The organism is Rhodococcus sp. BL-253-APC-6A1W (genome assembly GCF_012843405.1).
Taxonomy (GTDB): Bacteria; Actinomycetota; Actinomycetes; order Mycobacteriales; family Mycobacteriaceae; genus Rhodococcus.
On record NZ_JABAFB010000011.1, the window covers coordinates 1 to 114,391 of the forward strand.

General features: G+C 67.7%; 104 protein-coding genes, 1 pseudogene and 1 riboswitch (1 of these 106 cut by a window edge). Of the genes and pseudogenes, 52 read left to right on the top strand and 53 right to left on the bottom strand.

Going from position 1 to position 114,391, the window contains the following annotated elements:
* Positions 1-764: 764 nt before the first annotated feature.
* Positions 765-3,608 carry a DUF262 domain-containing protein gene (locus HF877_RS17035; protein ID WP_240952626.1) on the bottom strand — a complete coding sequence of 948 codons (2,844 nt, stop codon included), beginning with the start codon at positions 3,606-3,608 and terminating at the stop codon, positions 765-767.
* A 38-nt stretch (positions 3,609-3,646) separates the two neighbouring features.
* The gene (locus HF877_RS17040) at positions 3,647-5,755 is read right to left on the bottom strand and encodes a UvrD-helicase domain-containing protein (RefSeq protein ID WP_206037263.1); all 2,109 of its coding nucleotides are present in this window, start codon (positions 5,753-5,755) and stop codon (positions 3,647-3,649) included.
* A 300-nt stretch (positions 5,756-6,055) separates the two neighbouring features.
* Here HF877_RS17040 and HF877_RS17045 point away from each other — a divergent pair, with 300 nt between their 5' ends.
* Entirely contained in the window at positions 6,056-7,336 is a 1,281-nt protein-coding gene (locus HF877_RS17045; protein WP_206037264.1) for a hypothetical protein, read from the top strand.
* A gap of 195 nt (positions 7,337-7,531) precedes the next feature.
* On the opposite strand, the gene HF877_RS17050 is transcribed toward HF877_RS17045, so the two are convergent.
* Complete coding sequence (locus tag HF877_RS17050) at positions 7,532-8,302, bottom strand: helix-turn-helix domain-containing protein (protein WP_169622390.1); 771 nt, start codon at positions 8,300-8,302, stop codon at positions 7,532-7,534.
* 233 nt (positions 8,303-8,535) lie between these two features.
* Between HF877_RS17050 and HF877_RS17055 the strand changes: the two are divergent.
* Both HF877_RS17055 and HF877_RS17060 read left to right on the top strand, forming a co-directional pair.
* Positions 8,536-8,899, top strand: a pseudogene (locus HF877_RS17055) (VOC family protein).
* A gap of 277 nt (positions 8,900-9,176) precedes the next feature.
* Positions 9,177-9,434, top strand: coding sequence for a hypothetical protein (locus HF877_RS17060; protein WP_169622391.1), 258 nt, complete (start codon positions 9,177-9,179; stop codon positions 9,432-9,434).
* A 275-nt stretch (positions 9,435-9,709) separates the two neighbouring features.
* Here the strand turns inward: HF877_RS17060 and HF877_RS17065 are convergent, their stop codons facing one another.
* Positions 9,710-10,177, bottom strand: a complete 468-nt coding sequence (locus tag HF877_RS17065) for a hypothetical protein (protein ID WP_206037265.1) — start codon at positions 10,175-10,177, stop codon at positions 9,710-9,712.
* Positions 10,178-10,391: 214 nt separating this feature from the next.
* Between HF877_RS17065 and HF877_RS17070 the strand changes: the two genes are divergently transcribed.
* Both HF877_RS17070 and HF877_RS17075 read left to right on the top strand, forming a co-directional pair.
* Positions 10,392-11,651 (top strand): hypothetical protein, encoded by a 1,260-nt coding sequence (locus HF877_RS17070; RefSeq protein WP_206037266.1) that lies wholly within the window; start codon positions 10,392-10,394, stop codon positions 11,649-11,651.
* Entirely contained in the window at positions 11,638-14,451 is a 2,814-nt protein-coding gene (locus HF877_RS17075) for an FtsW/RodA/SpoVE family cell cycle protein (RefSeq protein WP_169622392.1), read from the top strand. The genes HF877_RS17070 and HF877_RS17075 overlap by 14 nt, the downstream gene beginning before the upstream one ends.
* A 20-nt stretch (positions 14,452-14,471) precedes the next feature.
* Here HF877_RS17075 and HF877_RS17080 read toward each other — a convergent pair whose 3' ends face one another.
* Positions 14,472-15,461, bottom strand: a complete 990-nt coding sequence (locus HF877_RS17080) for a rod shape-determining protein (RefSeq protein WP_169622513.1) — start codon at positions 15,459-15,461, stop codon at positions 14,472-14,474.
* Between the two features lie 206 nt (positions 15,462-15,667).
* Entirely contained in the window at positions 15,668-16,219 is a 552-nt protein-coding gene (locus tag HF877_RS17085; RefSeq protein WP_169622393.1) for a helix-turn-helix domain-containing protein, read from the bottom strand.
* A gap of 82 nt (positions 16,220-16,301) precedes the next feature.
* Between HF877_RS17085 and HF877_RS17090 the strand changes: the two genes are divergently transcribed.
* The 4 genes from HF877_RS17090 to HF877_RS17105 all read left to right on the top strand — a co-directional run bounded on the left by HF877_RS17090 (position 16,302) and on the right by HF877_RS17105 (position 19,993).
* The gene (locus HF877_RS17090) at positions 16,302-16,661 is read left to right on the top strand and encodes a hypothetical protein (RefSeq protein ID WP_169622394.1); all 360 of its coding nucleotides are present in this window, start codon (positions 16,302-16,304) and stop codon (positions 16,659-16,661) included.
* Positions 16,662-16,872: 211 nt separating this feature from the next.
* The gene (locus tag HF877_RS17095; RefSeq protein ID WP_169622395.1) at positions 16,873-17,856 is read left to right on the top strand and encodes a hypothetical protein; all 984 of its coding nucleotides are present in this window, start codon (positions 16,873-16,875) and stop codon (positions 17,854-17,856) included.
* Positions 17,857-17,910: 54 nt separating this feature from the next.
* On the top strand, positions 17,911-19,026 hold the full coding sequence (locus HF877_RS17100; RefSeq protein WP_169622396.1) for a phosphatase PAP2 family protein: 1,116 nt from the start codon (positions 17,911-17,913) through the stop codon (positions 19,024-19,026).
* Positions 19,027-19,114: 88 nt separating this feature from the next.
* Complete coding sequence (locus HF877_RS17105) at positions 19,115-19,993, top strand: sulfurtransferase (RefSeq protein ID WP_169622397.1); 879 nt, start codon at positions 19,115-19,117, stop codon at positions 19,991-19,993.
* Here HF877_RS17105 and HF877_RS17110 read toward each other — a convergent pair.
* The gene (locus tag HF877_RS17110) at positions 19,921-20,601 is read right to left on the bottom strand and encodes a TetR/AcrR family transcriptional regulator (RefSeq protein ID WP_169622398.1); all 681 of its coding nucleotides are present in this window, start codon (positions 20,599-20,601) and stop codon (positions 19,921-19,923) included. The genes HF877_RS17105 and HF877_RS17110 overlap by 73 nt on opposite strands.
* A 116-nt stretch (positions 20,602-20,717) precedes the next feature.
* Between HF877_RS17110 and HF877_RS17115 the strand changes: the two genes are divergently transcribed.
* Positions 20,718-21,368 carry a hypothetical protein gene (locus tag HF877_RS17115; RefSeq protein ID WP_206037267.1) on the top strand — a complete coding sequence of 217 codons (651 nt, stop codon included), beginning with the start codon at positions 20,718-20,720 and terminating at the stop codon, positions 21,366-21,368.
* Between the two features lie 81 nt (positions 21,369-21,449).
* On the top strand, positions 21,450-22,658 hold the full coding sequence (locus HF877_RS17120; protein WP_206037268.1) for a winged helix DNA-binding domain-containing protein: 1,209 nt from the start codon (positions 21,450-21,452) through the stop codon (positions 22,656-22,658).
* On the opposite strand, the gene HF877_RS17125 is transcribed toward HF877_RS17120, so the two are convergent.
* The gene (locus HF877_RS17125) at positions 22,655-23,782 is read right to left on the bottom strand and encodes a class I SAM-dependent methyltransferase (protein ID WP_169622399.1); all 1,128 of its coding nucleotides are present in this window, start codon (positions 23,780-23,782) and stop codon (positions 22,655-22,657) included. The genes HF877_RS17120 and HF877_RS17125 overlap by 4 nt on opposite strands.
* A gap of 79 nt (positions 23,783-23,861) precedes the next feature.
* On the opposite strand from HF877_RS17125, the gene HF877_RS17130 reads away from it, so the two are divergent.
* The 7 genes from HF877_RS17130 (at position 23,862) to HF877_RS17160 (ending at position 30,541) form a co-directional block, all read left to right on the top strand.
* Positions 23,862-24,632 (top strand): AraC family transcriptional regulator, encoded by a 771-nt coding sequence (locus tag HF877_RS17130; protein WP_169622400.1) that lies wholly within the window; start codon positions 23,862-23,864, stop codon positions 24,630-24,632.
* Between the two features lie 140 nt (positions 24,633-24,772).
* A complete protein-coding gene (locus HF877_RS17135; RefSeq protein WP_169622401.1) occupies positions 24,773-25,810 on the top strand; it encodes an iron-siderophore ABC transporter substrate-binding protein in 1,038 nt (345 codons plus the stop codon).
* Complete coding sequence (locus HF877_RS17140; RefSeq protein WP_169622402.1) at positions 25,807-26,850, top strand: iron ABC transporter permease; 1,044 nt, start codon at positions 25,807-25,809, stop codon at positions 26,848-26,850. The genes HF877_RS17135 and HF877_RS17140 overlap by 4 nt, the downstream gene beginning before the upstream one ends.
* Positions 26,847-27,899 (top strand): iron chelate uptake ABC transporter family permease subunit, encoded by a 1,053-nt coding sequence (locus HF877_RS17145; protein ID WP_169622403.1) that lies wholly within the window; start codon positions 26,847-26,849, stop codon positions 27,897-27,899. The genes HF877_RS17140 and HF877_RS17145 overlap by 4 nt, the downstream gene beginning before the upstream one ends.
* On the top strand, positions 27,896-28,711 hold the full coding sequence (locus tag HF877_RS17150) for an ABC transporter ATP-binding protein (RefSeq protein WP_169622404.1): 816 nt from the start codon (positions 27,896-27,898) through the stop codon (positions 28,709-28,711). Before HF877_RS17145 ends, HF877_RS17150 begins: the two co-directional genes overlap by 4 nt.
* Positions 28,712-28,772: 61 nt before the next feature.
* Positions 28,773-29,399, top strand: a complete 627-nt coding sequence (pnuC, locus tag HF877_RS17155; protein WP_169622405.1) for a nicotinamide riboside transporter PnuC — start codon at positions 28,773-28,775, stop codon at positions 29,397-29,399.
* The gene (locus HF877_RS17160; protein WP_169622406.1) at positions 29,399-30,541 is read left to right on the top strand and encodes an AAA family ATPase; all 1,143 of its coding nucleotides are present in this window, start codon (positions 29,399-29,401) and stop codon (positions 30,539-30,541) included. The genes pnuC and HF877_RS17160 overlap by 1 nt, the downstream gene beginning before the upstream one ends.
* On the opposite strand, the gene HF877_RS17165 is transcribed toward HF877_RS17160, so the two are convergent.
* The gene (locus HF877_RS17165) at positions 30,529-30,789 is read right to left on the bottom strand and encodes a hypothetical protein (RefSeq protein WP_169622407.1); all 261 of its coding nucleotides are present in this window, start codon (positions 30,787-30,789) and stop codon (positions 30,529-30,531) included. The genes HF877_RS17160 and HF877_RS17165 overlap by 13 nt on opposite strands.
* Before the next feature lie 157 nt (positions 30,790-30,946).
* Between HF877_RS17165 and HF877_RS17170 the strand changes: the two genes are divergently transcribed.
* The gene (locus HF877_RS17170; RefSeq protein WP_346765215.1) at positions 30,947-32,008 is read left to right on the top strand and encodes a DNA polymerase IV; all 1,062 of its coding nucleotides are present in this window, start codon (positions 30,947-30,949) and stop codon (positions 32,006-32,008) included.
* On the opposite strand, the gene HF877_RS17175 is transcribed toward HF877_RS17170, so the two are convergent.
* Complete coding sequence (locus tag HF877_RS17175; protein WP_169622408.1) at positions 32,005-32,631, bottom strand: maleylpyruvate isomerase family mycothiol-dependent enzyme; 627 nt, start codon at positions 32,629-32,631, stop codon at positions 32,005-32,007. The two genes, HF877_RS17170 and HF877_RS17175, sit on opposite strands and share 4 nt — an antisense overlap.
* A 120-nt stretch (positions 32,632-32,751) precedes the next feature.
* Here HF877_RS17175 and HF877_RS17180 point away from each other — a divergent pair, with 120 nt between their 5' ends.
* Together HF877_RS17180 and HF877_RS17185 are read left to right on the top strand one after the other, a co-directional pair.
* A complete protein-coding gene (locus tag HF877_RS17180; protein ID WP_206037269.1) occupies positions 32,752-34,764 on the top strand; it encodes a DUF2232 domain-containing protein in 2,013 nt (670 codons plus the stop codon).
* Entirely contained in the window at positions 34,761-35,513 is a 753-nt protein-coding gene (locus HF877_RS17185; RefSeq protein ID WP_169622409.1) for an energy-coupling factor transporter transmembrane component T, read from the top strand. The genes HF877_RS17180 and HF877_RS17185 overlap by 4 nt, the downstream gene beginning before the upstream one ends.
* Before the next feature lie 6 nt (positions 35,514-35,519).
* On the opposite strand, the gene HF877_RS17190 is transcribed toward HF877_RS17185, so the two are convergent.
* From HF877_RS17190 to HF877_RS17200, 3 genes are all read right to left on the bottom strand, one after another.
* Positions 35,520-36,167 (bottom strand): maleylpyruvate isomerase family mycothiol-dependent enzyme, encoded by a 648-nt coding sequence (locus HF877_RS17190; protein WP_169622410.1) that lies wholly within the window; start codon positions 36,165-36,167, stop codon positions 35,520-35,522.
* Positions 36,168-36,183: 16 nt separating this feature from the next.
* A complete protein-coding gene (locus HF877_RS17195; protein ID WP_169622411.1) occupies positions 36,184-36,834 on the bottom strand; it encodes a DedA family protein in 651 nt (216 codons plus the stop codon).
* 142 nt (positions 36,835-36,976) lie between these two features.
* Entirely contained in the window at positions 36,977-37,384 is a 408-nt protein-coding gene (locus tag HF877_RS17200) for a four-helix bundle copper-binding protein (RefSeq protein ID WP_169622412.1), read from the bottom strand.
* Between the two features lie 235 nt (positions 37,385-37,619).
* Here HF877_RS17200 and HF877_RS17205 point away from each other — a divergent pair, with 235 nt between their 5' ends.
* Positions 37,620-38,246 carry a GyrI-like domain-containing protein gene (locus tag HF877_RS17205; protein WP_169622413.1) on the top strand — a complete coding sequence of 209 codons (627 nt, stop codon included), beginning with the start codon at positions 37,620-37,622 and terminating at the stop codon, positions 38,244-38,246.
* A 33-nt stretch (positions 38,247-38,279) separates the two neighbouring features.
* Complete coding sequence (locus tag HF877_RS17210) at positions 38,280-39,038, top strand: HAD-IA family hydrolase (protein ID WP_206037270.1); 759 nt, start codon at positions 38,280-38,282, stop codon at positions 39,036-39,038.
* Between the two features lie 9 nt (positions 39,039-39,047).
* Here the strand turns inward: HF877_RS17210 and HF877_RS17215 are convergent, their stop codons facing one another.
* Positions 39,048-39,479, bottom strand: coding sequence for a PPOX class F420-dependent oxidoreductase (locus HF877_RS17215; RefSeq protein WP_169622414.1), 432 nt, complete (start codon positions 39,477-39,479; stop codon positions 39,048-39,050).
* Between the two features lie 254 nt (positions 39,480-39,733).
* Here HF877_RS17215 and HF877_RS17220 point away from each other — a divergent pair, with 254 nt between their 5' ends.
* Both HF877_RS17220 and HF877_RS17225 read left to right on the top strand, forming a co-directional pair.
* Positions 39,734-40,294 (top strand): DUF3558 domain-containing protein, encoded by a 561-nt coding sequence (locus tag HF877_RS17220; RefSeq protein ID WP_346765223.1) that lies wholly within the window; start codon positions 39,734-39,736, stop codon positions 40,292-40,294.
* Positions 40,295-40,742: 448 nt separating this feature from the next.
* On the top strand, positions 40,743-41,519 hold the full coding sequence (locus HF877_RS17225) for a maleylpyruvate isomerase family mycothiol-dependent enzyme (protein ID WP_169622416.1): 777 nt from the start codon (positions 40,743-40,745) through the stop codon (positions 41,517-41,519).
* A 4-nt stretch (positions 41,520-41,523) separates the two neighbouring features.
* Here HF877_RS17225 and HF877_RS17230 read toward each other — a convergent pair whose 3' ends face one another.
* Both HF877_RS17230 and HF877_RS17235 read right to left on the bottom strand, forming a co-directional pair.
* Entirely contained in the window at positions 41,524-42,429 is a 906-nt protein-coding gene (locus tag HF877_RS17230) for an alpha/beta hydrolase (RefSeq protein WP_169622417.1), read from the bottom strand.
* Positions 42,430-42,549: 120 nt separating this feature from the next.
* Positions 42,550-43,413 carry an AraC family transcriptional regulator gene (locus HF877_RS17235; protein WP_169622418.1) on the bottom strand — a complete coding sequence of 288 codons (864 nt, stop codon included), beginning with the start codon at positions 43,411-43,413 and terminating at the stop codon, positions 42,550-42,552.
* Positions 43,414-43,450: 37 nt separating this feature from the next.
* Between HF877_RS17235 and HF877_RS17240 the strand changes: the two genes are divergently transcribed.
* Positions 43,451-44,008 carry a TIGR03086 family metal-binding protein gene (locus HF877_RS17240; RefSeq protein WP_169622419.1) on the top strand — a complete coding sequence of 186 codons (558 nt, stop codon included), beginning with the start codon at positions 43,451-43,453 and terminating at the stop codon, positions 44,006-44,008.
* Positions 44,009-44,056: 48 nt separating this feature from the next.
* Positions 44,057-44,965, top strand: coding sequence for a pseudouridine-5'-phosphate glycosidase (locus HF877_RS17245; protein WP_169622420.1), 909 nt, complete (start codon positions 44,057-44,059; stop codon positions 44,963-44,965).
* A 61-nt stretch (positions 44,966-45,026) separates the two neighbouring features.
* On the opposite strand, the gene HF877_RS17250 is transcribed toward HF877_RS17245, so the two are convergent.
* Positions 45,027-45,692 (bottom strand): NUDIX domain-containing protein, encoded by a 666-nt coding sequence (locus HF877_RS17250; protein WP_169622421.1) that lies wholly within the window; start codon positions 45,690-45,692, stop codon positions 45,027-45,029.
* A gap of 60 nt (positions 45,693-45,752) precedes the next feature.
* Between HF877_RS17250 and HF877_RS17255 the strand changes: the two genes are divergently transcribed.
* Positions 45,753-46,757, top strand: coding sequence for an ADP-ribosylglycohydrolase family protein (locus HF877_RS17255; protein ID WP_169622422.1), 1,005 nt, complete (start codon positions 45,753-45,755; stop codon positions 46,755-46,757).
* Between the two features lie 58 nt (positions 46,758-46,815).
* A complete protein-coding gene (locus HF877_RS17260; protein ID WP_169622423.1) occupies positions 46,816-47,976 on the top strand; it encodes an iron-containing alcohol dehydrogenase in 1,161 nt (386 codons plus the stop codon).
* 35 nt (positions 47,977-48,011) lie between these two features.
* Here the strand turns inward: HF877_RS17260 and HF877_RS17265 are convergent, their stop codons facing one another.
* Positions 48,012-48,200 (bottom strand): hypothetical protein, encoded by a 189-nt coding sequence (locus HF877_RS17265; RefSeq protein WP_072700161.1) that lies wholly within the window; start codon positions 48,198-48,200, stop codon positions 48,012-48,014.
* Between the two features lie 211 nt (positions 48,201-48,411).
* Between HF877_RS17265 and HF877_RS17270 the strand changes: the two genes are divergently transcribed.
* Entirely contained in the window at positions 48,412-48,915 is a 504-nt protein-coding gene (locus HF877_RS17270) for a carbonic anhydrase (protein ID WP_169622424.1), read from the top strand.
* Between the two features lie 31 nt (positions 48,916-48,946).
* On the opposite strand, the gene HF877_RS17275 is transcribed toward HF877_RS17270, so the two are convergent.
* Positions 48,947-50,998, bottom strand: coding sequence for an elongation factor G (locus tag HF877_RS17275; protein WP_169622425.1), 2,052 nt, complete (start codon positions 50,996-50,998; stop codon positions 48,947-48,949).
* Between the two features lie 147 nt (positions 50,999-51,145).
* Between HF877_RS17275 and HF877_RS17280 the strand changes: the two genes are divergently transcribed.
* Entirely contained in the window at positions 51,146-51,526 is a 381-nt protein-coding gene (locus tag HF877_RS17280) for a metalloregulator ArsR/SmtB family transcription factor (protein ID WP_169622426.1), read from the top strand.
* Between the two features lie 15 nt (positions 51,527-51,541).
* Here HF877_RS17280 and HF877_RS17285 read toward each other — a convergent pair whose 3' ends face one another.
* The 4 genes from HF877_RS17285 to HF877_RS17300 are packed head-to-tail and all read right to left on the bottom strand — an operon-like array spanning position 51,542 to position 54,118.
* Complete coding sequence (locus tag HF877_RS17285) at positions 51,542-52,309, bottom strand: ABC transporter ATP-binding protein (protein ID WP_169622427.1); 768 nt, start codon at positions 52,307-52,309, stop codon at positions 51,542-51,544.
* Positions 52,306-53,067, bottom strand: a complete 762-nt coding sequence (gene cbiQ / locus HF877_RS17290) for a cobalt ECF transporter T component CbiQ (RefSeq protein ID WP_169622428.1) — start codon at positions 53,065-53,067, stop codon at positions 52,306-52,308. The genes HF877_RS17285 and cbiQ overlap by 4 nt, the downstream gene beginning before the upstream one ends.
* On the bottom strand, positions 53,064-53,432 hold the full coding sequence (locus HF877_RS17295; protein WP_169622429.1) for a PDGLE domain-containing protein: 369 nt from the start codon (positions 53,430-53,432) through the stop codon (positions 53,064-53,066). Before HF877_RS17295 ends, cbiQ begins: the two co-directional genes overlap by 4 nt.
* On the bottom strand, positions 53,429-54,118 hold the full coding sequence (locus HF877_RS17300) for an energy-coupling factor ABC transporter permease (RefSeq protein WP_206037271.1): 690 nt from the start codon (positions 54,116-54,118) through the stop codon (positions 53,429-53,431). Before HF877_RS17300 ends, HF877_RS17295 begins: the two co-directional genes overlap by 4 nt.
* Positions 54,119-54,475: 357 nt before the next feature.
* Here HF877_RS17300 and HF877_RS17305 point away from each other — a divergent pair, with 357 nt between their 5' ends.
* A complete protein-coding gene (locus HF877_RS17305) occupies positions 54,476-55,774 on the top strand; it encodes an MFS transporter (protein ID WP_169622430.1) in 1,299 nt (432 codons plus the stop codon).
* A gap of 12 nt (positions 55,775-55,786) precedes the next feature.
* On the opposite strand, the gene HF877_RS17310 is transcribed toward HF877_RS17305, so the two are convergent.
* Both HF877_RS17310 and HF877_RS17315 read right to left on the bottom strand, forming a co-directional pair.
* Positions 55,787-57,544 carry a sulfite reductase subunit alpha gene (locus HF877_RS17310; protein ID WP_169622431.1) on the bottom strand — a complete coding sequence of 586 codons (1,758 nt, stop codon included), beginning with the start codon at positions 57,542-57,544 and terminating at the stop codon, positions 55,787-55,789.
* Positions 57,541-63,036, bottom strand: coding sequence for a glutamate synthase-related protein (locus HF877_RS17315; protein WP_169622432.1), 5,496 nt, complete (start codon positions 63,034-63,036; stop codon positions 57,541-57,543). The genes HF877_RS17310 and HF877_RS17315 overlap by 4 nt, the downstream gene beginning before the upstream one ends.
* Before the next feature lie 376 nt (positions 63,037-63,412).
* Between HF877_RS17315 and HF877_RS17320 the strand changes: the two genes are divergently transcribed.
* Complete coding sequence (locus HF877_RS17320; protein WP_169622433.1) at positions 63,413-64,837, top strand: aldehyde dehydrogenase family protein; 1,425 nt, start codon at positions 63,413-63,415, stop codon at positions 64,835-64,837.
* 90 nt (positions 64,838-64,927) lie between these two features.
* On the opposite strand, the gene HF877_RS17325 is transcribed toward HF877_RS17320, so the two are convergent.
* Positions 64,928-65,224 carry a chorismate mutase gene (locus HF877_RS17325; RefSeq protein WP_169622434.1) on the bottom strand — a complete coding sequence of 99 codons (297 nt, stop codon included), beginning with the start codon at positions 65,222-65,224 and terminating at the stop codon, positions 64,928-64,930.
* A gap of 440 nt (positions 65,225-65,664) precedes the next feature.
* Between HF877_RS17325 and HF877_RS17330 the strand changes: the two genes are divergently transcribed.
* Both HF877_RS17330 and HF877_RS17335 read left to right on the top strand, forming a co-directional pair.
* On the top strand, positions 65,665-66,480 hold the full coding sequence (locus HF877_RS17330) for a hypothetical protein (protein ID WP_346765217.1): 816 nt from the start codon (positions 65,665-65,667) through the stop codon (positions 66,478-66,480).
* 100 nt (positions 66,481-66,580) lie between these two features.
* Complete coding sequence (locus HF877_RS17335; protein ID WP_169622436.1) at positions 66,581-67,765, top strand: thiolase family protein; 1,185 nt, start codon at positions 66,581-66,583, stop codon at positions 67,763-67,765.
* A 153-nt stretch (positions 67,766-67,918) separates the two neighbouring features.
* Here the strand turns inward: HF877_RS17335 and HF877_RS17340 are convergent, their stop codons facing one another.
* From HF877_RS17340 to HF877_RS17350, 3 genes are read right to left on the bottom strand one after another with little or no spacing between them, the layout of a single operon-like run.
* Positions 67,919-72,073, bottom strand: a complete 4,155-nt coding sequence (locus HF877_RS17340) for a TIGR02680 family protein (protein WP_169622437.1) — start codon at positions 72,071-72,073, stop codon at positions 67,919-67,921.
* Positions 72,070-73,206, bottom strand: a complete 1,137-nt coding sequence (locus HF877_RS17345) for a TIGR02678 family protein (protein WP_169622438.1) — start codon at positions 73,204-73,206, stop codon at positions 72,070-72,072. The genes HF877_RS17340 and HF877_RS17345 overlap by 4 nt, the downstream gene beginning before the upstream one ends.
* On the bottom strand, positions 73,203-74,711 hold the full coding sequence (locus HF877_RS17350; RefSeq protein WP_169622439.1) for a DUF2397 domain-containing protein: 1,509 nt from the start codon (positions 74,709-74,711) through the stop codon (positions 73,203-73,205). The genes HF877_RS17345 and HF877_RS17350 overlap by 4 nt, the downstream gene beginning before the upstream one ends.
* A 194-nt stretch (positions 74,712-74,905) precedes the next feature.
* On the opposite strand from HF877_RS17350, the gene HF877_RS17355 reads away from it, so the two are divergent.
* Both HF877_RS17355 and HF877_RS17360 read left to right on the top strand, forming a co-directional pair.
* A complete protein-coding gene (locus HF877_RS17355; protein WP_169622440.1) occupies positions 74,906-75,397 on the top strand; it encodes a MarR family winged helix-turn-helix transcriptional regulator in 492 nt (163 codons plus the stop codon).
* The gene (locus tag HF877_RS17360; protein ID WP_169622441.1) at positions 75,390-77,180 is read left to right on the top strand and encodes a long-chain fatty acid--CoA ligase; all 1,791 of its coding nucleotides are present in this window, start codon (positions 75,390-75,392) and stop codon (positions 77,178-77,180) included. The genes HF877_RS17355 and HF877_RS17360 overlap by 8 nt, the downstream gene beginning before the upstream one ends.
* A 47-nt stretch (positions 77,181-77,227) precedes the next feature.
* On the opposite strand, the gene malQ is transcribed toward HF877_RS17360, so the two are convergent.
* A complete protein-coding gene (gene malQ / locus HF877_RS17365; RefSeq protein ID WP_169622442.1) occupies positions 77,228-79,354 on the bottom strand; it encodes a 4-alpha-glucanotransferase in 2,127 nt (708 codons plus the stop codon).
* Between the two features lie 62 nt (positions 79,355-79,416).
* Positions 79,417-80,805 carry a hypothetical protein gene (locus HF877_RS17370; protein ID WP_169622443.1) on the bottom strand — a complete coding sequence of 463 codons (1,389 nt, stop codon included), beginning with the start codon at positions 80,803-80,805 and terminating at the stop codon, positions 79,417-79,419.
* A gap of 301 nt (positions 80,806-81,106) precedes the next feature.
* Between HF877_RS17370 and HF877_RS17375 the strand changes: the two genes are divergently transcribed.
* On the top strand, positions 81,107-81,460 hold the full coding sequence (locus HF877_RS17375; protein WP_169622444.1) for a helix-turn-helix domain-containing protein: 354 nt from the start codon (positions 81,107-81,109) through the stop codon (positions 81,458-81,460).
* A gap of 41 nt (positions 81,461-81,501) precedes the next feature.
* The gene (locus tag HF877_RS17380; RefSeq protein WP_169622445.1) at positions 81,502-81,945 is read left to right on the top strand and encodes an SRPBCC domain-containing protein; all 444 of its coding nucleotides are present in this window, start codon (positions 81,502-81,504) and stop codon (positions 81,943-81,945) included.
* A gap of 63 nt (positions 81,946-82,008) precedes the next feature.
* On the opposite strand, the gene HF877_RS17385 is transcribed toward HF877_RS17380, so the two are convergent.
* Positions 82,009-83,013 (bottom strand): alpha/beta hydrolase, encoded by a 1,005-nt coding sequence (locus HF877_RS17385; protein WP_169622446.1) that lies wholly within the window; start codon positions 83,011-83,013, stop codon positions 82,009-82,011.
* 183 nt (positions 83,014-83,196) lie between these two features.
* On the opposite strand from HF877_RS17385, the gene HF877_RS17390 reads away from it, so the two are divergent.
* Positions 83,197-84,585: a wax ester/triacylglycerol synthase family O-acyltransferase gene (locus tag HF877_RS17390; RefSeq protein WP_206037273.1), complete on the top strand. Its 1,389-nt coding sequence runs from the start codon at positions 83,197-83,199 to the stop codon at positions 84,583-84,585.
* Between the two features lie 19 nt (positions 84,586-84,604).
* Here HF877_RS17390 and HF877_RS17395 read toward each other — a convergent pair whose 3' ends face one another.
* The 4 genes from HF877_RS17395 to HF877_RS17410 all read right to left on the bottom strand — a co-directional run bounded on the left by HF877_RS17395 (position 84,605) and on the right by HF877_RS17410 (position 87,852).
* Positions 84,605-85,345, bottom strand: a complete 741-nt coding sequence (locus HF877_RS17395; protein WP_169622448.1) for an ABC transporter ATP-binding protein — start codon at positions 85,343-85,345, stop codon at positions 84,605-84,607.
* Positions 85,342-86,148, bottom strand: coding sequence for an ABC transporter permease (locus HF877_RS17400; protein WP_169622449.1), 807 nt, complete (start codon positions 86,146-86,148; stop codon positions 85,342-85,344). The genes HF877_RS17395 and HF877_RS17400 overlap by 4 nt, the downstream gene beginning before the upstream one ends.
* On the bottom strand, positions 86,129-87,115 hold the full coding sequence (locus HF877_RS17405; RefSeq protein ID WP_240952631.1) for an ABC transporter substrate-binding protein: 987 nt from the start codon (positions 87,113-87,115) through the stop codon (positions 86,129-86,131). Before HF877_RS17405 ends, HF877_RS17400 begins: the two co-directional genes overlap by 20 nt.
* A 23-nt stretch (positions 87,116-87,138) precedes the next feature.
* Positions 87,139-87,852, bottom strand: a complete 714-nt coding sequence (locus HF877_RS17410; protein WP_169622451.1) for a TenA family protein — start codon at positions 87,850-87,852, stop codon at positions 87,139-87,141.
* Positions 87,845-87,941, bottom strand: a riboswitch (TPP riboswitch). It overlaps the preceding gene by 8 nt.
* Before the next feature lie 127 nt (positions 87,942-88,068).
* Here HF877_RS17410 and HF877_RS17415 point away from each other — a divergent pair.
* Positions 88,069-88,389 carry a non-ribosomal peptide synthetase gene (locus tag HF877_RS17415; RefSeq protein WP_296551519.1) on the top strand — a complete coding sequence of 107 codons (321 nt, stop codon included), beginning with the start codon at positions 88,069-88,071 and terminating at the stop codon, positions 88,387-88,389.
* 66 nt (positions 88,390-88,455) lie between these two features.
* Complete coding sequence (locus HF877_RS17420; protein ID WP_169622452.1) at positions 88,456-90,021, top strand: carboxylesterase/lipase family protein; 1,566 nt, start codon at positions 88,456-88,458, stop codon at positions 90,019-90,021.
* 32 nt (positions 90,022-90,053) lie between these two features.
* On the opposite strand, the gene HF877_RS17425 is transcribed toward HF877_RS17420, so the two are convergent.
* From HF877_RS17425 to HF877_RS17450, 6 genes are all read right to left on the bottom strand, one after another.
* Positions 90,054-90,350, bottom strand: coding sequence for a GNAT family N-acetyltransferase (locus HF877_RS17425; RefSeq protein ID WP_169622453.1), 297 nt, complete (start codon positions 90,348-90,350; stop codon positions 90,054-90,056).
* Positions 90,351-90,371: 21 nt separating this feature from the next.
* Complete coding sequence (locus HF877_RS17430) at positions 90,372-91,001, bottom strand: Type 1 glutamine amidotransferase-like domain-containing protein (RefSeq protein WP_169622454.1); 630 nt, start codon at positions 90,999-91,001, stop codon at positions 90,372-90,374.
* 5 nt (positions 91,002-91,006) lie between these two features.
* Positions 91,007-91,849, bottom strand: a complete 843-nt coding sequence (locus HF877_RS17435; RefSeq protein WP_169622455.1) for a maleylpyruvate isomerase family mycothiol-dependent enzyme — start codon at positions 91,847-91,849, stop codon at positions 91,007-91,009.
* Positions 91,846-92,286: an HIT family protein gene (locus HF877_RS17440; protein WP_169622456.1), complete on the bottom strand. Its 441-nt coding sequence runs from the start codon at positions 92,284-92,286 to the stop codon at positions 91,846-91,848. Before HF877_RS17440 ends, HF877_RS17435 begins: the two co-directional genes overlap by 4 nt.
* Before the next feature lie 4 nt (positions 92,287-92,290).
* The gene (locus HF877_RS17445; RefSeq protein ID WP_169622457.1) at positions 92,291-93,043 is read right to left on the bottom strand and encodes an NAD-dependent deacylase; all 753 of its coding nucleotides are present in this window, start codon (positions 93,041-93,043) and stop codon (positions 92,291-92,293) included.
* 227 nt (positions 93,044-93,270) lie between these two features.
* Positions 93,271-93,633 carry a DUF488 family protein gene (locus HF877_RS17450; protein WP_169622458.1) on the bottom strand — a complete coding sequence of 121 codons (363 nt, stop codon included), beginning with the start codon at positions 93,631-93,633 and terminating at the stop codon, positions 93,271-93,273.
* 250 nt (positions 93,634-93,883) lie between these two features.
* Here HF877_RS17450 and HF877_RS17455 point away from each other — a divergent pair, with 250 nt between their 5' ends.
* From HF877_RS17455 to HF877_RS17465, 3 genes are read left to right on the top strand one after another with little or no spacing between them, the layout of a single operon-like run.
* The gene (locus HF877_RS17455) at positions 93,884-95,011 is read left to right on the top strand and encodes a Re/Si-specific NAD(P)(+) transhydrogenase subunit alpha (protein ID WP_169622459.1); all 1,128 of its coding nucleotides are present in this window, start codon (positions 93,884-93,886) and stop codon (positions 95,009-95,011) included.
* Positions 95,012-95,347 carry an NAD(P) transhydrogenase subunit alpha gene (locus HF877_RS17460; RefSeq protein ID WP_169622460.1) on the top strand — a complete coding sequence of 112 codons (336 nt, stop codon included), beginning with the start codon at positions 95,012-95,014 and terminating at the stop codon, positions 95,345-95,347.
* Positions 95,344-96,774 carry an NAD(P)(+) transhydrogenase (Re/Si-specific) subunit beta gene (locus HF877_RS17465; RefSeq protein WP_169622461.1) on the top strand — a complete coding sequence of 477 codons (1,431 nt, stop codon included), beginning with the start codon at positions 95,344-95,346 and terminating at the stop codon, positions 96,772-96,774. Before HF877_RS17460 ends, HF877_RS17465 begins: the two co-directional genes overlap by 4 nt.
* 30 nt (positions 96,775-96,804) lie before the next feature.
* Here the strand turns inward: HF877_RS17465 and HF877_RS17470 are convergent, their stop codons facing one another.
* The 4 genes from HF877_RS17470 to pdhA are packed head-to-tail and all read right to left on the bottom strand — an operon-like array spanning position 96,805 to position 101,417.
* Entirely contained in the window at positions 96,805-97,983 is a 1,179-nt protein-coding gene (locus HF877_RS17470) for an MFS transporter (protein WP_346765222.1), read from the bottom strand.
* 46 nt (positions 97,984-98,029) lie between these two features.
* Positions 98,030-99,322 (bottom strand): dihydrolipoamide acetyltransferase family protein, encoded by a 1,293-nt coding sequence (locus HF877_RS17475; RefSeq protein ID WP_169622462.1) that lies wholly within the window; start codon positions 99,320-99,322, stop codon positions 98,030-98,032.
* Positions 99,323-99,336: 14 nt separating this feature from the next.
* Entirely contained in the window at positions 99,337-100,320 is a 984-nt protein-coding gene (locus HF877_RS17480; RefSeq protein ID WP_169622463.1) for an alpha-ketoacid dehydrogenase subunit beta, read from the bottom strand.
* Positions 100,317-101,417 (bottom strand): pyruvate dehydrogenase (acetyl-transferring) E1 component subunit alpha, encoded by a 1,101-nt coding sequence (gene pdhA / locus HF877_RS17485; RefSeq protein WP_169622464.1) that lies wholly within the window; start codon positions 101,415-101,417, stop codon positions 100,317-100,319. The genes HF877_RS17480 and pdhA overlap by 4 nt, the downstream gene beginning before the upstream one ends.
* 164 nt (positions 101,418-101,581) lie before the next feature.
* Here pdhA and HF877_RS17490 point away from each other — a divergent pair, with 164 nt between their 5' ends.
* Complete coding sequence (locus HF877_RS17490) at positions 101,582-102,055, top strand: Lrp/AsnC family transcriptional regulator (protein ID WP_169622465.1); 474 nt, start codon at positions 101,582-101,584, stop codon at positions 102,053-102,055.
* Positions 102,056-102,084: 29 nt separating this feature from the next.
* Here the strand turns inward: HF877_RS17490 and HF877_RS17495 are convergent, their stop codons facing one another.
* The gene (locus tag HF877_RS17495) at positions 102,085-102,555 is read right to left on the bottom strand and encodes a thioesterase family protein (RefSeq protein WP_296551499.1); all 471 of its coding nucleotides are present in this window, start codon (positions 102,553-102,555) and stop codon (positions 102,085-102,087) included.
* Entirely contained in the window at positions 102,515-103,702 is a 1,188-nt protein-coding gene (locus HF877_RS17500; protein ID WP_169622523.1) for a benzoate/H(+) symporter BenE family transporter, read from the bottom strand. Before HF877_RS17500 ends, HF877_RS17495 begins: the two co-directional genes overlap by 41 nt.
* A gap of 122 nt (positions 103,703-103,824) precedes the next feature.
* Between HF877_RS17500 and HF877_RS17505 the strand changes: the two genes are divergently transcribed.
* Entirely contained in the window at positions 103,825-104,661 is an 837-nt protein-coding gene (locus tag HF877_RS17505; protein WP_169622466.1) for a sulfurtransferase, read from the top strand.
* Between the two features lie 77 nt (positions 104,662-104,738).
* Entirely contained in the window at positions 104,739-105,587 is an 849-nt protein-coding gene (locus tag HF877_RS17510) for a DUF5995 family protein (protein WP_169622467.1), read from the top strand.
* Positions 105,588-105,630: 43 nt separating this feature from the next.
* Here HF877_RS17510 and HF877_RS17515 read toward each other — a convergent pair whose 3' ends face one another.
* Positions 105,631-106,449, bottom strand: a complete 819-nt coding sequence (locus tag HF877_RS17515) for a shikimate 5-dehydrogenase (protein ID WP_169622468.1) — start codon at positions 106,447-106,449, stop codon at positions 105,631-105,633.
* 90 nt (positions 106,450-106,539) lie between these two features.
* On the opposite strand from HF877_RS17515, the gene HF877_RS17520 reads away from it, so the two are divergent.
* Entirely contained in the window at positions 106,540-107,322 is a 783-nt protein-coding gene (locus HF877_RS17520; RefSeq protein ID WP_169622469.1) for an enoyl-CoA hydratase/isomerase family protein, read from the top strand.
* 53 nt (positions 107,323-107,375) lie between these two features.
* Here HF877_RS17520 and HF877_RS17525 read toward each other — a convergent pair whose 3' ends face one another.
* Together HF877_RS17525 and map are read right to left on the bottom strand one after the other, a co-directional pair.
* Positions 107,376-108,053, bottom strand: coding sequence for an HNH endonuclease family protein (locus tag HF877_RS17525; protein WP_169622524.1), 678 nt, complete (start codon positions 108,051-108,053; stop codon positions 107,376-107,378).
* Between the two features lie 72 nt (positions 108,054-108,125).
* A complete protein-coding gene (gene map, locus HF877_RS17530; protein ID WP_169622470.1) occupies positions 108,126-108,899 on the bottom strand; it encodes a type I methionyl aminopeptidase in 774 nt (257 codons plus the stop codon).
* Between the two features lie 119 nt (positions 108,900-109,018).
* Here map and HF877_RS17535 point away from each other — a divergent pair, with 119 nt between their 5' ends.
* Complete coding sequence (locus tag HF877_RS17535; protein WP_169622471.1) at positions 109,019-109,285, top strand: helix-turn-helix domain-containing protein; 267 nt, start codon at positions 109,019-109,021, stop codon at positions 109,283-109,285.
* Here the strand turns inward: HF877_RS17535 and HF877_RS17540 are convergent.
* Positions 109,282-109,620 (bottom strand): hypothetical protein, encoded by a 339-nt coding sequence (locus HF877_RS17540; protein ID WP_169622472.1) that lies wholly within the window; start codon positions 109,618-109,620, stop codon positions 109,282-109,284. The genes HF877_RS17535 and HF877_RS17540 overlap by 4 nt on opposite strands.
* Positions 109,621-109,751: 131 nt before the next feature.
* On the opposite strand from HF877_RS17540, the gene HF877_RS17545 reads away from it, so the two are divergent.
* Both HF877_RS17545 and HF877_RS17550 read left to right on the top strand, forming a co-directional pair.
* On the top strand, positions 109,752-112,565 hold the full coding sequence (locus HF877_RS17545) for a DEAD/DEAH box helicase (RefSeq protein ID WP_206037293.1): 2,814 nt from the start codon (positions 109,752-109,754) through the stop codon (positions 112,563-112,565).
* A complete protein-coding gene (locus HF877_RS17550; RefSeq protein WP_169622473.1) occupies positions 112,565-113,287 on the top strand; it encodes an SWIM zinc finger family protein in 723 nt (240 codons plus the stop codon). Before HF877_RS17545 ends, HF877_RS17550 begins: the two co-directional genes overlap by 1 nt.
* A 28-nt stretch (positions 113,288-113,315) precedes the next feature.
* Here HF877_RS17550 and HF877_RS17555 read toward each other — a convergent pair whose 3' ends face one another.
* Positions 113,316-114,391 carry the 3' portion of a DUF6297 family protein gene (locus HF877_RS17555; protein WP_169622474.1) on the bottom strand. Its footprint extends 316 nt past the window's final position, so only the last 1,076 of its 1,392 coding nucleotides appear in the window; its start codon lies beyond the right edge, outside the window — the gene reads right to left on this strand; it ends in the stop codon at positions 113,316-113,318.

Sequence of the window (114,391 nt, forward strand, 5' to 3'; positions counted from 1 at the left end):
TTTGAGACAATCAACCAAGTCGCATACGCGGCCTGAACCGCTCAACCCCACGAGTCAACTGAAGTGGGGGCAGTCCCCTCGGTGGCATCTTTGCGGAACAATTACCTGTTGCCACGAAGCAGATTGACGAGCGCCGTCTCCGTCATCCCGATGTGAACACCGACGCCCTGATCCAGCGGGTGAAGCGACACGCAACCGGAGAACTCGGTAGGTCGAGTAATCAGGACGAGTCACGTCCCTGATCGAGACGGTTGCGATTCTGGCCATGTCCATCGCTTCTCCGGATACTGAACCGCACAGCGAAGCGGAGTTTTCCGATATCGGACGGAAGATCCTCGACAGTGCGCAGGGGATCTCGGGTCGAAGGACCCAAGTGGGATAGGTGATCCCGATTGCCATTTTCGGATTTGAAAGGATTATCCGTCAGCTCCAACCGGCCATCGTCGAGGTGCTGTTTCGTGCAATGGCGGTGGCAGCACCGAACCGGGCCGGGTCCGCACGGAACCTCTACAAGAATGCCCGACCCTTCGTGCGGGGAGCGCGGTACAACCGACGCTACGCTGCGGCTGCCGCGGCCGGGCGGGTAGCGCAGCAAGTCGTGGATCGTGGCTCGGCTCGCCTGCTCGTGCGGGCAGTGAACCGAGCGCTGAGATAGCCGAAGCGCCGTATAGTGCACTGATCCGACGGGGACAGTGGGTGTGTGTGACGGACTGCTCCGTCGCACACACCCCGCGGGCCACGTGCTGTTTACTTCAGGGAACCGATCACTGCTGGGTGACGCCGAAGAACTCGGTGACCCTGTTGAGCGTGTGTTGATCGCGAAGTCTGCAGGCGGAGTTTTGATTTGCAAACAGGCCGGATTCGCGCAGGGCCGACTCCCGATCGACGGTCCGTTCCCACGCGACCGGCACGATCCATTCCCGGTAGTCCTCATCAGGATCCGGGTCGATGATCTCGTGAGTGTATGGGCCCACCAGCTCGAGGTTTTGGAAACCTACCTGCTTGCCATCGACCTCGAGCGTCGCCTGGTCTGCCGGTGCAGCAGACCCGGTGACCGTGCCGGTACCGACGTAGCCGACCTTGGGGACGTAGACGAAGACGCGGTCGCCGTGCTGAAGCTTCTGAAGTGTGTCCGAGTACCAACGCCCGCCGCCGGCCGAGACGAACCCGTACTTGCGGGCATCGTCCCAATTTCGGGAGTCGTTTACCTCACCCAAACAGACATACCAGTCATGGCCGTTCCATTCAGGCTTCGCGGATTCTGCAGTCGTCCTCGGCGCGTGGTTCTCCGCAGTACCGGCGGGCACTCGCGCAGAGGAGGAAACCTTCGTCGAACCGGAGGCGCTCGGCGAGTATCCGAACTGGGTGAGCCGGTGCCAGGCAATGTCGAGTTCTGTGTCGGTGAAAAGTGACTCGAAGCGAGGGTCGACCACGAGTGCCTCGACGGTGAGGTCGATCCGGCCTCGCTCCCACAGTTCAGAGAATCCGTCCGAGATCGTGCGTGAGGCAAGGAGCTTCTGTGCGGTGGCGAGAGGCCCGATGTTGGCGACCATGCTGATGAACTGGGATGGGTTGTAGCCGGTTTCACGACGTGCCCGGTCGTAGATGCTGCGCATACGCGAATCGAACTCGGACTCGAGCCTTGTTGCGCCGTCGTCGGAGGGTGCTGCGGGGTCCGCGGTTGTAATGGTCTCTACCTCACCCGAGGCGAGCTCGTTGAGGTGGTTGACGAAACCGAGCAGGGCGTCGACGGAGGTGAAGACCTTGTAGCCGAGTTCTTCGAGGCGCGGCAGGTCGGCCTCGTCGGGGTCGAGTTCGAGAATGACGGGATCACCGACACCGTGTTGAAGTCCGTCCGGCCAGAATGCTTCTGCCATCGACAGGAATCGTCCGTTGTGGGGATCTGTGATCTCGGTGTCGGTGACAGGTTCGGCGTATCCGAGCTGCTGCAATTCCGCGATCATGGTCTGAATTTGCAGGGTCCGTGGGTCGTCGAGTTCGGCGTCGGCGACGGCGAGTGGCTGCAGTGATTCTTCGACACTCTGAGCTCCGGAGCGGAGTTCATCGAGGAACGTCTGTGCCGCTTCTGCGAGCAACTTACGCCGAGCGGCGAGGAAGTCAGGGTATCGATCGACGGTCCACAGAGCGGGATCGGTGGGAATCCATTGCGATGCAAGCGCTCCCGGGTTCTTTGCCTCTACTTCGGCGAAGTACTCCTCGGGAGCGCGCTTGCCGATCTCGAGATTCGTTGCCTGCGTGAGGAAGCAGAAGTTGGCGATCGCATTGACCTCGTTGCGATCGTACTTGTCCCGAAGTAGTGCCTTCGGGAAGATATGATGAACTTGCAAATTGGTCAATTTCCCAAGAAGCTCGGCCTTGAGCTCAAGTCCGCTACCGAAGTCGCGGGCACCCTTGACGCGGGTGAGCAGATACAGCAGCGGGTAGAAGCGCGATCCGCGGGTGGACCCGTCGAAGTCGTGGGGGCGAACCTCGAGCCGGCCGCCGCGCGCGCGTTCGAGTGCGGCGATCAATCCGTCGACACCTGCTTCACGGACGGTGTCGTAATCCTGCTGCAGATACGTCTCGGTGGAACCGGAGAAGCGGCCCCACAGTGCCGCGTGGACGTACCAGTAAAGCACCTTGTCCCGGTGTGCCGCGTCGGTGAACTTGCCGTCATTTAGTTCCAGCAGGCGTGACACCACGGGAATTGCATAGCGCGCCATGAGGACCTGGTCATGGTCGAGGCCGAGCCTCCCGGAGCTGGCGTCGAGAAACGCGCCGATGTGCGAAACGGAGGTCGTCAGTGCTCGCTCGAAATCTGCGGCGGACACATTGCTGAGTGCGGTGAACAGAGCGCGGCCGGTCGCCACCGCTGTCGCGTTCCGAAGAAGCCAGTCCAGTGAGAACTTGAACCCGGCCTTCTCCCATTTCTGTAGGTGATCGCGCATTTCCTGTCGTGCGGCCGGCCACTGGGCGCACAGCGACGCCAGCGCCAGATCGCCTTTCGACAGTTTTGTTCCGCCGGAGTTGACGCGGTTGAAGATATCGACTACCTCGTCGACTGTCTTGTCAGTGCCGGTGATTTTCTCCTGATTGAAATCACGTTCCCGGATCTGCCACAACTTGTTCAAACGCTCGAGATAGAGGTTCACCTTCTCAGGCTGATCGGCGAACTTCGTGAGGAACGGGACAGGGCCGTGGCGGAACAACTCGGTGACGCTCACCCAGCAGGAGTCGTCGGCCATGGTGCTCGGACGGTAGAACTCGAACACCTGGGATTCGACGTTGAAGTACAGGCCGGTGAAGGCCGTCGCCTCGCCCTCGAAGAACGGTGGTGGGGTACCGCGGACCACTCCGTACATGGACGTCACGCGTTGCTGCCCGTCGAGCAGGAGATTCCGCACCCCACCGCTGGTCACTTCACCGCGCACGGCGATGTCACTTGTGGTGGTCTCCCACATGAGCAATCCGCCGACGGGATACCCCCGGTACAGCGAGCGCATCAGTCCGCGCACCTGATCGCGGTTCCACACATATCCGCGCTGGAACTCCGGTAGCAGAACCGTGCCCGAATCGATCTCGTCGAGCAGGGTGGACAGCTTGGGCATTCGAAACCTCTCTGGAACAGAACTATTGGAGCGAGAATTCAGAGGAGCGGGGTGAGGAACGGGCTGGGTTCACCGTGCCACGTGACGTGCAGTTGCTCGCGGGCACGTGTGCATGCAACGAACAACAAACTCAGCTCGCGCTGCAAGTCGCGCTCGTGGGTGTGCGCGTCGTCCTCCACGGAGGTGACCGCGTGGGGTGCGGGTAGCTGCTTGCTGGTGACCGCGCCGACGGCGAGACACCGGAACTCGAGTCCCTTCATGCGGTGCATCGTGCCTATGGAGACGCTGTCGGTGTTGTCGCTCTTATCGGCGAGGTTCGATGCGGAGATCCCTCGATTTGCGAGTGCCTTCGCAACTGTGTCGCCGAGACTCTTGGAGCGAACCGCGATCCCGATTTCGGACGGTGCGATGCCGTTGTCGATCCACGACTGCACCTTCTCGGTGATCGAGGAGAACTCGAGGTCGCGCGTACCGAATCCTTCGACGGCGGGAGCCTCGCCATGGATCTCCGACCGGCATCCGGCGATGGAGTCGAGCTGATCGTTCATGTCGTCGACGCGAGTTTTGTGCATGAGTCCGAGACTCCACCGGAGAATTTCGGCAGTGGTGCGGTAATTGATGGACAGGCGGCTCGACCGTCCCGTGACGTTGATGCCGACCTCGCGCAGACTCACATGATTTTTGTAGATGCGTTGATGGGTGTCTCCTGCGAGGAACATGTCGTCGGAGTCCTCGGGTGCCGCTGCTCGAAGCACTCGCCACTGGTCCGGACTGAGGTCCTGCGCTTCGTCGACGACGATATGGCGGTACGGCTTGTCGTCACTCTGTTCGAGGATCCGGGTGGCTTCTCGGCGTACGGTCTCGTGGGTGTGCAGTGCGCGAGTCTTCAGAGCTTCCTCGAACTCCCAGATCGACTGCCATACATGAGCTTTCTGTCTGGAACCGAGGCGGCGTCCGCGTCCTGTCCGTTTCGCTGCCAGATACTCAGTTGCGTTGGTGACGCGCTGGGCGAGGACCACCTGTCGCCATTCCTCGGCCAGGAACGTCTCACTGAAATCGATCTGGAGCTCGTCGATGATGCTGCGCCAGAGCTTCCGTTCTTCGGCACCGCTGATCATGCGTGGACTGCCGTGCTGCTCGCGGAACACGCGGTGCGCAAGCCGGTCTATGTGTTGCACGTCTATGCGTGACTGCACGTCGGGGTCATCGACGAGCATGCGAATGCCGTCTTCCAGCGACTCGGCAAGGGTTGAGGTGAAGGTGGTGACGAGTGTCTTGCCGTCACCACGCTCGGCGAGTCGACGGGCGCGGTGCAAGGCGACCACGGTCTTGCCGGTACCGGGGCCGCCGGAGACGCGGGCCGGCCCACGGTAGGTCGCGTCGACGGCGGCCCGTTGCGCAGGATGCAGGTAGATCCGCCACAGCGCGAACGGATTCGCGAACACGGTCATCATCTCGTCGGGTCCATTGACGAGCAGGACCCGGTGGGGGCTCCGCTGAACGGCGGCGTCGAGGTCGTCGGTGTCGACGGGTTTGTCGAGGATCTCGGCCCCCAGATCGGTCCAGACTTCATCGGGCGACATTCCGGCTGCGAGCCCGAAGAGAACCTGCCACTGGGTCGTGGGGAAGTACGGCTGGGCCGCGTCGAGCTGTGAGTCGTCGGTGAGCAGGCGGGCGAACCGAACGGCCTTCTCGTCGAGACCGAGGCGGATCAGATCACTGTCCTTGACATGAGCGAACAAATATTCACCGGTGACGAAAACCGGCTGTTCGTCGAGCTGCGCGAGCTGCTCGTCGAGTGCAGCGTCGTCGCGAACCTCGATCCCGCCTGTCGCCGAGTTGACCGATACATACCGACGTTCGGCCCATACGTACGCATCATCATGGGGGAGGATCTTCAGAAGTGTGAAGGTGTCGCCACTTTTCGGTGCGAGGACGATGCCCCGCCAGAACTGGGTGATCCGGATCGATCGGTACTGGGGGTTACGAGCATTTTTGATCTTCTCGAGGTGCAGACCGGTGTGGGTCGCGGCGTCGAACTTCTCGAATACTTCGCTGACACGGCCCTGAACTGACGGCTCGAGTTTCGCGAAGTCGAGAAGGAAGTCCTTGTCGAGCGCCAGTGACGCCACACGCCTGCCTTTCATGTCGAGAGGCCTGCGAAAGCCCAGCCCACTGCATAGTCGTGTTGACGATCGCAGACATTACCGTGGCCTACGGACCTGATTGAGCCTTCGTGTACGTCGTTCGGCTTATCGCTGCCGGAGTGCTCGCAGGCCGGCCCGTACTGTGAACGATCTGATCTTGAACACAATCCTGGCCCGGAGATCCATATGCTTGGTGTCGTAAGCGACGTGTCGCCCGAACACTCTAGAGTTGCCCCGGCGTCAGAGCAGTTCGCAAGCGGAAAGCCGCATGATTAAGGTCGTCGGAGGGAACACGAGGTAATGAACGCGGGATCTCTGGAATTCGGTGACCACGGTGCAGGCGACGGGTCTGCCGACCTTGTTGTCATCGAAGACGAATTCGGAACGGCGCTTGTCGGAACCGACGACGCTCTGGACCAGTACATGGCGTCCCTCGGCATGTCGCTTGTTCCGGTGCAGAGTGAATCGGGGGCAGTGCTCGCTCAGATGACGGATGCGATATTCGGTGGTCGAGCGGTGCGCTCGGCGTATTCGATCGCCAACCACGCCCAGAGTGTCCTTTCGAGCCCGAGACCGAGTCCGAGCGCGGGGGCGAAAGTCACTTATCACCGTATGGTGCGGGACACGGGTAGCGGAAGGATCCTCTCCAACGCGAGGATTCCTGACCCTGGCGTTGCCGCGATGGGATTGGGACCGCAGGCGGTGGCCTTGATCGCTTTGGAAGCTGCGATCGCGGCGCAGTTCGACGAGATTCACGAGCACCTCGACGTCATCGAAGACAAGGTTGACGAGGTCCTGCGGCTCGCCTATGCCGAGCAGATCGGCGACGTGTATGGCCACCATCGTGTGCTTGTGGCTCTTGTTCGAGAGATCAGAGGCAGTCATGCACTGACCGCGACAGACTGGTTGACGATCGCGTCACTCGGTGTCGATCTCGCCGTTGGTGTCGAGCGGCTTCGCACACACGCCGTCAAACAACTCGAGATTCTTGACCGCGAGGCCGGACCGGCCAAACGAGCCGAACAGCTCGAGAAGATGCTCCGGACCAATCGTCTGGCCGACACGCTGAGGCTGCTGGTGGTGGCGCAGAAGTCGTTGTTCCTCTGGCAGAAGCTCCGACTCGAACAGGTGAAGGTTCGGGAGCCCGAGTATCTGGACCAGACAATCGTCAGCGCGCGTGATCGGTTGCACGAGCAGTTTCGCGCGGACATCGATCTAATAACCAAACTGCGCGAAGCGATCGACATCCATGCGGTGTTGCGAACAACGGAAGTGCATCACATGTTCGTCGGACGAACACTCACGAAACTGAGGGTCGAGCTCGACGAGTTGCTCACCGAATTTGTGCGTGCGCGCAATCTGCAGTTGTCGGAGTGGGGCATCGCTGAGCACGCCAAAATTGCCGACGCGTTGGCTGCGGCCCGCGACAAGGCCGGTCAGATCGTCGTCGGTGGCCGCCGTCAACTTGCACGCGGAGCAGCAGGCGTGGCCGCGTGGGTCGATCCCAAGGAACCTGATGGCAGTAGGGACGATGAGGAAGCACACGAGGCGGATGAAGAGCGCTGGATCAAGCGGCAGTAGCTCGATTTCGTCATTTACCGAAATCGGCTGGGTTGGAGTCTTTCTCGTGCATCAGGGTTCCTGAATTATCCTCCTCCAGACTCGGACACATTTCACGCTCGACGCGCTGAGATTGACCATGTGTAGGCCGTTGTCGGGGTCCTTCGTGGCGTTTCGCGGACGAGGATGGTTCCCGTCGTTGGGGCGTAGTGGCGTTTATGCAGCTGCGCCGACCCGGCACGAGCACTTCACTGCCCGTCCGTACTCATCGTCGGGTAGCCACCCATATTCATCACACCGCCCACACCGCGCCTTCGCAACACGCGGGACGGGCAACGACTGCCACAGCGGAACCCACGCCTGCGCGAACCTCATCGGATCTCCCGGACGATGCACCGCCCTCGCAGCCGCAGCCAGCTTCGATGCCCCGTGAATCTCGATCAACGACTCGATCGATGCTGCCGCATCGGGTTTCAGGAACGCGAAGGTTGCGGTCAATCCTGCATGCCGACATGCCGCCGCAAGATCGGCGATCCCGGGACTCACCGCGACCGTGCCGGCCCGGGACGTGCGGTTGGTTTTCGTTCTAGGTTCATCAGTACTGATAAGAGCGCCTGGCTGTCCGATGCTCGCATCGCCGCGGGTCGGTTTCTCAGGCCCCGGGTCGACGAAGGGCTCTTCGTGGATCGTCTGGATGGTGATCCACTGGCCGAGTTCGTTCTGGATCTTCTCGCGCACCAGGTAGCCGAGTTCGGCGAGCTCACGCAGCGCGGAGCGGATGGAGTCGCGACCTTCCTTCGGCGACTGCGCGGCGATCGAGTCGGCCCGGGTGTGCCAGTCGTCCGGCTTCGACAGCAGCCACGTGAGGACACCACGTGCGCGGAAGGAGAGGCGGTCGTCGTTGATGACGGCATTACTGAGAATGGTGAAGTTGCTGGCCAGGCGCGGTCCACGACGCACCCCGCCAGCCAGAGTATTCTGGCTCACGTTCGACTCCTAGATCAGTCGGACACCCGGCCCGTCGGGAGCTGCAACTCCTGGCGGGCCTTTTCATTTGTGTCGCCACCGGCGTGACGATTTGGACATTCTGGCATCGCCGTCTACGACCGCGCAAGGATTTGTTCGAACATGTATTCGCCAGCGGCATAGACTGGCCACGAAAGTTCGACGCAGGTAATGAAATCGGATCGACCATCGGAAAGCTCGAAGGAGTGATGGACATGCGACCGACCGGCATCACAGCCAACCTGAACGTCCCGGACATCGAGGAAGCCCGACAGTTCTATACGGACTACCTCGGTCTCTGTCGAAGAGATGAATCTCGGCTGGGTCGCCCGATTCACCACTCCCGACGGACGTGCCACCGTCCAGCTCATCAGTGGTGACGCGACTTCACCAGTGAGTTCGGTGCTCTCCATCCATGTCGGCGATGAGGTCGAAGCCGCGTACGGCGAAGCGCAGCGCCGCGGATTCGAGATTGTCTACCCGCTGACGACGGAGCCGTGGGGTGTGCGGCGATTCTTCGTGCGAGCACCCGACGGCACGGTCATCAATATCGTCAGCCACAAGGACGAGCTCGCGTAGAGGTATGAGCTCGTAGTTCTTCTGAGCGTCAACGGCTTTCCGTGATTCCCTCCACCCGGGTGGGTGCGGCTGATCAGCTTCGCGAAGCAGTGGTCTCGGTCGAGACGCTGCTGATCGCACCCCGCGTTCACGCCCACCCTGTCCCTGAAGCCGGGTTGCTGTGATGGTGACCAGAAGTTGTCGTAGCTGAACGCATTCCATTTGCCCGACGGCATCAGCTTGACGTCCGGAACGAAGGCATCGGAGTGCACGCCGCCCAGTCGCCGGAACTCCCGACGTGCTGCGTGAACGCCTCGCCACGGGCGCTACCCATGTCGTCATCGACGGCATCCTGATCACCACCGACCGCGTCGCCGAACCGCCGTCAGCACCAAGGGCACCCCGATCCATCTGTGGTGCTCCGGCAAGCACCGCCGAGTCGGCGCGAGCGTCCAGTTCATCGAAACCGCGGATGGGTTCCCCCTGGGCCTACGCGGTGCCGGGCAGCACACGCGATCTGGTCGCCGTCGGCGACCGCAGGATCACCGGAGCGTGAGGTCACCTTTCGGCCGCCCGGGAACACGCTGCCCGTTGCAGTCCCGTGATTGATAGTCGACACAAGCGACGATCAGGGCGTTCCTTCGTCCGGTCACCATATTGCACCTGCCCGTACTGGTTCAGCCCGCGCAGCCGGGGAGGCCGCTACGCCACCCGCATACGGCACGATCCGATCGGTTCCGCATCGGCTGGCAGCGTCCGGTTCATCGGGCGTAGTTTCCCGGCGCAGGCACAGCGTCTCTCGTCTTGTGCCGGGTTGTCAGGAGTAGAGGACTACTTGCATTCGGGTGCCGACGGCGCAGCCGGGTGCGCGGGCGGATTCCCGATTCGGCGGGGCGAAGAGGCAGATCGTCGTTTGAATACCACGACGAGCCCCGCAGCCACCATCACCTGGCCCACCATCAAGGCTGACGGCAGCGCGATGAGCTCCCACCCGGTCGAGGCGAACCCGAAAGCCCACACCATTATGGCCGCGGCCAGAGCCACTGTGGTCACCTGTCCGAGCGCCATGAGGACTGTCGCCGTGCCGCGAGTGCGTCGCCGGAGAACGCAGGCGGTCCCGACGATCGCTCCGGCGAGAGAACAAGGCAATCCGACCAATGTCGGCAGCACCACCAGCAGTTCGAGACCACGGCCTCCGACTTCGACCACTCCTGACACGGCCAGCTGAGGCAACACGTAGATCAGGACCGCAACCGTGCACAACACAGAGACGATCGAGACGTTCCGGAGCATCTTCATGAAGGCAAGGTAACGGACGAGGTGATCCGTTCGAGGATGCCCCGGACGGGCCGCAGAGTTTCGGTCGAAAGCCGCCGCAACCGAGGGGCGAATGGCACAGAATGGAGCGGTAACCAATAGCAGGCAAGTGGGAAAGGTGCTTGCAGGATCCATCGTCCACCCCGCTTCTCGGCGCTTGAAAGATGCTGGGGGACTAGCAGTTTCAGGATGTGCGATGATCGAGGCACTCGTGGGGATCCACGCGACGGATGGTGAGCCCGACCAGGCTCGGTCCGGACTGCCGACGCGAACCGAGGACGATCCAGGTGGCGCCGGCGTCTCCCTGGAGAGGCTGCTCGCGATCGCGAAGCTGACCCCTGCGCAGGCGGCCGTGCTCGTCACCGATGTGGTCGATCAGGTCGGGTCGGAACACGAGCCGGGGCGTTCTCGGGCGAGTTTTCGAGCAAATGCCGTGACGGTGTCCGACAGCGGGAACCTCACGATCGAGCGCGGCGGGAACGCGGGATCCCGGGACGAGGTCCGTGATGCGCTCGCGGTCCTACTTCGAGAGGTCGCGGCGAACTGTCGCAGCGCCGCATTTGCGGACCGGCTGGACGAATCGATCGCCGAGGCGTCGGACCCGGTCGTCCTCGCGCAGCTCGTGCGTAGCACTGTCGCAACAGAATTCGGTCCGGACGAGGTGGAGGCGACGCGGCGTCAGCTCGCCGCGCTCGTCTCTGCGGTGCTGGGACGTGCCCGTCCGGAGGGTCGAGCGCACGAACGGCCGGACGCGCCGGATCAGCCGCCCCCGGCCGCCGGGTCCTCTCTTGCCTCGACCGGCTGGCAGCCACCCACAGGGAAGATCTGGCATCGCAGGAGAAGGCGACCGTCGTGGCGCCGAGGTCTGCTCGCTCTGCTCGCCCTCCTCGTACTCGCCGGGATGGTGTGGGTGGCTCCGAAAGCATGGTCGGAGCTGCGGCAGGGATGGAACACCCTCCTCGACCCGGGGGAGTCGTCGATGGACGATCAGATCAGTCCGGTTTCGCCGCCGCCCCCGGCGCCCGACGCCGCATCCCCTCCGGCCGAGCCGGGGTCCACCGAGCCGGGCCCCGTCCCCGTCGATCTTCCGGGTGAAGCCGGACCGATCACCCGGATGGTCGCGAGCTTTGCCAACGGTGCCTGTGAGCCGGGGCGATCGTGCAACCTGCGGGTGGACGTCGGCGTCGATCCCGCAGCGAATGTCGGTGCGGTGACCTGGAATCTGACCGTCTACGACAGATGTACGGGTGCTGTCGGTCCCGGTGGTGCGGTCACGGTGCCGGTACCGCCCGGCACGCAGGAGGCCTACGGCGTCGGTCGCGTCGATCTGCCACCGGGTTCTGCCCTGGCGGTCGCCGCGGTCAGCACGGCTCCCGCTGCCGCCGCGTCGGAGCCGCTGTACGTGCCCACCGAGAACGTCACCTGCCCGCCGGGAGGCTCTGGTGCAGGCGGATAGGCGCCGATCCGATCCCTGGCTCGTCGCTGCGGCAGTCGTCCTGGTCGCTCTCGGCGTGCTCAACATGTGGACGACGGGAATGACGGCACCGGCAGTGCGTCACGCGGTTCTCGCCGGCGTGGGCCTCGGCGCCATGTGGGCGACCTCGCGAATGCGGATCGCTACCCTGAGCCGTTTCGGCTGGATCCTGTACATCGTCTCGGTTGTCCTGCTGGTGGCGGTGCCGCTGATCGGTATCGCGACGATGGGCGCGCAGCGCTGGCTGAATCTCGGCGTGTTCACCCTGCAACCCTCCGAGATCGCCAAGCTCGCCCTGGTTCTGGTGCCCGCATCGATACTGGCTCGTGACTACACGGTCCGCAGGTTCCTGGCGGTCCTGGCGGTTGCGTGTGTGCCGATCGCGCTGGTCGCACTGCAACCCGACCTGTCGACGGCCGTGGTCCTCGTTTTCACCGTGGTGCTCATGTTGATCCTTGCCCGGGTGCCGATGCGGTCACTGCTCCCGCTGTTCGCGCTCGGCGTCGCCTCGTTACCGCTGGCGTTGCTGTTCCTCCGCCCGTACCAACTCGATCGGATCAACGTCTTTCTCTCGCGCGACGCGGATCCGCAGGGTTCGGGCTGGGCTGCCTGGCAGGCGGACATCGCGATCGGCAGCGCGGGATGGTGGGGCCTCGGCCGGGAACCGGACTACGGCCTCCGGGCCACCTACTTGCCCGAATCCGAGCACGACCTGGCCTTCGCGAGCTTGGTGTACGGATGGGGTCTGGTCGCCGGGCTGGCTGTCGTGCTGGCTGTCGTGATCATCGTGTGGCGCGCCGTCCTCGCTGCCCGACACGCACGGACGAGGGAAGCGGCACTCGTCGCGGCGGGTGTCGCCGGACTGTTCGGAATTCACACGGTGGTTTCGGTCGCCCAGAGCCTGTCGCTGCTGCCGCATACGGGCATGCCCATCCCCTTGTTCAGTTACGGGGGCACCGCCTCGATCGTCGGGTTCGTCTCCCTCGGCCTGGTGCTCGCGGTGCGGCGCGACGGCGTGACGCGTTCGCTGTGGGCCACCGAATCCCGGAAGCGACGGCTCCCTCGCGGAGTGTCGACGAGCGCGGTGGCGGTGACCGCGTCGCTCGTCGCGATGTCGATGTTCGCCTGGCAACTCCAGACCGCTCACGGCGGCGATCTGCGGGCGACCAGCGACACGCAGATGCTGCGCTGTCTCCGACTGCCCGCCGAACGAGGTGACATTCTCGACCGAAACGGTGTTCCGGTCGCGGTCAATGTCGCCGAATACTCCGTTGCGGTGGTTCCGCGGATGTTCGCCGACGGTGACCCTGGGGTACGCGACGAACTCGCCGCACTCCTCGCCATCACGCCTGACGAACTCGCGGACGACCTGACGAGCGCGGAAGAGGAGATGCAGCTCGTGCTCGGACGCGTCGGGGCCGAGCAGGCCCGCCGAATCGTGGATGCCCAGCTGCCCTGGGTGCTCGTGTATCCGACCGGGCGCAGGCAGTATCCCCAGGGGGAGTCGCTGGCGTCCGTCCTCGGGTACGTCGGGACCGCGGACGAGCAGGGCATGCAGTACTGGCCGAACCTCCCGCTCGGAGCGCGGGTGGGCAAGGCGGGACTCGAGATGCAGTACGACGCGTTGCTCCGCGGCGTCGACGGCCGGCAGTGCATGTACGTCGATCCGTCCGGGCGTCCGGTCGGCACAGGGGAGAGGGTGGACCCGGTACGGGGTCACGACCTGCGGTTGCACCTCGACCTCGGCATGCAACAGGCCGCGACCGATGCGCTCGCACAGGCAATGCGCACCAGCGGAGGCGACCTCGGTGCCGCAGTCGTGATGGATGCCCGCACCGGTGGGGTGCTGGCACTGGCAAGTGTTCCCGGCTACGACAACAACGTCTTCGAACCACCGGTCGACCCGGTCGCTCTCGCGGCGCAAACCGAGGGCACGGGGCCGGGGCGGATGCTCAACCACGCCGCGCAGACCGCCGTGCCTCCGGGCTCGACATTCAAGATCGTTACCGCCGCGGCGAATGCGGCGTCGCACGTGTTGTCGCCGGACACCGTGCTCGCGGGCGGCGCCTCCTATGCCTACGGAGGGCACACTTTTGCGAACTGGCAGCCCATGGGCGGGAACAGTCTGCTGGGGGCCATCCAGTGGTCGGACAACGTCTACTTCTATCAGCTCGCCGACCTCCTCGGTCCCGAGCGCATAGCGACGACCGCGGGTGAACTGGGTGCCGGCTCGCCGACGGGCATCGATCTGCCCAACGAGTCCGCGGGTTTCCTCGGGACACCGGAGAACGTCAGCGACATCGGTGGGGCCTGGTATCCGGGGTCGACCCTGTTGATGGGAATCGGTCAGGGCACCGTGAGCTCGACCCCGTTGCAGGTGGCGCGTTGGACGTCGGGCATCGCCTCCGGCGCGATGGTGACGCCCCAACTCGCGGCGTCCTACGGGCCGGCGGAGGGTGTGCCCGTTCCGACAGAGGCCCCGCATCGACTGTCGTTCGCGGACGAACTCGGACCTGTGCGAGCGGGGATGCGGGCATCGGCCACAGCCGGTACCGCCGGTCAGCTCGCGAGCCTGCCTGTGCCGGCCGGGGCGAAGACCGGTACCGCCGAGGACCCCTCGGCCCCCGGGAAGGGCCTCAATGCCTGGTTTTCCGCGGTGGCACCCTTCGATGCACCCGAGGTCGTGGTGACTGCACTCGTGCGGGGCGGCGGATTCGGTTCGGCGACATCAGGTCCGGTCGTCAAGACTCTGCTCGAGCGCTATCTCGCCCAGACCCGCTGACCAACCAGACCCGCTGAACATCAGGCGCTGTAGGCGGCGACCACCTCGGGGTGGTCCATGCAGGCGGTCGCGCCTTCCGCAACGCACGTGAGAGGACGCTCCGCGGCCTTCACGGGAAGGCCGAAGGCTTCTTCGAGCAGTTGCGGCAGACCGCGAAGCATCGATCCACCACCGATCGCCAGCATGCCTTCGGCCATCACGTCACCGATGGCCCGCGCCGGAAGGTCGTCGAGGCACGCGGACAGCGTCTGCACGATGCTCGTCATGGTGGGGCGCACCGCATCCATGATCTCCTCGGTTTCGAGAGTGACCAGCCGGACCCGGCCGGTCGCGGCGTCGCGGCCCTCCACCACGAGCGGCTGTTCCTCGGCGACCTCGGGCGCTCCCACCTTGGCCCGCTCCGCTGTGAATTCGCCGACGACGAGTTCGTGTTCCGCGCGCAGGTAGCGGAGTATCGCCCTGTTCAAGTCGTTTCCCGCAATTCGGCAACTGCGGTGCGACAGGACACCGCCGTAACAGAGTGCAGTGACTTCCGAAGTGCCGCCGCCGATATCGACGACGAGATGGGTCGACGGCTCGAGCGGGTTGAGACCGCAACCGAGCGCGCCGGCCACCGGTTCCGGCACCAGACCGACCTTCCGAAGACCCGCCTCGTGTGCGACTTCGAACATCGCGCGACGCTCGAGCGGGGTCGCGCCGGCGGGAACCGCGACGACACCCGTCGGCCGTGTACCGAACCGGCGGCGGGGGGCGGCCCGCTCGAGAACGGTACTGACGAACGTCCGAGCCGTCCCGAGATCCACGATGACACCGTCACGTATCGGGTGAATCGCCGTGATTCCGGAGGGAATGCGGTCGACGAGGTCACTCGCGTCATGGCCGATCGTGAGCGCTTTGTGGGGTTCCCTCGTCCGAACCATCAACAGCGACGGTTCGTTCAGGACTATGCCGTCTTCGGGAGTGCCGACGACAGTGTTGGCTGTTCCGAGATCGATACCGAATCCACGCACGTCGGCCTCCGAGCGGATCACCCGCGAGAGTGTTCAGATGGTGTTCAACGGCATCCGAAGATGTCGAATAGACCAAGGTTACCGCTGTCGAATTCGCCTCGGCGCGTTGTTCGCCGGAATGGGTGACATGGACTCTCGTAGAGCGTCCCGCTCGTCGTGGATGACCGGATACGGGGATGCGCACCCCTGCCTTCGGGGGGGGTCGGCTACTTCTCGTCGGGAGCGACGGGCGGGGGAGTGGGAATCACCGCGGTGGTCAGATCGACGCGCATTCGGTCGCCGCCTGCATCCGTTCGGTAGGGGGCAAGGATCTCGCCGAGTCGCGCCTGGATTTCCGCAAGATCGTCGGTAGTGACGTAGAGCGGAGTGGTTCCGAAACCCAGATAGTGCCGGAGCTGTCGATCGTCGTTCTCGACGAACGAGTCGAAACTCTTGCCGAGTGATCCGAGGAAGGCGAGAAAGGCATTCCGTAGTTCGGCTTCGTCCATGGCCGCGAGCTCGTCGTGTCCGACATGGGCCATACGCTCGCCGAGCGCGAGGGTGCGTTCGATGGTGCCGCGTACGCGGCGTTCGTCGACGACGGTAACGATCTCGGCGTCGATCAGGGCCGCGATGTGCCGATAGAGCGTGGCCTGGGTGACGTCGGGGAGTTCGGCCCGGAGTTGTGCGGTGGTCAGCCGGCGCCCACCGAGTTGCTGCACGATCCGCAGGCGAACGGGATGTAGCACCACCTCGGCAATCGGTGAGGTCTTTCCCATCGGCACCCTTCCGCATTATTATCAGTCTGATAATGTTCTCAGTATTACATCGAGCTTACCCGTCGACGGGAGACCTGACGTTATGGCGACATCGACCTTTCGAGACAACGCCCTTCATCTCTCCTTCTCCTGGTGGGAGGCGATCATGGTCCGCCGGAGCACGATGGAGGTGCCGTTGTCGGAGATCTCGAGCGTCGAGGTTCTGCCGGGCTGGACGTCCGAAATACTCGGCATCAGATCGGGATTGGTGATCTCCGGATATCTCAAAGTGGGCACCTTCCGGCATCCGCGCGGCACACGGCGCCTGGTCGCGATGAAGCGCGGATATCCGGTGCTGCGCATCGGGGTGCGCCGGGCCGGCACCGAGTTCGACGAGCTTCTACTGAGTTCTCCGAATGCGTACGCACTCGCGAACGCCGTGGACCCGGCCGGGGCTCACTGACCACCGACGCTGTCCGGCTCAGCCGGCGAGTTCGGCGAGTCATACCGGCGCTGCCCTGCATCCAGACCGTCGAGTCCGGGGGATTTTCTAGGGGCCGATTTCCGGGTCTTCCCCGATGTTCGAGGTGGCGTTCAGGCGGTTGACTGGGCGAAGGGATTCGGGTGCTGCATCCGAATGCTTGCCATCTCGAGACGGTGATCGGAATGTTGCCATGAATCTGACTGCGCAATCCCGGGGCGCGGACCGGGTGTTGCCGCTCCGGCGCTGGATATGCGTCGCCACCGTCGTGTCGTGCCTGCCCTACCTGCTCCTGAAGATTGCCTGGATCTTCGGCTGGACGATCGGTGTCGACGACGCCGAGTTCGCCGACACCATGCGGGTCGCCAACATCGCGACGGCGGGTATGGAACTGACCGCGATCCTGATCGCGGTCGGGTTGGTTGCGCCGTGGGGAAAGAGAATCCCCGCCGTCCTCCTTGCTTTCCCGATGTGGGTCGCGACCGGACTGCTCGTCCCCGTCGCGGTGGGGTCGGTTCTGGGCGGCGCCATTCAGGTCGTCACGGGCGGCGGAAACGCGTACAGCGGCAACGACGCCATGGAGGGGTGGGTGTTCGCTGTCGTGTACGGAGGCTTCGCGACGCAGGCTGTTCTCCTGCTCGCCGGATTCGTTCTCTACGCGCGGGACAGGTGGCACGTGGTGGTCGACGGTGGCGCCGACAACGGCGGAGGACGAACCGGCCGACTACAGAACCACCTCGGTGCCGTATTCGTCGCTGCCGCTGTGATATTCACCGGACAGCAGCTGGTGTGGGCGGTGTGGGGGAGTGCGGTGTTTTCGGACCTGACGACCGCGCAACGAGTATTCCTCGTCGTAGGAGCGTCGGCGGCTGCCGCAGGTGCCGCGGCTGCGACGGGTCTGCTCAGGGGAAAGCGGCTTACGCCGGCTCGTCTCGTGTTGCTCTGGCTGGGCACCGCAGTAACCTTCACCAGCGCATTGAAGGACACGGTGACGTACCTCGCCCTCGACACCGAAGCCTTGGGAGGGTCGGCACGCGACCCCGGTAACGGCGCACTCACCCTGCTCGTACTCCTGGGTTCCTTGGCTGGTGCCATCGGAGTAGCGATGCGACTCGCTGAAGAATCCGCGGGCAGCGAACCCACGAGGAACGCGCCGCTGTCGCTGCCTCTTGCGTAACGGGCACCTGGGCGGCTTAACTTCGTGGACCGTCGTCCGGGGGAAGGCCACTCGATGAAGTTCAGCCGGTATGCAGGGGCACTGATCGCTGCGGTGATGATGACGGCGACGGCACCCGTCGCCTATGCCGGGCCCTTCGCTCTCCCGGACCTGGTCGGTCCCTACCCGTCCGATCTCCCCGCGCGCGTCAACTACATCTCCGTGCTGGACGGGTTCACCGAACTTCGCGAGAGTCGTCCCGACGTGGTGCAGCAGAACCTCGATATCGCCGTGGCGATCAACAATGCGGCGTCGCCCGTAGAGCAGCAGCGCGCGTTGTTCGACAGTCACTACGACCGGCTGCTGTCGTTGTCGGACGGGTTCGGCCACGGCCTGGGCGAAGTGTTCCGCGTCGCGCTCGACGGGGGACGTCTACCGAAGACCGAGACTGTGCTCGGAGGAGACCTCGCTCGGGCCGGCGGCATCGCCAACTCGACGCTCTTGGAAAAGCAGCATTGGAACAACCCGCGACCGTTCGAGGCGGCACCCGAGCGGATCCATTACTACTTCGGCGACGGAACCGGCGGCGCGGCCGACCCGTACGCGGAAGTGTTCGGTACCAGTTCGTACCCTTCGGGCCATACGGCGCAGGCGTATTGGAAGGGCATCCTGCTGGCGGACATGCTTCCCGAGCTTGCTCCGCAGATTCTCGCCCGTGCCTCGGAGGTGGGGAACAGCCGAATCGTGTTGGGCGTGCACTACCCGCTCGACGTCATGGGCGCGCGCATCATGGGTCAGGCTGCGGCTGCCGACCGGCTGAACGACCCGGCGTTCGTCCGTCTCGTCGACGAAGCGAAGGCCGAACTCCGGTCGGAACTCGAACGGTCTGTGGGTGCACCCCTGGCCGACTACATCGAGTCCGACCTCCGGTATCGCTCACTCGATGCGGCGCGCGGCGAATACCGGAACCGGTTGACCTACGGGTTCGAGCCGGTCGATCCGGCGATAGTGAACGACATTCCCGCGGACGCCGCGGTGCTGTTGCGGAGCGTCGCGCCCCATCTCACGGACGAGGAGCGCCTCGGCGTGCTCCGGGACACCGCGCTACCTGCGGGATACCCACTCGATCGCGCCGGCTCCGACGGCGGGTGGCTACGCATCGATCTCGCTGCCGCGTACGCGACTGTGTAGGAGCCTCGCCGCGTACGATTTGGTGGTTCGGACCTCGCGCGCCGGGGTCGAGGCCAGCACTGCCGTGGGACGGCAGAAGGAGTGCTCCATGAGCGACCCGACACCCCAGTCCGTCACTCCCGAGTGGTTGCACGAGCACCTCGACGACGAAGACCTCGTCATCGTCGACGCCACGACACACCTGAGCATGCCGCCGGACGGGTCGGTGCACATCGAACCCGGTCTCGACACGTACGCCGAGGCGCACATCCCGGGGGCGGTGTACGCCGACCTGTTCACCGACTTTTCCGACCATCAAGCGCCGCAACCGTTTACCGCTGTGTCGTCGGACCGGTTCGCGATCGCGGCGGGTGCGGTGGGTATCGGGGACGGACGACGGGTGGTGATCTACGACCAGTCGAGCGGAATCTGGGCCGCCCGATTGTGGTGGCAGTTGCGGCTCGAAGGATTCGACGACGCGGCAGTCCTCGACGGCGGCCTCCCCGCGTGGCGTGCCGCGGGGTATCCCGTTTCGGAAGAGCAGGTGATTCCGCATGCCGCGACCTTTACGCCGCATCGTCGTCCGGACTTGCTGACGTCGACGCAGGACATTCTGGGCGCTCTCGACGACCCCCACATCCTCATCATCAACGCTCTCGACCCGGCGACCTACCGAGGTGAGAGCCCGTCGTATCCGCGTCGTGGGCACATCCCGGGCAGCATCAACATCCCCTTCGGCGACCTGGTGGACCCGTCCACCGGCCGCCTCAAGCCGACAGTCGAACTGCGGGAGATCTTCGAGAAGGCGGGCGCGCTGGATCCGGACGTGCGACCGGTTGCGTACTGCGGTGGCGGCATCGCCGCCTCCGGCGTCGCCCACGCACTTGCCGTGGTGGGTCGCACCGACGCCGCGGTCTACGACGGTTCGCTCAACGCCTGGACCGCCGACGAGTCGCTTCCGCTCGTCGAGGGACCCGACCCTCGTTGACCCGCTGAGTTATTCGTCTCCTGCGTCGACGGAGCATCGAGGACGGCGAGGATCGTCGTGGTGATGCGTTCGGATGCGTCGTGGGGGTCGAGGCGTGCGATCGAGATCTCGGTGGCGGCGCCGTGCAGGATCTGGTGGATCACGGTGACGAGCCACGACGTCGGCATATCAGTTCGGAACACGCCTTCGCTTCGTCCGCGTTCGATGAGCGCCTCGACGCGCGCAGCCGGGTCGGTGTGCAGTTCCTGCATTCTTCCGGGCGGCAACTCGTCTTCGGCGGCGGCGATGATCGAAGCGGCCTGACTGGTCAGGAGCCAACTGCTCTCGATCAGGCGGCTCAGCGCGTCGCGCGGGTTGCCAGATAGATCGACGGCACCGAGGGCACGTTCGCCCTGTTCGAGGACGCGCACGACCGCAGCTTCGAGTAATTCGGCCCGTGATGCGAAGTGGCCGTACAGGGTGACGCGGCCGAGACCTGCTCGTTTGGCGATATCGGCCATCGACGCCGTCGGCCGTTCGGTGAGGCAGGCGATAGCGGCGTCGAGGATGCGCTCCACGTTGCGGACGGCGTCGGCTCGTTTCGTCGCGCGAGGTGTCGGTGCTGTCATCATTCCTCTTCCCATACACGGCTGTACGAGTTACGGTAGCAGGGTCCTAAAGTAGACAGCACTGTTCGACTTATGCGAGGCCCAGGGGGAAGGCGCCTCGACGATCGGAGTTCGCGATGCTCGACAGGACGGAACCCACACAACAGCTGCGCACGGCAGCTTCGTCGGACAGTGCTCCCGAGGCAGGACGGATTGCGCGCTGGTTCGACAGACTGCCGGGACCTGTGCGGTGGACTCTGCGCCGTTGGCCCGCCCTGCTCGCCCTCGCCCTGGTCGGACCTGACGTGGTGGCGGCAGCGCTCGGAGAGAAGGGCGGTTCGGCCCAGTTCCTCGGCGAGGCGCTGCCGATGCTCGCGCTGATCTATCTGATCATGGCCAAGATCGGCAACCGGAAGATCACGTGGCCGGTCGTGGTGCTGGTGACGGGGACGGTCGCGGTCACCGAGGTGACCGGGATTATGGCGCCGTCCACCCTTCTCGTCGGTGCCTCCCTCGTCCTGCTGGTGTGGGTGATGTCCACAGGGGAAATCGATTCGACGCCGAACATGCGCCTTCAAGCGGTCGGAATCGTGTTCTTCTGCGGTGTGGCGCTCGCAGGTCTCGCCGTCGATCCGACCGTCGGGGTGTATGTGATCGCCACCGGCTGGTTCCTGCACGGGATGTGGGACTTCGTGCATATCTGGCGGGACCGGGTGGTCTCGAAAACCTTCGCCGAATGGTGCGGAGTGCTCGACGTCCTGATCGCCGCCCAGCTGGTTCTGATGTGACGCAATTTGGGTGCGATAGTGCCCGCCAGGCGGGCACTATCGCACCCAAGTTTCGTCACAGGTAACCACTAGGGTGGCGCCATGACGCTGCGACAGATCGACGCAACCGAACGCAGGGCTCGCCTGGCCGCACGACACTGCCTCGCTCCGGGGTTTCACGCGAAGGATGCCGTCGAGGCCGCGACCGGCATGGTCTGCCTGCACGGCACCGACCCGGCGACCGTCTATCTGTCGGCCTGGGCGCGCGTCGACGATTTCCAGGTCTCCGATCTCGACCGCGCGCTCTACGTCGACCGTTCGCTGGTCAAGCATCTCGCGATGCGGCGGACGGTCTTCGTCTTCCCACGGCATGTTCTGCCACTTGCTCAAGCCGGCGCGAGCAACCGGGTCGCAGCGGTGCAGCGACGCAGCGTGGCCAAGGATGTCGAGGCCGCCGGTCTGCACACCGACGGTGAGCAGTGGCTGACCGAGGCGTGCGAGCACGTCCTCGAGGCGCTGTCCGGTGGCAGGGAAGCGACCTCCACCGAACTGCGCAAGGAGATTCCCCGTATCGACAGTGCCGTCGACTACGGCACCGGGAAGTCGTGGGCCGGGAAGGTCGCCTTTGCTCCCCGCGTGCTGACGGTGTTGTCGGCGTCGGGAAAAGTGGTGCGCGCCTCCAACAATGGAGCGTGGCGAATTTCGCGGCCGAGTTGGGCCACCACGGAGTCGTGGCTCGGCGCGGAGATCGAACCGTGCACCGAGGACGACGGCGTGCGCGGCCTGGTGGAGTTGTGGCTGCGGCGCTTCGGTCCCGGCACCGAAGCCGACATCAAGTGGTGGCTCGGCTCGACGTTGAAGGCGGTGCGCGCGGCGCTTGCCGAATTACACGCGGTGGAAGTGGATCTCGGCGGACGAACCGGTTACCTGATGCCCGACGACGTGGACGAGACCCCGCGCGTTGCACCGTGGGGTGCGTTGCTGCCGGCGCTGGACCCGACGACGATGGGCTGGTTCGAGCGCGACTGGTATCTCGGTTCGTACCGGCAGGCGCTGTTCGACTCCAACGGGAACGCCGGACCCACCGCGTGGTGGGACGGACGGATCGTCGGAACCTGGTGGCAGGACGACGACGGTGCCGTCACCCTCCACCTGCTCGAGGACATCGGCGCGGAGGGTTCGGCGTTTCTCGAACAGGAAGCCGCCCGCCTCGACGACTGGCTCGGGGGTGTGCGCGTGATGCCGAGGTTCCCGTCGCCCCTGGCCAAGGAACTGTCGCAGGGCGGGGACTCCGGTCGCCGAACGCGTTAGGGACGGTCCCGCACGGCGAGCCGCCACAGCGACGTCACTTCCCGCTTGCGCGCGGCGTAGAGCGCATCCGACCGGTCCTCGATCTTGCCGTGCCGCGGCGCCACATCTCGGCGTTCGAGCACGACGAGACCGGCATCGCCGATGAGGGCGAGGAGTTCCTCGCGGGTCCGCAAGCCGAGATGTTCGGCGATGTCGGACAGGATGAGCCAGCCTTCTCCCGAGGGTTCGAGGTGCTCGGGCAGTCCGCGAAGGAAGCCCCGGAGCATCGCACTGTCCGGGTCGTAGATCGCGTACTCGATCGGCGATGTCGGCCGGGCGGGAATCCACGGCGGATTGCACACGACCAGCGGTGCCCGGCCCTCCGGGAAGAGGTCCGTCTGCACGACCTCGACCCGGTCGCTGTAGCCGAGCCGGTCGAGGTTCGCCCGCGCGCAGGCGAGGGCTTTCGCGTCGATCTCCGTCGCGACGACCTTCTCGACGCCGCGGTGGGCGAGGACGGCGGCCAGCACGCCGGTGCCGGTGCCGATGTCGAACGCCTCGGTGAGCGAGGGCAGCGGGGTGTCGGCGACGAGGTCGACGTACTCGCCGCGAATCGGTGAGAACACGCCGTATCCGGGGTGGATGCGCGCGCCGAGGGCGGGGATCTCGACGCCCTTCTTCTGCCATTCGTAGGCGCCGATCGCGCCCAGCAGATCCCGCAAGGTGGTCACGGTGGGCTGATCGATCGGCCCGTACGCCTCGTGAACGGCCTGCCGCACGTCGGGGGCGCGTCGAAGCGGGATCGTCTGGTCCGCGTCGAACGGCACCAGCAGCATCCCGAGGATGCTCGCTCGCCGGGATTGCGTCTGCCGGTGCAGGTGGAACGCAGTGGCGGGGTCCGTCGACGTCTTGCGGGGCTTGCGCGTGGCCCGGGCGGCGACGGCGGTGCCGAGTTGGCGGGCGTTGTGGAAGTCGCCGCGCCACAACAGCGCCGTTCCCTCGCACGCCAGGCGGTATGCCTCGTCGGCGGTCATCGAGTCGTCGGCCACCCGGACCTTTTTCGGGGGCGTCGCTCCGCTGGTGGACCGCCACACCGCCGACTGCTCGGTGCCGTCCTCGGTCCAGCGGACGAACTCGGTTTCCATCGCACAACCATATGCACTGCCGTGATGTGCCCGACGACCGCACGGGCAGATGGTGACGCTGCGGACATAATGGGTGCCCATGGAGACCAGGACGCTGCCGGTGTACGAGGCCGGAGCGATCGACGTGCCGTTCGTCATCGCCGGCATGGACGAACTCGTCTCCCGCGACACGCGGTTCGAGCCGCACTCACACCCGACCCACGAACTGTTGTGGAACGAGCGCGGGGCGTCGAGTGTCACGGTGGGGGCACGGACCTGGACGGTGACACCGACGATCGGGTTGTGGATACCCGCCGGGCTGCTGCACTCCGGCATCACGCCGGCGGGCACGTGGTATCGCACGGCGCACTTCGGCATCGGCGCGACGCCCGCACTGTCCGAGCGTCCGGTGTCCGTCGAGATGACGCCGCTGCTCCGGTTACTGCTCGACCGTTTGACGCACGAGTCGCTCGAAAGTGAGTCGCGAGCGCTGACCGAGAAGATGGTGATCGACGTGCTCGCGCCGTCGGACCAGGAACTGCTGGTGCAGATGCCGACATCCCCGCTGTTGCGGCCGATCGTCGAGGCCGTCGATGCCGACCCCGGCGACCCGCGCACGCTCGCGGACTGGGCGACGGCGCTGGGGGTGAGTCCCCGGACCATCACTCGCGTGTTCCGGTCGGAGACGGGAATGAGTTTCGGACGGTGGACCGCAGCGGTTCGGGCACAGCGCGCCGCGATCCTTCTCGGCGCCGGTCTCGAACTCGGCGAGGTGGCCCAGAAGATGGGTTATCGGTCGGTGAGCGCGTTCGGCGCGGCGTTCCGCCGAATCATGGGAAGCACACCGGGCACGTTCCGATTGACGGGGTAGCTGTCCCGAACGCGACATCGGATGTCCCGAACGCGCGATTGCGCCCGGACCGGACAAACATTACGGTTTAGGTAAACCTCACCTAATTCCCGCGGTTGCGGGAGTGTGGTCACCCCTTGCACGAGAGCGAGTAATACCCCATGCGTTCCAAGCGCTTCCTGACAGTGGCCGCGGCGGCAGTCGCGGTCACACTGGGCATGACGGCCTGTGGTTCCGACTCGTCGGAGTCCTCGGACACCGCGGCCTCCGAGACCGGACCCGGTGCATTCCCGGTCACGATCGAGCATGCCTTCGGCACCACCACGATCGACGAGAAGCCCACCCGCGTCGCGACCGTGAACTGGGCCAACCACGAGGTGCCGCTTGCCCTCGGCATCGTCCCCGTCGGTATGGCCGCAGCGAACTTCGGCGACGACGACAACAACGGCATGCTGCCGTGGGTCGAGGAGAAGCTCGAGGAACTCGGCGGCGAGACCCCGGTGCTCTTCGACGAGACCGACGGCATCGACTTCGAAGCCGTGTCGGACACCGATCCGGACGTAATCCTCGCGGCCTACTCGGGATTGACGCAGGAGACCTACGACACGCTGAGTGCCATCGCGCCGGTTGTCGCATTCCCCGAGGCGCCGTGGGCGACGTCGTGGCGCGACACCATCCTCTACAACAGCATGGGCCTCGGCATGGAAGGCGAGGGCAAGGCCCTCATCGCCGACCTCGAACAGCAGATCGCCGACGAGGTGGCCTCGCACCCGGGCCTCGCGGGCAAGTCCACGATGTTCCTCACGCACGTCGATACCGCCGACCTGAGCCAGGTCAGCTTCTACACCGCCAAGGACACCCGTTCCGCGTTCTTCGAGGACCTGGGTCTGTCCACTCCGAAGAGCGTCGCCGAGGCGTCGACCGGTGAGGAGTACTCGCAGAAGGTCAGTGCCGAGCGCGTCGACGTCTTCGACGATGTCGAGATCATCGTCACCTACGGCGACCAGGCATTGGTGGACGCGCTGAAGGCCGACCCGCTGCTCTCTCAGATGCCGGCTGTCGCCAACAACTCGATCGTGTTCCTCGACGGCTCCGGCCCGCTGGGCACGGCCGCGAACCCGACTCCGCTCGCTATCTCGTGGGTGCTCGGCGATTACGTCGACCTGCTCGCGAAGGCTGCCACCGGCTCACCGGAGTGACGGTAACCCAACCGGATTCGACGTCGGGCGCTCTCACCACGGGACGCCCGACGTTCGGCCGTCTGCTGTGGCTGCTGGTTCTTGCCGGTGTGCTCGTCGCGCTGACCGTGATGTCCGTCGTCATCGGTTCACGCGACGTCGAATGGTCCGACATCGTCGCTGCGCTCGGCGGCTCGACGGACAACATCGGTCAGGGCGCCGTGGCCAAACGCATCCCGCGCACTGTGCTCGCGCTCCTCGTCGGCGCCGCTCTCGGCCTCGCCGGCGCGGTGATGCAGGGCGTCACCCGAAACCCCTTGGCCGACCCGGGAATTCTCGGAGTCAACATGGGGGCCTCGCTCGCGGTGGTCGTGGGCATGGCGTACTTCGGTCTGTGGACGCAGACGAGCATGATCTGGGTGGCGATTCTCGGAGCGGGCATCGCCGCCCTGTTCGTCTACACCGTCGGCTCTCTCGGGCGCGGCGGCGCGACACCCCTCAAGCTTGCGCTGTCGGGCGCGGCGACGTCGGCGGCCTTTGCGTCGTTCATCACCGCTGTCGTGCTGCCGCGCAACGACATCGCCGGCAGCGTGCGCTCGTGGCAGATCGGTGGTGTCGGTGGCGCGAGCTTCGACGCAGTCGGGCAGGCGTTGCCGTTCCTCGCCGTCGGATTCGTGGTCTCGCTCCTGTCGGCCCGCAGCCTCAACTCGCTCGCACTCGGCGACGAGGTCGCGGCCGGTCTCGGTGAGCGAGTCGCGATCGCGCGCGGTATTGCGGCGCTGGGAGCGGTACTGCTCTGCGGCGCCGCGACCGCCATCGCAGGACCCATCGCTTTCGTCGGGCTCGTCGTGCCGCACCTGTGCCGCATGCTGATCGGGGTCGACAACCGATGGCTGCTGCCGTTCTCGGCGCTGACCGGCGCCGCCCTGCTCACCGCAGCCGACATCCTCGGCCGGATAGTGGCGAGGCCCAGCGAGATCGACGTGGGCATCATCACCGCCCTGATCGGGGCACCCTTCTTCATCTACATCGTCCGACGCCAGAAGATACGCGAACTGTGACCGCCACCCTCGATACCTCCACCTCCGGAACCGACACCGTTGCGGCAAACCGCGTTCGGCGGGGACGACGCAGACGCGGCATCATCGCGGTGCTGGTCGTGCTCGTGGCCGCCGCGTTCGCAGCAAGCCTGATGTTCGGCAAGACGTTCTATCCACCGTCCGACGTGATGCGGGTGATCCTGGGGGAGGACGTGCCCGGCGCGTCCTTCACCGTCGGCACACTCCGGATACCTCGCACGGTGCTCGCGGTGGTCGCCGGAACCTGCTTCGGCCTCGGCGGCGTGACCTTCCAGACGATGCTGCGCAACCCACTCGCCAGCCCCGACATCATCGGCATCAGTTCCGGCGCGAGCGCCGCCGCAGCCTTCGCCATCATCGTGCTCTCACTCGGCGGGTCGCAGGTGTCCGCGGTCGCGATCGTGGCGGGCCTGGCGGTCGCGGTGCTGATCTACGCGCTCTCGTTCCGGAACGGTGTGGCGGGCACCCGGCTGATCCTCATCGGCATCGGTATCGCCGCCATGCTCGACAGCCTCACGTCGTACCTGCTGAGCACGGCGGCGACCTGGGACCTGCAGGAGACCACCCGGTGGCTCACCGGCAGCCTCAACGGAACGACGTGGACCGCGACCGTTCCGGTGCTCGTCGCGCTGGCAGTGTTCGGACCGGTGCTGCTCGGTCAGACACGCAACCTGTCGATGCTCCAGCTCGGCGACGACACCGCGCAGGCGCTCGGCGTCCGGGTCGAGCGCACACGCATCGTGCTCATCATCGCCGCCGTGGGGCTGATCGCGTTCGCCACCGCCGCCGCGGGCCCGATCGCGTTCGTCGCGTTCCTGTCCGGGCCCATCGCAGCCCGCATCGTCGGACCGGGCACGTCGCTCGTCGTTCCCGCGGCCCTCGTCGGTGCGCTGCTCGTACTCGTCGCCGACTTCTGCGGTCAGTACGCGTTCGGCACCCGCTATCCCGTCGGTGTCGTGACGGGTGTGCTCGGCGCGCCGTATCTCGTCTACCTCATCATTCGTTCCAACCGCTCGGGAGGCTCGCTGTGACCGCAGCCCACACCCTCGTCGTCGAAGACCTCGAACTCGGATACGGCGGACGTACCGTCGTCGAATCCCTCGATCTGGTGGTGCCGCCGGCAAAGATCACGTGCATCGTCGGGGCCAACGCGTGCGGAAAGTCGACGCTGTTGCGGTCGATGTCGCGCCTGCTGGCGCCGCGCTCGGGGCACGTTCTGCTCGACGGCAAGGACGTGCACCGGTTGCCGGCCAAGCAACTCGCCCGCACTCTGGGTCTGCTCCCGCAGTCGCCGATCGCGCCGGAAGGAATCGTCGTGGCGGATCTGGTCGGGCGCGGCCGCCACCCACACCAACGAGTGCTCTCGCGGTGGAGTCGTGAGGACGATGCCGCGGTGGCGGATGCTCTCGCTGCGACCCACACGACCGAACTGGCAGAGCGGCACGTCGACGAACTCTCCGGCGGGCAGCGGCAGCGTGTCTGGATCGCCATGGCACTTGCCCAGCAGACCGACGTGCTGCTGCTCGACGAGCCCACGACCTTCCTGGACGTGAGCCACCAGATCGAGGTGCTGGATTTGCTCACCGATCTCAACCGGAGCCGGGGCACGACGACCGTCATGGTGCTGCACGACCTCAATCTTGCTGCGCGGTATGCGGATTACCTCGTGGCCATTGCCGCCGGTGATGTCTACGCGGCGGGTGATCCGTCCGACGTTCTCACCACCGAGACCGTGCGGGCGGTGTTCGGGCTCGACAGTCACGTGATCTCCGATCCGGTGTCGGGCAAGCCCCTGATGCTGCCGCTCGGACGCCACCACGTCGCGGAGGGCGCCACGGTCTGAACGCTCGTTGCGCACTTAGCGCAATACTGATCTAATCACTGGCACCAGTGAAAGGATCGCCATGCTCACATTCCTGAACTCGACGGCGTTCACCGCCCTCGGCGCTCCCACCACGTGGGCGGAGGTCCTCGGTTTCCTCTCCGGTGCGTGGTGCGTGTACCTGGTGGGCCGGCAGTCCGCGCTGAACTGGCCCATCGGCATCGTCAACAACCTCGTCTGGATCCTGCTGTTCGCCACCGCCGGCCTCTACGCCGATTCGGGACTGCAGATCGTCTACATCGGACTCGCGGTGTGGGGCTGGACCAACTGGGCGCGGGGGCACGACGGTGGGGTGCTGCCCGTGACCGGCACCAGTGGGCGCGAGTGGCTGTGGCTCGCGGGCGCGGGTATTGCCGGCACCGCCGCGCTGACCGTCCTGCTCGACACCGCCACCCCGTCGACCGTGCCGTTCTGGGATGCGGCCACCACCGTCCTCTCGCTGCTCGCGACGTGGGGTCAGGCCACCAAGCGGTGGGAGTCGTGGCTGCTGTGGATCGCGGCCGACCTGATCTACATCCCGCTCTATCTGCACAAGGGCCTCACCCTGACCGCACTGCTCTACATAGGTTTCCTGGCGCTCTGCGTACGCGGCCTCATCGCCTGGCGCAGCACCCGCGTGAAGACGCCCGAGTTCGCTCCGGTGGCGTGATGTACCGACATGCACTCGTCATCGGCAAGTTCTACCCGCCGCACATCGGGCACCACCATCTGGTGCGCACCGCGGCACAGGTGGCCGACCGCGTCACCGTCGTCGTCATGGCGTCCGCCGCAGAGTCGATCCCGCTGGGCCGGAGAGTGGCGTGGATGCGCGAGACGCATCGCGCCGACCGCGGAGTCACCGTCACCGGAATCGTGTGCGACGCCCCGATGGACTTCGGCTCGGACGCTGTGTGGGCGGCGCAGGTCGCCTGCATGCGCGCCGCGGTGCGGACGGTCACCGGCATCCCGGTCGACGCGGTGGTGTCCAGCGAGAAATACGGTGACGAACTGGCGCAACGCTTTTCGGCGACCCACGTCTGCGTCGACGTCGATCGCATCGCGTATCCGGTATCCGGAACGGCGTGTCGCGCCGATCTCGCGGGATGCTGGGACCACCTCGACTCGCCTGCCCGCGCGGGTCTGACGACGCGCATCGTGGTTCTCGGGGCCGAATCCACCGGCACGACGACGGTGAGCCGCGCGTTGGCGGAGCGCTACCGCGCCCGCGGCGGGGTGTGGGAGCGGACTCGGTGGGTGCCGGAGTACGGGCGACAGGCCACCCTGGACAAACTCGCCCGAATGCAAGATCTTGATCCAGCCGCGTCGATGGACGACCTCACCTGGACCGGCGACGACTTCGCGTACATCGCCGCGGAGCAGACCCGCCTCGAGGAGGAGGCGGCACGGACCGGATCACCGGTGCTCGTGTGCGACACCGACGCGGTCGCGACCACCGTCTGGGAGCGGCGGTACCTGGGCCCGGAGAGCCGGCGCGCGTGGACGGAGGTTCCCGGCCGGGATGCCCTCTACCTCGTCACCGATCACGTGGGAGTCCCGTTCGTGCAGGACGGGATACGCGACGGGGAACACATCCGGGCGGAGATGACGGAGTGGTTCGTCGACATGCTCACGGCGACCGGCCGGTCCTGGGTGCTGCTCACCGGAACTCTCGAGGAACGCGTGCGGCTGGGGGAGCGGGTGATCGATCAGGCGCTCGGGCTGCGGATGAAGTTCGGCACTCCGCTGTCGGCGGCCACGCCGTCCGGGGAGGTGGGCGGAGCCGCGGACGAGCGTTTTGGTCAGTACACGTGACGGATCGCGTCCAGTGCATTCGTGCAGGGGATGTGGGCGGCACGCAACGCATCGACGATCCGTGACGGCGTGCCCGAAGCCGTGCTGTCGAGGACACCACCGGGCGCTACCGCCCAGACGACCTCGCCGGGTTCGAACTTGCGGGTGGGGACCAGTCCCCGCTGAGGAGCAAGATCGCGCAGTGCACTCCATTGCGCGACTTCTCCGGCGTCGGGATGGCCGATGAACAGCAGCCGGTCGTGTGCCACGATGAGCCCTTCTTTGTTCCGCTTAGCTTCGGTAGGGATGTCGCGCCGAATGTGTTCTTCGTTACATCCGGCGTGAGACCGCGACGACAGCGGCTTCCGGCTTTGTCCCGAAACCTTCCTGCTGGGACGGCGCCGGGACATACCGTGATCCGGTGACGTGCGGTTCGACGACCCAGGACGGCCGGGCATCGTGACGGCGTGGGTGCTCCACGTCGACCTCGACCAGTTCATCGCTGCCGTCGAGGTCCTGCGCCGGCCCGAACTGGCGGGAAAGCCGGTGGTGGTCGGTGGCCGCGGCGATCCGACGGAGCGGGGTGTCGTATCCACCGCGTCGTACGAGGCGCGTGAACACGGGGTGGGATCCGGGATGCCGCTGCGCGTCGCGGCGAAGAAGATCCCGGATGCGATCTTTCTCCCGGTCGACAAGGACGCGTACAACGAGGTCTCGGACGTGGTGATGAGCACCCTGCGCAGCTTCGACGCCGTCGTGGATGTGCTGGGGTGGGACGAGGCGTTCCTCGGCGTCGAGACCGACGACCCGGAGTCGTTCGCGCGCAGCGTCCAAGCCGGCGTTCTGGATGCGACCGGGCTGCACTGCTCGGTCGGCATCGGGGACAACATCCTCCGCGCCAAGATCGCCACCGGGTTCGGGAAGCCGCGCGGAGTCTTCCGCCTCACCCGCGACAACTGGTTCGCGGTGATGGGGGAGCGCGACCCCGCAGCACTGTGGGGTATCGGTTCTCGCACCGCGAAGAAACTCGCCGCGCACGGCATTCACACGGTCCGTGAACTCGCTGAAGCCCCGGTCGATGTCATGGCGCAAAATTTCGGGCCGAAGATCGGTCCGTGGCTGGTCGGTCTCGGTCGCGGGGCGGCCACCGCGACGGTCACGGGGGAGCCATGGGTGGCCAGGTCGCACAGTCGAGAGACCACGTTCCAGCACAATGTCGCCGATTGGGACGAACTCGCGCAGCACGTACGGCGGCTCGCTGCCCAGGCGACGGACGATATTCGTGCCGAGAACAGGGAGGGCGTCCGTGTCGGCCTGAAGATCCGGTACGCACCCTTCATCACGCACACGGCGAGCGCGCCGCTTCCCGGACCGACGTTCGACGCCGACCGGATCGGGGACGCGGCCGTCGCTCTGCTCGATCGGTTCGATCACGAACGCGAGGTGCGTCTGGTGGGCGTCCGGGTCGAAATGACCCCTCCGCGTTAGACCGGAGCGGTGAACCGTTCGGCGGGTGCGCCTTTCAGGAGTCCAGGGGGAAGAGAGCGACCCGTGAGCACGAGCAGCAGGTGCTGCGCGTCGCCGCTGACGGTGTCCCCCGATCCGTACTCCCAGTCGTGATCGTCGGCGCACAGGCGGATGCCGTCCAGGTCGGCTCCGAAGTAGCGGACACTCTCCGGTGAGACCGACCCGAGCAGCATCGCGATCCGCTCGTCCGGCACCCGCCGGTCGGCTCCGAGGGCGACGGTGATGTCGAGTCCGTGGATCACTTCGTGCCACAGCGCGGCGGAGGAGTCGCTGCGCGGTGGCTGCCAGGGATGCGCCACATTGCTGCGCAGGCATTCGAGCAGTTCGGTATCGGTCATCGCTCGCGCGTCCGCGCGGGCGCACGCGTCGGCGGCACGATCGAAGTCCCCGAGTGCCTTGAGCATGGCGAGCAGGAGCCGCGGTATGCCGTATCGGTACGGCATCGTCGTGTGCGCGACCACCTCTCGGACTCTCCATCCGCGGCACAGGGACGGGGCGCTCCACTGTTCCTCGGTGAGTTCTTCGAGCACGGAGACGAGATCGCGTCGTTCGGCCTCGACGAGCGGGTGTGCGGTCGCGGGCATGAGTGGGTCCTTCCGTCGATGGGGCCCGTACGGACTCTCTGCGTCCGTGCACGTACCGACTCGTGCGGGCGCGGGAAGTCATCGTTCGCACGAGTGACCTGCGCTGGCACACTGGGACCGGTGCACGCGCAAACCGCTCCCCGGACCAGGGGACCCCTTCGACCGGCCGAAGCAGCCGCTGCGGCGGTGTTCGGATCACTGACCGCGGTGCTGACCGTGATCACCGGATTCGTTCCGGTCGGGGTGGCGCAGGTGCTCGTGGCATTGCCGATCGCATTTCTCGCAGCTGCCGGACGGGTGCGATCCGTGGTCGCGGCCACTGTCGCGTCGGGTGTCGTGGCCCTCATCGCGGCGGGACCGTTCGCGGTGGCCACCGTGTTCGTCCTCGCAGCGGTGGGGGCGCTCGTCGGATTCGCCGACCGAAGGTGGGGCAAGTCGGCGGTGTTCGTCATCTTCGCGGGCGCCGTGCCGATCGGTCTGCTGCTTGCCGCCGGGGTGATCGGTCTGCTGCTTCTGTTCGAGCAAACCAGAGTGTTGCTGCTCGATGCGCTCGCGTCGTCGATGCGGGGAACGGTCCGGGCGTTCGAAGCCGCGGGAGCCGGCGACGACTTCGTCCGCACCTTCGAGCAGACCATCGACCTGATGGTGCGTTTGTGGTGGGTGTGGATCGGCAGCGCCGTGGTGGTCGGCATCGTCGGCACCGCTCTGCTGTGCTTCGGGATCTTCCGGCTCGTGTCGATGCGCAGCACGTGGAGTACACAGTCGGCCGAGTGGCCGTCCGGCGCCCGCTCCGGTGAGCCGAACCCTCTCCCGGTGGCGCTGCGCCTCGTCACCTACCGCTATCCCGGTGCGAGCGTCGACGCGCTGTCCGACATCGACCTCACGATCGGTCCGGGCGAGTTCGTGGCGGTGGTAGGCAGGAACGGGTCCGGGAAATCGACACTCGCGCGCATCCTCGCCGGTCTCGAGCCCACCGCCGGGCTCGTCGACCGGCCCGGCCCCGTCGGCCTCGGGCAGCCCGGTGGCACCGTGACGGTGTTCCAGCATCCCGAAAGCCAAGTGCTCGGCCGCACGGTCGAGGAAGACCTGCGCTGGGGAATCGACGACGTCGACGCCGAGGCGGTGCTCGCGAGGGTGGGTCTCGCCAGCATGGAGGACCGGCCCACCGAAGACCTCTCGGGTGGTCAGCTTCAGCGACTCGCCCTGGCCGGTGCGCTCGCCCGCCGCCCGTCGCTCCTCATCGCCGACGAGATCACCGCGATGGTCGACGCCGCCAGCCGGTCGGCGCTGATCGACCTGCTGGCCGAGGTTGCCAGAGAAGGCACCACCGTCGTGCTCGTGACGCATCTCGACGACGAGGCGGCTGCGGCCGATCGCGTCGTGCATCTTGCGGGAGGACGGATCGTAGCGGCACCCGCCGCGGAACCGCGTCCCGCGACGGTGGTCGCCGCCGCGCCGACGTTCCCGCAACCCGTCCTCGAACTCCGCGACGTCACCTACACCTACGCGGACCGCACACCGTGGGCACACACCGCGCTGGGCGACGTGACTCTTACCGTGTGCCGTGGGGAGGGCGTGCTGGTGGTGGGTGCGAACGGCTCGGGCAAATCCACACTCGCGTGGATCATGGCGGGGCTGTACCGGCCCACACGCGGATCTTGTCTCCTGCAGGACACTCCCACGGCGGACCTGCGCGGCGACGTCGGGTTCGTCTTCCAGCAGGCCCGGTTGCAGCTTCAGCGTCCGACGGTCGCGAAGGAGATTTCGGAGGTGGCGGGCCTGCCCCACACCGACCGGCACTACGTTGCGGCGGTGCTGCACCGGGTCGGGCTCGGACCCGATCTCGTGGACCGCCCGATCGACCGGCTCAGCGGTGGTGAGATGCGGCGGGTCGCACTCGCGGCTCAGCTCGCGCGCACTCCCCGCGTCCTGATACTCGACGAGCCCCTGGCGGGCCTGGACGTGCCCGGACGCCGCGAACTGGTGTCGATCCTCGCTCACCTGCGAGCGGTCGACCACGTCACGATCGTGGTCATCTCCCACGACCTGCACGGAATGGAAGAGGTGTGTTCACGCACCGTGGTGCTCGAGGCGGGACGGATCGTGGACCAGATCGGTGTGGTGACGACATGAAAGAACGTGGCACGAAAGATCAGCGCCGGCCGCTGATCCTGTTGCGGCCCGTACCGCGTGTCACCGCACTTCACCGAGTCTGGGCGGGCACGAAGATCCTGGCGGCCGTCGCGCTGTCGGTCGTCGTGAGTTTCATCCCCTCCTGGACGGCGCTCGGGATCATTGCGGCGGTTCTCCTGACCGGCCTGCTGGTGGCCCGTATTCCGCGAGGAGTGGTCCCCACGATTCCGTGGTGGGTGTTCGCTTTCCTGGCCTTCGGTGCCGCGCTCAACGTTGCCGGTGGCGGACTGACGAGCTACGTGCGGGCGTTGCTGCTGGGGGTGTGCCTGCTGGTGCTGGCGTCGCTGGTCGGCTGGACGACGAGTCTGTCGCAACTGGTCGACGCCCTGCCTGTCCTCTTGGCACCGTTGCGGTTGCTGCGGCTTCCCGTCGACGAGTGGGTGACGGTGTGCGCGCTCGCGCTGCGAATGTTGCCGACGATCCGCGGCGAGATGCGCATGCTCTTCGCTGCACGCCGGTTGCGCGGACGGCCCGGCATCCGCAATCCCAGGGGGTGGTGGCCCGAACTGATCGACACGGTGGGCGCGGTGGCGTCGGTGTCCATGCGGCAGGTGCGCGACCTCGGCGACGCCTTGTCGGTGCGGGGCCCGCGTCCCGTCGTCCGGACCCGGCCCCGCCTCGGCGCGGGGGACGCGGTGACCGTCCTGATCGTGGGCGCGGCGTGCGCGGCGATCGTGGTCTGGGGCTGAGCGACGTCAGTTCGCCTGGGCGGACAGGCGAGTCAGGAGGGTCGGGACACCGGGGCCGTCGAGGTGGTCGCAGTAGGCAGGGCGACCGGCCATGACCATGGTCAGGGCGAGAGTCGTCCCGGTGACCGCCGGACCGGAACCGGCAGCGAACGTGCTGTCCGAGGCCTCGACCCGCAGACCGTCCACGGTGCTCCGGCTGTCGACCGCGAAGTTGCGTCGCGCGTAGAACTCGGCCACCGGGCGGACCACCTCGGGTGAGGGTGTGTAGGGCAGACCCAGCGGATGCCGGATGTCCTGGGAGTGGACGATCACCTCACCGAGCCACGCCGCCGCCGGTCCGGGTGGCGCGGCCGTCGCAGCAACGACGTTGTCGAAGCGGCCGAGCGTCTCCGCGGGCGTGGCACCTTTGTGCTCGGCCATCCGGCGAGCGTTGTGGCGGTCGAAGTCGAACCGTGCACCCAGCACGCTTCGGTACCAGCGCATCGGCCCGATGCTCGCGACTGCGGTGAGATGCGCGAGAGTTTCTTCGACGGTCCACCGATCACACAGCGACTGCGTTGCCCACTGCGTGTCGTCGATCTCGGTCAGGTCGGCCGCGAGTGCGGCACGTTCGGCGCGGATGAGGGACCACGTGTGGGCGTTGCGTCCGAACATCGGGACCTCCCGTGGGTCAGGCGCTGGTCTTCTGGGCGCGCCGCGAGCGGACCCGGCGCTGCACCCCGTAGCCGACGACCACGACGACCACCGCGAGGACAACGTACTGGAGGATCTCCGCGTACGGCTCGACCTTCTGCCAGTTCTCCCCGAGCTGATAACCCGCGAACACGAAGATCGTGTTCCACACCAGACTGCCCGCGGTGGTGTAGGCGGTGAACTGCCACAGCGGCATTCGCGTTACACCAGCGGGAATCGAGATGAGGCTCCGGAAGACGGGAACCATGCGGCCGAAGAACACGGCCTTGCGCCCGTGCTTGCGGAACCACTCCGCCGTGCGGTCGAGGTCCTCCACGTCGACGAGGGGAAGTTTGTCCATCACTTTCCGCAGGCGGTCCTCACCGACCCACCGTCCCAGCGAGTACAACCCGAGCGCCCCGAGCACCGAGCCGAGGGTCGTCCAGAACAGCGCCCCGAACAACGTGAAGCTGCCGAGACTCGCAGCGAACCCGGCAAGGGGAAGGATGACCTCGCTGGGAAGCGGAGGAAAAAAGTTCTCGAGAGCGATCGCGAGACCGGCCCCGACACCGCCCAGCCGATCCATCAGGTCGAGCGCCCATCCGGCGAGTCCGTCGGTGGGCGCTGATGGAGAATCCGCAACACTCATCCGGTCAAGGTTACCGATCGGCTACGAGACGACTCGGCCGGGCGGGTGAGCGCCTCCTTCGCCATGGCGAGCCACGCGGGAAAGTTTGACCCGGTCGGTGCCGGGGAACCGGCCGACCGGCGTCGGAGCGTCGGTGCCTCGATCACCCGAGGGCCGCGAGCAAGGCCCGGCACGCCTGTTCACAGCGTCGGCACGCGTCGGCGCAGATCCTGCAGTGCTCGTGGTGCGAGCTGTGCCGAGCGCATTCGTCCCCACACGCCTTGCACGCGGCAGCACAGGCTTCGAGGACCGCTCGAGTCACCGAGGCGTTGTTGCCGGTCTGCCGGGACAGCACCCGGCCGGTGGCTTCGCAGAGGTCGGCGCAGTCGAGATCGGTGCGAATGCACTGGGTCAGTTCTGCGACCGATTCCTCGGCCAGACACGCATCGGCACATGCCGTACAGGTCTGCGCGCATTCGACGCACGCCTCGATGCACGCAGCCAGTTTCTCGTGGTCGATCGCGCCCATGTCGTGCGGGTAGGTGCCGAGCATGCTCGCTGCGGTGCTCATGAAGAGTTCTCCTCTCGTCGTTTCCGGGAAGTGGATCACCGCCCGGGTCGACGGTTGCGTACCCGAAGAAGTCGCGCTCTAACGGACGAATCGGATCTTCGTGGTTACGAGGAGGGCTTCGATTCCGACCGGTGCGTTGCGCGGATCGTCGGTGGCACGGGCCGGCGGTCCGCTAATGTCTCGAGTACATTCACGGCGTGAAAGGTAGTGGCTCGCAGGGTGAGTCCGGGTTCGTATGGCCGAGAAGATCGACTTCAAGAAGACGCTCGACGCCTACCGCGCGACGCGCGGTGAATTCCGCATCGTGGACGTGCCGGACATGTGGTACCTCATGATCGATGGTGTCGGCGACCCGAACACCTCACCTGCCTTCGCGGACGCGATCAAGTCGCTCTACCCCGTGGCGTTCACGCTGAAATTCGCGAGCAAGCGTGAGCTCGGCCGTGACTATGTCGTCCCGCCGCTGGAGGGGCTGTGGTGGTCGGAGGACATGGCGTCGTTCACCTCTGCACGCGACAAATCCCACTGGAACTGGACGTTGATGGTCATGGTTCCGGAATGGATCGAACGCGACCTGGTCGCCGCCGCCCTCGACCGGGTTGCCGCGACGAGCACGCCGGTGCGACGCGGCGACGTCCGCCTCGAACCCCTCGTGGAGGGGCGGTGTGTGCAGACGCTCCACGTCGGATCGTTCGACGACGAAGCGGACGTCCTCGCGGAACTGCACGACGAGTTCGTCCCGGGCAACGGGCTGCGCATGGTCGGCAAGCACCACGAGATCTACCTGAGCGACTTCCGCAGGACCGCGCCGGAAAAGCTGCGCACCATCCTGAGGCAACCGGTCGCGGCTGCCCGGGAGTGAAGCGGACGGCATCTGGTCCTACACTTCGGCGACATGCATGACGGGAGAGCTGCCGTGGATCTGTCCGATGTCGACGCGTTGAGTTTCGATTGCTACGGCACATTGATCGACTGGGAGACGGGCATCGCCGCCGTCCTCGCCCCGTGGGCACAGGACGCCGGACTGGAACTGTCCGACGAGGAATTGCTTCTCGCGTACGCCGAGAATGAGGCGCAGGCCGAGCGCGACACTCCCGACGCGTTGTACCCCGCGATCCTCGCCGAGGCATTTCGGCGCACCGGCGCGGCACTCGGCGCGGAAGTCTCCGACGAGTGGGCGGCGCGGCTCGGCGCATCCGTTCCGGACTGGCCGGCGTTCCCGGACTCTGCCGAGGCCCTCGCGGCACTGGCCGAGGACTACACCCTGATCATCGTGTCCAATGTCCATCGTGACGGCTTCGCCGGTAGCAACGCGCGCCTCGGCGTCGAGTTCGACAAGATCATCACCGCCGAGGACGTGCAGGCGTACAAACCTGCTCTCGACCACTTCGAGGCGCTCGACGACGCCCTCACCGAATTCGGGATTCCGCGCGAGCGCCTCCTGCACGTGGCGCAGTCGCTGTTCCACGACCATGTCCCCGCCGCCCGGCGAGGATTGCGCTCGGTATGGATCAACCGGCGCCACGACCGCCCGGGGTGGGGTGCGACACCGGCACCCACCGGCGAATACACCTACGATCTCGAATTCCCGACCATGCAGGCATTCGCGGATGCGGCCCGCGCCGCGAAAGCCCGTGGCCCGGCACGGCACTGAGGAGCGTCGTCAGCGGGCGATGCCGTAGAACCGTTCGACCCGCACCCGCAACAGCAGACGTCCCTCCGCGACCATGGCATCCCGGAACTCGTCCCAATCGGGGTGATCGCCCTGCACCGCCCGGTACAGCGCGACGAGCTCATCGACGGTGGTGTCGTGGGGATCCGCTGCCACATCGGACAATTCGGCGTGTCCTTCGGCTACGGCGTATGACCAGCCATCCCGAGTGTCGACGAACACACTCACGCGCGGGTCCCGCCGCATGTTGCGGGTCTTCGCACGCGTGTCGGTGATCGAGACCGAGAACGTCCGCGCGAGGAGGTCGTAGGAGTACACGATGTTCGAGAGCTGTGGCCGCCCGTCGTGTTTCAGGGTGGCGAGCGCCGCGATACCGCTGGATCCGAACAGTGCCTCGAGCGGCACCTCCGACTCTCGGCTCATGTGGGTCCTTCCTGATCGCGGTAGGTCCTGTGAACACATCTTGCCGCGCTGGCAGCTTCGCGCGGGGCGGAAATCGTTACCTGCCAGCGTAATCATGCGGGATGCCCGGTGTCTGCCGCTCCGTTTCAACCTGGGTGATGTCGCTCGGTGTCACGGATGCACTGTGCTAGCGTCTGCGGCACTTCAGCGCATCGGGGGGTCGCGTGAACGGGTGGGGGACTGTCGCAAAAGCGGTGGCGTGTGTCGCGATCGTGGTGTCGGCAGCATCGTGCGGGTCAGGATCGGCCGCGACCGGCGAGTCGGAATCCGTTGCCACCGAAAGCGCGATGTCGACGACGCGCACACCGCGCGTGGTGGATGATTCGGGCCGTCCGCAGATCACGTTCGATCCATGCCTGGACATCCCGGACGATCTGTTGATCGAGGTGGGATATGACCCGCGAAGCAAGGACATCGCCGACTATCCGATGGGTAGTTATACATTCCTCGTCTGCAGCTACGACGGTGTCGTCAGCGTTCCGGGAACAATGCGGCCGTACGGCCTCAACATCTTGTCCGGGAATGTCACTCTGCAGGAGGAAATGCAGAAGGACGGCGATATCTCCACTTCGATCGATGTGAACGGCAGGCGTGCTCTCCTGCAGGTCGATGTCGCCGCGCGAAACACGTGCGCGGTCGTTGTGGAAACCGCCTACGGGATCGTGATCTTCAATCGGCTTTACAACCCTGACCATACGAGGGGTTCGTCGCCCGAAGAGTGGTGTGCCGGCCTCCAGGACTTGGCAGCGGCTGTCGAACCCCTCATCAGCGAGTGAAGACGTCGTGTGTTCACTTTCGACAATGCGAGGTCCAAATGACCGATTTCATCCGTCTTGAACCACACGTGATCGACGAACTCGTCGGCATCTGCAACACCATGCTCGACGAACTGAACGCGTCACGGAAAATAGCGGAGAGACTCGTCGAAACGCACGGCCTTCGGCGACCTCGAATCCGCCAGGCAACTCGCCGCCGGTTACGCACGCAAGGCCGCCGGAACCCCCGCGTCCGCCCGCGAGCGCATCGACCAGTTCATCACCACCCTCACAGACCTGCGCGACGCGTTCGCTTCCGGGGGCGAAGCGTTTCTTGATTCGGAGTTCGACTGGGCAGGGCGACTCCAGGCGACAAACACCGAGCCGTGAGCTGGGTGAGAACCTGATCGACTCGGACCGTGAGAGTCTCGGACCGGTACGTGCACGGGCCACGGACGAGAGGATCGAGATGCTGGATTACACCAGGTACTGCGGGGAGATCACCGCACAGACCGAGTTACTGTGCTCGGTGCTGCCGGGACGGGACATGAATACCCCGGTGCCGACGTGTCCGGGCTGGAATGTGGGACAGCTGGTGCGGCATGTGGGATACGGCCACCGCTGGGCTGCCGAGGCAGTGCGTACCGGAGCGACGACGCCACCGGACGACTCGGCGATGCGTGAGCTGTCCTCGTACGTCGACGAAGATCCTGATCAGCTGGTGCCGTGGTTGCTTGCGGGCGCACTCGATCTGGAATCGTCCCTGCGCGAGGCCGGTCCCGAGCGGGCGGTCTGGACCCCGATGCCGGTCGGCCCGCAGACCCCGCAGTTCTATGCGCGACGCTTCACCCAGGAGACTGCAGTGCACCGTGCCGATGCCGTGCTGGCGCTGGGCGAGGGGTTCGATCTCAGCCACGATGTCGCACTCGACGCCGTCGACGAGTGGCTCGATCTTGCTGTGGTGACGTGGCCGAGGATGAGCGACCGCCGGCACGCGCTGCACGGACCCGATAGCACTCTCCATTTCCACGCGACCGATTCGCATGCGGAGTGGGTCGTGGACCTCACCGGCGACGAGTTCGTCTGGCGCCGTGCGCACGAGAAGAGTGCGGTGGCGGTGCGGGGACCGTTGGTCGAGTTGATGCTGGTGCTTTATCGCCGACGAGCAGTCGCCGACGCCGAGGTCGAGGTGTTCGGCGATGCCGCGCTGCTGGATTCATGGCTCGATGTGGTCGCGTTCGGCTGAACGGTCAGAGAATGTCCCGCAGGATGCCGGCGAGTTCCCGGGGCGCGTCGCTCTGTACGGAATGCCCGGAGCCCGGTACCACGTGCACATCCAGCCCGGGGACGCGTCGACGCGCCTCGTCGACGTCCTCTTCGGGCTTGCGCATGTAATCGGTGACGTAGGCCGAAGCGCCACCGCGCACCAGCGAGACGGGTCCGTCTAGTGCGGCGAGGTCGTCCCACAGCGGGGTGAAGTCGCGCATGGTGCGCATCCGGTCGTAACGCCACTCCCATCGTCCGTCGCTGCGCTGCCGCGTGTTGTGGACGACGCCGCGCCGGATCGACGACGGTGATCGGTGCGGTGCCGCCGCGGCGGTGAGGGCGACGATCTCGTCGAACGTGTCGAAGACGGCCGGTCCCGCCGCGAGAGCGACGGTTCCGCGTTGATTTTCGGCCATGCCCTGGTGCCGCCGGAACGATGCCGGGGTGACGTCGACGAGGACGGTGCGGCGCACGAGTTCCGGTGCGAGGGAGCCGAGCCGGAGGGCGGTCAAGCCCCCGAGCGACATGCCGACCACGGCCTCCGCACGAGGCGCCCAGCGGCGGACGGCGTGCGCCACCGCTTCGGCGTTCGGCCACGGCGAGTAGTCGCCGTCGTCGCGCCAGGAGGAGTGGCCGTGACCGGGGAGGTCGACGGCGAGCGCGGGCACCCCGAGTGCGAGGACCACCGAGTCCCAGGTGTGTGCGTTCTGGGCTCCGCCGTGCAGGAGCACGAGGCGGGGAGAGACGTCGCCCCACAGCAGTGCGCTGGTGTGCCCGCCGTCGTGTTCGGCGCGCACCCGCCGCACGGTCGGCGGTACGGGGAGTTCGAGGCCCAACTCCGCGGCGTTCTCGAAAAGCAGCGCGAACTCGTCGGTGCGGTGCGGATCCATGAGGACTTCTCTACGCGACTACCGGGCGAGAAGCCAGATGTGGCTCGGCGCGAACGGAACCGCATGTTGTCAGGGAGTGGAGCGCGGCAGGGACGATCGCGCTGCGAGGCGCGGGCTCCGTCATGCCCGGGAGGACGGTCCGGAGTAAAGATCGGCGAACGCGCCGGGCGTCACGCCCACGGCGTTCTTGAAGTCGCGCACGAAATGCGGTTGGTCGGCGTACCCGAGGACGGCGGCGACCTCGGACAGCGAACCGGACTTCTCGCGCAGGCGGCCCGCGGCCTCCTGGAGGCGCCGCCGCTGGATCAGCCATTTCGGGGTAAGTCCGATGCGCCGGTGGACGAGTCGCTGCAGCGCGCGCTCGGAGAGACCGAATTCGTTGCGTACCTGTTCTACGCGCAACACGTCCGGGTTGTCCTCCACGAACGCCACGACACGGTTGACGAGGCGGCCCTCGTCGTCGACCGGCAGGTAGCGCCGGAAGACCTCGTCGTAGACGCCCATCACCGCGTGGTGAGCCTCGGGGGACCGCGGATCGCGGCGCATCATCTCGCGCACCCGATCGACGACACGGACGCCCGCGTCGCCGAGGACCTCCGGCACCTCCACGATCCGGTCGGTGAACGACGCGAGTGGCCCACCGGCCACGAGGGCACCCGCCGCGGGGGCGAGCATGACACCGGCGGCCCAGCCCTCACCTGTCAGAACGGTGGTCGACAAACCGGACTCGACACCGTAGAAGCGGGCGTAGTCCTCGGTGATCACGACCAGGCATACGGGATACCGCAGCACGTGCTGCGGAGCCTCCCGACCCGGAGGGACCCGCCACACGGGAATCCAGTAGCGCCGGACCACGTCGCCCAGATCGGGGGATGCCGGGTATCGGAAGATGGTGTGCGTTGTGTCGTTCGGGTGTCTCAAGTGTGCGCGCTCGATCGGCTCGCCGTCGTCTGGCTTTCCGGAGTCCCCGGTGTCGGATTTCATCAATACCTCGCACTGGGCGATCGATAGCGTCGCACCCATGAATACAACAGCGATCCGACACAGCGAAGCAGAACAGCGACTCGGCGCGGTCGTGGGCGCGTTGAAGGCCGAGGACTGGGACCGTCCGTCACCGTGCGAGGGGTGGACCGCGCGCGACGTCCTGAGTCATATCATCGATACCCAACGCGAATTCTTCACCGGCCGCGACCTCGACCTCGGTGATCGGCCCTCCCTCGACGACCCGGCCGGCGCATGGCAGAAGCACAACGCCCAGGTGGCGGACATCGTCGCGGACGACGCCCTCGTGAACACGCCCTATGACGGGTACTTCGGACCCACGACCATCGGAGCTACCTTCGACCAGTTCTACGTCTGGGACATGATCGTGCATCGATGGGACCTCGCCACCAGCGCAGGCCTCGAGGAGACGTTCAACGACGCCGAACTCGAGCGGATCGAGGCCGGAGCGGACAGTTTCGGCGACTCGCTCTACATGGACGGGGTGTGCGCACCGGGTGTCGAGGCACCGGAGGGCGCCGACCGGTCGACTCGAGTGCTCGCGCGCCTGGGGCGCCGTCGTCCCCACGCCGTGTGAGAGTGCAGGACACGGCCGGCGCGCGGCCCGGCCGTTAGTCTCGGGCGTATGAGCGAACCGATCGTGGTGTCCGGACCCGTGCGTGAGGCGCTGGCCGAACGTCGCCCCGTAGTCGCGCTCGAATCGACCATCTTCACGCACGGCCTGACCCGGCCCCGAAACGTGGCGGTCGCTCTGGCCGCCGAGCAGCAGTTGCGTGACGCGGGTGCTGTCCCGGCAACCGTGGGCGTCGTCGACGGGGTCCCCACGGTCGGCCTCTCCGAGGAGCAGATCGTCACACTCGGAGACGCCGAGAGCGAGGTGGTCAAGGTCGGGATACGCGACCTGCCGATGGCCGCGCTCAAGCGGACACACGGCGGCACGACGGTCGCCGCGACCGCGTTTCTCGCGCACCACGCCGGGATCGGGGTATTCGCCACCGGCGGTCTCGGCGGCGTACATCGAGGCGCCGCCACCACCTTCGACGAAAGCGCGGATATCGTTGCGCTGGCGTCGATTCCGATTCTCGTTGTGAGCGCCGGTGTCAAATCGGTCCTCGATGTCCACGCCACGCTCGAACGTTTCGAAACACTCGGGGTGGTGGTCGCCGGGTACCGCACCGTCCGCTTCCCCGGGTTCTACGTGCGGGACAGCGGCTGCGTCGTCGACGACATCACTTCACCCGAAGACGCGGCAGCGCTCGCCCGCGCCCGCAACGCTCTCGGGCTCCGTTCGGCGGTGGTGGTGGGCAATCCTGTGGACGCGTCGGCTCAGGTGGACCCGGAGTTGCACGACCGGGTCCTCGTCGAGGCGGAGCGTGAGGCAGCGGTTTCGGGGCTTCGCGGCAAGAGTCTCACTCCGTTCCTGCTCGAGCACATGCATCGCGCGACGGACGGCCGTACGCTCGAGACGAATATCGCTGCGTACCAGGGCAATGTCGCTCTCGGCGCGGCGATCGCGAGGGCATTGGTGTCCTGACACGCGCACGTCACCGCACCGGGAATGTCACCGCACCGGAAATCTCACCACACCGGAAATGTCACTGCAGCAGGAATGCGGTGGTGGCGGGTGGCAGCGCGACGTCGCGTCGCCGGTAGATTTCGGCAGGGCGGCCGGTGCCTTCGCGGCGGAGTTCGCCGGTGGGTTCGAGCCCGTGCAGCAGATGCCGCCGGAACGTGTCCTTGGGGTAGCGGCGGTCGAAGACGATTTCGTAGAGACGGCGCAGATCCAGCACGGTGAACTCGTCGCCGAGAAATCGGGCCGGGTCCACGGCGGCCGAGTAACGGGCTCGCAGGTCGTCGACGGCCAGTTCCACGATGGTGGCGTGGTCGAATGCGAGATCGGCGATGCCGGTGACGGGGGTGAGCTGGGCTTCGGCTGGGATCTCGGCGACGGGAACGGCCGCTCCGTGCGCCATCGACAGCACCCACCCTCGATCGTCGCGTCCTGGGTCGTCGAGCATCGCGAGCTGGTGGAACTCGATCCCCGAGAGCGAGGCCTTGTCGCGCAGAGCCCGGCGAGCCGCGTCGGCGAGCCGTTCTCCGGGACGGAGAAACGTCCCGGGAAGTGCCGATGTGCCGTCGGGTCGCTCGATGACCAGTACTTTCAGCGTTTCGTCGACGGTGAGTACCGCGACGTCCACCGCCACGGACGGGCGCGGATAGTCGGTGAGGGACTTGCCCCGAGGATCGGTCCAGGCCTGCATCTCCCCATTCAATCAAATGTGCGCTAATATTTGCGCAGAATTGATCGAAGGGGAGACGGTATGAGGCTGACGACAGCACAGAACGACCGGGCGGCAGGGGTCCTGCTCGCCACCGCAGCGGGTGACGCACTCGGCGCGGGCTACGAATTCACCTATCCCACTCCGGAGACAGCGATCCGCATGATCGGTGGGGGACTCGGTCCGTTCGCTCCCGGTGAGTGGACGGACGACACGTCCATGGCGCTCGCGATCGCGGAGGTTTCCGCCACCGGAGCCGACATCGGTGCCGGCGACGGACTCGACGCCGTCGCCGCCGGGTTCGCACGCTGGTATGCGTCCGGGCCCAAGGACATCGGAAACCAGACCTGCGCGGTGCTGAGTACAGCGCAGCCGACCGCAGCGTCGATGACCGAGCGGGCGCGCGCCCTCCCCGGCAGGAAGGGCGGCAACGGGTCGCTCATGCGGACCGCGCCTGTGGGGATTGCCTACCTCGCCGACGGCGAGCGATGTGTCGCGGCAGCCCGCGACATCAGTCGTCTCACGCACGACGATCCCGAGGCCGTCGAGGCATGCATGCTGTGGTCGTTCGCGATCCGGCACGCCGTCCTCCACGGCACGTTCGACGGCGTCGACGCCGGTCTGGAAACGCTGCCGGGAGACGCGGCACGGCGCTGGTCGACCTTGCTCGACGATGCCCGCACAGCTTCCGACCCGCGGGTCTTCGACAACAACGGGTGGGTGGTCCATGCGCTGCAGACGGCGTGGTGGGCCGTGTGCCATGCCGACGCGACCGGCCCCGGTCATCTTCCCCAGGCACTCGAACTCGCCGTACGTGCCGGGCGCGACACCGACACCACCGCGGCGATCGCCGGTGGGCTGCTCGGCGCCCGGTGGGGTGCGTCGGCAGTACCCGCGCAGTGGCAGCGGATCCTGCACGGCTGGCCCGGGTACCGGTCGCAGCACCTCGTGCGCCTCGCCTTGCGCACCGCATGGGCGGGCGCGGGCGACGACCGCCACCGGCCCGACGCCGAGATCGACTACGCGCAGTTTCTCGTCGAGGAGTGACTCGGCCCGCTCGTTGGGGTAGACATCCTTCGGACCGAATTGTGACGAAGGGATCCACGTGGCCGCACACATTGCTCTTCCCCGCGTGATGCGGATCGGCGGAGGCGCCGTCGACGAGATCGGTGAGGTGGTGGCCGGGCTGGGGCTGTCCCGGCCGCTCGTGGTGACCGACCGGTTCATGGTCGGGACCGGCGCAGTGGATCGCATGGTGTCACGGCTCGGCGCGGCCGGACTCGCAACGGCGGTGTTCGCCGATACCGTTCCCGATCCCACCACCGACTCCCTCGTTGCGGGTCTCGAGGCAGTCGCCGCCCACGACGCCGATTGCGTCATCGGTTTCGGTGGCGGCAGCCCGATGGACACCGCCAAGGCGCTCGGGTTGCTGGCCGTCCACGGTGGGCAGATGAGCGAGTACAAGGCCCCCCGCATCAACAACGGTCCGGCGCTACCTGTCGTCGCGGTTCCGACCACGGCCGGGAGTGGTTCGGAGGCAACGCAGTTCACCGTGATCAGCGACAGTGTCACCAACGAGAAGATGCTGTGCCCGGGCGCGGCGTTCCTGCCGATCGCGGCGGTGGTCGACTACCGGCTGACGTTGACGATGCCTCCGCGACTGACTGCCGACACCGGGGTCGACGCGCTCACCCACGCGATCGAGGCGTACGTCAGCAAGAAGTCCACTCCGTTTTCGGACACGTTGGCCCTCGCTGCGATCGAGACCATCGGAAGAGTTCTGCGACGCGTCTACGTGAACGGCAACGACGAAGACGCCCGGGAGCAGATGATGCTCGCGGCCACCCAGGCCGGGATCGCGTTCTCGAACTCGAGCGTCGCCCTCGTCCACGGGATGAGCCGGCCGATCGGCGCGCATTTTCACGTCGCGCACGGTTTGTCGAACGCGATGCTGTTCCCCGCGGTGACCGCCTTCTCGGTGCGGGCTGCCGAATCCCGCTATGCGGACTGTGCCCGCGCGCTGGGCGTCGCCACCTCCGGCGACCACGACGCCGCTGCGGCGGACAGCCTGGTCGCCGCGCTGGCGGAACTGTGCCGCGACGTCGAAGTGCCCACGCCTCGTGCCTACGGCATCGACAGACGTGACTGGGACTCGCTGATACCGCTCATGGCGGAACAGGCCCTGGCATCGGGATCGCCGAACAACAATCCGCTCGTGCCCACGGCGGAGGAGATCCGCGACCTGTACGCCCGGATCTACGACTGACGGCAGATCCGGGCGTGGAGGCAGGGGGAAACGGTTTACTCGGGTGCCTGGTCGTCGGGCTCGACAGGCTCGGTTTCCTCGCGATCCGAAGGGCTACCGGCCTTACCTTCCCGCTCGTGCTCGGCTTCGACGCGTTCTTCCATGTCGTCCACCAGTCGAGAGATCTTCTCGCCGGTGAGGTCGTCGTTGTCGGCAGGGGTGCCCGGGCGCTCGGATTCAGCCATCGAAATCCGTCCTTTCGTGAAGTTGCCCGGCACGGGACCGCGCCCGTGCTCGGGACAGCACTTGCGATACCCGGGCAGATCGTCGACGAAACCGGCACGAGGCGAATCCCACACCGGGCCGAATTCGGATCAGGGTGATCGGCACGCTGGCCGGGCGGGTGAGACCGGAGGAGGATGGTACGACCGTGCCCGACGACGTGGAGATGAGCGCGTGACAGTCACCGACGAATATCTGAACAACAACAAGTCGTATTCGGCCGGGTTCACCGGCCCCCTGCCGCTGCCCCCGAGCAAGCACATCGCCATCGTGGCGTGCATGGATGCGCGGCTCGACGTGTACCGCGCCCTGGGCATAGCGGAAGGGGAGGCACACGTGATTCGCAATGCGGGCGGCGCGGTGACCGACGACGTGATCCGTTCGCTCGCCATCAGCCGGCGGCTCCTCGGCACCGAGGAGATCGTGCTCATCCACCACACCGACTGCGGCATGCTGACCTTTACCGACGACGAGTTCACCCGCGCCGTCGAGCAGGACACCGGGATCCGGCCGCAGTGGGCCCCGGAAGCGTTCCGCGACCCCGAGGAAGACGTGCGTCAGTCGCTGCGCCGGATCGAAGTGAGCCCGTTCGTCACCGAACCGACCTCACTCCGCGGGTTCGTCTTCGACGTCGCTACGGGCAGGCTGAACGAGGTGGCGCACGAACGGACCTCGTGACGAGATCCCGACGTGCTCGCCGAGAGAAGACTCAGCTCGCCGACGACGAGGTCATCCGCGCAGCGAGGTTGTCCGGCATCGGCTCGTGCCGAAGGTACATCCGCGCGAACTCGGCGGTGCCCTGAGTGATGGCCCGCAGTTCGACGGGATAGCGGCTGAGTTCGATTTCGGGAACCTCCGCGCGCAGCAGGGCTGTTCCCGGTTCGGGAGATTCGGTGCCGAGGACGCGACCGCGCCGTGCGGAGAGGTCGCCGAGCACCGCGCCGAGGAACTCCTCCGGCACGATTACACGGACCGCGGCTACCGGTTCGAGAATGCGGACAGTGCTGTGCGCCGCCGCATCTCGCAACGCGAGCCCCGCGGCGGCCTGGAATGCGGCGTCGGAGGAGTCCACCGAATGAGCCTTGCCGTCGACGAGCGTGACCTGCACGTCGACAAGGGGGCATCCGGCCGAGGCGACCCCCTTCTCTGCCTGTGCGTACACACCCTTCTCGACCGACGGGATGAACTGCCGCGGTACCGCGCCGCCGACCACGCGTTCGGCGAACACCACCCCGCTTCCCATCGGCAAAGGCTCGACTTCGACGTCGACCACCGCGTACTGGCCGTGCCCACCGGATTGCTTGACGAGCCGCCCGTGTCCGGGCGCGGGCGTCGCGAAGGTTTCGCGGAGCGCTACGGCAAATTCCACCGGATCGACCTGGACTCCGTGCCGGGTGCGGAGACGGTCGAGCACCAGTTCCGCGTGTGCTTCACCCGTGCACCACAGCACGATCTGGTTGGTGTCGGGATTGTGTTCGACGCGCACGCCCGGATCTTCCGCCGCGAGCCGTGACAGTGCCTGCGACAACTTGTCGTCGTCGGTGCGAGTGTGCGCCTCGATCGCGACGGGCAGCAACGGTGTCGGGGTCGGCCACATATCCAGGTGCGCAGGCCGATCCGGCTCGTGCAGCACGTCACCGGGCTGTGCGGTCGCGAGTTTCCCGACCGACACCAGGTCGCCCGCGACGGCCTCTCCGACGGGCCGCTGCTGTTTGCCGAAGGGACTCGACAACGAGGGGATACGGTCGCGCGAATCGCGGTCGCCACCGGTGAGCGCAAGCGTCGAATCCGGACGGAGCGTGCCGGCGTAGACGCGCACCAGGCTGATCCGGCCGACGTACGAATCTCCCGCGACGCGGACGACCTGCGCCACCAGATCCGCGTCCGGGTCGCACGCAGGCGCACCGCGCGACCGCCGGGTGGGATCGGGGAAACCCGTGGTGATCAGCTCGAGCAACTCGACGGCGCCCACCCCGTACTCTGTGGCGGGAACCGCGGGATGTAGTGCGCAGGACAGGAATTCGCGTGTCAGCCCTTCTTCGAGCGAGGCGGTGTCGAGTTGTTCGCCCGCGATGAACCGCTCCATGAGCGTGTCGTCCTGCCCCGAGATGGCTTCCACCAGCGCTTCGCGCACGTCCTCGGACACGGGGGACGGGCCCGGTTCGCCGTAACGGCGTCCGGTCAGCAATCCCATCGAGCCGACCGGCCGGTCGCCGTCGTACACGGGATAGAACAGTGCGCGCAGCGTGTCCGGGCCGAGGCCGAACGCGTCGTGGCATTCGGAGAGGACGTCGTCGTAGCTGCGCCGGGCGATGTCCAGTTTGTTCACGACGATCGCGCGGGGAATCTTCTCCTCGTCGCACTCGCGCCACAACGCGCGGGTCGCGGCGGAGATCGGGTCGGTCGACGAGACGACGAAGATCGCGGCGTCGGCAGCGTGCAAGCCCGCCCGGACTTCGGCGTCGAAATCGGGGTGACCCGGAGTGTCGATCAGATTGATCTTGATGCCCTTCCATTCGAGCGCGAGCACCGTCAACTGCACCGACCGCTGATGTCTCTGCTCGATCTCCTCGTAGTCGGACACCGTGGTGCCCTCGGCGACCCGCCCGGCGCGTCCCACCGCACCCGTCGCGGCCGCCAGCGACTCGGCGAGGGTGGTTTTCCCGGTGCCGGTACACCCGACGAGCGCGACATTGCGGATTCGATCGGGGCTGTCGGCGACGGGCGCCTGCCTGCTGCGTGCTGCGGTGCGATCGGGCATCGGCGTGCTCCTCGGGTGGCCTGAGCACAGTCTAAGCGGGTTCTCCCCAGCTCACGGCCGAATATTGGCCTCGGTCAATCGGGTTGGCGGAGCGGCCTATCGGGCGATGTGCAGTCGTGAGAGAACAGAGCTTCGTACACTCGGTGCATGACGGTGGACGCGGTGTTCGACTCCGACGATGTGCGCCGCGCGGCCGCCGCCCTCCGGACGCCGGACATCGCGCGGTGGGCGGATCGTTTCGAACTGTTGTCCGACGTCAACCGGCTGCGGTTGCTGTTGTGCCTGCACCATGCCCCGGGGATCTGCGTCACCGATCTTGCCGCGGCCCTCGAGATGACCGGGACCGCCGTCTCCCACGCGCTGCGTTTGCTACGAAATCGTGGCTGGGTCACCGCGGAGCGGGAAGGACGCCTGGTGCGGTACCGGCTCGCGGACACCACGGTGCACGAACTTCTCCATTCCATCGGGGCCACGCACGAGCAGGCGGGCCATTCGCACACGCACCGCCATCGCACAGAGCGTTCCTGAGGCGGGTCTCCGGCGTCATTCCCCGTCGTGCGCGTGTGCCGCCCGCGGCGTCAGGCTGAATCCCCACGGGAGCTCGAGGCGGTTCTGCGCGAGCAGACCGGAATCGGACAGGATCGTCTCGATCGGGCCGTCCGCCGCGAGGCGTCCGTCGTTGAGGATCACCGCCCGGGTGCACAGTTGCGCCGCGTAGGGCAGGTCGTGGGTGACCACCAGCATCGTGGTGCCCAGGCCGAGCAGCACCTCCGCCAGTTCCCTCCGGGACACCGGGTCGAGATCGTTGGACGGCTCGTCGAGCACGAGTACCTCGGGCCGGCAGGACAGCACCGTCGCCAGCGCGACTCGCCGCTGCTGCCCGGCCGAGAGATGCATCGTCGTGCGCCCGGAGTGTTCCTCCATCCCCACCGCCTCGAGCGCGGACTGCACCCTCGAGCCGAGTTCCGGTTCCGGCACCCCGAAGTTGGCCGGTCCGAACGCCACGTCCTGAGACACGGTGGGCATGAAGAGCTGGTCGTCGGGGTTCTGGAACACAAGGCCGACGCGGCTGCGAATTCCGCGCAGCGTACGGCGCGTCACGGGCGTTCCACCGATTCGTACGGTCCCGGACGACGGAGCCAGAACGCCGTTGAGGTGCAGCATGAGGGTGGTTTTGCCGGACCCGTTGGGACCGAGGACGGCGACCCGCTCGCCGGGCTCGACTGCGAGGTCGATACCGCGCAGTGCGTGACGGCCGTCGGGATACACGTGCTGCACCCCCTCGAGTTCGACGGCGGGGGACGTGCTCACAACCCGCCCCACGCTGCCGCGCACACCGCGCCGGCGAGTGCCGCGGGCATCAGGCCGAATGCCCACGCTGTCCGGGTCGCCGCCGATCCCGTGGCGGGCACGGCACCGGTGAAACCCCGGGAAAGCATCGCCCAGTGCACCCGCTCGCCGCGTTCGTACGCGCGCACGAACAACGACCCGACACCGCGTGCCGTCGCCCCGATGCGGTGGAGCATCCGCGGATCGTCGCCTCGCGAGCGCCGCGCGATATCCATGCTCTTCGCTTCGGCGGCGAGCAACGTGGCATAGCGCAGCATCAGCAGGACCACGGTGGTGATGAGCGGCGGGACGTGTAACCGTGTCAGACCGCCGGGCAGATCCTGAACCGGTGTGGTCGCGGCGAGGATGAGGGACGCGAGCACACCCAAGGTGCCCTTGACCACGATGCCCCACGCCGCATACAGGCCCGGCACCGACAGGGACAGCCCCAGCCACTCCACGCGTGTCCCGGACTCCGCGAACGGCAGCAGCACCGCGAGAACCAGGAACGGCAGTTCGATGGACATCCGGGGCAACAGCCACGACAGCCGGATACGAGCAGCGACGCAGACCGCCGCGACGATCGAGAAATACAGCGCGAACGCCCACATCGCTTCACGGGGTGTCGCGACCACCACGAACGTGAAGACGACCGCACCGACGATCTTCACCTCGGTGGGGAGCCTGCGGGCTGCCGCGGTGACGGTGGCCGCACCGTTCTCGATCGTCGGGGTGCTCACGGCCCGGTTTTCCCGAGGGGCGCGTCGCTCCGGGCGGGCTTCCGGCGGCGTGCCAGCACCATGAACAACCCCGCTGCGAACACCAGCGTGGCGACCGCGCCGACGATCCCGGCCACGCCGGTGGTCCCTTCGCGTTCGGCGACGGCGTAGTCGGCGAGCGGGCTCGTTGCCAATGCGTGGTCTTCGGCGCCGATCGCGGGACAGTCACCGGCGAGGGACTCGCTCGTATCGCTCTCGGCGACCTCGCAGCCCCGCACGGTCGCGGCTTCGAGCCCGTCGGGATTCGGGTCGGCGAACGAGGACACCACCCCGGCGAGGAGCAGCACCGCCGCACCCAGCACGATCAGAACGGCTTTTCGGCTCATACCGGACTCCGATCACCTTGACGCAACGGCCGGAGGAGATAGACCAGGTCGGGGCGCGCTCGTGCCACCGCCATCACCGTCACGGCCGTGATCACTCCTTCGCCCATGCCGATGAGGACGTGCACGCCGATCAGGAACGGTGCGATGGTCCCGATCGAACCCGCGGTGCCGCCGACGGCGTATTCGACGAGGAAGCCCGCGGCCGCGACCACCGTGGCGACCACCGCGGCCACGAAGGATACGACGCCGAGGACCGCGACGCCCGAGGACCGGCGCAGAAGCGGACGCAAGGCGACGGCCGTTCCGTACCCGGCGGCGACTCCCAGCAACGCCATGTTGGTGACGTTGGTTCCGAGTGCGGTGAGCCCGCCGTCGGCGAACAGCAGTGCTTGCACGACGAGCACGACTGTCAGGCAGAGTGCGGCTGTCGCCGGGCCCACCAGGATCGCGGCGAGGGCACCTCCGAGGACGTGCCCGCTGACACCGGGAAGCACCGGAAAGTTGATCATCTGCAGGGCGAACACGAACGCGGCGACGAGACCGGCGAGGGGAGCGGTTCGTTCGTCGAGTTCCCGTCGTGCGCGGGGCAGCGCCACCGCGAGCCCGAGCGCGGCGATCACGAAGAACACAGCCGATGTCGGTGCGTTGATCAGACCGTCGCTCATGTGCATTGCCGAGACGTCCATAGAGTTCCCTCCGACGTGGAAGATCATTCGACCCTACCTGCCCGACTGAACAGTCGGACATGTTTTACGCCGACCCTCCGACGTGAAATATGCGCCGAGAACGCATGATTCGGACATCTCGCACAACGAGGACGGCGTCACGCCGGTCGACGCGGATGCGGGCGCGCATCCGCCGGACGAATCGGCGCCGGGATATCGCGCCAGCGGCACGATCGTGCATGTTCGGAGAAACCCGGTCGTTCCTGTAGAATTCTCGGGTTGCTTCGGGTCGGGCACGGCGGGAGGTCGGGACGCCGTGCATCTGTTTTGTGCACGCAGAAAAGTCTTGTGCACGCAGAAAGTCCCGAAAAGGTATCGATGTCCCGCAGTTCACGTTCCGCCCCCTCGCATTTCCGTGTCATGCACGATCTGGTCGGGTCGGCGTACTTCCCGATCTCGGCGCTGGCCCGGCTACCGCTGTCCATGCTGGTGCTCGGCGTTCTCACCTATGTCGTCGCCTCGTCGTCCGACTTCGCCGCCGCCGGCATCGCTGCGGCGGTCACCGGCGTGGGAGTCGCGGTCGGGGCACCGCTGTCCGGTATCGCCTCCGATCGCTGGGGCCAGCGGCCGACGCTGCTCGTCTCGACCGCCGTCTATGTGGTCGCAGTCGTCGCGGTGCTCGCCGCCGGAAGTTCCCACGGCGCAGGCGAGGCGTTACCGCCGACCCTGCTGGCCGCCGCGTTCGTCGCCGGTCTCGTCGTTCCGCAATGCGGTCCCATGACACGCGTGCGCTGGATTCGCGGTTTGTCCGCGCGCGGCGCGGACGAGGCGGTGGAAGAAGCCCAGGGGTACGAGGGAACCATGGACGAACTCGGATTCGTCCTCGGCCCCGCGGCGGTCGGCATCATCGCCGCGGCGTTCGGTGCTGCCGCACCGTTGTACGTCCTGATCGCCCTGACGGCCGTCGTCGTGCCCTGGTTCGCGGTACACCCCAGTGCCCGATTCGCGGCGCCCGTGCACCGGTCCGGACCGGTCGGCGGCAGCGCCCCGGACACCGGACCCGCCGCAGTGTCGTGGGGTCCGGTGGCAATTTTGCTGACCGCAATGCTCGGTATCGGAACGATTTTCGGGTCGCTCGCCACCATCACGACCGTCTTCGCCGACGAGACCGGGCACCCCGGCAGCGGCGGACTGATCTACGCCGCGCTCGGGCTTGCCTCCGGCGCAGCGGCGTTGAGCGTGTCCCGGTGGAGTGGACGACTCACCGTCCCCGTGCGGTGGCTGGGGTGCGCGGTGCTGCTCGTTCCCGCACTGGCGTTGCTGTGGCTGCCGAACGCGCCGTGGCAGATGGCCGTTGTCCTGTTCCTCATCGGCGCCCCGATCGGTCCGGTCCTGGTGACGATTTTCAGGGTGGCGGGCGACTACACGCCGGCACGGCGACTCGGACTCGTCATGACGTTGCTCAGCGCCGGGATCACCTTGGGCACCTCGATCGGTAACTGGGTCGGCGGCGAACTCGCCGATGCCGGCGGGCACTCGGCCGCCACCTGGGTGGCGCTCGGCGCGGGGCTGGCTCTGTTCGCGTCCGGGGTGGTCTTCACCGCCGTGCGCTCCGGCGCCGCGACCCGCACGCCCGAACCGCCGCCGACCCGGGAACTGCTCGGGTCCGTCCACTGATCCGCTGAGGAGTCAGTAGACGTCGCGCACGTACCGCTTCTCCCGTTTGAGGGCGGTGACGTACTCGGCGGCCTGCTCCGGGCTCATCCCACCGTGCTCGGCGACGATCGCGTGGAGCGCGGCGTCGACATCCTTCGCCATGCGGGAGGCGTCACCACAGATGTAGAAGTGACCGCCTTCCTCGAGCCACGCGAACAACTCTGCCCCGTGTTCTGTCATGCGGGTCTGCACGTAGATCTTCTCGGCCTGGTCGCGGGAGAACGCGAGGTCGAGCCGGGTGAGTACTCCCGACGCTGTGAACTCGGCGAGTTCGTCCTCGTAGATGTAGTCACAGTCGCGGCGCTGATCGCCGAAGAACAGCCAGTTCTTTCCGGTCGCGCCGCGCGCACGCCGCTCCTGGAGGAATCCGCGGAACGGGGCGATGCCGGTGCCGGGCCCGACCATGATCATCGGTGCGGTGTCGTCGGACGGGACACGGAACGCCTTGTTCCTCGTGACGAAGATGCCGACGGTGCCGTCGCCGACGCGGTCCGCGAGGTAGGTGGAGCACACCCCGTGGCGTTCACGGTCGTCGTCGCCGTACCGCACCGACGCGACGGTCAGGTGTACCGCACCGTCGCACGCGTTCGGACTGGACGAGATCGAGTACGCGCGGTGCTGCAGCGGCCGCAACAGCGACAGGAACTCCTCGGCCGACAGTTCCGGTGCGGGTTCGAGCAGCAGCACGTCGAGTATGTCGCGGCCCCACAGCCATTCGTCGAGTGCCGCCTTGTCGCCGTGCCGCAGCACATACGTCAATTCCTCGTTGCGGGTGCGCTTCTCGATTTCCTCGAGCAGGTCGACCGTCGGCGCGGTGATCTCGAAGTCGTAGGTCAGCAGATGCGTGAGGGTGCTGCCGAAACCGGCGGGCACGACGGAACCGTCGAGGCGCAACCGGTCGAGCAGCGCCTGCACCAGCGCGGTGTCGTTGAGGGGGACGACGTTCAGCGCGTCGCCGGCCTCGTACTCGATGCCCGACTCGCCGAGCGCGAACTCGTAGTGCCGGATCTCCTTTGCCGAACCCGGACCCGACAGCACCCGGTTGGTCGTGAGCGTCGCGGGGTAGGGGTTCTTGCGGGTCCACTGCGACTTCGGACGTGCCGGTGCCGTCGGTGCGGGTGCGGCGGGCGCACCCGGCCCCACGATTCCCTCGACCGCCGCGACGAGCGGCATCGTCTCGCTGATCCACGCGGCGGCGGCATCCTCGAAATCGACGTCGCAGTCGACGCGCGGGACGATGCGCTGCGCTCCGAGTTGTTCGAGACGGGTGTCGAGCAGTTTGCCTGCCTGGCAGAAGCCGTCGTAACCGGTGTCGCCGAGCGCGAGGACCGCGAAGTGCATGCGCTCGAGCCGCGGGGCCGACTCCGCGGACAGAGCGTCCCAGAACAACTCCGCGTTGTCGGGCATCTCGCCTTCGCCGTACGTGGAGGTGACGATCAGGACGTGCCCGGCCGAGGCGAACCGGTCGAGATCCATATCGTCGAGTGCACACACCACCGGAGCGAACCCGTGCGTGCGCGCCGCGGCGGCGGCGTCCTCGGCCACCGCTTCGGCATTGCCCGTCTGCGAGCCGTAGAGCACATGCAGCACGGGCGCCGCACCGGCGGTTCCGGCATCGTCGGCGGGACCGCCGGAGAACAGCCGGGTCTGCATACCGGCGAGGAAGCCGGCGAGCCACGACCGCTGGTCGTCGGTGAAGGGCGCATCGAGTGGGATGAAAGGAGTTGTCACGCGGGGACTCCCATCGTGGAGGCGAGGACGTTCGGCACGGCGTTGCGGGCGAACAGTTCTTCGTAACCGGGCAAACGACCGATCGCGTCCAGATTCTTGCGGCTCTGCAGGAGAATCCAGCCGTATGTTCCGGGGGCGTCGACCGAACGGACATTGCGCAGTGCGAGCGCTTGCTTGTAGTCGCCGAGTCGCTTGTCGGCGACCAGCACCGCCAGTTGCTCATCGGAGTGATCGGCGATCGCGGCGAGTGCGTACCGTTCGAGTTTCGCGACGAGGAAGAAATCTTCGGTGAGCAGCAGATTGCGCGCAGCCTTCTGCACCGCCGGATCCGAGACGTCCGACGCGCCCGGAACCTTCTGCAACGCCATCTCCTGCGCGGCGGCGAGCACCGTGTAGTTGTTCAGCAGCGCATACATCGTTTCGGTATCGGTGCCCGACGGGGTCAGTCCACCGGCGACGGGTGCACCCGAGCGGTAGCTCTCCTTGAACTTGCGAACCTGATGGGCCACCAGCGCGGACGCAACCTCGGAGGCGAGTTCCCTGCGCGACGCGGCGGCCAGGATCTCGTCGGCGTCCTGGTACTGCAGCAGTGCGCGCGGCATCCCGTAGGCGAAGTGGTGTTGCTCGGTCTGCCAGTTGTCCAGCAGGAACCGCGCTTTCACAGATCCGGTCGACTCGACGTGCAGGTGCAGCAGCCGAAGCACCGCGGCGCTGTGCAGCGCGGCCTGCGGATCGTCTCCGGTGATGGACCCGAGCAGGATCGAGTCGGCGCTGGCCTTGGCGGGCAGCAGTCCGTCCGGGTCGTACTGGTAGACGAAACCGCCGGACATGCCGTTGCCGAGTCCCTTGCCGAATCCGCCGAGGTTGAGTACCGCACCGTTGGTCATGTACTCGCAGGCGAAATCGCCGACACCCTCGACCACGGCCGTCGCGCCGGAATTGCGGACTGCGAAACGGTCACCTGCCTCGCCTTCGACGAGCAACCGGCCACCCGTCGCCCCGAACAGGGCGAAATTGCCGATGAGTACGTTGCCGCCGCGCTCATCGCAGCCGCCGCCGGGGGAGCGCAGGACGATCTGCCCGCCGCACTGACCCTTGCCGACACCGTCGTTCGCGGTGCCGATGTGCTCGAGGTGCATACCGTCGTTGCAGAACGCGCCGTACGACAAGCCCGCCGATCCGGTGGTGGTTACGGTGACGGTGCCGTCGCGCAACCACCCGCGTCCGCGCTCGTCGCGCAGCACGGACGGAAGGTCGTCGAGATCGTCGTGGTTGAGCATCCGCTCGATGTCGATCGCCAACTGCGCGCCGACGCTCTTGTTGTTGTTCGTCAGGCGGACCCCGTCGCCGAGAGTCACGGTGCTCTCGCGTGCCTCGATCAGGGCCTCCCGCAGCCGGACCAGCCACGCGTCGTCGAGCGAGTAGTCCTTCTCCAGGTAGACGGGGTTGTCGACGCGTACCTCGGGCAGGACCGTGAGCATGGCGCGCAGGTCGAGCTGCCCGATGCTCGAGGGGTGATCGAGCAGGTGCAGCAGGTCGGCGCGGCCGCGGGCATCGCGCAGCGAGCGCAGGCCCAGCCGGGCGAGCACTTCCCGCGTTTCGTGGGCGATGTTGAGCAGGTACTGCGCCATCGCGCGCGGGTCGCCGTCGAAGACCTCGGGATTGGTGGTCAGTCCGGCGGGGCACTTGACGTTGCAGTTCTTCGCCATGACGCAGCCGAGCATCATCAGTGCGGTGGTGCCGAACTCGAAGCTGTCGGCTCCCAGCATCGCGGAGACGATGACGTCGGATGCCGTCTGGTGCGCACCCGAACACCGGAGCACGACCTTGTCCCGGAGTCCGTTCGCGGTCAGGGCCTGATGAACTTCGGCCACGCCGATCTCGGCGGACCGGCCCGCGTACTTCAGGGACGTCACCGAGGCGGCCCCGGTGCCGCCGGTGTTACCCGCGACGTTGATGACATCGGCGCCGGCTTTGGCGACGCCGACGGCGATCGTGCCGATACCTTCCGAGGACACCAGCTTGACGACGACGCGCACCCGGGCGGCCTTGCAGTCGTGGATGAGCTGCGCGAGGTCCTCGATGGAGTACGTGTCGTGGTGTGGCGGAGGCGAGATCAGTTCGACACCCGGGGTCGCACCACGGGCGGCCGCGATCTCGACGGTGACCTTCTTCGCGGGAAGCTGTCCTCCTTCACCGGGTTTGGCACCCTGCGCGATCTTGATCTCGATCTCCTCGAGCATCGGATCGGCGAGGTACCCGGCCCAGACACCGAAGCGGCCCGAGGCGAACTGCTTGATGCGGGAACCGCGAATCGTGCCGTAGCGCGAGATATGTTCGCCCCCTTCGCCGCAGTTCGACATGCCACCGACCATGTTGGTTCCGTGCGCGACAGCTTCGTGCGCGTTGGAGTTCAAGGCGCCGTGGCTCATCGCACCCGAGGCGAGGGCGCGGGTGATCTCGTGTGCGGGCTGCACCTGGTCGAGACGCACCGCCGCCGGAGCCTGACGGACCAGACTCAGGTAGTCGGCGGCGTCACCGACCGCGTGCACGGTGAGAGTGTCGCCGTAGCAGCGGTGCGAGACGATGGCGTCGCCGAACCGCGCGACGAGAGACCGGCCGAGCGCTGCGGGCCGGGTGTGGTCGTCGGCGAGCGGTCCGGTCAGCCGGAGCACGAACTCGTTCTCGCCCACGCGGGCCGCGGCCAGGCCGCGCACGCGCATCGAGTTGTTGCCGTACCGCGAGAACCGCCCCATCTCTTTGTGGAAGTCGTCGGTGGTGACCGCGTAGGTGATGTCGGACGGCAGGGCGAGGACATCGCGCAACGCGGCGGGGCGGCGGGAGCGCTCCTCCGCCATGGTCCGCGCGAATGCCCGGTAGCCGGGGGTGATCTCGAAGGAGTCGATTTCGGCGTCGGTCAGTGCCCGGAAACCGCCGTAGCGGTACGCCTCGTCGTCGAGACCGTGTGCGTCGGAGAGGCGGTGCAGCGGCAACAGGCGCAGCGAGTCCGTCAGGTCCGGCTCGGCCTCGCGCACGGCGGGCACGGCGAGGGGTTCTTCGGTCATGTCGACGAATCCGCGCACGGCGGTGGTGCCGAACGAGTGTCCCGCCCCTTCGGCGCGTTCCTTGAACAGGCCGAGCAGGGGGACGTCCGCCTCGGACTCGACGGCCGCTGCGCGTCGATGCCAGTCGGCTACGGCTTGGGCGACGGTGGTGAACCCGACGCCTCCCACCGGGGTGGCCACGTTCGGGAACCAGCGGCGGAGCACCTCGTCGTCGGTGTCGAGGTAACTGGGCTCGAAGAACTCACCCCCGATGTACGACTCGACGGTGCACAGCCCGACCCTGCCCATCGTCTTCATCAGCGACTTCTCCGCGGCCTTGCGGAACTTCAGGAACGCGAGGTCGGCTTCGTCGCCGTACTTCTCCTCCGCGCGCATCTGCACGGTGAGCGGGTACACCGCCGCAGCGCCGAAACCGAGGGTCGCGGCGATGTGGTGCGAGGAGCACAGCTGACCGGACTCGACGATCACCGACACGCGCAGGCGCACGCCGTCGTCGATGAGTCGTTGGTTGACCGCGGCGATCGCGAGAATCATCGGCAGCGCGGCGCGGTCGGTGGCGACGTGCCGGTCGGTGAGGACTGCGATGCCGCCGGACTCCCGCGCGAAATCGGCGATGCGGTCGGCAACCCCGTCGATCGCGGCGGCGAGTTGAGCGGCGTTGGCCTTCGTGTCGTCGAAAACCGGGGTGTAGAGCATCTCGAAGCGCCGCACCGGGGTGTCGGTCTGCTCCCGGATCCGAAGCATCTCGAGGTGGGTCAGGATCGGGGTGGGCACCACGATCTGGGTCGCGGTCGACGACGGTGCGCCGCTGCCGGGGCGTGCCCCCAGCGCGACGCGCAGGGTCATGCCGTCGGCCTCACGCAGGGAATCGAGCGACGGGTTCGTCACCTGGGCGAAGCGCTGCGAGAAGTATTTGGCGACACCGCCTTCCTGATCGGACAGGGCGTTGATGGCGTTGCCGTACCCCATTGCGGAGATCCGTTCCTGACCCGATGCGAGCATCGGGTCGAGCATGAAACGGAACGACTCCTGGTTGAGTGCGTACGAGACGTACCGCTGGTGCCGCCCGAGATCGCCGTTGTAGCGCAGCGGTGAGCCCGCCTTTTCCGCGGGGACCGGCGGGAGCGCCTCGATCTCACGTCGTGCGGCATCCACCAGAATCGAGTAATCGCGCTCGGCCGCAAGTAGTTCGAGCGCTTCGACGGTGCCGTACGAGCGCCGGGTGCGATGGTCGAAGTACAGCATGCCGCCGGCCTCGATGCGTCCGCGGCGCAGTACCGTGCTCGGCGCGAAATCGAACTGGCCGGCCTCCGACGTGACGGCGAGGTAGTCGGCGGTCTCGACGGACCGCAGCGGGCGCAGGCCGAGGCGGTCGAGACGTGCGCCGACCACGGTGCCGTTACCGAAGATCAGCGCCGCAGGACCGTCGTTCTTCTCCTCGTAGAGGGAAAAGAACTCGAGCATCGCACGTACCTGCGGGGACAACGTGGTGTCGTTCTCCCACGCCGGCGGCATCATCTGCACGACGGCGGTGACCAGGTCGAGACGGTCGAATGCGATCCGGGATGCGAGCGTCTGGTCGAAACGGCAACTGTCGGACTGGCCGGGAGGCCGGACGATGTCGCGGCCCATCGCCCGGGCCAGCGCACCCTCGAACAAACGATTCTTGCGGTCGGTGTTCAGTTCACCGTTGTGCGCCATGAGCCGGAACGGCTGCGCCATCGTGGGGTGCGGGTCCGTGTTGGTGGAGAACCGCGTGTGGAAGAACAAGGTGTGGACCGAATGCCGCGGATCCGTCAGGTCCCGGAAATAGGGTATGACCTCATGGGAGTTCAAGCGTCCCTTGAGAACCTGGGTACGGCAACTGAGCGAGAGCGGATACAGCCCCGTGAGATCCGGATCGGGGTACGCGCGCGCCTCGACATCGAGGAGCACGTCGTGCAGGAGGCGGTCGAACTCGTCGGCCGACGCGCAGGTGCCGGGGCGGGTGAAGATCCACTGCCGGATCGGCAGTTGGTACCGGACCGCGGCGGCGCGCAGCACGCTGTCGTCGACCGGGACGTCGCGCACCGCGAGGACCGGGATTCCGGCGTGGGCGAGTGCCGCCGAGATCAGGCTCTCGGCAGCCGCCCGGGCCGCGTCCTCGGAGGGGAGAAAGAAGTTGCCGACGCCGAAATGATCTTGCTGCAGCGGTGTTCCGGCGATCGCGGAGAAGAATTCCACCGACAGGTCCACGTTGACGCCGGCCCCGTCGCCGACCCCCTCCGCGGACATGCCGCCCCGGTGCGGGACCACGCAGAGCGCCTCGTGCCCGCGAGTGAGGATGTCGTGGGTCCGCACACCGTCTTTGCGGGTGATGAAACCTACGCCGCAGCTGCTCTTGTCGAGACTGCTGTCGTACAGCCCGGTGTTGTCGGCGTTCGTCAACGGAATGCCCTCCTCGGCGGATCGAGTGCGACGTCGTCCGACAGTGAGGGACGCGAAGGGGGAGGCGAAGATTCGCACTGATCCGCGATCGCACAGAGCTCTGCCGGAGACGGTGATGAAAGGCAGACGACGTTGTCCGGATGTGCCGAGCGATGCGACGGTGGAGCGCGCGAGCAGCGAAACAAATTGTAGCCTACGTGTTAACGCCGTGTTCGGCGCCGTGCATCACACCCGCCGTGCATCACACCCGCCGCGCTCACCTCCGGATGTCCCGCCCGGCAGCGCGGGCACCGATCCCGTCGAACAGCCGGCCCACCGACGCGACTTCCTTCGATACGCTGCGCCGGAGAGACGCACGACACACACGGAGGCGCGCATGACCGACATTCTGGACCGCACGCAGATCTACATCGACGGACAGTGGGTGGCATCGGACGGGCCCGGGCGCATCGAGGTCCGCGACCCCGCAACGGAAGAGGTCATCGCCGAGGTGGCCGAAGGAACCGCCGGCGACGTCGATCGGGCCGTGGCCGCTGCCAGGGCGGCATTTCCCGCGTGGTCCTCCCTCAGCGGTGCGGCGCGCGGCGCCCACCTCGAGAAGATCTCCGCCCTCGCGAACGAGCGTGCCGCGGACCTGACCGCGACCGTCTCCCAGGACATGGGGATGCCGATGAGGCTCGCCGCCGCGGTCCAGGTGGGTATGCCACTGAAGAACATCGCGAGCTATGCGGCGCTGGCCGCGGACTACGAGTTCGACGACCGGCAGATCGGCAACGCACTCGTGGTGCGCGAACCGATCGGGGTCGTCGGCGCCATCACGCCGTGGAACTACCCGCTGCACCAGGTGGTCCTCAAGGTGTTCGCGGCACTCGCGGCCGGATGCACCGTGGTCCTCAAGCCGACCGAGGTGGCGCCGCTGGTGACCTACGCGCTCGCCGACATCGCGGACGAGGCCGGTCTGCCGCCCGGGGTCTTCAACGTGGTGAGCGGATACGGTCCGGTCGTCGGTGAGGCCATCGCGGCGCACCCGGACGTCGACATGGTGTCGTTCACCGGTTCGACCCGCGCCGGTAAGCGGGTCGCGGCGGTCGCGGCGGAGACGGTGAAGAAGGTCGCGCTCGAACTGGGCGGCAAATCCGCCAACATCATCCTCGACGACGCGGATCTCACCGCGGCCGTCGCCGACGGCGTGAGCAAGTGCTTCCTGAACTCCGGCCAGACCTGCACAGCCCTGACCCGCATGCTGGTCCCGGCCGAGCGAATGCCGGAAGTCGCCGCGCTCGCCGAGCAGGTGGCACGGAAATTCACCGTCGGACACCCGGGCGACGCCGCATCGAAGCTCGGCCCGCTCGTGAGTTCGACGCAGCAGGCGCGTGTGCGGGCGTACATCGACACGGGCGTCGCCGAAGGCGCAGAACTGGTGCTCGACGGCCGCGACACCGGGCTCGGCACCGGATATTTCGTCGGCCCCACGATCTTTTCCGGAGTCACCGAAGAGATGACGATCGCCCGCGAGGAGATCTTCGGGCCCGTGCTGTCCATCATGGGCTACCGCGATGAGGACGACGCCGTGCGTATCGCGAACACCAGCGAGTACGGCCTGTCCGGAGGCGTGTGGTCCGCCGACCCGCAGCGTGCCGAGGCGGTAGCGCGCCGGATTCGGACCGGTCAGGTCTACATCAACGGGGGAGCGTTCAACACCGACGCCCCGTTCGGCGGCTACAAGCAGTCCGGCATCGGCCGGGAGGGCGGCGTGTTCGGTCTCGAAGAGTTCCTCGAGATCAAGACAATCCTGCGTTGATGCAGCCCGGTCTACCGCGCAGATGACGGCTCCCGGCACGACGCAGCCCCCGCACCGTGGGTGCGGGGGCTGGAAGTGGCGTGACGGGCCTCAGCGTCGGCGCGTGCGCCCGAGGCGCAGCAGCGTCATCGCGAGCGTGTTGCCGTCGGCGCCGAGTTCGTGGAATCGGTCGAGAACCGCCATCTCCTCGGCCTGCGCCTCGCGGGTCGCGCCGGACTTCTTCGCGACAGCACCGATGCGTTGTGCCAGCTCGGCGCGTCGCTTGATGACGTCGAGAATCTGGGCGTCGAGCTCCTGAACCTGTTCGAACAACGTCCCCAGTTCAGCTTCGGTCGTCGACGCTGCGCCCTGGGTGCCGATGCCAGGCGAATCAAGCTGGACAGTCATGCAGACTCCTCCGGTCTCGTCTGAATCGTCAGAGATAATGTCGTGTTCCTCGCCGGAGGTGTTACTCGGCCATACCAAAAAATCTCCGGAACCCGTATTCGCCCCTGTTCCGACCCCCTGAAAACGCCGTGTGAACTGGCGTAACACTACAACTGACCAGTAAGTATGGTAATCGTCACATTCTCGCCTGCCGACCGAATTGCCGACCGCGAGACCCTTCGCCGTCCGTGGCTCCCCGGATCACCGACCCGCGGCGGCGCCTACCCGTTCAGGTAGCGTCGGGCTCCGACCGGCGCGGGCCGGGGGCGTCGGGGCTCCTGGCAGACCCGGAGGGGAGACCGATGCGACGAACATACGTTCGGCGGGGTGAAGACGGAGAGGCCGACAGCATTCGGACGGCTCCGGAACGCCCCCCCGAATGGCCGACGCAGAAATGGAACGTGCCGGCGACCGTGGCGACGGGAGCCGCTGCACTGACCGGGCTCGGTGCGCTGTGGGGAGGGTTGCGAGCTGCGGAGTCCGGCGCCGGAGGAGAGTCGCGATTCTTCGTGATTCTCGCGGTGCTCATGCTTCTCACCGCGTTGTTCGGAGCGGTGTACTGGTGGCCGGAGCGACGCGAGCCGAAAGTGCGGTACACGGAGACCTCCGGTCGCGGAACCACCGAGGTGCAGTCCCGCACGGCCGTATTCCTGCTGCTGGTCGCGATGGTCGGATGCGCGGCGGCGCTGTCGCTCGGCGCCGCGGTCGAAGTGCTCGTCACCAACGGTGGTGTGCCGCTGGTCAGCGTCGTGCTGGCAACGCTCGGGTCGGTCTGCGTCGTGTTCCTCGGAGAAGCGGCACTCGGCAGGATCCGCGCCGGAGGGCTGACACTCGGCCCCGACGGGATCAGGCACCGCGGCTGGTTCGTGGAGTCGTATCTGCCCTGGGTGTCGGTGGCGCGCCTCCGCGCCGTTCATCACGGTTATCCCGAAATGTGGGTGGAGGGCACCGAGACCGCCGCGTGGGCACGTCGCCGGACGAGCAAGATCTTCCGCCTGGAATCGATACCCGCCTCCCCGCGGATCGTGGTCGACTCCCGGCGCTTCGATATCGACGCCTCGCTCCTGTATCGCGTTCTCGAGCTCTACGTGGGGCGCCCGGACATGCGTGCCGAACTCGGTACCCCGGATGCGGCGACCCGCGTACGCAGCGGTGACCTCGCTGCTCCGGAGAAGAAGGACGGTAGCGATGGCGGGCATAGGCACCCGGTGTCGTAATATCCGTCACGGATTTCCCTCGTGCGACCAGGCCACATCGGATTGCGGTTCGGAGCGTCGGCGTCGCGGACAACGGTGTTCGATCAGATAGGACGAGAACATGAGTACTCCGGAACCGATCGTCATCATCGACGGCGCACGTACGCCGATCGGTAGCTTCGGTGGCGCCTTCAAGGATGTGCCCGCCCACGAACTCGGCGCCACGGCTGTGCGCGAGGCTCTGAAGCGTGCCGGGGTGGCACCGGAGGACGTCGACGAAGTCATCATGGGATGCATCGGCCAGGTCGGGGCGGACGCCTACAACGCGCGCCGCGTCACCCTCGCCGCGGGACTGCCGGTCGAGACACCGGCCCTGACGGTCAACCGCTTGTGCGGCTCCGGGCTGCAGGCCGTGTGGTCTGCGGCGCAGGAGATCCGCTGGGGCAGCGCCGACATCGCCGTGGCGGGTGGCGACGAGAGCATGTCGCGCATGCCGTTCTACGACTTCGGTGCGCGCAACGGCTACAAGCTCGGCAATCGTGAGCTCGTCGACGGCACCGTCGGCATGCTGACCGACCCGTTCAGCAACCTCCACATGGGCGTCACCGCGGAGAACGTCGCCCGCGAATACGGCGTCGACCGCGACCAGCAGGACGCCTTCGCTGTCGAATCGCAGCGCCGTGCCGCGACCGATGCCGCCAAGGCCGTGTTCGCCGAAGAAATCAGCCCGGTGGAGATCGGTGGGCGCAAGCCCGTCACCGTCACCGAGGACGAGCATCCCAAGCCCGGCACCACCGTCGAAACACTCGGGAAGCTGCGCGCCGCCTTCACGAAGGACGGCACGGTGACCGCCGGTAACGCGTCGGGCATCAACGACGGTGCCGCCGCGCTCGTGCTCGCGCGTGAGTCGGCCGCCCGCGAGCGCGGACTCGAAGGCTCCGTGGTTCTCGAGGCCGTCACCACCGCCGCGATGGACCCGCAGCTCATGGGCTACGCGCCGACCTTCGCCCTGCGCAAGCTGTTCGAGCAGACCGGCACGTCGCCGGCCGACATCGGCACCGTCGAACTCAACGAGGCGTTCGCGTCGCAGGCGATCGCCGTGATGCGCGACGCCAAGCTCGATCCGGAGAAGACGAACCCGTACGGTGGCGCGATCGCACTCGGTCACCCGGTGGGAGCAACCGGCGCCATCCTCACCCTGCGCGTCGCGAAGGACCTCGTTCGCCGCGACCTCGAACTGGGCATCGTCACGATGTGCATTGGTGGCGGACAGGCTCTCGCGGCTCTGCTGCGCCGTGTGAACTGACGAGCGCGTGAACTGACGACCGCGTGAACTGACGACCGCGTGAACTGACGACCGCGTGAACTGACGACACTGCTAGACAGTGGGACCGGGACCGGGGCCGGGCGACGAGATCGCCCGGCCCCGGCCCGTGTCACGGCCGGGAAGAGCTCCGGGTCACGGGAGTGACGGACGCACGTGGCGCGTGCGACCGTCCCAGTGCACCCGCGTGGTGACCGCAGACCCGTCCTGGAGGCGGCGTACTTCGTAGATGTCGAGTGCCGGCACCCCCGGGACGCAGCCCCACAGGGCATGGCCGGTCATCACGAAGTCGATGTCCTGCCGTACGAGCAGCCCCATGAGCTCGCCGATGGTCGGCTCGTCGATCTTCGCGAACGCATCGTCGAGCAGAACGAGGCGCAGCGCCAGATCGGTATCGGGCAGTCCGGACAGGTAGCCGTCCGCGGCGGCGAACAGCGACACGTACGACACGAACCGGGTCTCGCCCTGGGAAATCTTGGCGCGCGTGGAGATCCTGCGTTCCTGATCGGGTTCGGGACCCAGGATCGTCACCTCGACCGTGTGCCACTGGCGGTAATCCAGCGCCTGCGACAGGTGCGTGGCGTATCCGGCCGACGGATCGGTGGCATGTGACGCTTCCACCCGGCGACGCAGCAGCTCGAGGAGTTCCTCGCTGTCACCCGGTGACCGCTCCCCGGTGAGCAGACGGGTCACCAGAGCCGCGTCCGCATCCTCGCGCACCGGGCGCCACGCGATGCGCACCCCGATCCCGTGGGTGGTGCGGCTGTCGGCCAGGCTGGTGTTCATCGCAGCGACAAGCTGTTCGGCCTGGGTGATCCTGCGGCGCAGTTCGTCGGCGACCCCGCCCAGCACGAAACCGGTGAACACGTCGCGTTCACGCTGGGACAGTGCACGACTCTCGTCCTCGACGCGCTTGGTGAGCTCGGCCAGCACACCGGTGGGTGTGGTGTCGTCGCCGACGCCGCCGATGTTCACCACATGCGCGGACTCGGTGACGGTGTGCCGGACCTCGAGACGATCGGAGATGTCGCGATCGAACCGCTGCAGCGCGGCGAGCATCCGGTTGTCGCCCGTCCCGGTGCTCGCGGGCAGCACGCTCAACAGTGCCTGTGCAGCGGTGCGCACGTGGTCGGGGTCGTCGAGGTGCGCGAGCGGCTCCGCCTGAATGTCGGCGGCTGCGGCGATTTCGGGGAGTTGCATCTGTGCCGACAGCCGGCCGGCCGCGGCGGCGAGTTCGTCGCGGTCGCGCCGGAGCCGCTCCCGCACGGCGGCGCACTGCTGAAGGACCTCCGCGACGGCCTTCCCGAGGTGCTCACGATGGGTCACGGTGCGTCGGCACTGTTCTTCGGTGCGCGCGCGTTCCGCGTCCGAATCGCGCAGCTCGCGAGCGAGATCGGCGGCATCGACGTCGAGTGCCTCCACCTGTGCAGCCACGACGGCTGCCTTGCCGTGCCACTCGTGCCAGCACGACTCGGCGTTCTCCTCTGCCTCGGCACGCACGTCGGACGCGGACGCGAAACGGTCGGTGGCCGCGGCGAGTCTGTCCCGTGCGGCAAGCACGTCACCGACATCTCGCGACAGATCCAGGCAGGTTCTCTCTGCGACCGCACAGGTCGAGACCACCGCTTCGAGGTCTGCCACGTCCCGCGGCAAGGAAAAATGGGTGCAGGTGGCTCGGTGGGTGTCGAGATCGGTGGACCATTGGGTCCGCAGTGTCGCGGCGTGCTTTCTGAGTTCGGCCGCGGCGGCGGCGCTGACCTGCGCGCGGCCGTCGGCCTCCCGGTACCGGTGCAGCGCTTCCTCCAGGGCTCCGGTCGTGGGAGCCGACGACGCATGAGCATGCACCCGGGCCCGGCTCGTGGCCGGATCGCCGCGCTCGGCGGTCCGGCGCTCGGCGGCGAGGTCGAGTGCCGCGAGGTCCGCGGTGATTTCGTCGAGCCGGATGCGCCGGAGGGCGGTGGCGGCGTCGCGGGCACCCGCGCCGATATAGCGCGCGGACTCGGCGGTGTGCCGGCCGCGCAGAACCCCGTTGTGCCATCGTCCGTCCCGCGACACCGACGCGACCGCAGCGGCGTCTTCGAACCCGATCGCGGACAGGACGGCCGTGATCGCGGTGAGCGGTACGTCCGTCTCGGGGGCGGGTACGAGCACCGTCGACAACGGTTGCCGCGGCGGTTCGCCGCGAGGCGAGACGAGGACCTGGCCGGTGTGCGCCCGGAGCCTGCCCTCGCCGTCCACGGTCGCGGTGAGGAAACCGGCGGCGAGCAGCGCCGCTTCGATGCCGATGCGGTCGTCTTCACCGAGGGTGTCGGCGAAGTCGACTGCCCGCCACAGCGGTACACCGTTGCTCGGCGACTGCCACGGCGCTCCCACGGGAGTCCCGTCGTCGGCGTCGAGTGCGTCGCGTTCCTCCGCCAGTGCCCGGCGCCGGGCGTCGTCGGCGCGGTCCTGCGGCGGCGCGACAGCGGTCTCGTCCAGCGCGTCGACGGCTGCCTCGGCCGCGAACGCCGGCAGGGCGCCGAGTTCCGAGAGGATCGGGTCGGCGTCTGCATCGGTGTCGGTGTCGGCGTCGGTGATCGACTCCAGATACGCCGACAAGCGGCGCATCAGCCCGACTGCGTCGAGATCCGGCAGGAGCGCGGACGTCGAGTCCGAGGTGAGCCACTCGCGCCAGCCGTGCCGCAGCGACAGTGCCGCGTCGTCGAGCCGGGTGGCGGCCTCGAACCGCTGAGCGGAGTCGCGTTCGGCTTCCCGGGCGGCGCGCTCGGCGGCTGCCTCCGCTTCGCGTACGCCGCGCCCCCACAGGTCGAGTCGCCGGGCCTCTCCCAGTCGCCGGGACGCCTGCTCGCGGCGACGCCGCGCCGCCGCGGCCGCGTATTCGGCTGCGGCCCTGGCCTCCTCGCATTGTTCGGGGACGAGCGTCGCCCGCGCGATCGTCGGTCGCGGCGCCGACTCGGGGGATGCGTCGCGGTCGGTGCGCACCGGGTGCAAGGCCGGCACTTCCCGGTCGACGTCCAGGCGGACGTCGGCGGGAAGTGCGCCGTGCGGGACGGTGGCGGCGGTGAGTTCGCGTTTCGCCAGCGCGAGGCGTTCGGTCGTCCGGTCGACCGCCGCGGACAACTCGTCCAGGAGTTCGCCGGCACGGTCTGCTTCGAGGCGCTCGTGGGTGCGCGCTCGCGTCGCCGCGGCGATCGCCTGATCCGCGGCGAGCCCGAGAGCGTCGACCGCGAGCTGACGTTGGGCAAGGTCGTCTGCGGTGCGGAACAGTTCGTGGGTCTCGAGTCCCCGCATCGCGCGCTCGAGTTCGGAGAGCTGATCGCGGCGCTCGCGCAGTCGTGTCTCGGCGGCGGCAGCCTGCGTATCGAGATCGGTGGCGTCGGCTTCTGCTGCTGCCAGTTCGCGCCGGGTGTCGGATACGCGGTCGGCCGCGGCGACCGCAGCGTCGGCGCTCGCGCGCAGCAGGTCGGCGGCGTAGCGCCGATACACCGCGTGGAACTGGCGCACGCGCGTCAGCGATGCCTCGAGCTGAGCCTGCGCTCGACGGCTCTCGCCGAGCAGATCGAGCTGACTTCCCGCTTCCACCAGCATGTTGTCGGCGAGCGGGGGAAGCGCATCGGAAAGGATCTGCGGCAGCCGGCCTTCGTCGATCCGGTTGCCCACATCGGGCGACCGCAATGTGTGGAGCAGTTGCAGCAGCCCGGTGTACCGGTCGCGGCCACCCTCGCCTCGGAGCCCGAAGACCAGGTCACGGACCGTGTCACGATGCCGGTCGGGTTCGCGGGTGAGCTTGTCCGCGCCGATCCGGGCGGCGAGATCGTCACGCGAAAGCGGAGCACGGAACTCGTCGACGAGCACGAGGTCGTGCCCGATCCGCAGGTCGGTGGTGAAGAAGTGCACCTCGCTGCGGTGCGCCGTGGCGCTGTACCGGATGTGCGCACCGATGGTGAGGTGACCGTTGGGGCGTGCCAACTCGATCCACAGATAACCGATCCGGTTGGTCTGTCCGGCAGCGCCGGTGCGCATCAGTTCGTCGAGGTCGACCTTGGCGGCGCCGGTCGCATCCATGCGTTTGCGGTCGGCGTCGAGAAGAAACGGCAACAGCATCTCGAGGGCACGCGACTTGCCGGATCCGTTGGTGCCCCGCAGGATCATCCGGCCGCCGGGCAACGTGAACTCGGTGTCGAGGTAGTGCCACACGTTGACGATTCCTGCTCGCGACAGTCGCCAGCGATGGGGATGGCGTACCGGAACGCTGTCGTCGTGGAGCAGAGCGTCGGAGGAGTGGGTCATGTGGCAGATCTTTCGGCGGCGGTGGGGCGGTAACGGGCGGCGGGGGCGGCCAGCATCAGTCCGTCCTCCGAGGGTCGGGCGAGGCCCAGTCGCGTCAGCAGCGACGTCACGTCGCGTCGGAGCAGCGGAACATCACGGACGTAGTCACGGCGCCACGTTCGTGCATGCGCCGCCACGAACTCACCCAGCAGGGCATCGAGGGCAGCCGTGTCGACGTGCAGGTCCGCACCCGGTTCGGTGTCGTAGCGGTCGGTGAGTTCGGAGACGAGCAGCAGCGCCGCCTGCTCGACCGTTCCCGCTCCTGGAAAGGGCGCGTCGGTGAGTTCACCGTCGGGGTCGTAGGCCAGGGCGCCTTCGGTGCGCACCTCGAGCACCAGGCCGAAGTCCTCGTCGAGCCGCCGGGTGAGCTCGGCCCGGTCGCGGACGAGCACGTCGACCGCGTCTGCGTCCAGGTCACGGCGAGCGACGAACGGGTCTTCCACCAGGCGGCGGTACAACCGGCGCGCCGCCGGTTCCTGCGCGGGCGACGCGACGATCGCCGCCGGTCCGGTGGCCTTGTGCAGCGGACCGGACATCAGATGGGGGAGCAGCGCCCGGTCGACCGTGAGCGGAACGTCGCCGGGGAGATCGTCGACGGCAGTGCCCTCGCCGCCGGGTTCGGTGAGGACGCCCCACTCTTGGAGCGTCTGCAACGCCGACACCAGGTGCCGACGCTCCGACAGCGTGTCGCCGAGCGCGATTCCGTGTTCGTCCGCGTCGGCGCGGATCTGGTCGACGAGGTGCGAGACGAGCACGCGGTCGTCCGCGCCGGGCGCGAGCAGGGCAGCGCAGACCAGTGCGAGGTACATGTAGGCGGTGGCCCCGAACTCGTCTCCGTTGCCGCGACGCACGGGCCGGCTCGGGGCCGAACCGTCGAGCGGTGCTTTCGTCAGCCGCGCGAACGAGGTGTCGACGACGAGTGTGTATCCCAGTTGCTCCGCGAACATCGACTTCAGAGCCGTGGCGTGTCGCCGTACCAGTTCGAAGGTGTCGGGGTCCTGCGCCGCGGTGAGGATCGGCTGCTGGAGCAGTACCCGGGCCGCATGCCGGCGGCCGGTGGTGTCCTGGGCCACCGTGCCCGTCGTTGTGGTCACTCCGTACCTGTTCTCTGCGAGTCGGTGTCGGTCTGTGCACGGGTGCCGGTCGGTGCACGGCTGGCGGGCACCGAGGCCCGCAACGAGAGCGCGTGCACGGTGAGGTCACCGTCGGGGCAGTGCACCACCGTGTCGGGCCCCGGTTCGGCGGTGAGGGAGAGACCGAGGTCGTGGTCGTCGACGCGTGCGGGGCTGTCGAGCGACCGCGAGCGGGCCAGCAGTTCCCCGAGCGCGTCGAGCAGCAGGGTGCGGGCGAGGTCGGAGACATGTGCGCCGTTCAGGTCTCCCGCATCGCACAGTTCCTCGACGGCCGCGGCCCGCTCCTGCGACTCCTGGGTCGCGAGCGCGTCGGCACGTGTGCGATCGGGCGTCGGATCGGGAATGCGCGCCGTGCGTCCGCGGGGGGAACGGTCGCCGCGTTCGCGGAGCGAGACCGGAACATGCACGGGATCGGCGTCCCACCACGACGTGCCCGGCCCGACCCGGGGGTCGGGTTCGTCGGGGCCGAGAAGAAGATGCCGGCTGGGGTAGGCGCCGAAGGTTGCCGCGAACAGGCGGTGCGCCTGCTCGTCGGAGGATTCGGCGAACCATCCGGCGAGCCGCAGCAGGTCGGCGCGGTGGGAGAAGCCCGGTGTGGCCGACGTGAGTCGCCGCGTGTGTACCAGCAGGCGGGTCAACGCGTGCGCTGCCGCGTCCCGCAACCGGCGCGGTCCCGAATCCTCGTCGTACCACCGGGCGAGTTCGTCCCAGTCGCTGCGGGTGCGCCCCGGCGACCGCACGACACCGGCCGGGTCGGGCAGGCCTGTGCCGGGCAACGCGGCGAGCAGCAGGTCCAGCCGGGGTGCCAGATCGCGCAGCCGGGTGGCGACGAGCGGAGCGTACTGCGCGACATCCGAGGTGACGACGTCGAGATACTCGAGCAAGACGAGCTTGAATTCGGTGTAGTCGTCGTCGGACAGGTCCAGCCGGGCGAGGACCCCGCCGAGGTAGGTATAGAAATCGGCGACGCTCTCGGTGAACATCCGGTGGTGTGCGAACACGCCGGAGACGTGGCCTGCGAGCGCGTCGGGATCGGCGACGGAACCCGAGTCTCCGACCAGGGCGTCGATCAGGACGAGCGCGTCGGCGATGCGCCCGAGCGACTCGCGTGCCACCTCGCGCGCGCCGTCACGCGACGACAGCACCGCGGCGGCCTCCCGGTGCACCCGGGCTCCGGGAACGGTGGTGCGATAGCGGGCGCGGGCACGGACGTAGTCGGTGACGGCGCTTCCGCCGGTGTCGCGTCCCGACGCCGCGAGATTCCCCCAGTGGACGAGCCGGCGGCAGCGCGCCTCGACCACGTCGGCGTGCAGCGGGGTGCCCGTGGCGGCGAGGGCCGACGCGATGTCCGCGGCGGACAACTCGGCGAGAAGGAGACCGGAGAAGCAGTCCATCACCGCGGTGTAGTCGTCGGATTCGTCGGCGACCAGATATCGGAACAGGTCTCGGCCGCCCCCATCACCCATCCGAACCTCCCTGCACGTGCGCCGTCACGGTAGGGACAGGCTAGCGGTGCGGACCGTCCCGGTATCGGTCGCCCGGCGGCGCCTCGAGAAGCGTGACAACGGTCCAGGCCTGCTCGCGCGCCGGTCGTGGACGGATCACAGGGACGGGTCGTACCGATTAGTGTCGCAGCACACCCCGCGCCTATAGTTGCCCTGTGCAACACGAGTGGCAGGCCGGGACGCCGGCCGAGACCGAAGTGGCGCAGGTCTACGACGAGTTCGTGCACCTCGTCCGCTTCCTGACAGCCGGGGAGCGCGCACACGACAGCGCGCTCAGTCTGGCTCAGCACTCCCTGCTCGGATTCATAGCCCGCCATCCGGGCTGCCGTGCCACCGAGATCTCGGAGACCTTCGGCGTCAACCGGTCCACCGTGTCCCGCCAGGTGCGCAACGCGGTCGAGGCGGGGTGGGTCGAGGCCATGGCAGGCCCGGTCAGGACGGGTAACCCCCTGCGCTTGACCGACCGCGGCCGGGCGATCCTCGACGACACCGTGCTGCGCAGGCACGGCGAGATCCGGGCGGGTCTCGCCGGATGGGAAAAGGACGATCTCGACCGGTTCGTGCACCTTTTGCACCGCTTTCGAAGCGGCGTCGAGTGGGGCACCACCCGGACTCCCGACCAGAACGATGGAGATATCAGTGCGTGAGTACTCGACCCCTGCCCAGTACACCATCGGTGAGGACGAGTCCGTGGTCCACACGGTCTTCGAACATGCGGAGAAGACCCCGCACCGAGTGATGTATTCGCGCCCGGTGGGCGACGAATGGATCGGTGTGACCGCGGGTCAGTTCGGGGAACAGGTCAGCGGCGTCGCCAAGGGCCTGATCGCCGCCGGCGTCCGCCCGGGTGACCGTGTGGCGCTGCTGTCCGCGACCCGGTACGAGTGGTCGCTGTTCGACTACGCGATCTGGGCGGCCGGTGCGGTGTCGGTGCCGATCTACGATTCGTCGTCGACCGAGCAGATCCGCTGGATCCTCGAGGACTCCGAGGCGTGTCTGGCCATCGTCGAGACCCCGCGTCACGAGGCACTGTTCGTCGGCATGCCCGAGACGCTGCGGCGTGTCGTGCAGATCGAGGCGGACGCGGTCAACACGCTGCTCGCCGAAGGTGCCGACGTCGACGATGCGGAACTGAAGGCGCGTCTGGCGGGTATCCGCTCGGCCGACCTCGCCTCGCTCGTCTACACCTCCGGCACCACGGGTCGGCCCAAGGGCTGCATGCTCACGCACGCCAACTTCCTGTCCGAGGTCCGCGCGATCCTCACCTCGTCGGTAGGCGCGGTCGCCAAGCCCGGAAACCGCGGCCTGACCTTCCTGCCGCTCGCCCATGTGCTCGCTCGCGCGGTCTCGCTCGCGTTGTTCGAGGCGGGCGCGGCGCAGGCCCACTGGGCGGACTTCTCGACCGTCTCGGGACAGTTCACCCGGTACTCGCCGAACATCATCCTCGGCGTTCCGCGGGTCTTCGAAAAGGTGCGCGACGGTGCCGCGGCCAAGGCCGCCGCCGGCGGCAAACTCAAGGGTGCCATCTTCGCGTTCGCCGAGCAGACCGCAGTCGAATACAGCGAGTCGCTCGACCACGGCGGCCCGACGTTCACCCTCAAGGCGAAGCACGCGCTGGCCGACAAGCTGGTCTTCTCGAAGCTGCGCGAGGCGATGGGTAACCAGTGCTGGTACGCCATTTCGGGTGGAGGGGCACTGAGCCCCAAGCTCGGCCACTTCTTCCGTGGCGTCGGCGTTCCTATCTACGAGGGTTACGGACTGACCGAGACCACCGCCGCACACAGCGTCAACACCCCGGGCGCCCAGAAGATCGGCACCGTCGGTCAGCCGATGGGCGGCAACAGCGCGCGCATCGCCGCCGACGGGGAGATCGAACTCCGCGGCAACGTCGTGTTCAACGGGTACTGGCGTAACGATGAGGCCACCGCCGAGGTGTTCGACGACGGCTGGTTCCGTTCCGGAGACCTCGGATCGATCGACGACGAGGGATACGTGTCGATCACGGGCCGCAAGAAGGACCTCATCATCACCGCCGGAGGCAAGAACGTCTCGCCCGGGCCCCTCGAGGACCGCATGCGGTCGCACACCATCATTTCGCAGGCGGTCGTGATCGGAGACGGACGGTCGTTCATCACCGCGCTGCTCACCGTCGACCCCGACGTCTTCGAGAACTGGAAGACCGAGAACGGCAAGCCGTCCACCGCGACGATCGCCGATCTCCGCCACGATCCGGCTCTCCGCGACGCTCTGCAGACGATCATCGACGACGCGAACACGATGGTGTCGCATTCGGAGTCGATCAAGAAGTTCGTCGTGCTCGAGCGGGATCTGACCGAGGAATCCGGCGAGCTGACGCCGACGCTGAAGATCAAGCGCAATGTCGTCACCGAGCGGTTCGCCGCCGATATCGAGGCGATGTACCGCAAGTAGTCTCCTGCCGTGCAGCCACCCGGTCCGAGGATCGGGTGGCTGCACGGTCAGTCCCGAGCGGTAGCGGGCGGTGAGAGTGCCGCTGCGAGTGCGGCGAAGCGCTCGTTGCCCGCGAGATCCTCGAGCAACACCGCCTTGCCGTGCTCGTCGGCGAGCGGAATCCGCCAGTTCGGGTACTCGTCGACGGTGCCCGGCTGGTTCTGACTGCGTCGTTCGCCCACAGCGTCTGCAAGCGAAAGCCCCAGCAGCACAGAAGGACTGGTCGCGATCAGGCGATGCAGCGACTGCACAGTGACCGCGTCGTCGGAGTCGTCCTCCGACACCGGGAACCCGTGTTCCCTCGCGAGCCGCAGCACCGCATCCCGTGCGACCGCTTCGTCGGCCAGTTCCGTCTCGAGGTCGCGTTCGAGCAGTCCGAGCGCCGACCGCAACGTGATGTGCTCGGCAGCAAGGTAACCGGACGTGGGCGGCAGGTCATGGGTCGTCACGGAGGTCAGGCACAGCCTGCGGTAGGTCTCGGGGGAGCGAGGGGTGTCGCCGTCCTTCTCGAACCACAGGATCGACGTGCCCGCGATTCCGCGCCGGGCCAGATACTCCTGCACCCACTCCTCGAACACACCGAGATCCTCGCCGATCACCACGGCATCGGCACGCTGCGCCTCGAGCGCGAGAATGCCGATCAGGGCCTCGTGGTCGCTCCGTACATAGGCGCCGTCCGCGGGGGAGAAGCCTTCCGGGACCCACCACGTACGGAACAATCCGAGGATGTGATCGACCCGGACACCTCCCGCGTGACGCAGTGCCGAGCGCACCACATCGCGGTACGGAAGGTAGCCCACCTCCGCGAGTCGGTCCGGCCGCCACGGTGGCTGATTCCAGTTCTGCCCGTTGCGATTGAAGTCGTCCGCGGGAGCGCCGCCCGTGACGCCCGAGGCGAGCACATCACCCAGGGTCCACGCGTCGGCGCCGTCCCGGCGCACACCGACCGCCAGGTCGTGAACGATCCCGATGTCGAGCCCGGCGGCGCGAGCGCTGTCCTGTGCGTCGGTGAGCTGCTCGTCGCACACCCACTGCAACCACCGATAGAAATCGATTCGGCCGGCAAGTTTCTCCCGGAGTTCGCCGACGCCCGGGGCGTCGGGGGACGGCGCGCGGGTGAGCCATTGCGACTTCCGGGAGCCGAACTTCTCGGCCAGCGCACACCACAGTGCGAAGTCGTCGAGCGCCGCTCCGCCCTGGGCGCAGAACGCGTCGAACCGTGCCTGCCGCGCGGGGCCGCGAGGCACCCGGTACACATGCTCGAGCATGTCCAGCTTCGCCCGGTACGTGGTGTCGCGGTCCAGTTGCGCCGCCTTCTTGTTCACCTTCGTGAAGCGGGCTGCGCTCTCGTCCAGCTTGGCGCGGTGCTTGCGCGGCAGATACGCGGTTTCGGGGATGTTCTCGACCCGCACGTACAGCGGGTCGACGAACCGGCGGGACGACGGGAGATAGGGCGACGGCTCGTGTGGCGGGACCGGCTCGGCGGCGTGCACCGGATTGACCAGGACGAAATCTCCGCCGTGCCCGCCGGTGACGGCCGCGAGGTCGGCGAGATCGGCGAAATCCCCGATACCCCACGAACGGCGTGACCGTACCGAATACAACTGCGCCGCAAGGCCCCAGCGTTGCTGTTGCAGGATTCGGTCGGCTGTCGCCAGTCGCACCGGCGTGACGACGAGTGTCGCCGTGCTCTCCACGTCGTTGCTGCGCGCGTGCAGCGTGTGCCAGCCGAGGGGCAGGCGGGGCACCGCGAAGGTGGCCCGGCCGACGAGCCGGTCGTCGACGAGACGCGGGTCGACCCAGATGTCGAGTTGCTCGACGGCGACCTCACGGCCGTCCTCGTCGACCACCCACACCGACACCGGGTCGCCGTGCGGGACGTGGACGGGAAAGGTCCGTTGTTCGTTCTCCGTGACCACCAGGGATGGCGGCAGCATCTGCCGCCACGGCCGGTCGGGTACATCGGCGAGCGAGGCCGAGATCTGCTCGGGAGTGGCGGCGGGAACGTCCAGCGCTGCCAGGATCCGTTGCAGCGTGCGGTCCGAAACATCGTGCTCGTCGCCGTCCCAGCCGACGTAGGTCGTGGAGATCCCGTGATGGCCGGCCAGTTCTCGTAGATTTTCCGTCGACGTCACGATGTCGAATCATGCCAGCAAGCCGGGCCGGTCGCAGACGCAGACCCGGTAGCTGCCGACGGTCAGTCGCCGAAGCCGTCGAACAGGGTGGGTTCGTCGGGGTTGTCGAACAGGGCGGGCTGGTCGGGCGGGAGCGGCTTCGAGCGGGGCGCGCGCTGCTTCGGCTCGTCGCCCTGTCGCTCGAGGAGTTCGAGTGCGGCGGTGAGCGAGCGGCCGGTCAGCTCCCACTGGTGTGCCTTGGCGTCCGCCTCGGCCACGCCGTCGTCGTTCCCGGAGGCAGCGCGCGCGAGTGCTTCACTCGCCCAGCCGACCTGCTGTTCGTTGCTCATGTCGAGGAACGCCTGCAGGTGCTCGGACTCCCAATCGCCGATCGCGGCGACCGTCCTCGTGGGGATTTCGACCTTGCCGTCGAGGTGGAAGTCGCGCAGTGCCAGCAGTGGCAGCGGAAGATCTTCTTCTCCCGCGGGTGTCCACGGCGGATCCTCGAACGATTCGGGGACACACTCGTGGTCGGGTTCCTGTTCGCGCAACGGCATGCCGCCGACGTGCGACGCGAACGCGTTGTCGACGGTTTCGAGGAACTGTGCGAGCCCGTCGAGTGCGGACACCAGGTGCGCGGGTACGAACGGTGACGCGGGCAGGTGGTTCACCACGGCGAGACGGTCGTCGACGAGGACGAATTTCTGGTGGGGCCAGCGCCGATTGAGATCGGACGCCACTTCCGCCGCCCGGGTGCGGCCGGTGATGGAATGGACGATCGGGGCGAACAGGTCGACCGACGCGCCACCCGGACCGACGCCGACGAACACCAGCACTCCGTCGATCTTGAGAATCAGATCGCCGTCCTCGTCCCAGGCGGGGCACTCGCCGATGCGGTCGTGCACGGTGGATTCGATCAGCTCGCGGATGTGGTCCTCGCTCACGGGTTCGACGGCCAGTTGGGAAAGCACCGCCGGGCGGCTCTCGGCCCGTGGCCCGGCCGGCTCGAACACCGGTGTGCGTCCCGCGCCGAACGTCTCGGACCGCAGGAACAACGGATGCGGCACGCCCCAGACCTCGCGCAGCGCACGGACGGACAGTTCGGCGAGCTGATCGGCCCACGCCAGCGGCCGGTCGATCCAGAACGCGGGGGATCCACCGTCTTCCGGGTCGTCGGCGCCACGCGACGGCGCGTGCAGCCCGAGTTCGAGCAGCAACGCCTCGTCCTCCGGGCGCAACCTGCGGTCGTCCGCGAGATGGGTGTTGGACGGCACCTCGCACCGCACCTGGTCTTCGTCCCATGCGTAGAACTGCACGCACGGCCCGGCGGGCCCGGCCGACTCCTCTGCGAGAGGCTCGAGTACCAGGCCGTCGCCGTCCTGCATGGCGGCGACGTGGTCGGCCAGTCGCGCGCGGAATTCCCGCCACGCCAGATCGACGTCGCGGTCGAAGCGGTTGTGCGCCTCGGCCATGTTCGGCCCCCTTCCTTGCTCCGGTCCCTTCTCAGGGCTTCGACCCGTGCCAAAAAACACTAGTCGCCCCTACCGACACCGCGCTCGGCACACCGCACCGACCGCACCGCTCCTGGCCGGACCGGCGGGAATGGGAGACAGGCAACCCGACCGGTGCGCAACCGATGGTTGCACTGTAGTGAGGGAAGGGCTAGCGTGATGTGCAACCACCAGTTGCATATGGAGCATGTATGGACAGAAAACCGGTTGCCGTCGAACTCGCCCCGTTCGGGGCCGAGACAGGCTGGGGGACTGTCACTCCATGAGCGTGTCGGTCGACGACGATCTGTGGTCGGCGATAGGGGATCCGACCCGTCGGCGGTTGCTCGACCTGCTCCTGACGGAGGGCGAGGGCACCGCAACAGGTCTCAGCGAACATCTCCCCGTGACCCGGCAGGCCGTCGCAAAACATCTCGGTGTGCTGGACCGGGTCGGCTTGGTGCACGTCGCGCCTGCCGGGCGGGAACGCAAGTACCGGGTTGACGAGGTGCAACTCGCTCGCGCAGTCGCGCAGCTGTCCTCGGTGGGGTCGGGGTGGGATGCCAGGCTCCGGCGCATCAAGCGGGTCGCCGAGGCTCTCGAGCGTGAGACGGACCGGAACGGCACATCGCCGTGACGTGACGGAGACGCAACAACACCGGAAAGGAAGTACCCGAAATGGTAGACATCCTGCACAGGGTCGGGATCGAGGCGCCGGTGGCGCAGGTCTATGCCGCCCTGACCACCGCCGAGCGGCTTGCCGGCTGGTGGACGACCGACACCCGAGGTGACGGCGACGACGTCGGCGGCACGCTGCGATTCCGGTTCGGGGCCGGAGGATTCGACATGAAGGTCCTCGAACTCGATCCGGATACGCGGGTGCTCTGGGAGGTGATCGACGGACCCGAGGAATGGATCGGCACACACGTGTCCTGGGACCTCGAGCAGGTCGGCGACTACACCATCGTGCTGTTCGGCCATCGGGGCTGGAAGGAACCGGTGGAATTCATGCACCACTGCAGCACCAAGTGGGCACTGTTCTTGATGAGCCTGAAGTCGTTGATCGAAACCGGCACGGGCACTCCGGATCCCCACGACGTCAAGATCGACAACTGGAACTGACGTCTCTCTCGTCCCGTACGGCGCGGGTTCCTCGTCACCCCACCCTGATCCCCGTGGGAATCGTCAACCCAGGGCGCGGACGAACCGCCCGACCTCCGAGAGTGCGCGCGTCCCCTCGGGGACCACTCCGGCGGCAGCCTGGAACACGTGGATCTGCTTCTCCCAGACCTGCACTTCCGCCGGCACTCCGGCCGCTTCGAGGCGCTCGCCCATCAATCGGGCATCGGTGTAGACCATCTCTTCCGAGCCGGTCTGGATGAGCGCGGGCGGCATGCCTGTGAGGTCGAGGTCCACGGGCGACACCACGGGCGCGTAGCCCTCGCCCCCGCGGCTCTCGGCGCGCCGGACGAGGCCGAGAAGGACGGGGACGGCACGTCGCGGAAACAGGGCGCACCGGTACGAGTTCGGGTGATCGAGTTTGGGGAACGGGTCGAGGTCGGTGAGCGGCGACAACGCGACGGTGCCGGCCACCCGGCCGAGCCCGAGGCGCAGCGCCTCGTGTGCGACGGCGAATGTCAAGAAGCCGCCGGCAGAGTCGCCCGCGACGACGATCCGGTCGATGGGATATCCGCGGGAGAGCAACCACCGGAGGCCCGCGATCCCGTCCTCGACCGACCGGCGGATCGGATGACGTGGCAGCATCCGGTAGCCCACCGACAGCACAGGGGCCTGCGTTGCCGACGAGATCCGCGAGACGAGATTGCGGTGGGTCGCGAGCCCGCAGCACAGGAACGCTCCGCCGTGGAGGTAGAGAACGGCCTGCTGGTCGCCCGCGTTGCCGGTGTAGAGGAATTCCGCGCGGCACTCGGGCAATCGCACCTGGTGCCGACGGGTGCCCTGGACCGGACGAACCGAGAACGCGGCCCGGTCGACCAGCGACGCGGGCCACGGAAGCGACGGCGTGAACGCCCATGCCTCGATGAACGGCCGGACAGTGCGCCGGACGGACATCGACAGTGCACGGGACTGCAGACTCACCCCGGCGAACTCTCTGACGAGCGGCGGCCGGTCGGGGGACGGGATCGCTGCCGTGTTCGGTACTGCTGCCTTCGTTACTGCACTACACATGGTCGCCGGCACCTCCTTGTACCGCTGCACCCGTGCGGCGGTACCCGTCGCTCGGCGCCCGGCGATGCGCGTCCGGTTCGGAAACGTGCGAACCCCGGATTTTCCAGAGTACCCCCGACGTACGATGCCGTGTGACGTGCGTTACATGAGGGACTGGCGAAGGGGGCAGAGCCCGTGGGGATCATGCCGGTGACCGATTCGATCTTCTTGCTCGCAGAATCGAGAGAGCATCCGATGCACGTGGGATCGCTCGAAGTGTTCACTCCACCGGAGGGTGCGGGTCCGGACTACGTGTCCGACCTGTACGCGCAGTTCCTCGCGACCGAGGTGGTGGACGAGGCGTTCCGCAAACGCCCCGGGCATCCCGTGTCCAGCCTCGGCTACCTGTGGTGGTCGGTCGACGAGGAGGTCGATCTCGAATACCACGTCCGGCACTCGGCGCTTCCCGCGTCGGGACGGTCCACGGACCTGTTCGCCCTCGTGTCCCGGCTTCACGGCACTCTGCTCGACCGGCATCGGCCACTGTGGGAGATGTACCTCGTCGAGGGGCTCGAAGGTGGGCGGTTCGCGGTGTACACGAAACTGCACCATTCGCTGATGGACGGTGTGACGGGCCTTCGTCTGCTGCACCGCACGCTCGATCCCGATCCGGATTCCTCCGAGACGAGGGTTCCGTGGAACCTGCCGCATCACGAGCGCCCCACCACCGCGGCGACCGGCGAACAGGGCAACGGGCTGCTGTCCACACCGACCGCACTTGTCGGGGCGGTGCGGGGACTGGCCGGTGACGCGGTCGAAGCCGCCGCGGGCGTCTGGCGGGTCGCAAGCACCCTCGTGGGGCAGCGCAGCGTCGCGCTACCGTTCGAAGCCCCCCGGTCGATCTTCAACGTGCCGATCGGCGGCGCGCGGCGGTTCGCGTCGCGCTCGTGGCCGCTCGACCGCATCGCACGGGTGCACGACGCGGCGGACGCGACCGTCAACGACGTCGTGCTGGCCGTGTGTTCGGGTGCCCTCCGCGCGTTCCTGCTCGAACTCGACGCACTGCCCGAGGATCCCCTCGTCGCGATGGTGCCGGTCTCGTTGCGCACGGCCGACAGGATCGATGCGGGCGGGAACTCGGTGGGGGTGACGCTGTGCAATCTCGGAACCGATTCCCCCGACCCGGCCGAACGGCTTCGGGTGATTCGTGCCTCGATGAGCGAGGGGAAGGCGCTGTTCCGCGGGCTGACGCCGGTCGAGGCTCTGGTCTGGTCGGCGGCCAACATCGCTCCGCTCGGTCTGACACCCGTACCCGGCGTCGTGCGCTTCACGCCCCCGCCGTTCAACCTCATCATCTCCAATGTCCCCGGTCCGCGAGAACCGCTGTACTGGAAGGGAGCACGGCTGGACGGCGTGTACCCGACCTCCGTGGTGCTCGACGGGCAGGCCCTGAACATCACGGTCACCAACACCGACGGCTCGCTCGACGTGGGGATCGTCGGATGCCGCCGCACGCTTCCGAGTCTGCAACGGTTGCTCGGGCATATCGAGCAGTCGCTCACCGATCTCGAGGAAGCGTTCGGCGTGGTGTGAGACGCGTTCCGGCCGTGCGTCACCGGCCTTCGTGCAGCATCGACACCAGTTCGCGTTCGACGTCGACGAACGCAGGGTCGGTGAGGGTCCGTAGCGACCGAGGCCGCGGGAGCGGGACCCGGACCTGGTGACGGATGGTGGCCGGCCGGGCCGAGAGAACGAGGACGCGGTCGGAGAGCAGGATCGCCTCCCGGACGTCGTGGGTGATCATCAGCACCGTCCACCGGTCGCGGTCCCGGACGCCCTGTAGCCACAACTGCATGTCGGTGCGGGTGAGCGAGTCGAGGGCGCCGAACGGTTCGTCGAGCAGCAGTACATCGCGCCCCTGAAGGACGGTGCGGGCGAGTGCCGCTCGTTGCCGCATCCCGCCCGAGAGTTGACCCGGCCGCGCGTGTTCGAATCCGGAAAGTCCGAATGCGGGAAACAACGAGCGGGCCCGCTCCCGGGCCCGGCGTCGCGGGGTGCCCTGGACCTCGAGTCCGAGGGTGCAGTTGTCGAGGACGCTGCGCCAGGGAAACAGCAGATCCTTCTGTGGCATCAGCGCCACCCGGCCGGGTGCTGCGGGAGTTCCGCCGATGGAGACGGCGCCGGCGTCGGGCGTGTCGAGTCCGGCGATCACACCGAACAGCGTGGATTTGCCCGACCCGCTGGGTCCGATGACGGAGACGAACTCTCCGGCCGCCACGTCGAAGTCGATACCGTCGAGGACGGTGTTACCGCCGAACGACCGGCGTAGGCCGGTCACGGACACCGCGCTCACGGCCGGGTCTCCGGCGTCGATGCCCACGGCGCGACGAGTCGCTCCGCGGCGTAGGTGAGCAGATACAGGAGCAGAGAGACGGCCGCGGTGACGGCGACCGCCGCGAGCACCAGGTCGGTGCGGAAGGAGTTCTTCTGTGTCGCCATATAGATACCGAGTCCGGAAGTGGCACCGACATATTCGGCGAAGACTGCTCCGACCACCGCGTAGGTGATTCCGATACGCAACGACGTGAAGAAACGGGGCAGTGCCGAGGGGAGTCGCACGTACCTGAACTCCTGCCGGCGACTGGCGCCCATGCTTCGCATCAGCGCGCCGGCTTCCCGGTCGGCTGCCGCGAAACCCTCGATCAAACCGATCGTCATCGGGAAGAACGTGGCCAGGGCAATGACCAGGATCTTGGGCAGCAGACCGAATCCGAACCAGATGATCATCAACGGTGCGATCGCGATGATCGGGAGCGTCTGCGACACCACGAACAAGGGTACGAACGCGCGCCGCAGCCAGCCGGAGAAGTCCACCGCGACCGCGAGTATCCACGAGATCACCAACGACACGGCGAACCCGGCGAGGGTGACCTGCAAGGTCGCCGCGGCGTGGCCGGCGAGATCGGCGCGATGCGCCCATCCCTGCGTGAGAACCCGGCTGGGAGGGGGCAGGACCTGTGGCCGGATGCCGGTCGTCCGTACGTACCATTCCCACCCCGCGACCATCAGCACGGCCACGGTCGCGGCGGGCAGCAGGGCGTGCAGACGTCCGGCTGTGCCCCTCCGCCAAGTCTTTTCAGGGAGCAAGGTAGGCATCGGTGAAGTAGGCCGACCAGTCGGGCTCCTCGGTCAGTGTGGCGCCGTCCGCTCCGGCGAGCAGGCCCGCCTCGAACAGGAACCGGGAGTATCCCGACCAACGCTCGAGATCGAGTGTGCCGACCTGCCCGCTGTCGTCGCGCATGTAATCCGCCGACAACATCTGCTGACTCTCGAAAACGAGCGATTCGTCGGTGAACAAGCCGGGACCGGCGTCGATGAGGTGTTGCGCTCCGCGCTGCGGATCGTCCGCGGCTATCCGGTACCCCTGCTGCAGGGCCTGGATGAACGCCCGGGCGCTGTCGGGATGCTCCGACATCCAGGTCTCGTTGCCGTCGACCACGATCGAGTAGGCGTCGGGGAACCCGTAGTCGCTGTGCGCGAAGTACCGCATGGGCAGGCCGCGGTGTTGCGCCTCGAGGCCTTCCCAGGCGACATACGACACGGTGAAGTCGGCGGTACCGGAATACACCGCCTCGTACGCGGAGGTGCCCAGCACGACCGAGGTGAATTCCCCTGTGCCACCGTCGTTGCGGATCACCTGACTCAACGTTTCGTTGTCCCCGGGATCGCCGAACCCGGCATAGGTGAGACCGTCGAGGTCCCGGGGGGACTGCAGGTCGGCCCGGTCCGCCCGCACGCCGATCGCGGTCGCGCGGTGTTGTAGCGGGGCCAGGACGGTGACGGTGTCCGACCCCGCGGCGCGGGAGAACGTCGCCTGCGAGTGTGTCGAGATTCCGAACTCGGCGGCCCCGGCGTCGATCAGCAGATCCGGCGTGGTGTTGCTGTACGGCAGGATTTCGACGTCGAGTCCGGCCTGCTCGAACAGTCCTTCCCGAATGGCCACGTAGAGCCCGGTGTGGTTGGTGTTCGGAGTCCAGTCGAGGGCGAACCGGATGGTGCCGTCCGAGGCCTCATCGTTCGCGCACGCGGGCACGGTGGCCAGCGCGCCCAGAGCGACGAGCAAGACTCCGAGGCGGTGGCCGAGCCTCACGAACCGGGCCAGGGACGAGTGTCGAGGGCGTCGGCCCAGAACATGAGTTCGTACCGGGTGGCGATCGTGAACGCCTCGGCCATTGCCTCGCGGTCGCGGTCCGTGGCGGCTGCGCCCGCCGCGTCGACGAGTTCGCGGGCCGTCGTGGCCGATGCCCGGAACGCCTCGTCGTCGTATGCGGCCACCCACTGTGCGTACGGGTGTGCGGGATTCGCGGAGAGGACATCTGCCGCGTGAACTGCGAGGTCGCGGGCTACTTCGGCATAGATCCAGAAGCAGGGCAGCACGGCGGCGGCCCCCACCGGATACGGCGCGGTGGCGACAGTCGCCGTCAGATACGACACGTAGCCCAGGCACGCCGGGGAGTGTGTGATCGGCCCTGATGACGGGGGCAGCACGCCACCGGAGAGCAGGGTGTTGTGGAGAACGGATTCCTCGGTGGCCGCGGTGGCGGCACTCGTCGCCCAGAACGCCCCGGTGCCGGCGTCCGGCGACTTCGCGGAGAGCAGCGCGAGGGCCTTCGAGTAACCCGCGAGGTACAACGCGTCCTGCTCGATGTAGGTGCGGAACGCGTCGAGTGGCAGGGTTCCGTCACCCAGGCGACGCAGGAACTCCAGGTCGTCGATCGCGGCCCGGAGGGGACGCGTGTGGTCGTGGAGAAAGTCGGTGAAACGGCCCGGGGCCGGGGAACTGTGTGCAGGCACGGTCATGCCGAAACATCCCTTCGTCAGAATTACCTGATCAGGTTCGACGGGTGTGATCTCAGCCCCGCAAATGCGGAGCACCCCGTGTCGGTCTCCGCGACCATAGCACCAGTTGCCGGCGGCACGAAGCCCCCTGCCCCTGCAGTCCCATTCTGCTCGATTCGGACCAAACTCTCTGTATGTTAGTGGGACCGAGAACGACCGTTCGACGAAGGCGGGGATGTGCAGAAGTTCGAAACCAGTTGGCCCGCAATGTCGGAACTTCCCCGAATGCTCGCCGGCGCCGTCCGCTGCGAGCCGGAGGGGGTCGCGCTGACCCGGGGTTCGGTGGCAGTCACCTACCGCGAACTGCACCGTGAGGTCGAGGCACTGAATGCCGCGATGGGCGTTCTGCTCGGCCCGGCATCACTGGTCCCGATCGCGCTGGCCACCGTCCTACCCGAACTGTCCGAGACGCACACCGGAGAACTCCGTCGCGCTCTCGACGAACTCGTCTGCAGGCTCGTCGACCACGAGTCCTGCCCCCAGGCGTCCGCTTCCTGACCTCCCGTCCCACCCGGTTTCACCGGAGTCGGTCTGCCCGCGTAGCCGTGATTGGTACGTTGGCGAATGGTCGGGTCATCGGGAGGTCACGTGGACACTGCAACGCTCACCGTCGACTGCAAGTACGGGCAGGTACGCGGATACCGCGACGGCCCGGTGTTCTCGTGGAAGGGCATCCCGTACGCAGCGTCCACCGGGGGCGCCCGGCGTTTCCGCTCGTGCGAGCCACCCACACCGTGGGACGGCGTGCTCGACTGTGACAGATACGGGCCCATCGCTCCGCAGAGCCGCCAGAGCCCCATCCGCATCGAGCCGGGGATGACGATGGGGGAGGACTGCTTGTCCCTCAACATATGGGCGCCCGAACCCGACGGCCGAGCACGGCCCGTGATGGTGTGGATCCACGGCGGCGCGTACGTGCTGGGATATTCGGGGCAGAAGATCTACGACGGGCGCCTGCTGTGCGAGACCGGCGACGTGGTGGTGGTGACTCTCAACTACCGGCTCGGGCCTCTCGGGTTTCTCGACCTGTCGTCCTTTTCCACTGAGGAGACCACCTTCGAAAGCAACGTCGGACTGCGCGACCAGATCGCAGCGCTCGAATGGGTGCGAGACTGTATCGCAGGATTCGGCGGAGATCCGGACGACGTCACCTTGTTCGGGGAGTCCTCCGGAGGCGGTTCCGTCACCACCCTGATGACCGTCCCTCGAGCGGAAGGCCTCTTCCACAAGGCCATTGCGCAATCGCCTCCCGCTACCTCCGTCTACGGGCGCGAACGCGCCGCCATGGCTGCCGAGCGTTTCCTCGAGATTCTCGAACTACCGCGATCCCGCGTCGGGGAGTTGCTCACCATGCCCACCGATACGCTCGTCGAGGCATCGGAAATCCTCGTCGGCGAAGTGCCGACGAAGGTGCCCGGCACCCTGGCGATGACGCCCGTCGTAGACCGCGATCTGGTGCCGAAGTATCCGGTCGCCGCGTTCCAGAAGGGTCTGTCGCACCGCATTCCGCTCATCATCGGCTCCAACAAGGACGAACCGTCCATCTTCAGATTCATGAAGTCGCCTCTGATGCCGGTGAACGACACCGCGATCCAGGCAATGTTCAAGGCGCTCGCCGACGACCGGCCCGACCTCGAACCGGACCGCCTCGCCGATATCATCGCCGCATACCCGGACCTCACGAAAACCAGTGGCGCGCTCGCACTCTCGGGCGACGCGGGTTTCCGGATGCCGGTGGTCTGGGTTGCCGAGGCGCACAGCGTGCACTCTCCGACATGGGTGTATCGCTTCGATCACGCCACCCCGATCCTGCGCGCCGCGCGGATCGGCGCGGGCCATGCCACCGAATTGCCGTATGTGTTCGGTAATTTCGGAACGCTCGGGCGGGACCCCACGTTCTGGCTGGGCGGCAGGAAAGCGGCGTCGGAGGTGGCGGAACGTATCCGGCGGCGGTGGCTGGCGTTCGCACACCACGGTGTGCCGGCGGCGCTGGACGGATCCGCGCACTGGCCGCCCTACGAGCCGGAGCACAGGCTGACGCTGCTGCTCGACGCGCAGGACTCCGTCGTCGCCGACCCGGACGGTGCGTTGCGGCAGGCATGGGGCAGTCAGGTGATGGGCTTCAACTGACGCCGGGCCGTCCGGGTGCGGCGCCCGGCCGGTCAGTTGCGATATTCGGGGTGCTCCGCGACGAACTTCTCGACGTACGAGCACGACGTCCCGATCTTCAGACCTTCCTTGCGGGTCTCGTCGAGGGCGAACCGCACGATTTCTGCGGCGAGCCCCCGGCCCCGGAAGTTCGGGTCGGTGACGGTGTGGTCGAAGTCGCGCAGGTCGCCGCGCTGCGAGTAGTCGGCGTAGGCGGCGAGGGAGTCGCCCAGGTAGAGCGCGAAGCGGGACTGTTCGGGCAGATGCTCGACACGGGTGTCGGTGCTGCCGGACTCGGTGTGCTGTGTCATGTTCTCACCGTACCGCCGGAGTCACCGCGGGTCGGTCTCCACGACGAGCGCGTCGTCGTCCGTCAGTGCGACGAAGGGAATTGCGTTGTCGCGCATGTACCGCAGGCTTTTCTCGATGCCCTCGTCGCCCAGTGCGGACGCGCCGGCGTGCGGAACGACGGCATGATCGATCCATCCCAGACCATCCCAGACGACGTCCGTTCCGCACGCGGTGCGCACCTCCTCCGGATCGTCGGAGAACTCGATTCCCCGCAGCGACGGAGTCACCACGCAGGCACCGGCGCTGTACCCGGCGTACGCCAGTTCGTTGCTGCCGACGAGATCGGTGAGCACTGCGTCTGCGCCGCTACGCGCCAACTGCGCGCGCAGCACGAACGTGTTCCCACCGCGCACCCACACCGCTGCGAACCCGCGCAGCCGGGCACGCAGCGAGTCGGGGTCGCCGAGGTGGTCGCGCAGATCGATCTCCTCGGGGACGAATCCCCGCGAGCGAAGCGGTTCCCTCTCGCTCGTGACCGCGGAGCGGCGAGCGGCCGGCGGCCACGCGTCGGCCGCGTTGGCGATCACAGCGATGCGGCCCGGGGGACCGACCACGCGCAGGAACTTCGACGGGTCGGACCCGAGCCGGTACGACGAGAGGAACAGTCGCACGGGAATCAGATGGTGAAGGCGAGGTTCTCGACGAGGCGGCGCCCGACGGCGGTATCGCCACCGAGCGTGATCTCGTCGAGTCGGTCGACTGCGCGCACCCGTCCCCCCGCCAGTCGCACGAACAGACTCGAGTCCATCGCGATCGTCGTCGTCGGGGGGCCGGACAATTCGGGTACGGCCGTGGCGCGCCCGTCCACCTCCACGTGGATGGTGCGAGCGAGCGGTCCGCTCAGCTCGAGGGTGATGCGCGCGCCGTCGGGTGCCTTACCGAGTTTGCCGAACACGAACGGCACCGCACCGAAGATCTCGGCAGAACCCAGTTCGCCCCGCGGGCCGCCTTCGTCGCCGGGCGCACCGATCGCATCCCGGATGTCGAGTTCGTGGAGCCAGCAGTCGAAGATGCGGATGCGCATGAAGCGCCCGTAGGTCGCCCGGCCCACCGGCGTGTCCGCGGGCGCCTCGAAATCCTCCTGCGTCATCGCCGACAGTTGCTCGGTGCGGTGCGCGACGATCTGCCGATACTGCGCGAGCACCTCCGAACCGGGCGTTCCACGCAGCGACTCGACCCAGTGTTCGTTGAAAGCACCGATCTCGTTGCGCACGTGGGCGAGCGCATGCACGTCGATGTTCACGTGCGGCGCCTCGATCCCGGCCAGCATCGACTCGGTGCCGATCAGGTGAGCGACGATGTCCTTGACCGTCCAGCCCGGAAGATTCGTCGGCGTGAACCACCCGTCGCTGTCCAGGGCGGCCAGCAGCGAGTCGATCACCGCGAATTCTTCGAGCAGGAGCGGCCGGATGGTGTCGACGGGAAAATCGACTGCGGTGCTGCCCGGTTGTGACGTCATGAGTTCTCCTCGGAGGCGAGACGGTCGAGTCCTGCGCGAATTGCCGCCGCGGTGGCGTCCGGATTCTGGGCTCGCCGGCGGACCAGGCCGACGCCGAGGCGAATACGGTCACCCTTCCTGCGGGGAATCACGTGCAGGTGCGTGTGGAAAACGGCCTGGAACGCGGCGCGGCCGTCGTTGAGTACCAGGTTGGTGCCGTCGGTGGTGAGATCCGAGCGGCTGAGTGCGCGCGAGAGACGATGTCCGGCGCGGAACATCGAGGCACCGAGTTCGGGTTCGAGGTTCTCGAGCCGGGAGACGTGCTCACGCGGCACGACGAGTACGTGTCCCCGCGCAACCGGGCGGGCGTCGAGGAAGGCGACCACATCGTCGTCCTCGTAGACCCGCGCGGCCCGTGCGGACCCTGCCACTATGTCGCAGAACACACAGGAACCCATCGCATCACTCTAGCGTCCCCGCAGCAGCCACCAGACCGGGCAGCCCCACCGCTGCCGTGGTCCGCCAGACCGCCTCGACCCGGGACGACAACTCGGTGTCCTGGGGGTTGATCTCGACGACCGGAACGCCGTGGCGGTCGGCCAACTCGGGCAGCTCCGCCGCCGGGTACACGATCCCCGAGGTGCCGACGACGAGCAGCACATCCGCGACGCGCAGGGCGGCGACTGCCGCGTCCCAGGGTTGCCGGGGCAGCATCTCGCCGAACCAGACGACCCCCGGGCGGCCGGCTCCTCCGCACGTGTCACACGTGGGGGGCGCGATGCGCTCGAGGGGTTCGCCGGGCGGTGCGGGCAGGTCCATCGGGCGCTCGCACTCGCTGCACCGGGGTTCGAAGAGGCTGCCGTGGAGGTGCGCGAGAACGGTGCTGCCGGCGCGCTCGTGCAGGTCGTCGACGTTCTGGGTCACGATCGCGACCTTTGTGGTGCGTCCCCATTCGGCGAGCGCGTGATGACCGGCGTTGGGAGCGACGTTGCGTACGAGCGCGACCCGCCACTGGTACCACGCCCACACCGCGTCCGGATCGGCTTTCCAGGCCTCGGGGGTTGCGAGGGCAGCAGCGTCGAAGTTCTCCCACAACCCCGTCTGCGCGTCACGGAAGGTGGGCACGCCGCTCTCGGCGGACATTCCGGCGCCCGAGAGCACCGCTACGCGGCGCGCGCCGCGGGTGAGATCGAGGACCGCGGCAGGAACATGCATGGAGTCAGGGTAGAAGAGTGCCCGGGCCTCCGGACGGATTCCCGGCACTGCCTGGATCGGTGGGAGCGCGGACGCAGCGGGAACACGGCGACTCCGGGTCGTCGAGGACCAGGCCGCAGTCGGGGCAGACGAGGTGCAGCAGGCAGGCCGGCTCGCCCCCGTCGTCCTCCCTCGGTACACCGGTCATTGCAGGGCGTCTCTTTCCTGTCAGTGCTTCCTCTGATGCGTCAGTGTTCTCTCAGATAATCGGCGAGTACCCGCGCGCCGCTGTGCTCGACGTCGCGTGTGGCGGTGAGCAGCACGAGTGCCCGTCCGTCCGCCTGCTCGTCGAGACGGGCGATGGCGTCGCCGGCCGCAGGAGATGCCAACTCCGTGCGGTAGCGGTCGCGGAATTCCGTGAACAGAGAGGTGTCGTGGGAATACCACTTGCGAAGATCTGTCGAGGGAGCGAGGTTCTGGGCCCATTCGTCGTAGTGGAAGGCGTCCCGTCGGAGGCCCCGTGGCCAGAGACGGTCCACGAGAACCCGGAACGGCTCCTCGTCGGCGGGGTGGTCGTAGACCCGTTCGACGGTGACCGTGCGGTGTGGCATGGCGTTTCCTTTCCGCGTCGTGCGCTCACAGAATGTGCGGCAACCTTGTGAAGTGAGGTGTGTCACATTCTTGCATCATCTTGCTGTTCGGACTCGATTCAGACGATTCGTGCAAGTTGCAGGTCGCGTGCCGTCCCGGTAGGCCTGCATAGAGTCACCACGAGTGCAGGCCGTCACATGGCCCGATCGCACGCACATCTCGCCGCCGATCGCGGCGCCGCGCACTTCATCGACGCAGGAGTCAGAGAAATTGAGTACCGAAGGATCGAATACGGGGAGCGGAGCGCACCGCCGTCCGACCGTCGGCGTGGTTCGTGAAACCCACGGCGGTGAGCGGCGTGTCGCGCTTGTTCCGAAGATCGTGCCGTCGCTGATCGCCAAGGGCCTCGACGTGATCGTCGAAGCCGGTGCGGGTCTCGGCGCCCTCATACCCGACGCCGCTTACAAGGAAGCGGGCGCTCAGATCGGCGACGCCTGGTCGTCCGACGTGGTCGTCAAGGTCGCACCACCCACCGACGCGGAGATCGCCCGGCTCGGCTCGGGACGCCGGCTCATCGGTTTCCTCGCGCCGCGCAACGCCGACAACCAGATCGGTGCGCTCGCTGCTGCCGGTGTCGAGGCGTACGCCGTCGAGGCCATCCCGCGCATCTCCCGCGCCCAGGTCATGGACGCACTGTCGTCCCAGGCCAATGTGGCCGGCTACAAGGCTGTCCTGGTCGCCGCGAACGAATCCACGCGGTTCTTCCCGATGCTCACCACCGCGGCGGGCACCGTCAAGCCCGCCACGGTGCTGGTGCTCGGCGTGGGCGTCGCCGGCCTGCAGGCACTCGCGACCGCCAAACGGCTCGGCGGCCGGACCACCGGCTACGACGTCCGCCCCGAGGTCGCAGATCAGGTGCGCTCGGTCGGTTCCCAGTGGCTCGACCTCGGCATCGACGCCGCGGGCGAGGGCGGATACGCCCGTGAACTCAGCGACGACGAGCGTGCCCAGCAGCAGCAGGCGCTCGAGGATGCCATCAAGGGCTTCGATGTCGTCATCACCACCGCGCTGGTGCCCGGCCGTCCCGCTCCGCGCCTGGTGACCGCCGCGGCCGTGGAGGGAATGCGGCCGGGCTCGGTCATCGTCGACCTCGCCGGCGAAACCGGCGGCAACTGCGAGCTCACCGAACCGGGGCAGACCGTCGTCAAGCACGGAGTGACCATCTGCTCGCCGCTGAATCTTCCCGCGACGATGCCGGAGCACGCGTCAGAGCTGTACTCGAAGAACGTTGCGGCCTTGCTCGAGCTCATGCTCGACGAGAACGGCACGCCGGCCCCGGACTTCTCGGACGAGATTCTCGCCGAGGCGTGCGTGACCCGCTCGAAGGAGACCCCCTAGATGTACAACGAACTGTTGGCGAACATCGCGATCCTGGTTCTGTCCGGGTTCGTCGGTTTCGCAGTGATTTCCAAAGTCCCGAACACCCTGCACACCCCATTGATGTCCGGCACCAACGCCATTCACGGCATCGTCGTGCTCGGCGCCCTCGTGGTGCTCGGTCACCTCCCGGCCGACGCGCCGTGGAGCATCAAGGTCATCTTGTTCGTGGCGCTCGTGTTCGGCACGCTCAACGTGGTCGGCGGCTTCGTCGTGACCGACCGCATGCTCGCAATGTTCAAGCCCAAGAAGGACTCCGGCAAGGCTGCCGCGACCAAGGGAGCCGACGCCCGATGAGCTACCTCGTGTCAATCCTCTACATCATCGCCTTCGGCATGTTCATCTACGGTCTGATGGGCCTGACCGGCCCGAAGACCGCGGTGCGCGGCAACTACATCGCCGCAGTGGGCATGCTGCTCGCCATCGTCGCCACCCTCATCGACATTCGTGACACCGGCAACTGGATCATCATCGCCGCCGGCCTGATCGTCGGTGTCGTGCTGGGTGTCCCGCCGGCGTTGCGTACCAAGATGACTGCGATGCCGCAGTTGGTCGCCATGTTCAACGGCGTCGGCGGCGGCACCGTCGCGCTCATCGCCTGGGCGGAGTTCCTCGACACCGACGGCTTCACCCGGATCGACGGCTCGCCCACCGTTCACATCGTCATCGGTTCGCTCTTCGCCGCGATCGTGGGCTCGATCTCCTTCTGGGGGTCGATCGTCGCGTACGTCAAGCTTCAAGAACTCCTGAACAAGAGCGTCGAGAAGAAGCTCGTCGGAGGCGCGAAGCTGTTCCAGGTCGCCAACGTTCTTCTCGCCGTGGCGTCGCTGGCGATTGCCGTCTACATCGGAATCAACGCCGATCCCGCGAACGATCCCACCGCGGGCATCTGGATTCTCGGATTGCTGGTCGTCGCCGGCCTGATGGGTCTGTTCGTCGTGCTGCCGATCGGCGGCGCCGACATGCCGGTCGTCATCTCGCTGCTCAACGCCCTGACCGGTCTGTCCGCCGCGGCTGCGGGCCTCGCACTGAACAACACCGCGATGATCGTCGCGGGCATGATCGTCGGCGCCTCCGGCACGATCCTCACCAACCTCATGGCCAAGGCCATGAACCGCTCGATCCCCGCGATCGTGTTCGGGTCGTTCGGCGGTGACGGCGGAGCGGCGGGCGTCGCCGGTGCAACCGGCGGCACCGTCAAGGCGACCTCCTCGTCCGACGCGGCGATCCAGATGGCCTACGCCAACCAGGTCATCGTGGTGCCCGGCTACGGCCTCGCCGTGGCGCAGGCACAGCACGCGGTCAAGGAGATGGCATCGCTGCTCGAAGAACGCGGTGTCGAGGTCAAGTACGCGATCCATCCCGTCGCGGGACGGATGCCGGGTCACATGAACGTCCTGCTCGCCGAAGCCGAGGTGTCCTACGACGCGCTCAAGGAGATGGACGACATCAACGGTGAGTTCAACCGCACCGATGTCACCATCGTCATCGGCGCGAACGACGTCACCAACCCGGCCGCGCGGCACGACTCGTCCAGCCCGATCTACGGAATGCCGATCCTGAACGTGGATCAGTCGAAGTCCGTCATCGTGCTCAAGCGGTCGATGAGTTCCGGCTACGCGGGTATCGACAACCCGCTGTTCACGGCGGACAACACCTCGATGTTGTTCGGCGACGCGAAGAAGATGGTCGCCGAGGTCACCGAAGAGCTGAAGGCTCTCTGACCCCTCGCTTCCACCCGGCGCCCACGCGGATCACCGCGTGGGCGCCGGTGTCGTCGGGGCCGTGAGCACCGGGGCGAGCAGCGCCGCGACGAGTACGCAGACGAGCGGCACCGCCATCGCCGTGGTGAGAGACGTCGCCTCGGACACCCACCCGATACAGGCCGGTCCCGCCAGGAACCCGAGATAGCCCAGACCCACGACGCGGGACATGTCGGCACCGGGGGACCCGGAGTCGAGATTGCCTGCCGCGGTGAACAGCTGGGGTACGGCACCGGACAGTCCGAGACCGAAGAGCGCCCACCCGGCGAGCGTCAGGGGGAGAACCGGCGACGCCATCACCGTGCCCATGCCGACGGCCGCCATCAGCGTTCCGTACCGGATCACGCCGGCGCTGCCGATACGCGCGCTCACCCGGTCGGCGACGAACCTGCCGAGCGTCATCGTCGCGGAGAACGCCCCGAACGCGAGCGCGGCCACCGACGCCGGACTGTCGAGTCGCTCCTGGACCTGGAGGGCACTCCAGTCGTTGGCGACCCCTTCGCAGAGCATCAGCGCGAACGCGACACCACCGAGCAGCACCACCCGCCGGGAATAGCCGCCGCGTCGCCCGGACGGCGACCGGCGGGGAACGGGCGTGGTGCGCACGAGATGCCGCCCGGCCCATGCGACCAGGCATACCGCCACTCCTCCCGCCGCCGCAAGCGTGACGGGAGGACTCACCTCCATCGCGAGGGTGGCCGCACCCACCAGCGACCCGGCGATGCCCCCGGCGGAGAACACTCCGTGAAACGCCGACATGATCGGCCGTTCGTACCGTTGCTCGAGCACCACGGCCTGCGAGTTCATCGAGACGTCGAGTGCGCCGTTCGCCAGCCCGAAGATCGCGAGGGCCAGGCCGAGTTGCCACGGCGCGGTCGCGAGTCCCGGCCCGACGGCCACGACCGCCAGCGCGAGCGCCGACACGATCGTCGTGCGGTGGCTGCCGAATCGGTCGGCGAGCCGTCCCGTCACCTGCATTCCGCACAGCGCACCCGCCGCGAGCAGCAGCAACAGCGATCCGAGAGTCGCGTACCCCGTCCCGACCCGCTCCAGGATCACCGGGATGTGCACCACCCACATGGCGAGCAGGAACCCGTTCACGCCGAACACCGTGAACACCGCGACGCGCGCGCGGGCGAGCCGGGCGTTCTTCCGCACAGAATCGGTCACGCGGGCACGGTACCGATTTCGGCTCCCGAAGCCGGGCAACGGCTCGTTACGCGCCGCCGAGCAGCGCGGGCACCGGGTCTCCGAGGAAACGGCCGATCGCGGCGAGCGCCCGGCCGGCCTGCTCACCGTCGACGAGGCGATGGTCGAACGAGAGCGACAGGCTCGCGACCTTGCGGACGGCGAGTGCGCCGTCGATCACCCACGGACGATCCGCGATGGCGCCGACCGCGAGGATCGCCGCTTCGCCCGGGTTGAGGATCGGTGTGCCCGCCTCGATGCCGAAGACACCGATGTTCGTGACGGACACCGTGGAACCGGTCAACTCGGCCGGCGTCGCCCGGCCGGTCCGGGCGCGATCGGCGGCCTCGGCGATCGCACCCGCGAGGTCCGGGAGCGCTAGATGCCGGGCGTCGCGCACGACCGGGACCTTCAGCCCGTCCGGCGTGGCGGCGGCGATCCCGAGATGGACGTCGTGGTGGACGACGATCTCCTGGGCGTCGTCGTCCCACTGTGAGTTGAGCGACGGTTCCTCGGCGACCGCGCGCATCAATGCCCGGGCAACGACGGTCAGCGCGGTGAGGTGACGGCCGTCGAACGCAGGTTCGCGGCGCAATCGCGTCACGAGGTCGACTGTGGCCGTCACATCGCAGGTGAGGAACACCGTCGCGTGCGGTGCGGTGAACGCGCTGCGGGTCACAGCGTCGGCCGTGCGTTTGCGGACACCGCGGATCGGCACCCGGCTGGTGGCCGACGCGGGTCGCATTGTGCCCGTCTCGGTGTGCCCGGCATCGGGTCCTGCCGCGCGCCGGACATCGTCCCGGGTGATCGCCCCTCCCTGCCCGGAGCCCTCGACCTCCGCGAGATCCACCCCGAGCAGGGCCGCCTCCCGGCGCGCGCCCGGTTTCGCGTCCGGGCGGTGCGCGGGCGCGCCGGTGGTGCTCGACGAGGTCCCGGCAGAGTTGGTCCGTGTCGCGCGCCGGCTGACGGGTGCGGCGCCCGGGCCGTAGCCGACCAGCACCGCCGGACGCGCTTCGGCGGGCGCCTCGTCGGACGCCGGGGACGCCGCGGGTTGTGCGCCGTCCGACGGCTCCGCGCCGACCGCGATCCGCAACAGCGGGCTGCCCACGGGGATCGTCTGGCCCGGTGCGACGAGGAGTTCGGCGACCGTGCCGGCATGTGGCGACGGCAACTCGACGGTCGCCTTCGCCGTCTCCACCTCGCCGATGACCTGATTGAGCTCGAGGCGGTCGCCGATCTGCACCGACCACGACACCCACTCGGCCTCGGTGAGTCCCTCCCCGAGATCGGGCAGGCGGAACTCCTCGACGGACTGTGACATCGCCACTCCCTTCGTCATGCCGCGAGTGCGCGATCCACCGCATCGAGGATGCGGTCCGGGTCCGGCCGGTGGTGGGATTCGAGTTTTGCCGGCGGGTACGGAATGTCGAATCCGCCGACGCGGAGGACCGGCGCTTCGAGTTGGTAGAAGCAACGCTCGGCGGTCCGGGCGGCGATCTCGGCGCCGATCCCGCAGAACACCGGCGCCTCCTGCAGCACCACGAGGCGTCCGGTGCGGCGCACCGACGCTTCGACGGTGTCGAAATCGATGGGCGAGAGCGACCGCAGATCGATCACCTCGAGTGACCGGCCCTCAGCCGCAGCGATGTCCGCAGCCTGCAGGGCGGTGGGCACCATCGCGCCGAAAGTGACCACGGTGACGTCGCTTCCGGCTCGCAGGATGCGCGCACGGTCGAGGGGAAGATCGGGTCCGGTGTCCACATCGACCTCGCCGCGTTCCCAGTACCGGTGTTTCGGTTCGAGGAAGACCACGGGGTCGTCGAGCGCGACAGCCTGCTGAATCATCCAGTACGCGTCGGACGGGCTGCCCGGACTGACCACCCGGAGACCGGCGGTGTGGGCGAAATATGCCTCGGGCGATTCCGAATGGTGCTCGACCGCGCCGATGCCGCCGCCGTAGGGGATGCGGATGGTCAGTGGCGCGGTGACCGCTCCCGCGGTGCGGTAACGGATTTTCGCCACCTGCGAGACGATCTGGTCGAACGCGGGGTAGACGAATCCGTCGAACTGGATTTCGCACACCGGGCGGTAGCCGCGCAGGGCCATCCCGAATGCCGTTCCCACGATGCCGGATTCGGCCAGAGGAGTGTCCATCACTCGCGCTTCACCGAAATCCTTCTGCAAGGTGTCGGTGACCCGGAAGACGCCGCCGAGCCTGCCCACGTCCTCGCCCATCAGAATTACTTTCCGGTCCTGTTCGAGTGCGCGGCGCAAGCCGGCGTTGAGTGCCGCGCCGAGCGCCATCGTCGTGGTGGTCATCGCACTGCCTCCTCGTCGGCGCCGGTGAAACTCGCGAGATAGTCGGTGTAACCGGCACGTTCGTCCGCGAGTAGCGCATGGTCGGTGGCGTAGACATGGTCGAACATCGTCAGCGGATGCGGGTCGGGCAGTTCGAGCGTGCCGCGCCGCAACCGCGTCGCCGCGTCCTGCGCGGTCGTGTCCACGTCGTCGAAGAATGCCCGATCGGCAAGGTTTTCGCGTTCGAGGAGACGTCGCATGCGGTCCAGCGGATCGCGTACCTTCCACGCTTCGAGGTCTGCGGGTGTGCGGTACCTGCTCGGATCGTCCGATGTGGTGTGCGGTCCCATCCGGTAGGTGAGCGCTTCGACGAAGAACGGTCCGGAGCCTTCGCGCGCGTGCCGGGCGGCTTGCCGGGTGACCGCGAGAACGGCGAGGACGTCGTTGCCGTCGACCTGCACGGCGGGCATTCCGAAGCCCGCGGCGCGCTGTGCGAGCGGCACCGGGCTCTGCATCTGCGTGGGGGCACTGATCGCCCAGTGGTTGTTCTGGCAGAAGAAGACGACGCCGGCGCCCCAGCCGACCGCGAATCCGAGCGCCTCCGACAGGTCGCCCTGGCTCGTCGCGCCGTCGCCGAAATACACGATCGTGGCGATGTCGGCGCCGTCGAGCTTGGCTCCCATGGCGTAGCCCGTCGCGTGCAAGCCCTGTGCCCCGACGACGATGGCGGGATTGGTCGTGTTGACGGTGGCCGGGTCCCATCCGGAGTGGGCACAGCCGCGCCACAGGGCGGTCATGTCGGCGGGATCGACACCACGACACCAGGCGACGGCGTGCTCGCGGTAGCTCGTGAAGACGTAGTCGCCGGTTTCCAGTGCCCGGGCCGACCCGACTTGTGCGGCCTCCTGGCCCGTCATCGGCGCCCAGAGGCCGAGTTCGCCCTGGCGCTGCAGCGCGATCGCCTCGTTGTCGAGCCGGCGGACGACGACCAGGTCGCGGTAGAGGTCGCGGAGTCGGGCGGGTCCGATATCGGCGACCAGTCCGCTGTAAGCGGGGTTGTGGACGCGTTGCCCGTCGGGCTGGATCAACTGGACCGGGTGGGTCGTGGGTGCAACCATCGGGTCACCTCGTGGGTGCTGTCCGGGTGAGCCGGGTGGGCCGCGCCGGAATGTGAGTGGTGTACCTCACATGATCCACTTCTGGGACGAGTGCGCAATCGATGCGTCGCGCAGTGTGCAGGAAGCACGGTCGCCGGGCGGTTCGGAGTGGCACACTGCGAAGAATGACCAGTCTGGACGGGACGGACGCACGTTTGCTGCTCGAACTCGCTCGTACGCCGAGAGCAACCGGGGTGGAGTTGTCGCAGCGACTCGGACTCTCGCGCAACACGGTTCAGGCGCGGCTGAGCCGGTGGGAGTCGGAAGGGGTCCTCGCCTCGTTCGATCGCCGCGTCGACCCCGTCGCGCTCGGATACCCGCTCGCGGCCTATGTCGCCACCCAGGTCGATCAGCACCGGCTCGACGCGGTCGTCGAGGAGTTGGCACAGATCCCCGAGGTCACCGAGGTGTACGGGGTGACCGGTCCGATCGACCTGTCGGTGAAGATCGTGGCGCGCGACGCCGACGATCTCTATCGGCTGGCGGAGCGGATTCTCGGGATTCCGGGCGTCGAGCGCACCGACATGTCGCTCGTGATGCGCGAACTCGTCCCGCAGCGCACCGAGCCGCTCCTTCGGCGTGCGGCCGGAGCCCGATAGCGTCGGCGGTGCGCTGCGCGCCGGTGACCCTACGTGGCGGTCGAGGTGACCAGTTGCATGACCGCTTTGCGGATCTGTTCGGGAATCGGCACCGGCCGCCGCGTCTGCATGTCGATGTACACGTGCACGAAACGGCCGGTCGCGGCGGGCTGCAACGAGCCTTCCGACTCGCGGAAGATGGCGAGCGAATAGGTGACCGACTGCGTACCGAGGCGCTCCACCGCGAGACCGACCTGGAGCCGGTCGGGGAACGACAGCTCGGCGAGGTAGCGGCACGAGGTCTCCGCAACCACACCGATCGCGTCGAGTTCCCGGATGTCGACTCCGGTCGTGGCCATGAGCCAGCCGTTCACCGCGGAGTCGAAGTACGAGTAGTAGGTGACGTTGTTGACGTGGCCGTAGTGGTCGTTGTCGGCCCACCGTGTCTGCATGGGCCACAGCACCGGGAAGTGCTCCGGATCAGGTTGTGCGGCGGGTCTCGTCGGCTGACTGTTGCTCACTCCTCGACGATAGTGCTCCCCGGACGGCAAGTCCGATCAACAGCGCCCAGAATGCAGAACCGACGCCGAATATCGACAATCCGGATGCCGCGACCAGGAATGTGACGACCGCGGCCTCGCGATCGTGCAGGTCGCGGAGGGCGGCGGACAGTGCGCCGCCGAGGGTGGCCAGCAGCGCCAGCCCCGCCACGGTTTCGACGACTCCCGCGGGTGCGAGCGCCACCAGCGCGGCAAGGCCGGCCGAGCACAGCGCGAGCACCAGGTACGACCAGCCCGCGGACCACGCGGCCACCCAGCGGCGCTGCGGGTCGGGATCCGCGTCGGGTGCGGCGGCGAGTGCGGCACTGATGGCTGCCAGGTTGACGGCGTGGCCACCCGCGGGAGCACCGATCACCGTGCCGAGGCCGGTCACCGTCATCACCGCGCGCCACGGCGTCCGGTACCCGAACGAGTTCAGCACCGCGGTGCCGGGAATGTTCTGCGAGGCCATCGTCACGATGTAGAGCGGCAGGGCGATTCCCAGCAGTGCCTGCCACGTCCAGGCCGGTGCCGTGAAGTCGAGACGGGGAGCGAGGTCGGTGGGCGCGACGGCGGTCCCGGTACGGACGAGGTGCACGACGATCACCACCGTCGCCGCTGCGAACGCGCCCGGCACCGCCCATCGGGGCCGCACGCGTTGCAGGATCAGCCAGACCAGCGCTACCGGTGCGATGACCGCGGGGGAGTCGGCCAGTGCGGTGACCGGCGCCAGGCACAGCGGGACGAGGATGCCCGCGAGCATCGCCTGCGCGAGGGACGTGGGAATGGACGAGATCAGTCGTCCGAGCGTCGGCCAGAGTCCGGTCAGCACGACCGCCACGCCGACGACGACGAACGCGCCCACCGCCGCGGGCCAGCCTCCCACCACGACACCGGTACCCGCGAGCAGTGCCGCGCCGGGCGTCGACCACGCCAGCGTGATCGGAGTGCGATACCGGCGCGACAGCCAGAGGATGCCGGCACCCTGGGTCAGGCACAGTGCGGCCAGGCCCGAGGCGGCCTCTGCAGGGGAGGCGCCGACCGCGCGCAGGCCGGTGAGCACGACGGCGAACGAACTGGTGAAACCGACGAGTGCGGTCACGATTCCCGCTGTGACGGGCCGCGATATCGGTGACGTGCCGCCGGTCGGCGTCGCTGCGGCGTTCGGCGGGGATTCGGTCACGGAGCGGCATTCTGCCGGATCGCGCGTGGGTGATGCGGAGCGCTCGTGTTCCGTGCCAGGATCGAGACATGCCCGACACCAACGTGCTCATCTCGGCGTCCGACCTGGCGCACCTGATCGACATCGGGAAGCCTCCGGTGCTGCTCGATGTGAGGTGGGCACTCGGGGACTCCCACGGCATCGACCGGTACCACCGGGGGCACATCCCCGGAGCGGTCTACGTCGACCTCGATTCGGAGCTGGCGGATCCGCCCTCCCTGGAACGCGGCCGCCATCCGCTCCCCGATATCGGTCGCCTGCAGGACGCGGCACGACGCTGGGGCATCTCCGACGGTGATCCGGTGGTCGCCTACGACGCGTCCGGAGGACTCGCGGCCGCTCGCGCGTGGTGGTTGCTTCGCTGGGCGGGGCTCACGGACGTCCGTCTGCTCGACGGTGGGTTGTCGGCGTGGACCGCGGGCGGCCACGAGGTGGCCGCGGGTCCCGGGGAACGCCCTCATCCGGGGACGGTGTCGTTGAGTCCGGGGCACCTGCCGACTGTCGGCCCGGACGAAGTCGCGCGTTTCCCTTCGCACGGAGTTCTGCTCGACGCGCGGTCGTCGGCCCGGTTCCGTGGCGACGAAGAACCCGTCGATCGCCGGGCGGGACACGTTCCGGGCGCGGTCAGTGCGCCCACCACGGAGAATCTTCGCGACGACGGGTCGTTCCGCCCGCCGGATCAGCTCGCGGCGCGTTTCGAAAGGCTCGGTGTCACCGGCGGCGACGTCGCCGTCTACTGCGGTTCGGGCATCAACGCGGCCCACGAGATCGCGGCACTGGCGATCGTCGGGATCGACGCGGCCCTGTATCCGGGTTCGTGGTCGCAGTGGGCGGCCGATCCTCGGCGGCCCGTGGCGACCGGCTAGGTCCCGGCCGCAGGGGGGCGGCACGACGGATCCGCACGCACGTTCCATTGTTCCAACTTCTGTGTAAATTCGGAACAATGACGCATTTCGTACGGAGAAGTCTTGCCTTGTCCCTGAGTGCGGCAGCCGTCGCGGCTGCGGTCGCCGGAGCGCCGGCCGTGTCGGCAGCGCCCGCGGCACCCGCGCCGTCGGCCTGTGTGTCCACGGTCCCCACCGCCGACATCGCTGCGCTCACGGACCCCGCCGGGATCGAGACCTTCGACGACGCCAGGTCCCGTATCGCCGCGTTGCGGGAGGTGCTCACTCGTAGCGACGACTACCGCGGCACCTTCGTCCTCGCATTCGACGAGATTCTCGCGCTCACGGAGCCGACTCTGGACTCCGGCATCTACGACGACCCGGCGTGGGCGAATGCGCTGGCGGTCGAGGTGGTGCGGCTGTATCTGGCGAATCTGCACGAGCACGTCACCGGCGGTACCCCGGCGGCGCATTGGGCGGAGGCACTCGCCGAGACCGAGCGGTGTGACCGCAGCCCGGGCCGCGTCCTGGTCGGCGCCGTCGTCGCGCACCTGGTGATCGATTTCCCCGAGGCGCTCGTGACCATCGGATCCACGCCCGAGCACACCCGGGACTTCTACACCTTCGGTGGTGCCCTTGTCGATGCCGCGCCCGTCATCGCCGACGAGTTCGAGGTCACCTACGGCACCGATCTGCGTCCGTTCTTCACCGGGTGGTTCGTCGGTGATCTGCTGGGCGAGACGGAGACGACCACCTTCATGTTCCAGTCGGCGCGAACAGGGGCGTGGGTCAACAACTTCGGACTCCAGAACCCCGACACCCACGACCTCACCCGGCTCGAGATGAACGTGGCCTTCGACGCGGCGAACGTCGTGCTCGACGGGCTCGAAGCAGCCGGCACCATCTGAGCGACCGCCCCCGGCCACGGCCGCCGAGGGTGGGCGGTGGTGGTCAGGACCGTGAGTACTCGGACGCGCGCCTCACCTGATCCGGTGTCGGTGTGACACCCGTATAGAGGGCGAACTGCAGCGCCGCCTGGAGGGCGATCACCTCGTCGCCGGTGATCACCGGGATCCCCTGCTCGCGGGCGAACCGGACGAGGGGCGTCTCGGGCGGCACCGCGACCACGTCGAAGACGACGGTGGCAGCGGCGACGACCTCCTCCGGGACGGGGAGACGGTCGGCTTCCGGCGCACCGGCCATGCCGACCGGCGTGGCGTTGACGAGCAGGCCCGGCGGTGTCGCGGAGGCGTCCGCACGCCAGTCGTATCCGTACTTGCGGGCGAGAGGGCGGCCGGTGCGTTCGTTGCGCGCCACCACGACGCCCTCGGCGAAACCGCTGTGCCGCAGCGCCGCCGTGACCGCTTTCGCCATACCGCCGCTGCCGGTGATCGTCACCGGCAGTGAGGAATCCACGGCGTGGGCCGCCAGAAGATCGGTCACCGCTTGGTAGTCGGTGTTGTAGGCATGGAGGATGCCGTCGTCGTTGACGATCGTGTTGACCGACTCGATCGCGCGTGCGGAATCGTGCAGGACGTCGACGAGCGGCAGGACCGCTTCCTTGAACGGCATCGATACCCCCGCGCCGCGGATACCGAGTCCTCGGATCCCGGCGACCGCGTCCTCGATATTCGTGGGCGCGAACGCCTTGTAGACGAAATCGAGTCCGAGTTCGTCGTACAGGTAGTTGTGGAATCTGGTTCCGATGTTGCTGGGGCGGCCCGACAGGGAGATGCACAGGCGGGTGTCCTTGGTGATGCGCGAGAGCATCCCTCCACCGTAGTGGTGGTGTTCGGCGCCGCTACGACAACCACATGAACACGCCATTCTCTTTTGGCGAGAATCGTATATGCTGCGGCCATGGGAGACGACCTCGGTGCCGGTGGGTTGAGATTCGAGCGGGAAGGCGCGATCGGCTGGTGCATCATCGACCGTCCCGCGGCCCGGAACGCGTTCACCCCCGCGATGTACTACGGCCTCAAACGGGCGGTTCGGCTGGTCAACAGCGACCCCGACCTCGCGGCCCTGATCATCACGGGCGTCGACGACGTCTTCGCGCCCGGCGGTGACCTCGGCGGCCGGTCCGAACCCGGCGACGATCTGCCCGAAGGGCTCGCCGGCAACGATGTGGTGCCGTTCCTGACCATCCGGGACAGCCGCGCGCCGGTGATCTCGGCGGTCAACGGCATCTGCCAGGCCGGGGGACTGCTCGTCGCGATGATGTCGGACATCGCCGTGGCGAGCGAACGGGCCACCTTCCGCGTCCCCGAACTGCTGCGCGGCATCCCCGACGCGACGTTCGCGGCGGCGCTGCCCGCCCACGTCGGAATCGCGGCGGCGCGGGACCTGCTCCTGTCCGCGCGTCGCTTCGACGCCGCGGAGGCACTGCGGCTCGGTGTGATCTCACGCGTCGTGCCGCACGACCAACTGCGAGAGGCCGCGCTGACCGCGGCACGCGAGGTGCTGCAGACCGCGCCGCTCGCGCGCGCCCAGGTCAAACGCATGCTCAACGAGCGGTACGGGCAGTTCGACTATCAGACGATGTTCGGGTCGCTCGAGACGTCCCCCGAACCGCGAGAAGGCATGCGCGCCTTCATGGAAAAGCGTGACCCCGAATGGATTCCGCAGAATCTCCCCGTATGACCCGAGCGGTGCCCTCCCGGCGTCGTCGCTGCGGCCGGCGGAACATGTCGCTGTCACGGGTCGGGGCACGACCCGGCGGCGTCCGCCAACGCGCGATGGTCGCCGGATGTGATCGGTAGTCCGTATCGCACTGCGACAGTGAGGTATCGGCCTGCGAACCAACACCGATATCGCGCGGCCGGTGGCATCCAGTGCGCGGGGGTGTGGTCGCTCTTGTCCTCGTTGGCCGGTCCGTCCACCGCGACGAGGTTGTACGCGATGTCGTTGGCGAACTGTCGCCGCAGATCGGCCGGCCACCGTGCCGCGCCGAAATCCCATGCGGCCGCCAGCGGGTAGATGTGGTCGACGTGGACGGCGCGCGCCTCGGAACGGCGAAAATCCACGCGCGCACCGGTGTACGGATCGTGGAGAGTTCCCGAGACGACGACGCACGCGTCGGTGCCCGGACGGAACGCCGGTTCACGGAGGTCGCGTGCGAGCACGTTGTTCCGCGTGTCGCACCCGTCGTGACCGCCCTCACCGGCGTGGTCATCCGACCACGCCGGGCCGAACACGCATCCTTCGCCCGGCCCGCAGCCGCGCTCGTATCCGCTTTCCCGCGGCCGGTCCGGCCACACGGTCACCTGCCCGAGCAGTGCCGCCAGTTGCTCTCGCGGCGGGCTACCGGGCACCGGGTCGTCGGCCGGATCGGAGACGCTCCGGAACCAGGACGTCCCGATAGCCGCCACCACGACCCATATCCACCACTTCGTTGCGCGTCCCCCCGGCACCACGGCATGGTGACAGCGCGCACCGACAGGGGGCTACCGGTCGGCCGGTGCGGTGAGAACCTGTGGACCGTCGTCGGTGATCGCCACGGTGTGTTCGCTGTGCGCGGTGCGGGAGCCGTCGGCGGAACGGATGGTCCAGCCGTCCGGGTCGAAGACGATCTCGTCCGTGGTCGGTGTCCACCACGGTTCGAGTGCCAGGGTGAGGCCCGGGCGCAGCACGAGGCCGCGTCCGGCGCGGCCGGTGTTGGAGACGTGCGGGTCTTCGTGCATGGTGCGGCCGAGGCCGTGGCCACCGAACTGGGTGTTGACGGGATAGCCGTATTCGGCGGCAACCGCGCCGATGGCGGCCGAGATGTCGCCGAGCCGGTTGCCCGGCTGCGCGGCGGCGATACCCGCCGCGAGTGCGCGTTCGGTGGACTCGATGAGGCGGTGATCCTCGGGCCTCTCGGTTCCGACGACGACGGTGCGTGCGGAATCGGCGACCCATCCGTCGATCGAGACGGCGATGTCCATGCTGAGCACGTCCCCGTCCTGCAGCACGTAGTCGTGCGGCAGTCCGTGCAGCACCGCGTCGTTGACCGACAGGCAGATGACGTTGCGGAACGGACCACTCCCGAACGACGGCGCGTAATCCCAGTAACACGACACGGCTCCGCGCTCGGCGATCAGATCACGCGCCCGGTGCTCGAGGTCGAGGAGGTTGACACCAGGTGCGGCTCGCTGCGCGAGGTCGTCCAGGAGGCCGGCGATGAACGCGCCGGTGGTGCGCATCGCGTCGATCTCCCGCGGGGTTTTCAGTTCGAGCACTGCACGTGTCCTTCCGGAAGGGCTTGTCAATCTTGGTATAAAAATACCAGACCCGGACCGTTGCTCGGTATTTTCATACCGGACCCGTCGTCCGACGCGACTCCGATACGCTGGCATCCATGGTGCGTCTCCCGCTGTCACCGCAACAACTCGCCGCCGGTAAACGGCTCGGCGGGCTCCTCCGTGAGGCACGACGCGACCGCACGCTCGCCGACGTCGCCGCATCCGCGGGGATCTCTCCGGAAACGCTGCGGAAGATCGAGACCGGCAGGCTGGCGACGCCGGGGTTCGTGACCGTCGCCGCACTGGCACGCGCACTCGCGCTCCCACTCGACGACCTGGCGCGGGTCTGCCTCGACGCCGAGGAATTCGAGGATGCCGGCTAGATCGAGCGCCGGTCGCCGCCCGACGCGGGGAAACGCGCGGCGCTGATCGATCCCACGGTGGCCCCGTCGTGTCCCACGATCCACGACCCGCCCGCCTCCGAGCACTCCGCGATCTTGTCGAACACATTGAGAAGGAAGAAGATCGCCTCCTGCGACGACGCCGTGGTCGCGAGCCGGTGCGACTCGCCGGTCCTGGTGCCGTCCAGCCACACCCCGCAACGTCCGTCGAGGCGAAGCGTGGTCACGTGATCCCAATCGACGAACCCGTACTTCACCTGTTCCCACGGCGTGCGAGTGCTGGGCGTCTGTTCGAGAACCTGCACCAGAATGGACATCGCGGCTCCTCGGGGGTTCGGATGTGTACCGACCAGTGTGCTCCACGTGTTCGGTGCCCGACCGGCAGTTGCGGTGCGAAAGCGAGAACCCTGCCATGAGCCGCCCGGGCGCGGCTGGCACCATGGAGGGCATGTTGCACGGGCTGTGGTCACCGGGATCAGGCCTGATGCTGTGGCGAGATCCCGCGGTCGACGCCGACGACGAGGCATTGCCGTCGGCGCTGCGGCGATGGATCGACCGGCCGTTCCGGCACCGCGTGGAATTGACGCTCCCGGGTGACGCCGCGCCGCGAGTCGTTCCCGCCGTGGCTGTGGCGCCACCCGACGCCGCCGCACTCCTCCTCGATCTCCCGCGACGCCCGAGTGGCGTCGCGGGTGACCTGCGGTACCTCGCGCACGTGGCTCGCGGCATCGAACGCTGGGCGCAGGCAGGTCGCGTGGCCCCCGAACTCGTCCGCGCCGAAAAGCAGTGGTGGGCGCGATGGCAACTGCTCGGCGGGGAGAAGAATCGCGCGTGGTCTGCCGAACTCGCCGCCGCGATGCCTCCCGTGCAGCGTCAGCTCGGTCGCCCGTCGGCATTACTCGACAACATGTGCGAGGAGCTGACGGACCCGATCGTCCGCGCCCTGCACGGCTCGTCGACGTCGCTGCATCCGCTGGTCGCGGCGCTCGCGGAGGGCCGTCCGCACCCCCGTGGCACCCAGCGAATGGCGGACGCGCTCGACGAATGGCGCGCCAGCCTCGCCGGGTACGAACCCGACCTCGTGCTGCGTCTGGCCGAACCCGAGGACACCGATGACGACACCGACATCGGTGTGGCCGCGTTGTGGCGGCTGGAAGTCTGCCTGCGCTCGGAGGGGCAGGCGCCCGTGCCGGTGACCGTCGACGGCACCGATCCGCATCTTCTGCAGATCGCGATCCGCAAGCTCGGCGCCGCGATCACCGCCTACCCGAGGCTTCAGGACGTGCCGCGCGACGTCGATACCCTCGACCTGCTGCTGCCCACCCCGGTCGTGATCGACCTCGTCGAACACGGCGCGCGTGCGTTGCAGGCGGCGGGCGTCGCCCTTCTGCTGCCGCGGGCCTGGGCGACGGTCGATCCGTCGTTGCGGCTGCAGGTCGACTCGCCGGTCGCGCCCGTGAGCGCCGACGACAGCGTCGTGGGGATGAGCGCGATCGTGTCGTACGAGTGGCAACTCGCGGTCGGCGACATGCTGCTCACCCGCACCGAGATGGAGGAACTGGTCGCCGCGAACAGCGACCTGGTCAAGCTGCGTGGCAAGTGGGTGCGGGCCGACGCCGAGGCACTCGCGCAGGCCGCGCGCTACGTCACGGCGCATTCCGAACGCGACGCCACGCTGGGATCGCTGTTCGCACAGTTCACCGGGGAGGACGCCCCACCGGTCGAGGTCACCGACATCGCCGCGTCCGGCTGGGTCGAGACGTTGCTCGACGGCCAGGCTCAGCCCGAGGAGATCGCACCGCCGGCCGGACTGGTGGCAGAACTGCGCCCGTACCAGCAGCGCGGTCTCGAGTGGCTCGCGTTCATGAGCCGGCTGGGACTCGGCGCGGTCCTCGCCGACGACATGGGGCTCGGCAAGACCGTGCAGGTGCTCGCCCTGCTCGCGCACGAACGCGAGGCCGGAACCGCGGGCGCTCCGACACTGCTCGTGTGCCCGATGTCGGTGGTGGGCAACTGGCAGCGCGAGGCCGAGCGATTCGTCCCGGACCTGCGTGTCTACGTTCACCACGGTGCACAGCGACTGCGGGGAGAAGCCCTCGCGGCGGCTGTGGCCGGCGCCGAATTGGTCGTGACCACCTACGCAATCGCCGCCCGCGATGTCGCGCAGCTTGCCGAACTGCCTTTGCGCCGTGTCGTTCTCGACGAGGCTCAGCACGTGAAGAATACGGCGACCGCGCAGTCCCGGGCCACCCGCGCCATCCCGGCGGCGCATCGCATCGCTCTCACCGGCACCCCCGTGGAGAATCGCCTCGAAGAACTCCGCTCGATTCTCGATTTCGCGAACCCGAGGTTGCTCGGCAGCGCCGCCTCGTTCCGCGCGAGATTCGCGGTACCCATCGAACGCGACCACGACCCGGTGGCGGCCGCGCGACTACGCGCGCTGTCTGCGCCGTTCGTGTTGCGGCGCGTCAAGACGGACCCCGACGTGATCTCCGATCTTCCCGAGAAGTTCGAGCAAACGGTCCGGGCCAATCTCACGGCCGAGCAGGCTGCTCTCTACCGCGCGGTGGTCGACGACATGATGCGCAAGATTCGCGACAAGGAAGGCATGGCGCGCAAGGGCGCCGTCCTCGCGGCGCTGACCAGACTCAAGCAGGTGTGCAACCATCCGGCGCACTACCTCGGTGACGGGTCGCCCGTGCTGCGCCGCGGCCGGCACCGCTCCGGCAAACTCGGACTGGTCGAGGACATCGTGGAATCGGTGCTGGCCGAAGGCGAGAAAGTCCTGCTGTTCACGCAGTTCCGCGAGTTCGGTGAACTCGTGGCACCGTACCTCGCCGAACGGTTCGCGACGACGGTGCCGTTCCTGCACGGGGGTGTGACCAAGTCGAAGCGCGACGACATGGTCGCCCGGTTCCAAGGGGACGACGGTCCGCCGATCATGTTGCTCTCCCTCAAGGCGGGCGGCACCGGGCTGAACCTGACGGCCGCCAATCACGTCGTGCATCTGGACCGGTGGTGGAACCCGGCGGTGGAGAACCAGGCCACCGACCGCGCATTTCGCATCGGCCAGCAGCGGAACGTGCAGGTGCGCAAACTCGTGTGCGTCGGCACCGTGGAGGAACGAATCGACGAAATGCTCACCGGGAAGCAGGAACTGGCCGATCTCGCGATCGGGGTGGGAGAGAACTGGATCACCGAGCTGTCCACCGACCAGTTGCAGTCCCTGCTGTCCCTCGGCGATGAAGCGGTGGGTGACTGATGGCGCTCGGCAACAGGGTCGAGACCCGCACCAAACGCGGTGCGATCGGCCGTAGCTGGTGGTCGAAGGAACTGATCTCGACCATGGAACAGGTGGCCGACAAGGCCCGGCTGACGCGGGGTCGCGCGTACGCGCGTTCCGGTCAGGTGGTCTCGATGCGCATCGAGCCCGGTGCAGCGGTAGGAGAGGTCCAGGGCAGTCAGTTGCGCCCGTTCACCTCGACGGTGACCGTGCGCCGGCTCGACGACGACGCGATCGACGAACTGATCCGGGAGGTCCGGGCTTCCCCGGGCATGCTGGCGCGACTGGCCGGAGGAGTGCTCCCCGAAGAGCTGGGTTCCCTCCTGCTTCCGCGGCGCGCGGGGGAGTTGGACTTCGATTGCACCTGCCCCGACGACGGCTGGCCCTGTAAGCACGCCGCGGCGGTCGCGTACCTGCTTGCCGAACACGTCGACGAGAAGCCGCTGGACGTACTCACCCTGCGCGGAGTGGATCTGACGACGCTGATCGGCGGTGTCGACGCCGCCGTCGCCACCGACACCGCTGACTTCTACGGCGAAGACACCGAACTCCCCGATCTGCCCACGGAACGGTTCCGGCCCGCGATCGAAGACCTCGACCCGATGCTGCTGCGCCGCGCGTTGCGGGCGGGGGGCACCGACGAAGCCGTCGTCATCCGTGCGATGACCGACCTCGAGGACCTGTACCGCAGATTGCGCTGAAGACGGTACCGGGATCGTCGGCGCGTACTCAAAGAATCAGTGCCAGAAGAAGTCCCGCAGCGACAAGACCGTCCGGCCCACGCATCCACTGCCGGATCAGGTCGACGGGTACCTGGCCGACGGCGGTCTCCAGCACGAGTCCGTCGTATGCGGTGGCGGGGCGGGTCCGCAGCCGGTAGACCGCGACGCAGGCTCCCGCAGCGACGATCGCGGACACGGACGGCGACCACCCCGTCGCCGGCGCCGTCACCGCCGTCACCGCAGCGGCGGCGCACGCCGGAACCACCATCAGCGGCCGGTACAGGGCACGATCGGCAGCGCCGAGCATCGCTCGCAGGTCCGGCTTGCTCGCCAGGTCGCGTAATCCGGTGCTGAACACCAGAGTCGCGGCGTACACGGCCGACAGTTGCACCCAGCCCGCCACGACCGGCTGTGTCGTCGTGCCCAGCGCCCAGGCAGCGCAGACGGCGACGGCGGTCGCCGCGAACGGTGACGGACGGCGCAGGTTCCGGAGCAGGTCGGCGCGGACGAGTGCGCGAGTCCGGCCGGGCGGCAACGCCCGTGAGCGCCGGGCGGCGACACGTTTCCAGGCGGCTGCGTCGTGGACGCCGACGACGAGCGTCGGGTCCAGGCCGACCAGGGAGGTCCGGGCTGCCACGGCGATCGCGGCGCGTTCGTTCAACTCCGCAGCCGTGATGCGGCCGCAGCGGAGAAGGGCGGCGCAACACATCGCCAGGGCGGGCAGCGCGGCGACCATCACCGGAAGCCACGTCACGAGCACCGGCACGACTGTTCCTATCGCGCACACCGCCGCGACTGCTCCTCCCAGTGCGGCGGTGAGGATCTGCACCGCCGGCAGCGTGCGAGTCGGCAGGACCCGCGCTTGGACGAGGAGCGCGAGGGCGGCGATGCCGAGCCCGATCACCGCCCCGCACGCGGTCAGGGGTAGCCACTGCTCGACCGTTCCGGCGAACGCAGCCAGCCGTCCACCGGCTGCCCCCGCGCCCGCTCCGGCGGCGAACACCGTCACGACGCCGGGACGGAGCATCGACGCCCGGTCGACCGGGGTGGACAACAACCAGAACGCGCGTTGGGCGCTCGCGG

Coding starts and splice junctions, on each gene's coding strand:
- HF877_RS17035 (WP_240952626.1), bottom strand. CDS start 3,608: ATGCCCAAGCTGTCCACCCTGCTCGACGAGATCGATTCGGGCACGGTT.
- HF877_RS17040 (WP_206037263.1), bottom strand. CDS start 5,755: ATGAAAGGCAGGCGTGTGGCGTCACTGGCGCTCGACAAGGACTTCCTT.
- HF877_RS17045 (WP_206037264.1), top strand. CDS start 6,056: ATGAACGCGGGATCTCTGGAATTCGGTGACCACGGTGCAGGCGACGGG.
- HF877_RS17065 (WP_206037265.1), bottom strand. CDS start 10,177: ATGAAGATGCTCCGGAACGTCTCGATCGTCTCTGTGTTGTGCACGGTT.
- HF877_RS17070 (WP_206037266.1), top strand. CDS start 10,392: ATGATCGAGGCACTCGTGGGGATCCACGCGACGGATGGTGAGCCCGAC.
- HF877_RS17085 (WP_169622393.1), bottom strand. CDS start 16,219: ATGGGAAAGACCTCACCGATTGCCGAGGTGGTGCTACATCCCGTTCGC.
- HF877_RS17090 (WP_169622394.1), top strand. CDS start 16,302: ATGGCGACATCGACCTTTCGAGACAACGCCCTTCATCTCTCCTTCTCC.
- HF877_RS17095 (WP_169622395.1), top strand. CDS start 16,873: ATGAATCTGACTGCGCAATCCCGGGGCGCGGACCGGGTGTTGCCGCTC.
- HF877_RS17100 (WP_169622396.1), top strand. CDS start 17,911: ATGAAGTTCAGCCGGTATGCAGGGGCACTGATCGCTGCGGTGATGATG.
- HF877_RS17105 (WP_169622397.1), top strand. CDS start 19,115: ATGAGCGACCCGACACCCCAGTCCGTCACTCCCGAGTGGTTGCACGAG.
- HF877_RS17110 (WP_169622398.1), bottom strand. CDS start 20,601: ATGACAGCACCGACACCTCGCGCGACGAAACGAGCCGACGCCGTCCGC.
- HF877_RS17115 (WP_206037267.1), top strand. CDS start 20,718: ATGCTCGACAGGACGGAACCCACACAACAGCTGCGCACGGCAGCTTCG.
- HF877_RS17120 (WP_206037268.1), top strand. CDS start 21,450: ATGACGCTGCGACAGATCGACGCAACCGAACGCAGGGCTCGCCTGGCC.
- HF877_RS17125 (WP_169622399.1), bottom strand. CDS start 23,782: ATGGAAACCGAGTTCGTCCGCTGGACCGAGGACGGCACCGAGCAGTCG.
- HF877_RS17130 (WP_169622400.1), top strand. CDS start 23,862: ATGGAGACCAGGACGCTGCCGGTGTACGAGGCCGGAGCGATCGACGTG.
- HF877_RS17135 (WP_169622401.1), top strand. CDS start 24,773: ATGCGTTCCAAGCGCTTCCTGACAGTGGCCGCGGCGGCAGTCGCGGTC.
- pnuC (WP_169622405.1), top strand. CDS start 28,773: ATGCTCACATTCCTGAACTCGACGGCGTTCACCGCCCTCGGCGCTCCC.
- HF877_RS17160 (WP_169622406.1), top strand. CDS start 29,399: ATGTACCGACATGCACTCGTCATCGGCAAGTTCTACCCGCCGCACATC.
- HF877_RS17175 (WP_169622408.1), bottom strand. CDS start 32,631: ATGCCCGCGACCGCACACCCGCTCGTCGAGGCCGAACGACGCGATCTC.
- HF877_RS17185 (WP_169622409.1), top strand. CDS start 34,761: ATGAAAGAACGTGGCACGAAAGATCAGCGCCGGCCGCTGATCCTGTTG.
- HF877_RS17190 (WP_169622410.1), bottom strand. CDS start 36,167: ATGTTCGGACGCAACGCCCACACGTGGTCCCTCATCCGCGCCGAACGT.
- HF877_RS17195 (WP_169622411.1), bottom strand. CDS start 36,834: ATGAGTGTTGCGGATTCTCCATCAGCGCCCACCGACGGACTCGCCGGA.
- HF877_RS17200 (WP_169622412.1), bottom strand. CDS start 37,384: ATGAGCACCGCAGCGAGCATGCTCGGCACCTACCCGCACGACATGGGC.
- HF877_RS17205 (WP_169622413.1), top strand. CDS start 37,620: ATGGCCGAGAAGATCGACTTCAAGAAGACGCTCGACGCCTACCGCGCG.
- HF877_RS17210 (WP_206037270.1), top strand. CDS start 38,280: ATGCATGACGGGAGAGCTGCCGTGGATCTGTCCGATGTCGACGCGTTG.
- HF877_RS17215 (WP_169622414.1), bottom strand. CDS start 39,479: ATGAGCCGAGAGTCGGAGGTGCCGCTCGAGGCACTGTTCGGATCCAGC.
- HF877_RS17225 (WP_169622416.1), top strand. CDS start 40,743: ATGCTGGATTACACCAGGTACTGCGGGGAGATCACCGCACAGACCGAG.
- HF877_RS17230 (WP_169622417.1), bottom strand. CDS start 42,429: ATGGATCCGCACCGCACCGACGAGTTCGCGCTGCTTTTCGAGAACGCC.
- HF877_RS17235 (WP_169622418.1), bottom strand. CDS start 43,413: ATGAAATCCGACACCGGGGACTCCGGAAAGCCAGACGACGGCGAGCCG.
- HF877_RS17240 (WP_169622419.1), top strand. CDS start 43,451: ATGAATACAACAGCGATCCGACACAGCGAAGCAGAACAGCGACTCGGC.
- HF877_RS17245 (WP_169622420.1), top strand. CDS start 44,057: ATGAGCGAACCGATCGTGGTGTCCGGACCCGTGCGTGAGGCGCTGGCC.
- HF877_RS17250 (WP_169622421.1), bottom strand. CDS start 45,692: ATGCAGGCCTGGACCGATCCTCGGGGCAAGTCCCTCACCGACTATCCG.
- HF877_RS17255 (WP_169622422.1), top strand. CDS start 45,753: ATGAGGCTGACGACAGCACAGAACGACCGGGCGGCAGGGGTCCTGCTC.
- HF877_RS17265 (WP_072700161.1), bottom strand. CDS start 48,200: ATGGCTGAATCCGAGCGCCCGGGCACCCCTGCCGACAACGACGACCTC.
- HF877_RS17275 (WP_169622425.1), bottom strand. CDS start 50,998: ATGCCCGATCGCACCGCAGCACGCAGCAGGCAGGCGCCCGTCGCCGAC.
- HF877_RS17280 (WP_169622426.1), top strand. CDS start 51,146: ATGACGGTGGACGCGGTGTTCGACTCCGACGATGTGCGCCGCGCGGCC.
- HF877_RS17295 (WP_169622429.1), bottom strand. CDS start 53,432: ATGAGCCGAAAAGCCGTTCTGATCGTGCTGGGTGCGGCGGTGCTGCTC.
- HF877_RS17300 (WP_206037271.1), bottom strand. CDS start 54,118: ATGGACGTCTCGGCAATGCACATGAGCGACGGTCTGATCAACGCACCG.
- HF877_RS17305 (WP_169622430.1), top strand. CDS start 54,476: ATGTCCCGCAGTTCACGTTCCGCCCCCTCGCATTTCCGTGTCATGCAC.
- HF877_RS17320 (WP_169622433.1), top strand. CDS start 63,413: ATGACCGACATTCTGGACCGCACGCAGATCTACATCGACGGACAGTGG.
- HF877_RS17325 (WP_169622434.1), bottom strand. CDS start 65,224: ATGACTGTCCAGCTTGATTCGCCTGGCATCGGCACCCAGGGCGCAGCG.
- HF877_RS17335 (WP_169622436.1), top strand. CDS start 66,581: ATGAGTACTCCGGAACCGATCGTCATCATCGACGGCGCACGTACGCCG.
- HF877_RS17340 (WP_169622437.1), bottom strand. CDS start 72,073: ATGACCCACTCCTCCGACGCTCTGCTCCACGACGACAGCGTTCCGGTA.
- HF877_RS17350 (WP_169622439.1), bottom strand. CDS start 74,711: ATGGGTGATGGGGGCGGCCGAGACCTGTTCCGATATCTGGTCGCCGAC.
- HF877_RS17370 (WP_169622443.1), bottom strand. CDS start 80,805: ATGGCCGAGGCGCACAACCGCTTCGACCGCGACGTCGATCTGGCGTGG.
- HF877_RS17375 (WP_169622444.1), top strand. CDS start 81,107: ATGAGCGTGTCGGTCGACGACGATCTGTGGTCGGCGATAGGGGATCCG.
- HF877_RS17380 (WP_169622445.1), top strand. CDS start 81,502: ATGGTAGACATCCTGCACAGGGTCGGGATCGAGGCGCCGGTGGCGCAG.
- HF877_RS17385 (WP_169622446.1), bottom strand. CDS start 83,013: ATGTGTAGTGCAGTAACGAAGGCAGCAGTACCGAACACGGCAGCGATC.
- HF877_RS17390 (WP_206037273.1), top strand. CDS start 83,197: ATGCCGGTGACCGATTCGATCTTCTTGCTCGCAGAATCGAGAGAGCAT.
- HF877_RS17400 (WP_169622449.1), bottom strand. CDS start 86,148: ATGCCTACCTTGCTCCCTGAAAAGACTTGGCGGAGGGGCACAGCCGGA.
- HF877_RS17410 (WP_169622451.1), bottom strand. CDS start 87,852: ATGACCGTGCCTGCACACAGTTCCCCGGCCCCGGGCCGTTTCACCGAC.
- HF877_RS17420 (WP_169622452.1), top strand. CDS start 88,456: ATGGTCGGGTCATCGGGAGGTCACGTGGACACTGCAACGCTCACCGTC.
- HF877_RS17425 (WP_169622453.1), bottom strand. CDS start 90,350: ATGACACAGCACACCGAGTCCGGCAGCACCGACACCCGTGTCGAGCAT.
- HF877_RS17435 (WP_169622455.1), bottom strand. CDS start 91,849: ATGACGTCACAACCGGGCAGCACCGCAGTCGATTTTCCCGTCGACACC.
- HF877_RS17440 (WP_169622456.1), bottom strand. CDS start 92,286: ATGGGTTCCTGTGTGTTCTGCGACATAGTGGCAGGGTCCGCACGGGCC.
- HF877_RS17445 (WP_169622457.1), bottom strand. CDS start 93,043: ATGCATGTTCCTGCCGCGGTCCTCGATCTCACCCGCGGCGCGCGCCGC.
- HF877_RS17450 (WP_169622458.1), bottom strand. CDS start 93,633: ATGCCACACCGCACGGTCACCGTCGAACGGGTCTACGACCACCCCGCC.
- HF877_RS17460 (WP_169622460.1), top strand. CDS start 95,012: ATGTACAACGAACTGTTGGCGAACATCGCGATCCTGGTTCTGTCCGGG.
- HF877_RS17465 (WP_169622461.1), top strand. CDS start 95,344: ATGAGCTACCTCGTGTCAATCCTCTACATCATCGCCTTCGGCATGTTC.
- HF877_RS17475 (WP_169622462.1), bottom strand. CDS start 99,322: ATGTCACAGTCCGTCGAGGAGTTCCGCCTGCCCGATCTCGGGGAGGGA.
- HF877_RS17480 (WP_169622463.1), bottom strand. CDS start 100,320: ATGACCACCACGACGATGGCGCTCGGCGCGGCACTCAACGCCGGCTTG.
- pdhA (WP_169622464.1), bottom strand. CDS start 101,417: ATGGTTGCACCCACGACCCACCCGGTCCAGTTGATCCAGCCCGACGGG.
- HF877_RS17490 (WP_169622465.1), top strand. CDS start 101,582: ATGACCAGTCTGGACGGGACGGACGCACGTTTGCTGCTCGAACTCGCT.
- HF877_RS17505 (WP_169622466.1), top strand. CDS start 103,825: ATGCCCGACACCAACGTGCTCATCTCGGCGTCCGACCTGGCGCACCTG.
- HF877_RS17510 (WP_169622467.1), top strand. CDS start 104,739: ATGACGCATTTCGTACGGAGAAGTCTTGCCTTGTCCCTGAGTGCGGCA.
- HF877_RS17515 (WP_169622468.1), bottom strand. CDS start 106,449: ATGCTCTCGCGCATCACCAAGGACACCCGCCTGTGCATCTCCCTGTCG.
- HF877_RS17520 (WP_169622469.1), top strand. CDS start 106,540: ATGGGAGACGACCTCGGTGCCGGTGGGTTGAGATTCGAGCGGGAAGGC.
- HF877_RS17535 (WP_169622471.1), top strand. CDS start 109,019: ATGGTGCGTCTCCCGCTGTCACCGCAACAACTCGCCGCCGGTAAACGG.
- HF877_RS17540 (WP_169622472.1), bottom strand. CDS start 109,620: ATGTCCATTCTGGTGCAGGTTCTCGAACAGACGCCCAGCACTCGCACG.
- HF877_RS17545 (WP_206037293.1), top strand. CDS start 109,752: ATGTTGCACGGGCTGTGGTCACCGGGATCAGGCCTGATGCTGTGGCGA.
- HF877_RS17550 (WP_169622473.1), top strand. CDS start 112,565: ATGGCGCTCGGCAACAGGGTCGAGACCCGCACCAAACGCGGTGCGATC.